The organism is Paenibacillus sp. BAC0078 (genome assembly GCF_054483875.1).
The window spans coordinates 400,677-516,019 of the sequence record NZ_JBTLRW010000003.1 but is presented as its reverse complement, the minus strand read 5'-3'; the positions used below and the strand labels follow the sequence as shown (position 1 = coordinate 516,019).

The following is a 115,343-nucleotide window of genomic DNA, read 5'->3' as shown; positions in this document are numbered from 1 at the left end:
CAACAATAGTTCCCGCCTATTCCCTGACGATCAATAACGGCCTGCTGCCGGAGAAATATCCGCTGTATTCGTCCAATCCGGCTTTTGCCATTATGGCTGAGGCGCTGAAGCCGGCAACGATTATCGCTGCCGAGTACAACGGCTGCTTCTATGACGATAAGCCGGTTGCCCGCAGCTTCGACGTCTATAACGATACTTATTCCGGGCAGGAGGTCCGGGTGGATGTGGTAATCCGCCAAGGGAACAAGCTGGTTCATGAACAGAGCTTCAGCTTCTTCCAGAAGCCTGCCGGTCATGAGGTCATTTCGTTTACCTGGATGCCGGTTTCCGCTGCTTCTGGAGAGCAGGCGGTGCTGACGGCGCTGCTGTTCCACGGCGGCCGGCAGGTGCACGATCTGCGTAAGGAATACCGGATTGTCTCCGCAAGCCTATTACAGCAGCCGGTGAACCTTCAGCGGCGGGTGGCCTATTGCGGAACGGATCGCGATAATGAGTACCTTCTCCCGCTTGTTCCAGGCTGCATAAGGGCAGACCTGGCCTTGCTGGCTGAACTGCCGGCTGACTATTTGCTTATTGTAGGCAGCCGGGCGAAGGATGAGGACGGCACGCTGGAAGCGCTGCTGAAGGCGTTCGTGGCACGCGGCGGCCGGCTGCTGCTGCTGGAGCAGGACCAGCTGTCGCTGGGCAAGCTGCCGCTCTCGCGGCGGCCGTTCTTCCGCGCCCATGCCGGCAGCTACCTCCACCCGGTGCTGGAGGGGCTGGGCGACGGGGATCTGATGTTCTGGCACGAGGAGCTGCGGGAAGACGGACCGCTGCCGATCATCCGCGCCGCCTTCGAGAAGCCGGCGGCCGGCGATTTCACCCTGCTGCTGGAATGCAGCGCAGGCGATTTCGGTGACGGCGGCGATCTGTGGTCGCCGCTGCTGGAGTACCGCAGCGGAGCGGGCCTGTTCCTCGCCAGCCAGCTGGAGCTGATGGCGAATCTGGAGCAGGTTCCGCAGGCTTGCCTGCTGCTGCGGAACCTGCTGGTTTACGCCGGCGGGGGCACCGCCGGCATTCCTGCAAGGCCGACCGCCGCACTGGTGCGGCCGGGAAGTGAAGCCGCAGCCCTGCTCGGCAGGCTGCGGCTGCGGTACACGGCGCTGGAATCGCCAGCGCCGGCAGGTATTGGCGCGCCGGGCGGAGCGGCGCGCCAAGGGCTGCAGGACTTCGGCCTGATCGTGGCCGAAGCCTGCATGCTGGAGACGCCGGGCGCTGCCGAAGCGCTGCGGCGTCATGCGGAAGCCGGCGGGCAGGTGCTGCTCCTGCCGGCGGAGGAACGCCAGCAGGCGGCGCTTGGGCGCCTGCTGGACCGCCCCGTGCGCGTGAAGCCGCACGAGGCGTATCACTTGGCGGCGGACTACGGCTACGCCGCCGTGCGCGGGTTCAGCCCTGTCGACCTGTTCGGCTTTGACAAAGTATTCTTGTCGCCACGCGAGGTCAGGAACGCCCTGCTTGCCGGGAACAGCCTGCAGATTCCGGACGCCGGGAGGCTCTGTACGAGCGTCGAAGGCACGGCCTGGAAGGATTATTTCGTTCACGGGTACACGGCAGAATACAGCCGTCTGGCGCTGGTCGAGCTGAACCGCAAGAGCGCCCGCCCGGCTGGAACTTTCCTCAGCGAAATGAAGATCGGAGCGGGCTCTGTAATCTGCTCTCAGCTGCTGACGGATCCGGATAGCGAAAAGGCGCTGCGCCTGTATACCCGTCTGCTCGCCAATCTAGGAGCGTCTTTCGATGACGGCCTGCTGGATAGTGTGAAGGGCGACGGGGAGTGGGCAGTGGAGACGATGATGGCGCTGCCCTGCCCGCCCTACATTGATTACGCGCAGATGAAGGCTTATTACACCGATCCTGCGTTTTCGCTGAATAATCTGGGGGAAGGCCTGTACGGCTGGATGCAAAAAAAGGAGCGGCGCTCTGGAGACGGCACATTGCGTATTCAAAATGCCGGTGGGGTTCCCTGGTTTCTGAGCTGTTTTGTGCATGTGCCGGAAGCAGCGGGAGCCGAGGAACGGCTTCACATGGGACGCCTGCGCGTCAACACCGTGCCCTACGAGATTTATTTGAACGGCGCACCTGTTGCCGAGCCGGAACGCGAACTTACCCTGCAATCCGGCCTCAACCGGCTGATTGCCATCGTGCAGGCAGGTGACGGCGACCTGACGTTCGGCCTGACTTTTTTGAACGAAGACGGCAGCTATATGAAGGGCCTGGAATACCGCCTGACCCTGGACGAGGTAGAGCCGAAATAATCTGAATTGGATGACAAAGGAGCTGGAGCCCGTGAACACGGAGAACATCAAATATGCTGATCCAAAAGAGTATTATACCTTTAGGGACGGAGAGAAGGAGGTGGTTTTCAACAGGCATGATATGCCGACGCCTTGGATGAACTATCTGTCGAACGGCACCTTTCATACGATGCTGTCGCATGCGGGCGGCGGGGTGGCTTTTTACAAGTCCCCGCAGATCTGGCGGATCACGCGCTACCGTTTCTTTCACCTGCCGATGGACCGTTCCGGTCCGTACATTTATATACAAAATGCCGACACAGGCCGCTACTGGTGCCCGACCAGCGAACCCGCCCTGGACAAACCGGAGGAGTGGAAGAGTGCCCACGGCATGGGATATACCCGTTTTGAGGCGAAGCGCGGGGATATCGCAGCGCGGACGGTGTATTTCGTCGGACCCTATGAAAACTCGCTGATCTGGAATTTGACTCTGACCAATCATGGCAGTACGCCGCAAGAGCTAAAAATCTACGCCTATGCCGAGTTCGGCATGATGGAGTTTATGCGTGAGCTGCAGTGGCAGTGCTACAACAAACATCAGGTCTCGGTGCAGTATCATGACGATGAGGCGCTGGTATACCGTTACGGGGTTGAGAACCAGCCGAAGCCGGATGAGACGCCGCTTGTCTACCTGGCTGCTGATACACCGCTTGCCGGTTATGATGGTGACCGCGAGGAATTCATCGGCTGTTACCGCAGTGAATCGAACCCGGCGGCGATCGAAAATGGCGGCTGCACCGGTTCAACGCTGATGGGCGGCGACCCATGCGGTGCGCTGCAGTTCAACCTGACACTTGCGCCGGGCGAGAGCCGGACGGTCAATGTCTTTTTGGGTACGGCAGCAGACGAGGAGGAGGTTACCCGGGCTATCGCCCATTCCCGGGAAGCCCGCTTCGTGGAAGCCTCTTACCGGGCGCTGCAGGAGAACTGGGCAGATTACCTGGGAGCATGGGAAAGCAGGCTGCCGGATCAGGATGCTGAGCGGATGATTAACATCTGGAATCCGTATCAGGCGCACCGCAACTTTTTGTTTTCGCGGAATATTTCTTTTTACGCCACCGGTACATTCCGCGGGGTAGGTTACCGGGATACTGCGCAGGATATTCTGGCGGTCGTGCCGTTTGACACGGAGGCGGCTTTTGACAAATTACAGCTATTGCTGGGCCAGCAGTACCGGGACGGGCATGTGAACCATTATTTCTTCCCGAACGAAGGCTGGGAGCCGGTAACGAGCATCCATTCCGACGATCATCTGTGGACGGCGCTGGCGGCGTGGGATTTGCTGGCGGAAACCGGGAATGCCGCTTTTCTGAAGGCAACAGTTCCTTATTATGACGGCGGCGAGGGCACAGTGTATGAGCATTTGAAGGCGGCGATTGATTTTACCGCATCCCAGCTGGGGGAGCGTGGCTTCCCGTTAATGCTGCGTTCGGACTGGAACGACCAGCTGTTCCGCGTCTGCCGCGAGGGGCGGGGCGAGAGCATCTGGACATCGATGCAACTAGGCACGGTACTGCTGCGGATGATCGATCTTGCGGCCGCTGCCGGCCAACCGGAGGATGCCATCCGATATGCCGAAATGTACGAGACCCAGCGTAAGCTGGTTAACAGCACCGGCTGGGATGGACGCTGGTTCCGGCGGGCCATTATGGACGACGGCCGGTTCCTCGGCAGCGACGAGCACGACGAAGCCAAAATCTGGCTCAACGCCCAGACCTGGGCCACCCTGTCCGGCATGGCCGATCATGATAAAGGCCTGATGGCTATGGACAGCGTCCGTGAGATGCTGGATACGGAGCTCGGCATCAAAAAAATCCACCCGTCGATCACCACCTTCCCCGACCCGGCCGATCCGCTTACTAACTACAATAAGGGTACCGGGGAGAACGGCGCAGTCTTCTGCCACGCGAATACATGGGCGATAATCGCCGAGTGCATGCTGGGCCGGGGCGATTTGGCCTACAAATATTACCGCCAGCTGCTGCCGAATGTGGCCATGGACAAGGCCGGCTTATGGCGCTACAAAGCAGAACCCTACGTCTACGCCTCCAACCTATTTGGTCCGGAGTCCGACAAGTTCGGCCTTGCCAATGTCTCCTGGTTAACCGGAACAGCTGCCTGGATGTATGTTGCTGCAACCCAATATATATTGGGTGTGAAGCCGGTGCTGGAGGGCTTGTCCATCGATCCCTGCATCCCGGCGGATTGGGAGGGCTTCGCGGTGAAACGCCGTTTCCGGGGCTGCGTCTACGACATCACGGTTACGAATGCCAGTAAAGTCAGCAAAGGTGTCCAAAAAATCACCGTCAACGGCGAGCCGATTGAAGGCAATGTCCTCCCGCCTTATCCCGGACGCCAGTCGGTCAAGGTTGAGGTGACTCTGTAGCAGCTGTGTAGTGTTCCGAGGGTTGTGCTCCAGAGGGTGTGCGGAGTTCTACCGGTAGCGTACTGTTCCACATGCGCTCTAAACGGACTGAGGAGACGTTATTTTGCAGTAAAAAGCTCATCCGCTGTCCTAATGGACCGTAGCTCCGTTATTTGATCGAAAAAGCGGGTGATAGCAAGCAAAATGGTGGAATAACGTCACTGAGGTCCGTCCCGCGAGATGAGGCGATTTCCAAATAAGGGCTCTGGAGTCCGAAGCGTGCTGGTGTAGTGCTCCAAATATAATGTACTGTTCCAAGGCGCTGTAGTGTTTGGCAGTGGCATACTGTTCTGCAGGCAGGGGGGCGGACGATGGTCAGCGATCAGCCGCACGCGGCAAGCCATAGGCAGACGGGGCAAGGAAACGCTGCCCACAACATCCGATGGTATCTAAGTTATCGATTCGGCGTTAATGCCGAACCCCACTGGTAATGATTAAGTAACCTCACTAAAGCAAGTACCACGCAGCACCACCTATCACCTTGTTTCCAGCACCCATAGCACAATTTACCCGCCCTTAGCCACAATGGTAGCTCATCGCTCCGTTGCATAAGGGCGTTTTTTGTGGTGACTCCGACAGCGTACTCATTACTTTAAAGGTTTAGTTGATGAGGAATACGAAGGGGAAGGCAGCCTGTTCCAGGAAACGATTGAGCGGGGCATACGGTCAGGCGAACTACAAAAAGAGAGACTAACGCCAAGGCTCTGGCCCAGAGCCTGGTCGTCTCGTTAATCGGGATAACGGTATTGCTGAAGGCGCGGCCTGACCGGTCGTTTATCGATAATGCGCTTGGAGTGTTGTTAGCGAATTTGTGATCTTTTGCCGCATTCAGCGGATGCTCTTCCTGTACTTCTCCGGCGATAGGCCTTTTTGTTTCTTGAACATCTGGCAAAAATACGGCGGGGAGAGGTGGCCCACTTCTGCTGCAATCTCCTGAACGGACTTGGTGGTGTTGGCAAGTAAAATGCAGGCTTCCCGGACCCGCCGCTGCATCAGATACTCGGACAGTGTGATCCCGGCGTACTCTTTGAACAGATGCGAAATATGGTACGGCGACAGGTGCATGGCGTCAGCCAATGCTTCCAGGCGAAAATGCTCCTTGTAATGCTCATCCAGCCATTCGGTGATCCGCCCGGCATGCGAGTCTCCGCGTGACTGGAGCGGGAAAGCTTGGGTTAAGGTGCCTGAGAGTTGGCTTTGCAGCAGCCGGATCAGCTGAAGCAGCAGCAATCCCGTATGTTCCTCCCTGTCCGCAGCTGTGCTATTGACGGTATGCTGTAATTCGTCCAGCACGTCAGGAATCCGCGTATTCTGCATGTCATAGAAGACCGGCTGCTGCAGATTGCCCTTCCATAAGCTGCGGAAGAACTTCTCCAGTAAAGGAAAAGCCGTCAGATAATGCTCCAGAATACCGGGGTCAAAGGTCAGATTGGTCCGCATATAGGAACGGCCGGAGGCCGGAGGGACCAGCACACGGTGCAGCTGATAAGGCTGGAACCAGACCAGCGTATGATCCTGGATCGGATAGATCTGATTTTCGGCCATAATCTCGCCATGTCCGCTGTAAATGTACAGCAGCTCAATCCCCCTGTGCGCATGATACCAGTTCGCTTCCACATCAACATATTTGTAGTTGTACATCAACAGACCGGGCTCCGGCCCCTGCGGCAGATCATCGTTCCTGTTCATGCAGCGCTCCTTATAAACCAATATTACCTCTTAGTATAAATACCCGGTGGTGAGATTTGTAGCCCGCCCGAAAATAGCTGCGTTCTGTACAACTAAAATCGGCGAAAGGCTGCAGCTGAAGCAAATAGTTGTATTCTGTACACCTAAATCTGCGTATATCGGCTTAAACAAGGCTCATGCCGTTTTTTTATTGTACAAAATACAACTAAGCGGGTTATTTGTGGCAAAGTAGGCGTTTTAGTTGTACGAAATGCAGTTACGGTCATTGGCTCACCGCCCATACCAGTAGCCCGGCACACCCTGCTGCAGCCGCAGCAGCGCCTCCAGAAAGAAATAGTCGCCCCAGATCATGAAATCGTCGGGGGACGAGCTCACTCTGACGGAATAGGAACCGTGCCGCAGAAAGCCTTCTTCCGTCAGGCTGCCGGCCGTAAAATAATTCTGGACCAGGGAGTCCATCGACTTGTTTACCGCTTCGCTTAGCAAGGCCCGCTGCGGCTCATGCTCCGGCAAATGCTCCAGCAGCTCAAGGACACCGCATACAAAGATAGCAGATGCCGAGCTGTCGCGCGGCGTCCCTTCTTCTTGCGGCGCGTCGAAATCCCAGTAGGCGACATGGTCAGCGGGAAGATGCTCCAGAAAATAGCGGGCCAGCCTGAGCGAGGTGTCCAGATAACGCTCATCCCGCGTGTAGCGGTAAGCTAGGGCAAAGCCGTAAACGCCCCAGGCCTGGCCGCGCGTCCAGGTGGAGCCGTTGCGGAGACCCTGCCCGGTCCCGCCTCGCACCGCATCCCCATTTTTCTGATCGAAATAAAACGTATGGTAGGAGGAGTCGTCTCCCCTGACCAGGAACCGGCGGCTTTGTTCGGCCTGGATGAGGGCACAGTCAGCATAGCGGCGGTCTCCGGTCTGTTCTGTGGCCCAGAACAGCAGCGGAAGATTCATCAGGCAGTCAATGATAATCCGGCCACCGTTGTCGGCATCGCCTTCCAGACCCCACGCCTGTAGCAGCTGCGGAACAGCGCGCCAGCGCTTCATCAGCACATCGGCTGCCTGCAGCGCCAGCAGACGGGCTGACTCGTCCTGATCGACAGTCCAGCGGGCCATGGCGGACAGTGAATATAAGAAACCGATGTCATGGTGATCGAGATCCTTCCCCGCCTCCAGGCGCTTCCGGAAAGAATCGACCGTTTGAATCGCTGCATAGTAAAATTCGGGATCCTGGCTATATTCATAGCTCAGCCACAGTATCCCGGACCAGAAGCCCTCCGTCCAGTTGTTCTGATCGGTCAGATGATATTTGCCGTCCCCCAGGCTGACAATCGGAAATTCGTCTCCAAAGCGCTTTATGTTCAGGCGGGTGGTTACAAGTGTCTGTTCAATCACTGTTTTCCAGTTCATAATAACCTCCATAATATTGCTAAATTGTTCTTGAGCTTATTATAAACCCTGAGTTATATCGGTTTGTTGTGCATATCTGTAGCTGTATTGCGGTATCGTCAGCGAATGGCCTGTACTTAACACACCGGTATACAATTAAATATAGTAGCGACAGTTGTCCTACCTTGTGGTAAAAATTACTTAGGTAGATAGATCATACATAATATAAATATTTAGAAGGGGGAACAGATGGAGAGGTACAATAAAGGGATATCTGCTGTTTTTGTAGTGATCATGCTGGCGGCGGGAGTGTACTGGGCATCCCATAACCACAGCTGGACAATAACGGGTACGGCAGCAGCCGTGGCCTGTTACGGATTATTTGTATTGACGGGCTTGCGTGCAGTTCCCGCAGTCACGGGATATATTGCAGGCGTACGGAACCCGGAACCTGTAAGGCTGGAGGATGCGAAGGACTTGCGCAAGCAGGCCTGGACGCGGATCATTGTCTGGGTGCTGCTTAGCCGGGGGCTTCTGCTGATCCTGGCTTATGCGTTTCATATTCTGAAAAACGGTTATTCCGGCAGCATCTTTGATGAGTTTCAGGCGGCCTGGCATCTGTCGGGAATCGATGTTCCCTCTTACCTGGGCATTGCCGAGCACTGGTATGTGACGGAGGGCGATACGCGGTTCAATATTGTTTTTCTGCCCTTTTTTCCAATAGTAGTCCGGGTAGTTCATTACTTCACTAATAATTACCTTGTCGCCGGACTCACCGTCTCCAATCTCTGTACAGTTGCGTTTGCGCTGGTAACCTATGAGCTTGCCGCCTTGGATATGGACAGGAAGGAAGCGCTCCGGACGGTAAAATATCTTTTTATCCTGCCTGCAGCCTTCTTCTTCCTCATTCCGATGACCGAGTCGCTGTTCTTGCTGTTATCATTGTTATCCATTTATCTGGTGCGCAAAAGGAAGTGGCTCCCGGGCTGCCTGTGCGCTGCCTTGGCCGGATTCACACGTTCTCCGGGTGTACTGCTGGCGGTGCCGATACTCATTGAGCTCGGGCGTGAGCTGGCAGAAAGCTATAAGCATCTGGATCGAAAAAGCTTCCTGCGCAGGCTGTCTGCTGCAGTCCTCTGTCTGGCGGTTGTTCCGCTTGGTTTGCTGGCTTATCTTTACGTCAATCATTCCGTCTTCGGGAATGCGCTGCAGTTCAGCATTTTTCAGAAGGAGCACTGGTTTCAGCGGCAGTATCTGTTTTTTGACACTGTGCGGTACCAGATGGAGTATGCGGTGGGCAAATTCAAGGAAGGCGACAGCCGCAGCTTTCTCGGGCTCTGGCTGCCGAATCTGGTCAGTATTTTCACCACCCTCTATGTAATGTACAAAAGCGCGAAGAAGCTGCATCCCTCGTATACGGCTTTTATGATGGTATACTTTGTCTTCGTGGTTGGGCCGACCTGGCTGCTGTCCGCACCCCGTTATTTAGCGGCAGCATTTCCGCTGGTTTTCGCCGTCGTGCTGCTCACGAAGGATAAGGCGAAGGATAGCGCGCTTACGGTGCTGGGCGTAGTCGGCAGCCTGCTGTATCTGGGACTGTTAGTGGCCGGATATCCGATATACTGAGATAACAGGACGGGCGTGTTGCTCGTCGTTTGGGGGAATTGGGGGTGGCCATAAGGAATTCTACGGTAAATTAAAGATGGATAGAATGGCTTAATTGAATAATAGGAGAGCGGGTTCTGCACGGGAGCAACATTGCAGACTCGCTTTTTTAGTTAAATGATAGGATTCTTGACCTCACTCTATTATAGCGGGCAAATTTCTTTCTCCGGGAGAAGGATTTTTGCTATAATGGGTTGAAGGAATACATATGTTCGCTTTACGGCGGGAAAATGGATGAAACAGAAGGAATATCCTTCCTGTTCAGAGGAGAGATTGGACTTGCGCATCTTGGGAATTGACCCCGGGCTGGCGATCGTCGGCTTTGGCTTCATAGAGAAGGAAGGAAATAGATTGACTCCGGTTCAATACGGATGCATCCAGACCGAGGCGCACACGCCTGAGGAGGAACGTCTGCTGCATGTCTATGAAGGCATGGTGCAGCTCATTGATAAATACAAGCCTGATGCGGTTGCGGTGGAGAAGCTGTTCTTCAGCCGTAATGTAACCACGGCGCTCCCGGTGGCACAGGCAAGGGGTGTGCTGATCCTGGCTGCCGTGCAGCGCGGACTCCCTGTCTCGGAATATACCCCGATGATGGTGAAGCAGGCTGTGGTTGGCTACGGCAAGGCTGAGAAGAAGCAGGTACAGGAAATGGTTAAGCTGCTGCTGAAGCTGTCCGCTGTCCCGAAGCCCGATGATGTCGCGGATGCGCTGGCTGTGGCGGTATGCCATGCCCATTCGGTTAGTCTAAATTCCAAGTTAAATGAGGTATTGCGAAGATGATAGATTATTTAAGAGGTCCGGTTGTACATTTGGAGCCGGAATATGTAGTGCTGGATGTTCAGGGTGTCGGCTACCGGGTATTTTGTCCGAATCCGTATGCTTTTGCCAAGGTGGAGGGTCCGGTGATGGTCTACATTCATTACCAGACACGCGAGGATGCCACGCTGCTATTCGGGTTCCCGACGAGAGAAGAGCAGAAGCTGTTCCGCAAGCTGATTGAGGTATCCGGCATCGGGCCGCGTGTGGCGCTCGGCATTCTGACCGGTGGTACGCCTGATCAACTGATTTCAGCAATTTACCAGGAGAACATTACGTTCCTGACGAAGCTGCCGGGGATCGGCAAGAAAACGGCGCAGCGGATGATTCTTGATCTGCGCGACAAGCTGGATGGCCTGAGCACAGTGCCGATACAGACCGGACTATTCGCGGTTGCTGCCGAAGCCCAGGCTGCGGAGGAGGCTCTCCCTTGGGAAGAAGCACGGGACGGCCTGAAGGCGCTTGGTTATACGGATGCTGAGCTGGACCGGGTATGGCTGACTATGAAGAAAGAGGGCTCTGACATCGGAACTGTCGATGTGCTGATGAAGAAGGCGCTGGGACTGCTGTATATAGCCAAGTAGGCTGCTTGAAGGAACGGAGTGATGGATACAATGGATGACCGGATTATTTCGGCCAATCTGATGATGGACGAGCAGGCTGTGGAGTTAAGCCTGCGCCCTCGTTACCTCGGGGAGTATATCGGACAGAATCAGGTGAAAGAGAATCTGAAGATATATATAGAAGCCGCCAAAATGCGCAGTGAAGCGCTGGATCATGTGCTGCTGTACGGGCCGCCCGGACTCGGCAAAACGACGCTGGCGAATATTATCGCTAATGAGCTGGGCGTCAATCTGCGTACGACCTCCGGGCCGGCCATTGAGCGGCCCGGAGATCTGGCGGCGCTGCTGACCAATCTGCAGCAGGGCGATGTGCTGTTCATTGACGAGATTCACCGGCTGCACCGGACGGTGGAGGAGGTGATGTATCCGGCGATGGAGGATTTTGCGCTGGATATCATGATTGGCAAGGGACCCAGCGCCCGCTCGGTGCGCCTGGACCTGCCGCCCTTTACGCTGATCGGCGCGACGACACGCGCCGGACTGCTGTCGGCTCCGCTGCGCGACCGCTTCGGTGTCGTCAGCCGGCTGGAGTATTATACGATGGATGAGCTAAGCTTCATCGTCTCCCGCAATGCCGAGCTGCTGGGCATTGAGATTGTCGGCGATGCCGCCGAGGAGATCGCCCTCCGTGCAAGGGGGACTCCGCGGATCGCGAACCGCCTGCTTAAGCGGGTACGCGATTTCGCCCAGGTGCGCGGCGACGGGATTATCACGCCGGAGATTGCCGGAGAATCGCTGAAGATGCTTCAGGTAGACCCGCGCGGTCTGGACAGCATCGACCATAAGATGCTGCAGTCGATGATCACCTCTTTCCGCGGCGGTCCAGTGGGACTGGATACAATCGCCGCAACGATTGGCGAAGAGAGCCAGACCATCGAGGATGTCTATGAGCCGTATCTGCTGCAGATCGGCTTCCTGCAGCGGACGCCGCGGGGGAGAGTAGTGACACCTGCAGCCTACAAGCATTTAGGACTGCCGCTCCCTCCGCAGCCGTAATAATCTTTTTTAGCACTTATACTTCCGAAGCTATAGTTCTAAATCTGTGGTTTAGGACGAAGCTTTTGTGGTTCGGGGAGAGTGGGATTTGTCGTATGAATCCTCCTACGGGCAGACTCTTCCGGCCAGGAGATGATTATTCGAAGCAAATCAGTGAAGCCAAAGCTCACATAACTTTTAGGAGGCATCATGATGAATCTTGCCAGGTGGAAAAAGACAGGAATGGGCTTGCTGGCTTCTGCGCTGGTTGCGGGCAGCCTGCTTCTTCCTGCCGGTAACAGCCATGCCGATTCCAATGCAACCATCCGTGTCGCACTATATGCCGATATCGGCAGCAAATATAAATCTACAGTTCCATTCGTGACGCTGCAGTCAACGGTGGGCTTCAGCCTGATGTCCGGTTCAGCCGGAAGCGCGCAGCTGCTACCTATTCCGGCCAACAACAAAATCCGCGTCAGCCTCGACGGCTACAAGGTCAAGGTTATGGACAGTCCTACATGGCAGGCGGCGGCAGATGCCGCCAAGAAGCTGCAGACTACCTCTGATAAGCCAATGTTATTTGTTGCTTCAAGGAACGGCTCGAATGTGTACCAGCTGTATACAGGTCCATATGTCAGTGAGAGTGCAGCCAAGGAAGGGCTGGCCCGGGTAGGGAAGGCGGGACTGTCCATCCCTGACGGACAAGCGCCGGCCCTGAAGGGCAGCAAGCATTTGTCTGCCGGACAGTTCGCTACCCAGCAGGAGGCTGATGCCGTGATGAGTACGATTACTGCGGCAGGCTTCGACGCTTGGAAGACGCTGGTGAGCGGAACGGACGGCAGCGCGCAGGTAGAAGTGTGGGTCGGCGAAGCGGCAAATGACAGTGATCTCGCCGCTTTGCGCACCGCCGTTACGGCCGCGCTGCCACAACTGGCTCTCTCAGCCGGGGCGACTTCAACTCCAGGCCTCATGATCCGTACGGATGCCGGGATGGATTGGAGCAGCGAAGGTCAGGCTTTTCATTACAGCGTGTCCGGAGCGGGTGCCAAGTTTTTGGCAGCGGGCAATACAGCGGGAATTCAACTGGTTGAGCGCTCAAAGCGCACCTACCGCGGCAATTTGGAGCTGAGCGGGCTGAATGGTTCGCTGGCTGTGATCAATGAAGTCCCGCTGGAGCAGTATTTGTATGCCGTCGTCGGTGGAGAGGTCTCCTCGGGCTGGCCCGATGAGGCGCTTAAGGCCCAGGCGGTGGCGGCGCGCAGCTACGCGCTGGCTCAAGGCAACCGTTTTGATGTCGCAAATGTGGTCGATACAACTCTCAGCCAGGTCTATAACGGCATTGGCGCTGAAGCTCCGGTGATCACCAAAGCGGTGGATGCTACCGCCGGTGAGGTGCTGAAGAGCGGCGGCAAGGTGATTGAAGCGGTCTTTTCCTCCAACAGCGGAGGTGTAACGGCAGATCCCTCGGAGGTATGGGGCAATGGCGGCACTAATTTTGTCAGCGTAGCCAGTGCTGAGGACGCTGCGGCAGTGGGGGCGTCGAAGAAATGGTATTATCTGCTGCTTGATAATGGTGTCTCCGGCTATGCCCGGGAGGACAACATCAAATTGACCGGCAGCAAAACAGCGGCAGGGCTGGCTATTGCCACAGCGGCCACTAAGGATGTGAACATCCGCCCGCTGCCTATTATTGAGAGCAGCGTTAGTCCTACCGGCAAGCTTAATCCCGGCGATAACGCCGTAGTGCTGAATCAGGTCTTTGAATCCGGCAGCTATAGCTGGCTCAAGGGACCTTACTCCTCTGCGGAGCTGCTCAAAAACCTGGCAGGCAAGACCTCAAATTCGCTGCCTTCTTCGATTACAAGTCTGCGGGTTACGCAGCGCGGGCCTTCAGGGAGAGTCACTCAGGTAAAAGCCAACGGGGAGATTCTGCAGGTGAAATACCCTGATTTGTTCCGTTCTGCGTTTGGCGGATTGCCTAGTACATTGTTTGATATTGTGCCTGCCGGCAGTTATACTGTATTAGGCGCTGGCGGCTCTACGGCAACCGTTAACAGCTCTCAGAGCGCCGGAGTGCTCTCTGCAACCGGGAAGGTGACGGCAAGCGGAAGCGGGACGGTGGTCATGGGCGGAGATGCCTCGTCCAGAGTAGTCACGAACAGCCCCGGATTCTATTTTATTGGCTGGGGGAATGGCCACGGGCTTGGCATGTCCCAATGGGGTGTGAAGGGCATGGCGGACAAAGGGTATGACTACAAGCAAATATTGCAACACTATTTTAGTAACGTTACTATAGTTAAGGAATGAAGACTGAACATGAACGTAGACGATTATGACTTTCATTTGCCGGAGGAGCTTATTGCCCAGACTCCCCTTTCGGACCGCAGTGCGTCACGGCTGCTGCTCGTGAACAAGGAGAACGGACAACTTGCGCATCGGCATTTTACAGATATACTGGAGCAATTCCAGCCAGGAGATACTCTGGTTCTGAACGATACGCGGGTGATTCCCGCCAGGCTGTTCGGCGTCAAGGAAGACACTGGTGCCAAGGCAGAGGTTCTGCTCCTCAAGAATCTGGGCGAAGACCGCTGGGAAGCGCTGGTGAAGCCCGGCAAAAAGCTGAAGACCGGTGCGGTAATTATTTTCGGCGAAGAGCTTCGTGCTGTTATTGAAGATGAGTCCGACATGGGTGGCCGGACGCTTCGCTTCATCTATACAGGGATATTTCAGGAGATTCTGGACAGGCTGGGAACAATGCCGCTTCCGCCTTACATCAAGGAAACGCTGGACGACCGCGAGCGTTATCAGACGGTGTATGCCAAGCATGAAGGCTCGGCGGCCGCACCAACCGCAGGACTGCATTTCACCGAAGAATTGCTGGAGCAAATCGCCGCCAAAGGCGTAAATATTGCTTATATTACGCTTCACGTCGGACTGGGAACGTTCCGGCCGATGTCGGTGGAGAAGGTTGAAGAGCATGTAATGCATGCCGAGTACTTCGAATTATCGCAAGAGACGGCGGATATCCTTAATGATGCAAGAGCAAGAGGCGGCCGGATCATCGCTGTAGGCACAACCTCTTGCCGGACACTGGAAACGGTCGGAAGACAATGCCAGGGCGGACCGCTTGCGGCATGCAGCGGCTGGACAGATATTTTTATCTATCCCAGTTATGAGTTCACGGTAGTGAATGCGCTGATTACAAATTTTCATCTGCCGAAGTCTACACTGGTGATGCTGGTGAGCGCTTTGGCTGGCCGGGAGCATATTCTTGCTGCTTATGAAGCGGCGATCCAACAGCATTACCGCTTTTTCAGCTTTGGCGACGCAATGTTTATTTATTAAGCAAGAGGAAGGATTACACATATGGCAGCAATAACTTATGAACACATTAAGACCTGTAAGCAATCCGGTGCACGGCTCGGCCGGGTGCATACTCCGCATGGCGTGATTGAGACGCCTGCATTTATGCCTGTCGGCACACTTGCCACCGTCAAGACGATGAGCCCCGAAGAGCTGAAGCAAATGGACGCGCATATTATTCTGAGCAACACGTACCATCTGTTTCTGCGCCCGGGCCATGATATTATCCGCGAAGCCGGCGGCCTGCACAAATTCATGAACTGGGACCGTCCGATCCTGACGGACAGCGGCGGCTTTCAAGTCTTCTCGCTGAGCGAAATGCGCAAAATCTCCGAAGAAGGCGTGCATTTCCGTTCCCACTTGAACGGGGACCCGAAATTCCTCTCGCCGGAAGTGGCGATGGAGGTGCAGAATGCACTCGGTTCCGATATTATGATGGCTTTTGATGAATGTCCGCCTTATCCGGCTGAGTATGATTACGTCAAAAAGTCACTCGAACGCACCACCCGCTGGGCCGAAAGATGTCTGAAAAGCCATGCCCGTCCTGAAGACCAAGGGCTCTTCGCTATTGTCCAGGGGGGCATGTATGAGGATTTGCGGCGTCAGAGCGCGGCAGATTTGACTTCCATGGATTTCCCGGGGTATGCTATTGGAGGACTCAGCGTCGGAGAGTCCAAGCAGCTTATGTATGAAGTGCTGGATTATACGGTTCCGCTGCTGCCGCAAGGGAAGCCGCGCTATTTGATGGGCGTCGGGTCCCCGGATGCGCTGCTGGAAGGTTCAATCCGCGGAGTAGACATGTTCGACTGTGTTCTGCCTACGCGTATAGCCCGCAATGGAACAACCATGACCAGTCAGGGAAGACTTGTTGTACGCAACGCGCAGTATGCCCGTGATTTCGGGCCGCTTGATCCTGAATGCGATTGCTACACCTGCCGGAATTATTCCCGTGCTTATTTGCGCCATTTGATCAAAGCCGACGAAACCTTCGGCTTGCGGTTAACGACATACCATAATTTGTACTTCCTGCTGGAATTGATGCGTAAGGTGCGTGAAGCCATCAAGGAAGATCGGCTGCTTGATTTTCGCGATGAGTTTTTTGCACAATACGGATTATATGATAATCTTAAAGGCTTCTAGTACACCTGGATTGTGTCTTAGTGTTTTTTGAAAGGGGGGAGAATTATGTTACAGTTTCAATACGCATCAGCCGCAGGGGGCGGCGGAAGTATATTGGGTCTTGTAGGTCCATTTGTGCTGATGTTTGTGGTATTCTACTTCCTGTTGATTCGTCCGCAGCAGAAGAAGACCAAAACGCGCAACTCCATGTTGAAAGCTTTGAAAAAAGGCGATAAAGTAGTGACCATTGGTGGCCTTCACGGGACGATCATGGAAATTACCGACGATATCGTGGTCCTGCGTGTAAACGATGTGACCAAGCTGACCTTTGACCGCGGCTCTATCAGCCACGCTGTTGTGGAAGTGGAAGATAAAGAGTAGCTTGTTCTTGTAAACGGTACATAAAAAGCGGCATCCTCTTCTTGAAGAGTGATGCCGCTTTTTTTGCAAATATAAGAAAGTATAAGTTTCACGCTATACTTTATCCTTATATTTCTCGCTGAAACGAATGCCGTCCTTTTAAGGACGGCGTAGCCGTTTCTACTTGGTTTATCTGGATTTATCAGCGGGTATTGGTGGCACGGCTTCTGACAGTCAATCTGTCCTCTCCGCTGCGCAGAGTCAGCTTGGCAAGCTGCACCGCAACTGTGGTTGATACGACAGCCAGCAGGGTGCCGCCCAGCATGTCGGTCAACCAGTGAATGCCAAGGTAGAAGATCCCAAATACGATGATTACCGCAGAGACTGTTGAAATGACCATCCAGCGGCGGTTGCCGGACCGGAAGGCAAGCAGAGCAGTTGTGACGGAAATTGAGGTATGCAGACTTGGGAAGCAATTGTTAATACCGGAGAGGGCTCTGTATTCCTGCTCAAATTTCGGGAAAACATCCAGCATCGTAAAGCGAACCCCTGCCGGAACATAGGACCAGACCTCGTTCACCGGAAAATAAATATAGAACGGAATGGCAATGGCATAGTTGATGATAATCGCATAGCAGGTGGCGTAGAGCATCACGCGGTTCTTATCCAGCAAATAGACGCCAAGCGAAGCAGCAAGCACCGATTGGAGCATAAAGATGTAGAAGAATACGATAGTGGGTGTCAGCCACGGAGCGAAGAAGATCTCCTGAACACCTCTGACAAAATGGCCCTCCAGACCAAAAATGAACGAGGTGTAATCCGAGGTGAGCTGCATTTTACGCTCAATCTGCAATTCATATTTATTCAGTAAGAGCACACCGAACATACCCGCAAACAGCAACAAAAATTTATAAGAGCGCAGGAGTTCTTTTCCAATCTCCACTAAAGCCTGCAATGGATTGCGCCGGGAACCAAGCCAGATTAGTAACACTACAATTATAACAGTGTACAACGAGATTAAATTCATTGATTGGTAAAGCAAAACAATCGAAGCCTCCTTGATCCCTCACATAGTCATATGAAACCAGTGTAACATATTTTTGGGGGCCGGGTTCGATTTTTGGAAAATATAAATTTTAAGATTTCTGCAGATTGACTCCAAACATTCCGCCAAGTGCAGCAATCCCTGCAGCAGCCAGAATCCACAGGCAATCCATAACGGAAGGAGCGCTGTCCAGTGCCAGAAATCCAATCAGCAGTACGGTAATCCCGTAGAGGGCGCCAGTGAGCGCTCCCTGATACCAGCCCTTGCTGGACGCTCTGCGGCCCGCGGTCAAGCCCCCGAATGCAGCGGCGATGCCGTGTATGATGTAGGTGTACATCGCAAGATCCTGCTCTTCAAGACCGCTGCCCCAGAGTAAAAAGGAGAGGACGAGCGCGCCCAGCAGCATCCAAAGGAATGAGCGGCATAACCCCGATAACACAGGACTCGATATTCTCCACGAGAACAGGCGCCGGAATAAGTACATGGTACAACCTCCTAAAAGTTTTGTTAGCTTACGCTTAAGCTTTTTATGCGGGTTTTTACTATTGTATGGGGGGGCTTGCCCCAATAGTACAAGAATGAGTGTGAAGCCTTTTTTACCATTAATTAATAAGCCGTTTTCCGAATGCTCCCTCGGCGCAGAGGCCAGAATAGGGGTACATTAATCAGCCCGCACAACAGCTGCGCGGGTATCACTGGAAGGGGAGCGAAGAGAATATGTTCCAGCATATTTCTGCCCATATCTTTCTGACCGTGCTGATGTATATCTTCATTTTCCTGAGCATGCGGATTATGGGGAAGCGGGAAATCGGCAAGCTGTCTGTATTTGATCTAACGATCTCGATTATGATTGCCGAGATTGCTGTTTTTTCCATTGAGGATATTGAACGGCCGATTTATGACGGATTTGTACCGATGGCGACACTCGTGCTAATTCAGGTTCTGGTTGCGCAGCTCAGTCTTAAGAGCAGAAAGCTGCGGCTTCTGATGGACGGCAAACCGAGCATTCTCATCTCGGATGGCAAGCTGCACCGCGGGGAGATGCGCAAACAGCGCTACAACATTGACGATCTGCTGCTGCAGCTGCGCGGACAAAATATCACCAGTCCGGCAGACGTTGAATTTGCTATTCTGGAACCGAGCGGACAGCTTACCGTCATTGAGAAAGACAAAAACGTGTCCTCCAGCAATCCAACCGGGAACAGCAGCTCCGGTGCCAACCGTGGCAAGCACGCTGAGCATTCCACAGGAGAGAGCACAGGCGATGCTGAATTGCCGAAACATAAAATCAGATATGAAGGCCTGCCGATTCCGCTGATCATGGATGGAAAGGTACAGGATGAGAATCTGGAGATGATTGGAAAGACTAGATTTTGGCTGAGAACACAGATCCGTCAGAAAGGGGTTTCGGATTTTCGGGATGTGTTCCTATGCTCAATCGATCACAATGGCAAAATCTATGTAGACCGTCTGGGCAGCAGGTGACAGCTCACCGCCACTTTTTTATAAAAGGAACCCGGTCCAGATCACGTATGGAGATTAAGCCGGACAACATGCATATCCCGAAGTACAAGGCCATTCCGCTTCCGGCGGCGAATAGGAATTGTGCCCACTGCGCCTCAGCGATTGGCACTTTGGTGTAGATGTAAGACATTCCGGCAGCCATGATGATCATTGCGGCGAAGGTTTTTATCGGATCGGCAAGCCTCAGCGAGAAGGATATCAGCTTGATTACGCTGAACCCGTGAAGCAGAGTCACCAGAATACTGTTGACGATAATGGCGATAATTGCTCCGTAGATCCCATATTCCGGTTGGGAGGCGAGCGTAAGAATGAGCAGAATTTTGATTACCGCACCAATCAGCGTGTTGATCAGCGCCCTGCCTGGACGGTCCATGGCCTGCAAGGCAGCCTGCAGCGGAGCTTGGACATATAAAAACAAGGCGAAAGGCGCCATCATCCGCAGCATGGGTGCGGTATCGGCATTGCCGTACATCAGCGTACACAGCGGGTCGGCAAAAATATACATAACCGCCGCGAAGGGGGCTCCGGTTACCATCGCCAGGCGCAGCGCCTGATGCATTCTTTTATGGATTGTGGGCAGATCTTTGCGCGCCGCCGCTTCCGACAAGGAAGGCACGAGCGATACGGCGAGTGAAGAGCTGAGCACCCCCGGCAGCAACAGCAGGGGAATCACCATTCCTTGCAAAGAGCCATACTGTGCGGTGGCAGCGGCAGTGGCGATTCCGGCCAGCGCCAGACTGCGGGCAGTGATTATGGACTCCAGCAGATAGGAGAAGGAGCCGACAAGCCGTCCGGCGGTAACGGGCACTGAAATGCCGATCAGCCGCTTAAGTATGGAGAAATCCCGGGTAGAGGCGGGTATATTCTCGGTATGGGACTGGTTGGTTTTCTTGTCCTTTTTTACGATAAAATAGTACTGCCCCAAAAGAGCCAGCATGCCGAAGATTTCACCGACAGTTACACCAAGCATCGCCCCGGCTGCCGCATAGGCAATCCCTTTTGGAAGCAGCAGCCATGATAACCACAGCATAAAAAAGATCCGAATAACCGATTCTATCACTGAGGATAGCGCCGAGGGAATCATATTCTGTCTGCCCTGAAAGTAACCTCTGTAAATCGCGGAGACGGCAATAATGGCGATCATCGGCGTCATGCTCAGAAAGGTGTAATAGACACGCCTGTCCGTTAATATCACATTGGAAACCCAAGAAGCGCTGAACAATGCAAGAATTGTAAAAAAGATACCGAGTCCAAGACTGAGCGTCAGTCCGCTATGCAGGATCCGGCGTGACTCTTCCGGGCGGCCTTCTCCCTCGGCTTCGGCGACCATTTTGGCGATGGCCAGCGGAATTCCACCGGTGATGATGGTCACCAGCACGATAAAAAACGGATAGCCAAGCTGATATAGGCCCACCCCCTCGGCCCCGATAATCCGGGGTAAAATAATTCGGGGAATAAAGCCGAGCATCCGGTTAATGATGCCTGCGGCCAGCAGAATCAAGGTTCCTTGAATAAAAGTCTGTTTCCTCAAAGGGCACTCCTTCTTCCCAAATATAGTCTTTCTAACATTGATATGGGCAAGCAGGCTTTTCCATGACAAGCTTTAGGTGTGACAACTTTTCACCGGAAGAAGGAAAGAGAGGAAGCTAGGTCGAATACATAACTTTGGGAACATGCATTAGGAAGTGATCTCTGGAGGTGTCAACACGTGGAATCGGAACAATGGAATTACGACGAGCTTAGTGATGAAATCGAAGCCATGTGCCGCAGTAAAGCGGAGGAGTTCCGCCTCCTCGGCTATGAATATGTAACGGGCAGGGATATTTGGGAATGTGTCAGCCGCAACTACAGCAAGGAAGGCAGGCCACCCCTGCATAAGCTGGTGAATGACATCTATTCACTGAAGTCAAGCAGTTATATGAACTATCTGACGATTGCCGCTTATCGGGGATTGAACTGATAAAAGGAACGATTTTCTTTTGCAAACACCTACAGGAAGCAGTAAAGTAAGAGAAGAATAATTCAGCTTTTCCTATCAAAACGGATGGCTTGCCCTTTGAGCGGAGCCGGCCGTTTCTTTGTGTGAACGCGTGCCGTCATTTCCGCCTGAATTGACGGTCATTTCGCACGTAGCTATAATAGGAATATTGAGTAATGAAAGGGGAACTAGCAAGAGCATGAAGAGACTGTTGAGCTTTATCATTACCGTGCTCGTTTTAACAGGCGTCATGGTATTCACAACTCCCGGGCTGCTGGACAAGGTCCGTCTGGGGCTTGACCTGAAAGGTGGCTTCGAGATTCTGTATCAAGCCACGCCGATGGAGGCAGGGGCACAGTTGTCCCGTGCTTCGCTGCTGAAGACGGCGGAGAGCCTGGAGAAACGGGCAAACGCACTCGGAACAAGCGAGCCTGAGGTCACTACAGAAGGAACGGACCGCATCCGTCTGAAGATTGCGGGCGTTACCGACGAGGCCGAAGTCCGCAAGAAGATGAAAGAACCTGCAGTTCTGACCTTCCGCAGTGCCGCCCCTGGCGATGCCGCAGGAACCTACAGCAAGATTGAGCTTGTGGGCAGTGATTTTGTGGAGGGTGCGGCAGAGGTTCAACGCGACAATCTGAACCGGCCGGAAATCAGCATCAAGATCAAGGATAAGGACAAATTCGCGGAAATTACCAAGCGTTTGCTTGGTAAAGAAATGGCTATCTATCTAGATGATCAGATGTTAGGCAATCCACCAGTCGTTCAAGCGGTATTGACTGATGGCAAAGCTTCAATCTCCGGTAATTATACTATAGATGGAGCACGTGAGTTGGCCGATACCATCAACCTTGGCGCCCTGCCGCTGAAGCTTACAGAGAAATATTCCCAAAGCGTAGGCGCAACACTCGGTAAACAGTCTCTTGATCAGACGATCAAAGCCGGTCTCGTGGGTTCGGTAATTATTCTGATTTTCATGATCGGCATGTACCGTCTGCCGGGTGTTCTGGCCAGCTTCGCGCTGATTCTGCATACATGGCTGCTTATTGCGGTGTTCGTCGTTGCCGATTTCACCTTGACTCTCCCCGGTATCGCCGCATTCATCCTGGGTATAGGGATGGCGGTCGATGCCAATATCATTACAAATGAACGGATAAGGGAAGAAATGCGCAACGGCAAGAGCATCCTATCCTCTGTCAAAGCAGGGAACAAAACGTCCTTCCGTACAGTCATGGACGCGAACGTAACCACTATTATTGTAGCGGCTGTAATGTTCGCCTTTGGTACAGGTGCGGTAAAAGGTTTTGCCCTGATCCTGATTGTGGAAATTGTGCTTAGTATCGTAACAAACCTTTATTTTGCCCATTGGCTGCTTACAGTGCTGGTCAAAGCCGGCACTCTGAAAAAGCCGAAGCAATTTGGGGTAAAGGAGAGTGACATCCGTGCGCTTTAAGAAAGAGCTTGATTTTGTACACTTAAGTAAATATTTCTATATCTTCTCCATCGTGATTACTTTACTTGGTGTGGCTTTCCTTAGCTTCATGGGGCTGAACTACAGTGTTGACTTCAAGGCCGGTTCCAACGTAGACGTGTCTTTGTCGAAGAACATCACCCTGGAGCAGCTAAAGCCCGCCCTTAATGGACTTGGCATCTCGCATGAGCCGGATATTACGGTGGGTGAGAATCGGGTCAACATCCGTTATGATAAAGAGCTGGATAGCAATCAGGACGCCGCACTGAAGGCTGCAATTACGAAGCTGGATGACAAAGCCTCCTTCGAGATCAACACTGTTGATACGGAAATGGCCAAAGAGCTGGCCCGTAACGCGATCTATTCCGTATTGCTGTCCTGCTTAGGGATCATCATCTATGTTAGTATCCGGTTTGAATGGCGTTTCGCCTTAGCGGCGATTGTGGCGCTTGTCCACGATGCTTTTATCGTGGTTGCCATTTTCTCCATTTTCCGGCTGGAGGTCGATTTGACCTTCATTGTTGCGGTGCTCACGATTATCGGTTACTCCATCAATGATACGATTGTTATCTTTGACCGGATCCGCGAGAATCTGCGCTTCGGCAAACAGAGAACCTATGAGGATCTGAAGGCGCTTGTTAACAAAAGTGTGGCCCAGACCCTTATGCGGTCCCTGTACACAGCTTTTACGGTATTTGTTGCCGCATTCTTCCTGCTGGTACTTGGTGGTGCGTCAATTAAAATGTTCTCACTCGCTATGGTTATCGGTCTGCTCTTTGGAGCTTACTCTTCCATCTTTATCGCAAGTCCGCTCTGGCTGCTGCTAAAGAAACGCCAGAAGACAGCCGTAAAGAGCAAACCGGCCAAAGCCTAAGCTTAGTTGTCCCGGGAAGCCGCGTCAATGACGACGCGGCTTTTCGGAATCTTTGGAGTGGAATGTCAGTCGGAACTCATCATCATGAGATGACTTGCTAGTGGTAAGGAGGGCCTCGTAATGAATGATAAACAATCACCGCAAAGTGAGACGGTTACCTGGACAGGAGTCGCCAGCGATATAGCGCTGGCGCTGGCCAAAGGAAGCGTTGGTTATCTTTCAGGCAGTAAGGCATTAGTGGGTGACGCATTATATTCCGGATCAGATGCGGCTGCCAAGCTGGCGGAAATTCTTCCGCTTCCGTGGCGCAGACAGGATCAGAAGCGCAGAGGGATACAGCGGACTTCGCAGAGCAATAAGGAACCGCTTATTCCCATCCTCTTTTCAGTACTGATTCTTATGGGCGGGCTGCAAATTGCTTTCTCGGCGATCCGCGATTTGACCAGAGGACATTTATCGGCACCGGGACAGGCAGCGCTTGTTACCGTCCTCGTGTCTATTGTTTTTAAAGAGGCGATTTTTCAGTATCAGTACCGTTATTTCAAAAAAAAGGGCGATGGCAGTCATGCCGCTTACGCGGATAGTCACCGTTTCAGTCTTTATACTTCAATCACTGTATTTATCGGAACCTCCCTGGCGATAGCCGGCGGAACGTTCAATTGGCATCCGCTACTGTATATGGACCCGATTGCCGCATTGTTAACCGGATGCTTTATGATTCGCAAAGGATATTCGCTAGTCACAGCCTCTGTATACGGTAAAAAGCTTCAGGAGCTCCCCTCCGAGGAGGCGGCCAGCTTCATAGAAACCGTACAGCGGGTGCATGGCGTTATCCGTGTAGAGTATTTGCAGGCCTTGGAGCAGGGGCGTTATGTGAACCTTCAAGTTAAAATCAGTGTAAATCCGCGTATTACCGTTATGGAAGCCCAGGATATCTCGGAATGTGCCAGAAAGCTGCTGCAGCACCGTTTTGTGCATGTAGGCGAGGTGCATATGGATGTTGTGCCTTATGATCCGGGTTATCCTTACAAAAGCAACCAGGAGCTCGTGGACAACGATATTCCCACGCTGCTGCAGTAGTCCGCAAGGTGAGAGAAAGGTGAAATCTATTGCTTCATTCAAAAACAAGATGGCAATCTCCGGCAGCCGATCCCGATGTTGTTCGGGAATTGGCCCGGAGCCTTTCTGTTTCTCCGCTCCTTTCGTCACTCTTGGTGACACGGGGCATGGACACGGCTGACAAGGCGCTTATGTTCATGGATGGCGGAGACGAAGAGGAACATGATCCCTTTCTGCTGAAAGGGATGGCAGAAGCGGTTCCCCGAATCAGAAAGGCGCTGCAAGATGAAGAACATATTCTTGTTTATGGCGACTATGATGCGGACGGAGTGTCCAGTACTGCGCTGATGATCTATCTGCTGCGGCACTTGGGGGCTTCTTTTGACATTTATATTCCGCACCGTTCGAATGAAGGCTACGGGCTGCACAATCATGCCCTGGATTGGGCGCAGCAGCAGGGAGTGTCGCTGGTTATTACCGTAGATACCGGAATCAGCGCTTATCATCAGATCGCCTATGCGAGTCAGCTCGGCATTGATGTGATCGTTACGGATCATCATGAGCCGCCTGAGCTGCTGCCGCAGGCTTATGCGCTGATTAATCCCAAACTGCCGGATTGTCCTTATCCGTTCAAAGGCTTGGCAGGAGTCGGTGTGGCCTATAAGCTGGCCCAGGCGCTGCTGGACGGTGAGGTCCCAGAGGCTTGGAGCGAAATTGCGGCAATCGGTACGGTTGCGGATTTGATGCCGCTGCTAGGCGAGAACCGCAGCATTGTGCGCAAAGGGCTGTCCAGCATGCAGCGCTCGTCTTTTCCGGGCATCCGGGCTTTGCTTGGAGTCAGCGGAATTACGATGAATACGGTAAGCGCTGTAAATATTGCTTTTGGCCTGGCCCCGCGTATCAATGCCAGCGGACGTCTGGACCATGCCGGACGTGCAGTGACGCTGCTGACTACAGAGCAGCCGGCTGAAGCGGAAGAGCTTGCCGGAGAATTGGACCTGCTGAACAAAGAGCGCCAACTGGTTGTCGAAAGAATCGTCGCTGAAGCCACAGTTAAGCTGGAACAGCAAATGGGGCGCGGCAAGCTGCCGGATATCATTGTTCTTGCAGAGCAGGGCTGGAATGTGGGTGTGGTAGGAATTGTAGCCTCCAAGCTGCTGGAACGCTATTACCGTCCGGTTATAATTCTGGATATTCACCCCGAGACAGGAATGTGCAAAGGCTCCGCCCGGTCTATACCCGGACTGGATATTTATGAGGCACTAACCTCCTGTGCAGACTTGATGGACCATTATGGGGGCCATCCGGCGGCTGCCGGGATGAGTCTGCATCGGGACCAGCTTGCGGCTTTTGCTGCGGCCCTTAATGAATATGCGGCTGCTGTGCTGACGCCGGAGCATTACATGCCGGTAACGGCTGCAGACGGTGAGGTGGCGATTGCCGACCTGTCACTGCAGGCTGCGCTTGAACTGGACAGGCTGGCTCCTTTCGGAATGGCCAACCCGCTGCCGAAGTTTATTGTTCGGGGTGCTGCCGTAAAAGAAACCCGCAAAATGGGCCAGGACGGCAAGCATTTGAAGCTTGTTCTCCAGCAGGGCAAAAATACAATTGAAGCTGTGGCCTTCGGTAAAGGGCCACTGGCTGATCTGCTGCCGGCTGGCACCTTGATTGACCTTCTGGCAGAGCTGTCGGTTAACGAATGGAACGGCTCGCGTAAGCCGCAACTGATGCTGCAGGATCTGGCAGTGCCGAATCCGCAGGTGTTTGACCTGCGCGGCGCTGCCGACGCGGTGAAGCAAGCCGCATCTCTTCAAGAGCTGCTGCAGCCCTACAGTGGCGGTAGCCCATTCAGGACAGCGGCGGTATTTCAGAACAGCCGCATGTCACCTCTAAGTGCGCTCCAAGGCATGTCCCTCTGGGTATATGATGAAGAGACTGGAATTTCCGCAGTCCGTCATGAACCGGAGAATGCAGAAAGCACCCAGGTTTCATTGCTCTGTCTGCTCGATATGCCGGAAACACCGGAGCAGCTTGATGCGTTGCTGGCTGTTTTCCCGAACGCAGATAATATCGCACTGCTGCATTCGATCCGCGATGGCCGTGACCGGCTGCAAACGCCGACGCGGGAGCATTTCAAGTCATTGTATAAATTGCTGGCAGCGCTTGCCGCAGCTCCAACACCAGAGAATGAACTGCTGCTGCGGCTCAGCCGTCAGTCTGCAATGAGCACGCGGATGCTGGGCAAAATGCTGGATGTGTTCGAGGAGCTTGATTTTATCGAACGCAGCCGTGGCAAAATCAGCTTTGTCACACAGCCTGCCGCCAAAAGTCTTACGGCTTCAGAGCATTTTGTCAGATTGGGACAAACGGCCGAAATCGAGCAATATTTCATGGAAGCCAGCCGCAGCGAGCTGCAGGACTGGATGCTATCCCGCCGCACGGGTGCCTCTCAAGCTGGATGATTTGGCGGCAGATGCTTCCGAAGCGAGTTTGTTCGAAGATAAATCAGTGAGGTAACGCTCACAAACTTAAGCGTATGCTTTCGAAGCGAGTTTTGTACGGAGAGTTTTCAGATGAAGATTATGCTAACAAAACTAAGCGTATGCTTCCGAAGCGAGTTTGTTCGAAGATAATTCAGTGAGGTAACGCTCACAAACTTTCAGGAGATGATGTTATGGATTTTAAAGACAGTATTCGTGTGATTCCGGATTTCCCACAGCCGGGAATCAGCTTCAAAGATATTACTACCCTGCTTAAAGATGGCGAAGCTTACCGCCGGGCGATTGATGAGCTGAAAGCAATGGTGGCGCACCTGAAAATTGATGTGATCGCCGGACCTGAAGCCCGCGGTTTTGTAGTAGGCGCACCGCTTGCTTATGCACTGGGTGTCGGCTTCGTGCCGATTCGCAAAAGCGGCAAGCTGCCGTATGACACCATCGAGGTGGGATATGATCTGGAATACGGCAAGGATACACTCGCTGTTCACACGGATGCGGTCAAACCTGGACAGAATGTACTTATTGCCGACGATTTGCTGGCAACGGGAGGCACAATCGCTACTTCGGTCAGCCTCATCGAACAGCTTGGCGGCAAAGTGGTCGGAGCAGCCTTCTTGATCGAATTGACCCAGCTTGCCGGACGTAACAAGCTTACAGGCATTGAGATTCATTCGCTCCTTTCTTACGAGGACTAAAGGGGAGTCGAAAGACTTTTCCCGGGAAATAAAAAAAGCGGACTGCTGTCGAATAAGGACAGCAGTCCGCTTTTATATATATAAGCTAATCAACCGGGATTTAGTGCGCAGATTTCTCGCTGTCTTGCTCGTTGGACAAGCCAAGCACCTCAATTAATTTGAAGAGCAAGGACAGAACCATACCAACAATCGTCGCCAGTGCCATACCTTTAAGCTGCACACCATAGATATTAAGCGAAATGCCGCTGATGCCGACCACAAGAACCAAGGTAGCCAGGATCATGTTGGTGGCCTTGGAGAAATCGACCTTCTGCTCAACGAAGATGCGCAGACCGGATGCGGCGATTACACCAAACAACAGCAGCGAGACACCGCCCATAACCGGCTGGGGAATATTGGAGATAATTGAGGAGAACGTCCCGGAGAACGAGAGCAGAATTGCAATGACTGCAGCGCCGCCGATCACATAGACCGAATATACTTTGGTGAGCGCCATAACGCCGATATTTTCACCATAGGTTGTATTCGGTGTAGAACCGAAAAATCCGGACAGAATCGTGGAAATCCCGTTGCCCATCAGCGAGCGGTCAAGTCCCGGATCTTTGGTCAGGTCTTTGCCGACAATGTTGCTGGTCACGAGCAAGTGTCCGATGTGCTCCACAATAACCACAAGCGATACCGGAATAATTGTGAATATAACATCCCAGTCGAAGGAAGGAGTTACAATAGTTGGATGGGAGAAGAAAGAGCTATTTGAGATTGCATCTGTGTTCACCACATGCATGATATAAGCCAGAACGTAGCCGGTCACGATCCCGATGAGGATATGAATGATTTTGGGAAAACCGCGGAAGAGGACTGCACCAATAACAGTTACGCCAAGTGTAACCATAGATAATGTAATAGCTTTTCCGTCCGGGGTCCAGTCGGTGGCTCCTTCAGGAGCAATCAGCCCGGCCATGCGCGCAGCAACCGGCACCAGCTCCAGCCCGATAGTAGCGACAATGGCGCCCATAACCGCCGGAGGGAATACGACATCAATCCAGCCGGTTCCGGCATAACGGACGATCAATGCGACCAGAATAAAAATAACGCCGGTCACGATAAAAGCTCCCAGTGCAAGCGAATATCCATGCTGATGATCACCCTGATACTTAGCCAGAACGCTGAGCACCGGCGAGATGAAGGCGAAGCTTGAACCGAGGTATGCCGGAATTTTGCCGCGGCAGATCAGTATATACAGCAGTGTGCCGATCCCGTTCATCAGCAGAATCATGCCAGGGTCTACCCCGAACAGGTTAGGAACAAGCACCGTGCTGCCGAACATGGCGAACAAATGCTGAAGACTCAGCAAAAAGCCAGGGCCCCAAGGGAGCCTTTCGTTAACTTGAATTTCGCGTTGCAATGGTGTTCACTTCTCTTTCATGTCTATTTTATGTGAGGTTCTAAAAAACCGCCTTTACTAGATTAAATAGAACGGAGTCTTTTTACAACAACATTTTTACAAGTGCCACGAAATTGTTCCATTCTTGGCACTTTACCTTACAGCAATGCCACGGTGTGGCAAGTGTTGACGTAATCCATCGCAAGCGTCATAATTATAGACAACTTTAAACGGATTGTAGTGTAGCTTGGAACATATGGAACCTGCAAATCCTGCAACCCTTGCGGGTTCATTTTATTATAGAAAGGAAACGGATACGACGAGAATGCGCATAGAGCAATTAACCGAAAAGGCCGGCGCCTATATAAAAGAAAAAGATCTTCTCCGCATCCGGGAAGCTTATGAATTTGCCGATCAGGCTCATCACGGGCAGGTTCGGAAATCGGGGGAGCCATACATTCTGCATCCGCTGGCGGTCGCAGATATTGTCATCAATATGCAAATGGATGTCATCTCCATTATTGCGGCGCTGCTGCATGATGTTGTGGAAGATACGACCGTGTCCCTGGAGCAGATCCGCGAGAAATTTGGCGATACCTGCGCCATGCTGGTGGATGGTCTGACCAAGCTGGAACGGATTCGCTTCCGCTCGAAGCAAGAGCAGCAGAACGAGAATTACCGCAAAATGTTTATCGCCATGGCTCAGGACATCCGGGTCATTGTCATCAAGCTCGCGGACCGTCTGCACAATATGCGTACACTCAAATATCAGTCCGAAGAGAGCCAGCGCCGTATTTCTTATGAAACGCTGGAGATTTTTTGTCCCATCGCCGACCGTTTGGGGATTTCCGCGATCAAATGGGAGATGGAGGATATTGCCCTCCGCTATTTGAACCCGCAGCAGTATTACCGCATTGCCAATCTGGTGCACAAGAAACGGGCGGAACGCGAGCAGTTCATCGAGAGCGTTATCGGACGCATCCGTGCCAAACTGGATGAAATGGGCATCGAGGGTGATCTCTCGGGACGGCCAAAGCATATTTACAGTGTATACAACAAAATGAGCACCAAAAACAAGCAGTTCAACGAGATTTATGATCTACTCGCTATCCGCATTATCGTAGACAATATTAAGGATTGTTATGCCACATTAGGCATTATTCATACTCTTTGGAAGCCGATGCCCGGCCGTTTCAAGGATTATATTGCTATGCCCAAAGCGAATATGTATCAGTCGCTGCACACCACAGTGGTAGGCCCGGGCGGGGAGCCGACGGAGGTTCAGATCCGTACATGGGAGATGCACCGTACTGCCGAGTTCGGGATTGCCGCCCACTGGGCTTACAAGGAAGGCAGCGGCAGCATCAACCCGGAGAACCGGATGCCGTTTTTCCGGGAAATTCTGGAGCTGCAGCATGAGGCCAAGGATGCCGAGGAATTCGTCGAGTCGCTCAAAATGGACTTTTTCTCGGATCTCGTGTTTGTCTTCACGCCTAAAGGAGAGGTTGTGGAGCTTCCGGCCGGATCGGTGCCGCTTGACTTTGCTTTCCGTATCCATACGGAGGTAGGGAACCGGACGATTGGCTCCAAGGTGAATGGACGGATTGTCCCGCTGGATCACAAGCTGAAGACCGGGGATATCGTGGAGATTCTGACCTCGAAGAACTCTTACGGTCCGAGCCGCGACTGGCTGAAGATTGCCCAATCCTCACATGCGCGCAGCAAGATCAAGCAGTGGTTCAAGAAGGAGAAACGCGAGGAAAATGTTGAGAAGGGCCGCGAAGCGGTAGAGCGCGAGCTGAAACGGCTGAATATGGAGGTTTCTGATTTTCTCACTGAGGATAAGCTCAGCGATGTAGCCAAAAAGTTCGCCTTCGGCGATGTGGAGGATATGCTCTCCGCAGTTGGCTTCGGGGGTATCACCGCTTCGCAGATTGCGAACAAGCTTACGGAGAAGCTACGCAAGGAACTGGAAGAGGCTGCAGGGCATCTTGAGCTTACGACCGAAATGAAGGAGATCAAGTCCAGCGGGGAGAAGCGCAATCAGCCGACCAACGGGGTTCGTGTAAAAGGCATTGATAATCTGCTTGTCCGCTTCGCACGATGTTGCAATCCGGTGCCCGGCGACGATATTATCGGCTATGTGACCCGCGGGCGCGGCGTTTCCGTCCATCGCGAGGACTGTCCGAATATTCCAACAGATGGCGATGGCGAGGAATCGGCGCGCGTGATCGAAGTGGAATGGGAAGGCAGCATGGAGGCCAACTATAGCGTGGATATTGAGATTACGGGCCATGACCGCAACGGCTTGCTCAATGAGGTGCTGCAGGCGGTGTCGGAGAGCAAGACGAATATCTCGGCAGTCACCGGACGCTCGGACAAGAACAAAATGGCGATGATTCATATGACCATTCTGATTCGCAATACTGATCATCTGCAGTCTGTAGTGGATCGGGTGAAGCGGGTCAAGGATGTATATACGGTTAACCGCATCATGCAATAGACATACATGCCGCTCTTTCGCGGCACTTCAGACGATGAGATTTCATAGATGACCCTCAATTTGGCTTCGCCAAATTCGAGGCTTCCATAACAATGTCCTCCGTTAGGACATCGTTATTTCAGGGTAGGGAGCTAAGACATAATGAGAGTAGTGGTGCAGCGCTGCAAGGAAGCCAGTGTAACCGTAGAAGGTGAAGTGACCGGAGCGATTGGAGAAGGCTTGATGCTGCTGGTTGGTGTTACCCATGAGGATACAGAGAAGGACGCCAAGTATTTGGCGGACAAGGTCGCCGGACTGCGCATTTTCGAGGATGAAGCCGGCAAAATGAATTTCAGCGTTACAGATACAGGCGGAGCGATATTATCGGTATCACAGTTCACACTGTATGGAGACTGCCGTAAGGGCCGGCGGCCGAATTTCATGGCTGCGGCTGCGCCTGCCGAGGCAGAGCGACTGTATGATTACTTCAACCAGGAGCTGAGAGCCGGAGGGCTTCAGGTGGAAACTGGCAGGTTTGGCGCTATGATGGATGTATCGCTGACCAACTGGGGTCCGGTGACGTTATTGCTGGACAGCCAGGGCTAAGCAAATACGTTTGTTATAAAAGGGTTTCGTATGGGGTTCCGGGAGGAATCGGCGTATGGGACCCTTTTTTTATTGCTGCACTTGCTGCAGCCGGGTTTTTGTGCGGATAGAGCCACCTTGTATTGGATAAACTAGGGGTGATTAATCATTCGCGTCATGTGGGGGCCTGACATGAGACATTCACAAAAAGCCTGGGCATGGATGAGCATTCCGGCGTACAGTGTTGGCTGTTGTCACGAAGCCTCGGCGGCGGCCAAAGGGGCCGAAGACAAGCGGGAGCTTCATGTATTGAAGGGAAAAAGCCGCAGTCTCCTGCCGCGAAGCTAAACCAAGTGCGGTGCGGCTGCTTTATTATTGACTAACAGGAGGGAACGGACATGACTCAGAGAATTCAGGCGTATTTCGAGAACGAAGATGAAGCGGAAGGCGCGAAGACGGCGCTGATACCTTTTGGTGTGACGGACATTGAAGTATCCGCATTGACTGATCCTTTGGATAAGGGCGATCATCGCGGGCGCAATATTTTGCTGCCGCTTGTCCCTTACAACACTTCAGCGATGGCCGGGCAGTCGTTTGGGGTTGCGGGAGCAGCAGGTCTGCTTCCAGGAGCGGTAATTGTGCCGGGAATCAACGTGGACGATGATTTCGGCAATAGCAGCGTAATGGATGCGGCTGACCGGGGGCCGGACGATCTGCATTATGTGATGGCACTTAAAGTGCCGGAAGAGAAGCAGAATGAGGTTGTTGAAATTTTGCGCGGCAAGCGTGCTATTGTGGAGATTTTTGAAGAATAGGAAGGAATGCATAAGCTTCTGCTGACCTGCACAGGTCGCCAGGAGCTTGATTTTTACCCTTGAGCTGAAAAATGTTGAATGAAATCTCTGGACAGAGAATAATGTTGTAGTGTAAAGTAATTTGTGGATCTAGGACTGGGGAATGTCCCAAAAAATAAAACGCTTTCTTTTCTGTAATACAACCGTAATATTACATTCATGATTCCTTAATATAGCCTGAATATAATAGAAGCATGACCCCCTTTTTTATAATATATGATGATGGACCTGCAGCAATCGGCTGCAGGTCATTTTTTTTGAACGATAATTATTTACAAGTTTCGCGCCACCAATTTCATTTCAATTCTTGACTTTAGCGCAGTGGTTCAGTAGAATCTAACAGTATACGGTATGTTATATTGTTTTGATGACGGGACCAAGTACTCCGTAACCCACAACCCCAGAGAGGAATCCCCGCTGAACCGGTTTTCGTCCATTGGAAGGACGCGTACCGTTTCCGCCCTGGCTGTAAGGATTCTGTTGATGAACGGACGAATGACTTCCCCGAGAACGCACGGCGAAAGCAGGCAATTCAGAATTGCCGCAGGTTAGTAGCCGATGCGCGTAGGCGGGCGTTAACCGCTTTGAGCGGATTTAAGGCAGTTTGCTTGAATCCGGAATGTGGGTGGCACCACGGGTGAATTATTGGTTATGATAATCCCTCGTCCCTGTTTGTAATGAACAGGAACGAGGGATTTTTTGTTATTTTCAGGAGGGATAGGCTGTGGCTAAAGAAAGATTCGAGAAACCTATGGGCACACAGGATGTGCTTCCAGGTGCAGTGGAGAAATGGCAATACGTTGAGAGCAAGGCGAGAGAGCTGTGCCGCCGCTTCAATTACCGGGAGATTCGCACACCATTGTTCGAGCATACCGGGCTGTTTGAACGCGGTGTAGGAGAAACAACGGACATTGTGGAAGGCGAGATGTATACCTTCAAGGATAAGGGAGACCGCGATCTGGCGCTGCGTCCGGAAGGAACAGCCGGCGTTGTGCGTGCCTACGTTCAGAACAAGCTGTATGGCGAACCGGATGTCAGCAAGCTGTATTATATCGGACCGATGTTCCGCTATGAACGCCCGCAGGCAGGAAGATACCGTCAGTTCCATCAGTTCGGGATTGAAGCTTTTGGAGCGGTGGACCCGGCAATTGATGCCGAAGTGGTCTCGATGGGGTATCAGTTCTACAAGGATTTGGGTCTGAAGGATGTCAAGGTGGAGCTGAATTCTGTCGGCAATGCGCCAAGCCGTGCGGCTTACCGCGAGAAGCTGCTGAACTTCCTGCGGCCGATGAGAGATACCCTCTGCAGCGACTGCCAGCGCCGGATGGAACGCAATCCGCTGCGGGTGCTCGACTGCAAGGTGGATCAGGATAAATTTGGCGGTGCGCCGTCCATTCTCGACAGTCTGGATGAGGAATGCACCGCACATTTTGAAAAGGTCAAAGCGCATCTGGACGTGATGGGTGTGGAATACAGCATTAACCCCCGTCTGGTACGCGGTCTTGATTATTACACGCATACAGCGTTTGAATATAAGGCGGCAGGCATTGGCTCTATTGATACAGTTGGCGGCGGCGGCCGGTACAACGGTCTGGTGGAAGAAATCGGCGGGCCGGATCAGCCGGGCATTGGGTTCGGGATCGGACTGGAGCGGCTTCTGCTGATTCTGGAGAATCAGGGTGTGGAGCTGCCGACGGAGAAGCCGCTTGATGTGTATTTTGTCGCTCTTGGTGAAGCGGCGGATTTGGAGATTACGAAGCAACTGTTCATTCTGCGCAGCCTGGGATACTCTGTGGAACGTGATTACCTTGGACGCAAAATGAAGGCGCAGATGAAATCGGCAGACCGGCTGAATGCGCGGTATACCGCAATTCTTGGTGAAGACGAACTGAATAGCGGCGTCATTGCCCTGAAATCTATGGCCACAGGCGAACAACGGACGGTCAAGCTCGAAGAGCTGGCATCCGCGCTGGATTAAGATTCGTTACTGATGTGATAAGCAGGGTTAGCGATAACACAAGTATTTTAACCATGAAGGGGTAGATAAATAATGACTAGAAGCCATCACTGTGGACAACTGACGACTGGGCATATCGGCGAGACTGTAACTCTTAACGGCTGGGTGCAGACCCGCCGCGACCTTGGGGGCGTACTGTTTATTGACCTGCGTGACCGCAGCGGAATAGTGCAAATCGTGTTCAACCCGGACTATTCCGGCGAAGCGCTGCAGATTGCCGACAAGGTGCGCAGTGAATATGTGCTTGCCGTTACGGGTAAAGTTGTAAAAAGAGATGATGAAACGATCAACCCCAATCTGCCGACTGGTGAAATCGAAGTGCAGATTACAAATATCGAAGTGCTGAATGCCGCTAAAACGCCGCCGTTCTTCATCGAAGATGGCGTGGAAGTGGATGAGTCCCTGCGCATGAAATACCGTTACCTGGATCTGCGCCGTCCGGAAATGTACAAGACGATGCTGCTCCGTTCCAAAGCGGCGAAGATTTTCCGCGACTTCCTGGACAGCGAAGGCTTCATTGATATTGAAACTCCGATTCTGACCAAAAGCTCGCCGGAAGGCGCACGCGATTATCTGGTGCCAAGCCGGGTGCATGAAGGTGAATTTTTCGGGCTTCCGCAGTCGCCGCAAATTTACAAGCAGCTCCTGATGGTGGGCGGTATCGAGCGCTACTACCAGATGGCCCGCTGCTTCCGCGATGAGGATCTGCGCGCTGACCGCCAGCCGGAATTCACCCAGTTCGATATCGAGACCTCGTTCATGCCTCAGGATGAGCTGCTGTCGATGATGGAGACTCTTATGCAGCGGCTGCTGAAGGAAACGATTGGCGTCGAGGTTGCTGTTCCGTTCCAGCGCCTGACCTACGCCGAAGCCATGGGCAAATACGGCTCGGATAAGCCGGACCTGCGCTTTGGCCTGGAGCTGGTGGAAATGAATGATATCGTAGCCTCAAGCGGTGTGAAGGTCTTCGCCTCTGTCATCGAAAAAGGCGGAGAGGTCAAATGCCTCAACGCCAAAGGCTGCGGCACCTGGACCCGTAAGGAGATTGACGATCTGGGACCTTATGCTGCGCGTTACGGCGCGAAGGGTCTGGCCTGGATTCAAGTGAAGGACGGCGAATTCAAGGGGCCAATCGTTAAATTCTTCACTGAAGAAGAGATTGCAGCCGTGAAGGAGCGCACAGGCGCCGAAGAAGGCGACCTCTTGCTCTTCTCCGCTGATAATAAGAAGGTAGTCGCTGATGTTCTTGGGGCGCTGCGCCTGAAGATTGGCCGCCAGCTTGGACTGATCGACGACAGTGTATTCAAATTCGCCTGGGTAACCGAATTCCCGCTGCTCAGCTATGATGAAGACCAGAAGCGTTTTGTGGCGGAACATCATCCGTTCACCCGCCCAATGGACGAAGACCTGCACCTGTTCGAGACCAATCCTGGAGCCATTCGTGCGCAAGCCTACGATATCGTGCTTAACGGCTATGAGGTAGGCGGCGGTTCCCAGCGTATCTACAAACGCGACGTACAGGAGAAAATGTTCGATGCGCTTGGCTTCACAACTGAGGTAGCTTACGAGAAATTCGGCTATCTGCTGGATGCCTTCGAATACGGCACTCCTCCGCATGGCGGGATTGCCTTCGGCTTCGACCGCCTGGTGATGCTGCTTGCCGGCCGCACGAACCTGCGGGAAACCATTGCTTTCCCGAAAACAGCGAGTGCAACCGACCTGTTGATGGACGCTCCGGCACCGGTTGATGCCGCGCAGTTGGAGCAGCTTCACATCAAGTTGGCTCCAAAACCGGAAAAAGTAAAGCAATAAATTATATTTGGCTTACGGAGCGGGTTGCCTGCTCCGTAAGCTTTTAGATGCTTACAAGACTAAAGGCGTATGCTTCCGAAGTGAGGTTTGTACGAAGCTAAATTCAGGAAGCATACGCTACAAAACTTTTAGGAGGCTGTACATCATGCTGCATCAGTTCTCGCGAACAGAGCTGGCGATTGGACCGGAAGGTCTGGAGATTATGAAGAACAGCACAGTAGCCGTGCTCGGGATCGGCGGTGTGGGCGCGATGGCGGTTGAGGCCCTTGCCCGCACCGGGATTGGCCGCATTATCCTCATCGACAAGGATTCGGTAGACATCACCAACATCAACCGCCAGCTTCATGCGCTCACAACCACCATAGGCCAGAACAAAACGGATCTGATGGTCGAACGCATCAAGCTGATCAATCCGGAATGCGAAGCAATTGCGCTGAATATGTTCTATACGGAAGAAACGTATGAGGAGCTTTTCAAGTACAAGCTGGATTTCGTAATTGATGCTTCGGATACGATTATCTACAAAATTCATCTGATGAAGGAATGTCTGTCCCGGGGAATCCCGATGATTTCAAGCATGGGCGCAGCTAACAAAATGGACCCGACCCGCTTCCAGGTGGCCGACATTTCCAAGACCAGCATGGACCCGATTGCCCGGGTGATCCGCCAGAAGCTGCGCAAGGAAGGCATCAAGAAGGGGATAAAGGTTGTCTTCTCAACCGAACAGCCGGTGAAGCCGCGTGAGGATGTTACGGAACAGATCGTCCCTGCCAATGCGCCGGACCGGCGCAAAGCGAAGCAGCCGCCAGCCAGCAACTCGTTCGTGCCGCCGGTAGTCGGCCTCATCATGGTCAGCGTCACCGTGCGTGATCTGTTGGAGGCTGGCGGAATCAGGGTATGAATGACGCGCTGATCAAGAAGCTTCGCTTACCGCAGGGCGGGAGTGTACTCGTGCTGCAGCCGCCAGAAGGGTATTTGCAGGAGTTGGGCCTTGAAGCCAGGGCTGCAGAGTATAATTCCGGCCTCAAGGGGACGTATGATTACGTGCAATTGTTCGCAGCAACTGTGAAAGAACTGGAGCAATATGGACCTGTTGCCCTTAGCGCCATCCGTCCGGACGGCCTGTTGTGGTTATGTTATCCGAAGGGAAGCTGCGGGCTCAAGACCGATCTCAGCCGGGACAAGGGCTGGGATAGCGTAAAAGCTGCGGGCTTTGAAGGAGTATCGCTGGTATCGGTTGACGAGACCTGGTCGGCGATGCGGTTCCGTCCGCTTGGAGCTACGACACGCCGCAGCGGCTCGGGAGCCCCCTCGGCTGCTAAGAAGCCTGCGGCAGCGGTGCTTCCTGTTCTAGAGGATCTGCTGGAGGCGCTGAAGAAGAATGAGGCGGCGGAGAGCTTTTTTGCCGCACTCGCCCCTTCACACCGTAAAGCTTATATCACCTGGATTATGGAAGCCAAGCGGGAAGAAACGCGTGCCTCGCGTATTGTTCAGACTGTAGAGAAGCTCCTGCTGGGCCGGAAGAATCCTTCAGATAAATAGCATCGGCTAAGAACACAGGACACAAGGGCGTACAGCTTTATCCGGCTGCTACGCCCTTTTATTGCGGCTGCGGAAAGACAAAGGTCTTATCGAAAAGATACCGCCGGAGGAACTCAAAATCAGTGGAGGTTGCAAAATGAAATCGAAGATTTGGCGAAATAGCGTAGGCCTGGAGCCGGGTGATAACTGGAAACAGGAATGGGCCGCAGGCATCCTGTCCTATTTTGCTTCAGTATATATTGTAATGGTTAACGCAGCGATTCTGCATGATGCGGGGATGCCGCTGCGGGCAGGGATGGTGGCTACGCTGCTGACGGCAGTCACCGGCTGCCTGCTCATGGCTTTTGGCGGCAAAACGCCGATTATCGTCGTGCCGGGCATGGGCATTAACGCTTTTTTCACCTATACGCTTGTGCATTCCATGAAGCTGGATTGGCGCGAAGCGCTTGCGGTGGTAATAGTGACGGGAGTGCTGTTCGCCATTGTCGCGTTTACTTCCCTGTACCGGATCTTAAGCGAGGCGATTCCCCATAATATGCAGCATGCGATTACTGTCGGAATCGGGCTGTTTTTGACGTTTATCGGTCTGCAAAAAAGCGGGATTGTAATCGCCCATCGGACGACCTTTGTCGCGATTGGGCATTTCAGTGATCCGGCGGTTATTACCTCCTGTGTGACCCTGATTCTGGCGCTTGTGCTATTCATCCGTGGGACACGCGGCGGGCTGCTGATCAGCATGCTGGTAGGTACAGGACTCGCCTATTTGCTGGGAGCAGCCAAGGTGCCGGAAAATACGGATTCTGGACACGTGTTCACAGGCTATGGCGATGTGTTCGCCGGGATGGACTGGAGCAGAATCGTCAGCCTGGTCTTCTGGATTGCTGTATTTCTGCTGCTGCTGATTGTCGTGTTTGAAAATATCGGCCTGATCTCATCCCAGACGCTGATGTCAGGCCGTCCCGAACGCTTCAAAAGCAGCCTGCGGGCGCTCTCCATTGCCAATATCGCCGCCGGTCTGTTCGGCAGCAGCCCTGTGGTTGCGGCTGCCGAGTCTACGGCTGGGATTGCCGCAGGGGGGCGCTCCGGCCTGACCTCGCTGGTCACCGGCCTCCTGTTCGGGGCCACGTTCCTGTTCATTCCTCTGCTGGCCTATGTGCCGGACAGCGCGATTGCGCCGATTCTGATTGTGATCGGCGGCCTGATGGTGCAGAATGTGCGCGAGATGGATCTGAGCGACATGACCGAGCTGTTCCCCGCCTTTCTGATCATGGTAATGATTCCGTTCACCTACAGTATTGTGGACGGTATGGCGTTTGGCTTCATCACCTATCCGATTGTTAAGCTGGCTATGGGCAAAGGCAAGGATGTTCCGCCCGCGCTGTACGGAATTGCCGGTCTGTTCGTAGCTAACTTTGCGCTGCATGCTTTTATGGGATGATAATTTATGTCGAAATATGTAGCTTGAAAGATATGGCATTTCGTGCTCTGCTGTGATATAATAAATATCCTTTTTGTGTGAGTGAAGCCAGTCTTACACGAGGCAAATCAGTGGCATACACCTGCTGGATGCTATCCGTTGAACTAAAGAAAACATAAAAAGGGCAGAAGTGACGGAGGAGAAGTTTGGAACTGTAGGAGCGTCAGCGACCGCCTTTGTCTCCGGATGTTATCCGCTATAAGCGGTACAATCCAAAACATCTGGAGACAACAGCGGCCGGAAGTCCAAACATTCTCTGCAGTTACGACCAGACCCTAATATGAAAATCTATAGTTCAACTGATATAGACCAGGCGTATGCATACAAAACTTTTAGGAGGTAACTGAAATTGGAGGACAACTTTCAAAGTGCCTATCAAGAGGAAGAAGACAGGCTAAACAGCACGCTTACAGAGATTGACACGGTGCTTGAGAGACTGCGCAGCATTCCGGTGTACACAGGGCACGATTATACGGAGCAGGCGCTGGAGGCCTCAAGGGAGCAGCGGCGCAAAGACCTTGCCAAGCTGCGGCAGGAGCCATATTTTGGACGGCTTGATTTTCAGGGTACAGATGAGGATGACCGCAAAGCGCTCTACATCGGTAAAATCGGTGTGGACCGGGAACAGGTAAGCGACCGTCCGCTGGTGATTGACTGGCGCGCTCCGGTAGCGAGCCTGTTCTATTCGTTTACCGGCGGTACGGAGCCAGCCTCCTATGAAGCCCCAGAGGGGCTGATCGAAGGGCTGGTGTACCTGAAGCGCAACGTGGTGATCCGCAAGCAGATTCTGGAGAGGGTAGCAGATACGTATAACCGGGACAGCGACGGACCGGCCGTATCGGATGAATTCCTCGTCTACCGGCTGGGCGAGAACAAGGATAACCGGCTCCGCGACATCGTCTCGACGATTCAGGAGGAGCAGGACAAGATTATCCGGGCGGCGAAGAACACTGCGCTGATTATCCAGGGCGTGGCGGGCAGCGGGAAAACCACGGTCGCGCTACACCGGCTGGCGTTCCTGCTGTACCAATACAAGGATCAGGTATCTGCGGAGAAAATGATTATTTTCGCGCCGAACCGGATGTTCCTGGATTATATTTCGGATGTGCTGCCCGAGCTTGGGGTCGGCAACATTGCCCAGAGCACCTTCCCTGACTGGGCGGCGGGTGTGCTGGGACTTGAGCTGCCAGAGCAGAATGCTGCTGAAACAATGAACCACTGGTTCGAAAGAGAAGGCGGTATGCCGGAGATTACAGAAGAGACACCTGGCCGGTTTAAGGGATCGACTGCCCTTATGGAGATCATCGAGTCCGCTATCCGGTTGCTGGAGAACGGGGCGGTGCCCGAAGGCGATTTCAGCCCCTGGGAGGGGGCGGTACTGCGCCGGTCCATGATTCTGCGCTGGCATAACGAGGAATACGCCCCGTATCCTCCAGCGAAGCGCAAGGAACGGGTCATGGCGCGGATTCACCGCTGGATTGAGATGGAGCTGAAGAAGAGTCCCTCGGCGGCGGCGCTGAAGGACCGTAAGAAGAAAAGCGCGGCACGCGAGAAAGCCTACAGCGCCAAGTGGCCGAAATACGAGCCGCTGAACATTTACAAGCAGCTTTTCCGCGCGGTGAAGGTTCCTGAGGATTGGCCGGCTGAGGCGCCGGAGCTTATTCCGCAGGGAGTGCTGAAGATGACCGTCAAGGACCTCAAAAAAGGCATTCTGCATGAAGAGGATCTGCCGCCGCTGCTGTATATTCATTATTTGCTGAACGGCAATGAGGGCGGCAGCCGCTTTGACCATATCGTAATTGATGAAGCGCAGGACTTCTCGCCATTTCAGATTGCGGTGCTGGATTTGTATGTCAAAGGACACTCCTTTACCATTCTGGGCGATCTGTCGCAGGGTATCCATGCTTATAAAGGCGTCCATGCCTGGGAAGAGATGCAGAGACTGTTCGCTCCTGAAAATACGGCTTACCACGCGTTGACCCGCAGCTACCGTTCGACCATGGAGATTATCGAATTTGCCAACGGTATTCTTGCGGCCGGTGTCGGCAGCAGCCTGCTCGCTGTACCGGTCTTCCGCAGCGGAAATCCCGTGCGGCTGATTTCTTATGGCGAAGGGCTGCCCAAAGCTGCGGCAGCAGGCGGGGAGGTCCGCGTCCATGCTGTAAGGACGGCCCTGAAGGCACTCTCCGGCCGGGAATACCGCACGATAGCCGTCTTGACCCGCAGCATGCGGGAAGCCTCCGAGCTGTACGGCGAGCTTGCCGGCCAGTTTGAGGATATTCACCTGATCGACGGCAGCATGACCGAATACAGGGGCGGTCTGTCCGTCCTGCCGGTATATCTGTCCAAGGGGCTGGAGTTCGACGCAGTCATTTTGGCTGATGCCGATTCAGACCATTACGGAGCCGCGGCCTGGGACGCGAAGCTGATGTATGTAGGCTGTACCCGCGCACTGCATGAGCTGTGGCTGCTGTACGGAAGCGCCCTCCCGTCCTATGTGCAGGACGGAGATGGAACCGCCTCCGGCTGGCCGGATCAAGCCCCATCCGAATAAAAATAGTATCCTCCCTGCTGGTCAAGAATAATTATAACTATTCTTGAACTTGTAACCTGCCCGCAGCTATGGCTTAATAATAAGTGTCCGGCCGGGCAAGATTACTTCTGGAAGGAGGCTGATTGAAATGATTTCAGTATACGAGGTGGTTTCCGCTTAGTGCGGAAACCTATTTACGGGGAGGCCGAAAGGCCTCCTTATCATTTATAATTGATGCGGGAGAGGGCCGTTACCAGGACGGTACACCCGCCGGAATGACATTGAATGTAGACGCTAACCACAGGGTTTTATATAATGAACTTACGGTTTTACCAAATTTGAGGAGAAGAAAGGAGGCAGGTGGCATGAAGGTATTTAACAATGCAGTGGACGGACTAAACGGAACACACCTGTTGAAGGAGGAAACACAGCGTGAGCTATGTCAATGGAAAGGATGTGCTCCCCCCGGGCCTGCTCGAAGAGCTTCAGGGATACATCCAGGGTGAATTGCTTTATATCCCCAAGAAAACGGAGCAAAGGGTAAAATGGGGCGAGAACAGCGGCTCCCGGCAAGAAATTGCCAACCGCAATGAGGAGATTTTCTGCAGTCACCGCAGCGGCTGCTCGGTGAACGAGCTGCAGGAGAGATACCACTTATCTGAGGAAAGCATCCGCAAAATCATTTCAAAAATGCGGCTGGCGCTGACCCGCTAGCCTTAACTTTGAACAAAGAGCATGGCACCCGCCACGAGGGCGAGGTCATGCTCTTTTTATTCAAATTGCAGAGGACAACGGCGGCGCGTTTCTTCTTGATTGCTGATGCAGTGTGGTATGATAGAGAACAGGAATGTTTCTCTTATCCCCAAGATTACAGCAAGGAAGTGGAATAATGGATTTATTTTCACTCAGTGAGGAACCCGCAAGCGGACGGCTGCTGGCAGACCGGATGCGGCCGGAGAATCTCGATGAATATATTGGACAAGAGCATATTGTGGGTCCGGGCAAGCTGCTGCGCCGCGCGATTGAAGCCGATCAGGTCTCATCCATCCTGCTCTATGGCCCTCCCGGCTGCGGCAAAACCACCCTGGCCCATATCATCTCCCATCATACCCAAGGTGAATTTGTCCGGCTAAATGCGGTGGAGGCTTCGGTTAAGGATGTGCGCGAGGTGATTGAGCGCGCCCAGAACAATAAATCACTGTATGGCACGAAGACGATACTGTTTCTGGACGAGGTGCACCGCTTCAACAGCTCCCGCCAGGATGCGCTGCTGCCGGCCGTGGAGAAGGGGACGATTATTTTTATCGGAGCCACGACCGAGAATCCGTTCCATTATGTGAACGGGGCGCTTATGAGCCGCTCCACGCTGTTCCAGCTAGAATCCTTAAGCAGTGCACACAGTATGATAGCGATGAGGAGAGCACTGGCTGATGAGAAGCGGGGGCTCGGATTTATGGAGCTGCAAGTGGATGAAGAAGCACTGGAGCATATCGCAGGCATGGCGAATGGCGACATCCGGCGGGCGCTGAACGCCCTGGAGCTGGCAGCGATGACGACAGCGCCGGAGGCGGATGGCAGTGTGCACATTACGCTTGCAGTGGCGGAGGAGTCGATCCGCCGTCCGATTGTCAAAGCCGATGAATCGACGCAATATGACGTCTTGTCGGCTTTTCACAAAAGCATCCGCGGCTCCAGCGACGCCGCCCTGTTCTGGTTCCTCTATGCCGTGGAGAAGCTTGGTATGGACCCGATGACGTTCATCCGCCGCCTGATTGCGGCCAGCAGCGAGGATATCGGCCTGGCCAATCCGCAGGCGATGGTACAGGCGGTCAGCGCCCTGGAAGCCTACCGCAACAACGGCTGGCCGGAGGCCAGGCTGAACATCACCCAGGCCATCCTGTTCGCGGTCGAGAGTCCGAAGTCGAATGGCGTCGTTATGGCGATTGCAAACGTGATGGACTGCATCGAGGAGCTGAAATCGGCCGAGGTGCCGCTGCATCTGCGGGATACGCACTATAAAGGCGCGGCAGCGCTCGGACACGAGGGTTATCAGTATCCGCATAATTTTCCCGGCCATTATGTGAAGCAGGATTATTTGCCTAAGGTGATAGCCCGTAAGGTCTTCTATGAAGCTACTGAACAGGGCAATGAAGCAAAAATCCGCCACAATCAGGGCTTGCGGCGCGGGCAGTAACCCTACCAGATAAGGATTAGACGATGAAGAACCGCTCATTCGCTGCATGAGGCGCTGTTGCCTCTGGCGGAGGAGGGGTTCTTTTTTTAACAGCAATTTAGCGAAAAAGAAAATTTTATTTACAAATAAGCCCAGATTTCATCTTTTTTTCTATGTAAATATATAGCAATAAACGCCCGTTTATGGTATATCTGTATATAGGATGAATAATCCTAACATCGATATGGGAGGTGAAAGTTAAGTCTAGCAGAGTAAAATGTCTAATCTAGGCACTGGGGAGGTATTGGCGCGTGAGCAAGTCCATTCAATCCAAACGAAATGTGAGGAAGAGAAAGGAGCAGGGTTAAGATGAACAAGAGGAAAGGCAAGCAAGGACTTATTCTATCCTTGAGTTTAATGTTAACTTGCACAATGGTTTCGGGCGTTACATTTCACCCGTCTGTGAGCAAGGCTGCGGAAAGTAGCTACAATTATGCAGAGGCACTGCAGAAATCTATCTACTTCTATGAGGCCCAGCGGTCCGGCGCTCTGCCGGATAACAACCGTGTGAAATGGAGAGGCGACTCGGGTCTGCAGGATGGTGCGGATGTCGGCCATGATCTGACCGGAGGCTGGTATGATGCGGGAGATCATGTCAAATTCGGCTTCCCTATGGCATACACTGCCACGATGCTGGCATGGTCGGTCTATGAGTATAAGGATGGCTATGTCCAGTCCGGGCAGCTGGATGAGATTCTGGACAACATCCGCTGGGCAACAGACTATTTTGTGAAAGCGCATACCGCACCGAACGAGCTGTGGGGACAGGTCGGGAACGGTACTGCGGATCACAATTGGTGGGGCGCTGCGGAGGTCATGCCGATGGCACGGCCTGCGTACAAGATTGACGCTGCCCATCCCGGCTCCGATCTGGCTGCAGAGACCGCAGCGGCGCTTGCTTCGGCATCCATTATCTTCAGGGATTCGGACCCCGCTTATGCGGACAAGCTGCTGCTCCATGCGAAGCAGTTGTACAATTTTGCCGATAAGTACCGGGGGGCTTACTCAGACACCATTACCGATGCCCAGCAATATTACAAATCGTGGAGCGGCTATGCGGATGAATTAAGCTGGGGCGGAATTTGGCTGTATCTGGCGACCGAGGACCAGACTTATTTGGACAAGGCCATAGCAGCAAGCGATTCATGGTCTACCAATCAAGCTGGCAATTGGGGCTATCAGTGGACCCAGTCCTGGGATGACAAGCATTATGGCGCTCAGCTGCTGCTGTCGCGCATCACCGGTGACAGCAAGTTCATCCAATCCACTGAACGGAATATGCAATATTGGACGACTGGCGTGAACGGCACATCCGACCGTGTCACCTATACTCCTGGCGGACTTGCGCATCTGGATGAGTGGGGAGCGCTGCGGTATGCGGCCAACCAGGCTTTTCTGGCGTTTGTCTATTCGGATTGGGTAAGCGATCCTGCGAAGAAGGCTACAGCCCGCACGTTCGCCGAGCGGCAAATCAAGTATATGCTGGGCGATAATCCGCGAAATAGCAGCTATGTTATCGGGTTTGGCAGCAATTCGCCGCAGCATCCGCATCACCGGACCTCTCACGGTTCGTGGAGCGACAGTCAGACCACGCCTGCAAACCACCGGCATATTCTTTACGGAGCGCTGGTTGGAGGTCCTTCCAAGACCGACAGCTATACTGACACCATCAGTGATTATGTTTCGAATGAAGTTGCAACCGATTACAATTCAGCATTTACAGGCGCTTTGGCTAAAATGATGATCCTGCACGGACAGGGACAAAAGCCGCTGGCCAACTTCCCTGATGCAGAAACACCTGAGGATGAAATGTTTGTTGAGAGCTCTGTCAATGCCAGCGGCAGCAACTTTGTAGAAATTCGTGCGGTGCTGAATAACCGATCGGGCTGGCCGGCACGCTCCAGCAGCCAGATGTCTTTTAATTACTATGTAGATCTAAGTGAAGCTGTAGCTGCGGGCTATGGGCCTGAGGATATCACGGTCAAAGCGGGAGGCTACAACCAGGGCGGTACCGTCTCGCAATTGCAGCCTTACGATGCAGCGAATCATATTTATTATACGAAAATCGACTTCACCGGCACACCGATCTATCCCGGCGGGCAGTCTGCCTTCCGCAAGGAGATTCAGTTCCGGATATCGGCTCCGCTGAATACGGCCTTCTGGGACAACTCGAACGACTTTTCCTTCAAGGGCGTAGCTCTTACGGCATCCTCACCTGTGAAGAACCCCTATATTCCGGTGTTCGATGCTGGCGTTAAAGTGTATGGAGAGCTGCCATCGGGCGGTAATCCCGGTGAACCGCAGGTTCCGGCACATCCATCCGGGGTGCAGGCTGTAGCCGGCAATGCCAGTGTGGCCTTGAGCTGGAACGCTGTCAGCGGCGCGGCGCAGTATACCGTCAAACGCTCCCTGGTGAACGGCGGGCCTTATAGTGCAATCGGGACCGTAACAGGGACGGCCTATAGCGACACCGGGCTGGTTAACGGAGTGGACTATTATTACGTAGTGACCGCTTCGAATAGTGTAGGCGAGAGTACAGCGTCCGCACAGGTCAGCGCCCGACCGAAGGAGTCCACTCCGCCGGCAACAGGCACTTTACGTGTGCAGTACCGCACCAATGATACAAGTCCCGGTGACTCACAAATCCGCAGCCAGTTCCGAATCGTGAACACAGGAACAGCGGCTGTCGATCTCAGCGGGCTTAAGCTCCGGTATTATTACACCGTAGACGGGGACAAGCCGCAGGAATTTCATTGCGACTACGCTGCGATCGGCAGCGGTAATCTGAGCGGCAGCTTTGGCAAGCTGAATCCGGGGACCGCGCTTGCGGATGCCTATGTCGAGATTTCTTTTGCCTCAGGTGCCGGCAGCCTTGCTCCAGGAGCAGATACCGGTGAAATTCAGATACGCTTCAACAAGACGGATTGGGCAGCTTATAACGAGAATAACGATTATTCCTACAGCGGCACTCAGACAGCCTTCGCTGATTGGAATAAAGTCACACTGTACCGCGAAGGAAAGTTGATTTGGGGCTTGGAACCATAATCATTCCAGAGAGGAAGCGTGAGAAGATGAAACTGAAATCCATTAAAAAGCCTGTATCCGCAGTGTTATCCGCCATTCTAGTAGTCTCTCTTTCAACCAGTTTATTTAATTTCAAACCCGCAACAGCCAAGGCTGCTTCGGTGGAGGAAACGCGTTTTCTGCAAATGTATGCCCAGCTAAAAAACCCGGCGAACGGTTATTTCTCGGCTGAAGGCATTCCTTATCATTCGGTGGAGACCTTGCTTAGCGAAGCGCCCAATTACGGGCATATGACTACCTCGGAGGCATACAGCTACTGGATGTGGCTTGAAGTGCTATATGGCTATCATACCGGGGACTGGACCAAGCTGGAGTCTGCCTGGGACAACATGGAGAAGTACATCATCCCGATCAATGAAGGCGATGGTGTGCAGGAGCAGCCGACCATGAGTAAATACAACCCGAACAGTCCGGCAACCTATGCCGCAGAATTCGCGCAGCCGGATCAGTATCCAAGTCCGCTGAACGGCAAATATACTCCGGGTAAAGACCCGATTGATGCCGAGTTGAAGTCCACCTATGGTGACAACCAGACCTATTTGATGCATTGGCTGGTCGATGTGGACAACTGGTACGGCTTTGGCAACCTGCTGAATCCTAATCATACTGCCTCATATGTGAACACGTTCCAGCGGGGCGAGCAGGAGTCAGTCTGGGAGGCGGTGGGGCATCCTTCGCAGGACAACAAAACGTTCGGCAAAAGTAATGAAGGCTTCATGAGCCTCTTCACCAAAGAAAATAATACGCCTGCCGCACAGTGGCGGTACACCAATGCTACAGACGCTGATGCGCGTGCTGTACAGGCTATGTATTGGGCCAAGGAGCTGGGCTATACCAATACCGTATACTTGAACAAAGCTAAGAAAATGGGCGATTATCTGCGGTACGGCATGTACGATAAGTATTTCCAAAAGGTTGGAAGCGCGTCCAACGGCACGCCGGTAGCAGGAACCGGTAAGGATTCTAACCAATATCTGCTGGCCTGGTATACTGCATGGGGCGGTGGACTTGGCTCAAGTGGAGACTGGGCTTGGAGAATTGGCGCGAGCCACACTCATCAAGGCTACCAGAACGTGGTCGCTGCTTATGCTCTCTCCAATCCGGATGGCGGTCTGATTCCGGCTTCGGCAACTGCGGGGCAGGATTGGGACAAATCATTAACACGCATGCTTGAATTCTACAACTGGCTGCAATCGTCAGAAGGAGCCATTGCGGGCGGAGCCACCAACAGCTACAACGGCTCATACAGCGCTTATCCAGCCGGTACAAGCACCTTCTATGGCATGGCCTATGATGAAGCTCCGGTCTATCATGATCCTCCGTCCAACAACTGGTTCGGCATGCAGACATGGAGTATGGAGCGGGTAGCTGAGTTGTATTACATTCTGGCTTCCAGCGGAGATACCACCTCGACCAATTTCAAAATGGCAAAACGGGCTATCGAGAACTGGATTGACTGGTCCAGCGATTATACCTTTGCCGGCAGCCGTCCGGTAACAGATTCCGATGGCTATTATCTGAACGAGCAAGGTCAACGGATTCTGGGCGGAGCCAACCCTCAGGTTGCTACAGTATCTGCACCCGGCGAGTTCTGGGTTCCAAGCAATGTCGAATGGCATGGCCAGCCAAATACCTGGAGTGGCTTCAGTTCCTTCACCGGCAACAGCAATCTGAAGGCTGTCACCAAAGATCCGAGCCAGGATACCGGCGTTCTGGGCAGCTACATTAAGGCCCTTACTTTCTTTGCTGCAGGGAATAAGGCAGAGAATGGTAACTATACCGCCCTTGGCGGAACAGCTACACAGCTCGCTAAATCGCTGCTGGATACGGCATGGGGCTACAATGATGGCGTAGGTATTGCCACAAAAGAGAAACGTGCGGATTATTTCCGTTACTTCACCAAAGAAGTGTATTTCCCTGCTGGCTGGACCGGAAAATCCGGTCAAGGAAACACTATACCTGGTAATTCTGTAGTCCCTTCCGACCCGGCAAAAGGCGGAAACGGAGTATACGCAAGTTATACCGATATTTTGCCTAATATCAAAAACGATCCGAAATGGAATTATTTAGAAGGTCTGTATAACAGCTCATATAACAAGGTCACCAAGACATGGGATAATGGAACTCCTGAATTCACCTACCACCGGTTCTGGTCACAGGTGGATATGGCCACTGCTTATGCCGAATATGACCGGCTGATCAACAAGGGCTCCGGTCCTATACCAACGGCAACACCGACAGCTTCGCCAAGTGCTACACCAACGCCTACAGCAACACCAACGGCAACGCCATCGGCCACACCGACACCAACACCAACAGCTACGCCAACAGTCACACCGACACCAACGGCAACACCAACAGCTACGCCAACAGTCACACCAACACCAACGGCTACACCTACGCCGCCAGTGGCGAATTTGGTAGTTCAATACCGTACAACGGATACCAACGCCACAGACTCACAGTTCCGCCCACAGCTTCGGATTGTGAATAACGGAACCACGGCGGTAGATTTGAGCAAAGTAAAACTCCGCTATTATTACACGATTGATGGGGACAAGCCGCAGCAATTCAATGTGGATTACGCGACTCTTGGCGGCGGCAATGTGCTAGGAAGCTTTGTGAAGCTGACTCCTGCGGTAACAGGGGCTGACTATTACGTTGAGGTCTCCTTCGCGGCAGGGGCAGGCAGTCTGGCTCCAGGTGCCAACACCGGAGAGATTCAACTGCGCATCAACAAAACCGACTGGAGCAATTACAATGAGGTTGGAGACTATTCCTATGATCCGTCCAAAACCTCCTACACCGACTGGACCAAAGTGCCGTTGTACATTAACGGTGTGCTGGCCTGGGGAGTAGAGCCTTAAGGGGCGCAGCAAAAATAAGAGATCAATAAGGAATCGCCTTTGATCCGGCATTGCAGGTAAAGAGTGCACCCCTCAGAAAAGTCACTGGATTAAACCTTTGGTTTATCCGATGACTCTGAGGGGTGCTTTTTTCAATGTCTATACAATAAATCTATAAACGGTCCACAAATTCATTGATTCGATGGTTGTATTCGCTCCACAGGTAATCACTGTTCTCAATGATCAATTTAGGAACTTCCCATTGGTCAATGACCGCACGGACAAAGGACTGGCTTATCCCCCACACTTCAGCAGCTTGCTTAAAATCTTCATCCGTATGCATGGACACCGGTCCCCACTCATTGCCGCGAACACTGCAAATAAACCGCCATTGCTTCTCAACATCCATCTGATAATAATAGATAAGAGCTGTATTCAATGGCTCAAGGATAGCCAGAAGAACGGAACAAAGCTCAAGAAGCTTATCTCGATTTATCCCATTAAGGTGAGCTACACTGATTGCGTCCTGGAACAAAACGCTTTCAATAATGATGATCTCTTCAGGTCCATTCAAACAGGTCTGAACAAATTCGCTGAACCTGGAAGCCAATGCTTGAATGAACAGGTCTGTAGCTACCTCATTGTCAAAAGAACCATAGTCCAGTCCCGGTGCTAAAAGCGGGTGGTTCTCTTCCTGCTCCAAGAAACATCTGGTGTTGATGTGGGCCGCGGACAATCGTTCGAAAATCCTGCTTGCAGTTGTTGTTTTTCCTGACCCTGGAATGCCGTCTATAATAATCAATTTCTTTTGTTTACTCACTGTCGTTCCTCCCTGGAATTTTATTTAGTCAGGAAGGAAGTTCTTGGTTTTAGGCATGAAAAATTATAATTTTGATTCATTCTCATGTGCGGGCCTCCGTAACGCTAGATTTATTGTTTCATCCAAATATTACTTTATATCCTTGGAGCATGCAATTGGTCACAACGCAAATGTTGTACGCAGTCGTGAGTAAAAAATATATATAAAGATATAATACATTGTTACTATGCTTCGAGTTTGTTAACGTGAATTATAATATGGTTAAAGGAGGCGTTTGTTGTGAGTAAACAAATGATTATAAAGGGCAGCCTATTAAGGGGAAATCTGCATAACTAGCCCTATAAACTGCGGGATCCTCCAATATTGAGAGGGGGAATGGCTAGATGTTTTTAAAACATGATTATTTGGTAATCCGTAATGCGACCGCTTACGATGCTCAGTTGTTATACAACTGGTGGAACAATGGAAAGATTATGGCCCATGCTGGGTATCCAAACGGCCTTGGTATTACAGAATATGAGATTCTGAAAAAGCTTGAAACTGATAATGATTTAAATCGCCGCTTGATTTTAGAAATATCCGCTGTCCCTGTTGGCGAGATGAACTATAGAACCGTAGAAAATAACGTTGCTGAAATTGGTATCAAGATTTGTGATTTTAGTCAACAGGATAAAGGCTACGGAACAATCTTCTTAATGATGTTAATCAATGCGTTGTTTAGCGAGATGGGATATTACAAAATCATTCTAGACACTAATTTTAATAATACACGGGCTCAGCACGTGTATGAGAAAATTGGTTTCTATAAAATGGCTGTCCGCCATAATTCATGGGGAAACCAATTAGGTGAATTACAATCGTCAATTGATTATGAATTAACCCGAAACCAGTTCAACAACACATCGGTAGTCTATAACTTTTCTTTGGACAGCAAAAAGCATCCTCAGCCGTATGAAAAGGCTAGGGATGCTTTTGTTCTGTTCATCTTCCGCTCCACGGATTATTAAGACAAGGGAAGTGGAACAACCTTCTCAGCGGTTTCAATCGTTCCGCCGCCGAGACACTGTTCACCCAGATAGAATACGACAGCCTGGCCCGGTGTAATGGCCTTTTGCGGCACATCGAAGGCTACATGCACAGTACCGTCTTCACGCGCAGTCAGGGTTACGCCTTGATCGGGCTGGCGGTAGCGGAACTTAGCGGTGCACTTCAGCGGGGTTGCCCCGAGTAGGCCTTCTTCGATCCAGTTCACGCCTGAAGCGATCAGGCCGGTAGAATACAGGCTTGGATGCTTGTCTCCCTGCACGACGTACAGGATATTGCGGCTGAGATCCTTCTCGGCCACAAACCACGGTTCACCCGTGCCGGAGCCTCCAATCCCAAGGCCCTGGCGCTGGCCCAGCGTATAGTACATGAGGCCTTCATGACGGCCCTTGACTTCGCCGGTGGCGATGTCCACCATATCCCCGGACTGTGCCGGCAGGTACTGGCTGAGGAATTCGCGGAAGTTGCGCTCGCCGATGAAGCAGACGCCGGTGCTGTCTTTTTTCTTCGCGGTGTACAGTCCGGCTTCCTCAGCAATTCTGCGCACTTCAGGCTTCGGCAGATGGCCGATCGGGAACATGGCTTTGGAGAGTTGATATTGGTTCAGCGCATTTAAGAAATAGGTCTGATCCTTGTTGCTGTCCACGCCACGCAGAAGCTTATAGATACCGTCTTCTTCAATTACCCTGGCGTAGTGACCCGTGGCAACATAATCCGCCCCAAGCTGCAGCGCCTTGTTCAGAAATTCCCCGAACTTGATCTCACGGTTGCACATCACATCCGGATTTGGCGTCCGTCCAGCCTTATATTCATCGAGGAAATAGGAAAAGACTTTATCATAGTATTCCTTCTCGAAATTAACGGTATAGTAAGGAATGTCAATTTGCTCGCATACGCGGCGGACATCCTCGGCGTCGGTCTCGGCAGTGCATACGCCGAACTCATCAGTATCGTCCCAGTTCTTCATGAAGATGCCGATGACGTCATAGCCTTGCTGCTTGAGCAGAAGCGCCGTAACGGAGGAATCGACTCCTCCCGACATGCCGACGACGACACGTGTATCCTGGATTGCCTTTGTCATCGAAATCACCATTTTCTATGCAAAAAATACCGGTATCCTACAGAACACCCGGCTCATTCAGTATTATAACATACATGTCTACCCCAAACTGCCTGTGACGGCTGCAAATTACGCTGGATTTGGCGGAAGTTTTGACAATTTGTCCACCACTGGTGAACATTTTTACGAAAAATTACAGTTTGCGCTCCAAATGTGTCCAAGGATATGATAACATAAGCTGAGAGCAAACATCGGAATACGTTGATATGACATATCTCATGTCCGGTCAACGATTTGGATTACCAGCAACTAAACCGAAAGAGGTGCCCCTTTGAAAATATCGACAAAAGGACGTTATGGATTAACAATTATGATGGAGCTTGCCCTGAAATTTGGCGAGGGTCCAACATCGCTTAAAAGCATTGCCGAAAAAAATGGCCTGTCCGAGCATTACCTGGAGCAGCTAATCGCTCCGCTGCGCAACGCGGGCCTGGTGAAGAGCATCCGCGGAGCCTACGGCGGTTACATTCTGTCGCGTGAGGCCGGCACAATTACCGCCGGTGACATCATCCGTGTACTGGAAGGCCCCATTTCACCTGTAGATTTCACCGAAGAAGACGACCCGGCCAAGCGCGACCTCTGGCTGCGTATCCGCGACAGCATCGCCGACGTGCTGGATTCCACCACCTTGTCCGATTTGATTAACTTCAAAGAAGCGAGTCATGTGGATAACTATATGTTTTATATTTAACAGGTTTTAAATTTTAAATTTAAAATACAGGGACGAGCCGGGGCGAAAGCAACCGGTTCGTTTTCATATTTAGGGGAGGAATATTCAATGAAAATGATAAGAGCAATTATCCAGCGGACAACGAAATGCCTTTTGAACATGCGGGAACAGATTCGGTTTGATCTTCCGTTTCAGCGCAATTTCGAATGGAAAAAGGAAAGTAACGGTAGATATGTGGAATGCAGTACATGCCACGGCCAGCATGTCTTTTTTGATAAGTTGGCTTTTACGGAATTGGATCGGGTGCGTTATGTGGACGAACAAGCCATTTGGCAATCTCTCGATGTTGTCATGGAGCAGGATACTGACATTAATGGCGCTTCGTTTGGCCACTTTATGTTCTAGCCTGAATGAGATTCCAAAGAAGGCTAAGCAGGTCGACATTGATGCAATCAATACTGCTGCAATTATTCCATTTGCACAACAAGAAATGGTCCATTCTTTTTTAACTGGAATTGATCCAAAGCTAAAGAATGAGGTCTCTAATTTTATCCACACCATAGTGCATTCTTATCCTGAGATCATCGAAAGCCTTGGAGACGGCGAGGGAAAATTGGATCCCGATACTAAACGTGGTTTGTTGGAAATTGGAAGTCAAATTTCAGTTGATTTTATTGAACAGCTTGAGGAAATAATACAGAATAATTACACTTCCCCAGTGATAAACACAGTTTCTTCGTTACCGAAAGAAGAACTAGCAGCAATGGCAGAAGGTTTGGTGAATTTAACGTCTATAAAAAGAAAAATGTCTAATGAAACCGAAACGGTAGGCGGACCTATTGATGTTGCAGATTTCTCCAGATTTAAATCACAATTATATCCAAAATTATTTAAAGAGTGATCATGATGATCCAGGCTGTACTGATACGCTACCGTAGAGAGTTCATGGAGAAACTTCAACAAATCAATGAAGATGACAATAGTTGGAGGCAAAAACTAACATCTTTTTTTGGATTATACCGTGAAACATTGGAAAACAACACTAAGCTTTGTTTGTGTTCTATGATGGCTGCTGAGTTGAATTCCTTCCCAGTCGAAATTCGTGACGAGTTAAATTTATTTTTTGATGCCAATACGACTTGGATTGAGAATGTACTCAGTCAAGGAAAATCAGAGGGTGAATTTAAATTTTTCAATGAGCCTTTGGAGCAAGCTAAGACACTTATTGCTTTTGTGCAAGGTGCCCAACTAATGTCTAGGACTTCAGGTTAAATAGGTTATTATGATTCCCTCGTCTCAAACTACATGGCGACTTTGACTCAAGATTAATATTATGATTAAAAAAGAATGAGAAAAAATAACAGAGCAGCGATACTCCCGTTACTGGAGAGTCGCTGCTCTGTGTTTTTGGTCACTGGTTGCTTGCTTGAGCAGATTATGAACAAGGGAAAGCCAGCCGACCTCAAGGGTTACATTTTCCACTCAGCAGAAAACGCCGGGATCCCAGGTTGCTTTTCAATTACGCTTGCATGCCTGCTGGCTCCCTCCCATTTAGTCATTATTTCCATTGACAGCGTCTTCAGGTTTCGCTATACCTGCATATATACAAGGAATGCGACAGGAATGGAGGAAATTCTACAATGAATTCATTAATTTCGGTCATGCTTGTCGATGATGAACCGCTTGCACTCGATAATGTATACCAGTTGGTTCCGTGGGAGGAGAATGGGTTTCAGGTAGTCGCAAAGGCGACCAGCGGGCGCATGGCGCTACGGATGTTCGAAGAATTACAGCCGCAGATTGTCATCACCGATATTTCTATGTCGCCTATGGATGGCCTGGAGCTGGGACGGCTTGTGGTTCAGCTTGCTCCCAAAACCCGGTTAATCTTTCTGACTGCTTACCGCGATTTCGATTATGCCCGCCAGGCGCTGGAAATGCGTGCGGCCCATTATCTGCTAAAGCACGAAATCAGCCGCAACCGCCTGTTGGAACAGCTGAAGCTGCTCAAGGAAGGCTTAATAGCGGATGCAGCCGAGGAAGAAGGGCGCGGACACGCGCTGCATATTCTCCTTAAAGATATGCTTGCGGGCAAATATCAGGCACCCCCTGGGAACCAGGAATCCAGGCTGCACCGTCTTGTCAACGAACAGCAGCAGGGAAAGCCAGCGCTGCTGTATTTCGAGCTGGCTGCTGCGCTTCTGCTGGACGGCAGCCGCCGGAGCAGACGCTGGCCGGTACCCGCTGTATGGAAGAGCATCGAAGAGGAAATCCGCCTCCAGACTGCGGACATGGAGGATATTGATATTTTGGAGATGGATGAAGGCGGATATGCCGTACTGTTGAAGCTATCCTCTTCAAGCAGTCTTCTGCTGCAGCATTATAATTTGCGGCAGATCGCAGCCCAATTGCTAGAAAGACTGGGAGCTAGCTGGATGGGCGTACTCCCCCGAATCATCATCTCTGCAGGCAGCAGTGCGGAATTGCCGGAGCGGAGATATGCGGCGATGAGGCAAGCATATGACTATTCGCTATTTCTTCCGCCCGGGGCTATTTTCCTGCTGGATCAGGTTCCTTCAGCCGGGGCTGCATCCGTTATTGCCGAAGAGGTCAGGCAGTACCTGCTGTCTCCCGGGATAAGTGTACTGGACAGGCTGAAGGAAAATTTGGAGAAGGTGGCTACCCAGGCCCGTCTAGCGGATCTTCGCGCAATCATTGGCCAGATCAGCGACGAATGCCGCAAGGATGGGAACATCAGACCAGATCTCTCGCTGGGCACCGACGCGCGGCAGGTCGTAGGCAGCCTGTGCAGGATTCTGGAGGACCGCTTGCAGCGGCTACAGCTTAAGAAGAATTATTCCCGCTGGGTGAACAAAGCGATTGAATATGTCGCCAGTAATTATGCTGACCCCGACCTGTCTCTGGAGACGGTCGCGGGCCATCTGCAGATCAGCAGTATTCATCTGCGCACCACCTTTAAGCGGGAGACCGGCCAGTCCCTGCTGGACTACACGACGGAATACCGGATCGCCCTGGCCAAGCAGCTCCTACAGACCGGCGAATTCAAGATATACGAGGTATCCGAGAAGGTTGGTTACAAAACCAGCCAATATTTCAGTCAGGTGTTTAAAAAAACCACCGGCATACAGCCAAAGGACTTCCTCCAGCAGAAGGGCAGCGAATAGCCATGCGCAAAATAAAGAATAAAATTCTCAGCAGTGTCATTCTTATAGTCACTCTGTCAGTAACGGCCATCAGCGCGCTGGCGTATGAGCAGTTTTCTTCTATTCTCGAAACCCAGGCGCTGCGAGAGGACACCATACATCTGGAGCAGACAACGAATCAGATGAATCACTTGATTGATGATGTGCAGAAATACGCAGCTAACATGGTCAACGACGAGTTACTTCAACAATTTGCAGCGCGGCTACAATATCCTTCGACGTATGATGAGCTTAGTGCGTACCGGGATGTAGTCACCCAGCTAACCAAATTCAATGTGCTGCGCGATTACCTCGAAAGCTCGGCCATCGTCCGCTCTGATAGCAAGGTTTTCTGGTCCTCACTCTATATTGATCCTTATTTTGAACGGCTGCTTCAGGAAGATTGGTACCAAAAGGCACTAAAAAGTAACGCCAAAAGCGGATTTTCAGCTCCCCACACCATTCTGGACCCCGATAGCAAAAAGGTCGTAACCTTCTTTATCCGTTTCGACGCCCAATACGGCGGTGTGCTGCTTCTGAATATTGATTATGCGGCTTTCGAGAGTCTATTCCAGTATTTAGGACAGTCCTTTGACCAGGTGGCCTGGATAGGGCCAGACCGTTCAATCCTGTATCAACAGGGCATCGGAGCTGACCCTTCCGAAGCAGAAACTTTGACGGCTGACGGCCCCGACATCAAAGTGATCAAGCATGACAAAGGTTATTATCTGACCAGCACCTTTGAGAAATCGCAGTGGTCCGTATTTACTTTCACTTCCAAGGACCGGTTCTACGAGTGGGTTGGATACATTGTACGGTACTGGGCCATTTTCCTCGCGCTGTGCCTCGTGCTCTGCTTCCTGTTATTTCTCCCAATTATATCCAATATTATCCGCCCGATTCTGCAAATGACCAAAGCGATGAAGCAGGTATCCATGGGCAACTACAATGTTCAGCTATCATTCCGCAGCAATGACGAGCTCTCTGTACTGAAGAACGGCTTTGAGATGATGCTTGGCGATATTGAGCGGCAAATGAGCGAAAAGGTGGAGCAGGAGCGCTGGAAACGCAAAATGTCTACAGAGCTGCTGTTCGCACAGATTAATCCCCATTTTATCTACAATACGCTGAACACCGTCGTTTATCTTGCCCGCAAAAAGAATTACACTGCAATCGAGGAAATGATTGAGTCCTTCATTGGCATTTTGCATGATGCTGTCAATATCGGCGATGCCGGCCTGTATGTCACTGTAGAGCAGGAGATGAACATTATCAATCACTTCGTGCGCATCCAGAAATATAGATATGCGGACCGGTTCGAGCTAGTCTGGAATGTAGAAGAACAAGCGATGGGCGACTATATTCCGAAAAGCCTGATCCAGCCGCTGGTTGAAAACTCCATATTCCACGGCTTCTCAGAAAAGGAGTCTATTGGCCATATAGAGATCGTTATCCGCAAACGCAGCGGGCGGCTGCTAATCTCGGTCAGAGATGACGGCTGCGGCATGAGTCAGGAAAAGGCTCTGGCGATTATGAACGGAAACATGCCACCGGCGCGCCTTCCTTCGGGTGCTATGAAGCAGATTGGCCTGTGGAACATCCGGGAGCGGATCGAATATTTGTACGGGAAGGATGGCCGTCTGGTGATCCGTTCACGTGAGCAAGAAGGCACGAAAGTGTCGGTTCTTCTGCCGTCACAGCATCATTCCGCCGAGTAAGGAACTATCATTATTTATACAAAACCATCGGATCGTCTCGTTGTTGGGTGATGCCATCAAGCTTATAGTACTACTATACAGACGGACGGCAAGGCATCAGCGGAACCGCCGGCTGTTACAACAGATGCAAGGGGGACATTGATTTTGCGACATCTATTCAGTAAAAAAGCATCGGTCATCGGGCTTGTTCTGACATTATGCTTCACGTTGGTGCTCGCCGGCTGCGGCAACGGAAACAACAGCAACACCAACACTGCTTCCGAAGGCTCAAACAGCACCAACAATGTAAACAGCTCAAGCGATCCTGCAAACGCTTCCGGTAAATTAACGGTATGGGGCTGGGACAAAGCCTGGTTCGAGGGCACTGCAGCGAAATTCAACGAGAAGTTCCCGAATATCAAGCTTGAGTTCGTCGAGGTATCGGCGGCGGATTACTTGAAGAAAATCCAGACATCCATCGCCTCCGGCTCCGAACTGCCGGATATCATTTGGGCGGAAGCAGCCTTCCGCGGCGCACTTTATGAGCTGAACGTGCTGCAGAGCTTGTCCGGGGAGCCTTACAATTTCGATACGTCCAAGCTGCTTGACTTTGAGCTTCCGCTTCTTACGAACAGCAAAGGTGAACTCGTTGGCCTGGAGCAATCCGGCTCTCCGGGTGCCCTGGCCTATAAACGTGATCTGGCAAAACAATATTTTGGCACGGATGATCCCGATCAATTATCAGCAATGTTCACCGACTGGAATACCTTTATTGCCAAGGGTAAAGAGGTCTATGAGAAAAGCGGCGGCAAAACCTTCATGCTGGGCAGTCTGATGGATGCCTACACCATCTTCTCCAACCAGGGGACAGCCGCCATCGTCGACGGAACAAAAGTGAATACCGGCGAGATGCTGCGAATGTTCACTCAACTGCAGTCCATCCGCGACAATAACGGTGAAGGCAAACTGGCGATGTGGTCACCGACCTGGAATGCCTCATATTCGCAGGACAATGTTATTTTCTATCCGGCTGCGAACTGGTCACCTGAATTTGTAATTAAACCCAATGACAAGGCCAGCAAAGGCCGCTGGGGTCTGATGGTGCCTCCTGAAGGCGGATACCCATACGGCGGCACGACGATTGGCATCTGGAAAGACGGAAAAAACAAGGATGCCGCTTGGACTTATCTCAACTGGCTGCTAGGTTCTAACGAAGGCGCTGAAGCCAACTTTGCAACCTCTGACTACATTTTGCCACTCAAATCCTTCTTCAATGACACCTCCAAGCTTTCCTCCGGGGCCGATGAATACTTTGGCGGACAGGATCTAGGAAAGTTCTGGGTAGAGAAGGTATTTCCAAGTATGAAGTCCAAAGCCGTTACCAAATACGACCAGGATATTTACAGTGCTTCAGAACTGGTGCTCCAGACCATGGCGCAGGACAATAGCTTTGATGCCAAACAGGCGCTTGATAAGTGGGAAGAACAGTTGAAGAAAAACCATCCTGAGCTGACCTTTGAATAAATATCATACTAGAAAAAGCGGCGGCCCGCTCGAAAGAACAGGCTGCCGTTTTAACGGATAGGAAGTGAATGATCTTGCAAAAAGCGAAGGGAATCAGCAGTAAAAACAAATGGCCGTATCTGTTCATCACGCCTTATTTCTTATCCTACGCAGTACTGAGCCTGTTCCCGATCCTTTTTACCCTCTACATCAGCCTCACCGACTGGGATTTGTACGGCAACCGGAATTTCATCGGACTCGGCAACTATATCCAGCTCTTTTCCCATGACGCCTTCTTCTGGAAGTCTCTTCTCAATGTCATCATCTTTATGGCAGTTTACCTCCCGGCCCTCGTTCTTATGGGCATGCTGATGGCCAGTCTGATTGAGAGCAAGCTGATTCGCAAAAAAACCTTTTTCCGCCTCAGTGTATTCAGTGCCTATATGACAACACCGGTTGCGGTCGGGATTATCTTCTCGCTGCTGTTCGACTGGCAAGGCGGGTTCTTCAATAATCTGCTGATGGAGTTGGGTCTTATTCAGGAAAAAATCAATTGGCTGGGCTCAGCCAGTTCTTCCCGCTGGGTGGTCATCCTGATGGTGTTCTGGAAGAACTTGGGATACTTCGTGATGTTTTATACTGCGGGGATGGCCAGCATTGACACCTCCATCTACGAGGCGGCAGTAATCGACGGCGCTTCATCCAGAAATGTGTTCCTGCGCATTACCATTCCTCTGCTGAAGCCGATCAACCTGTTCCTGATTATTACCTCCATTATCAGCGGCCTGCAACTGGTGGAAGAACCGATGCTGCTGTTTAGCGGATGGGCCTCAGGCTCCAGTATGGTGGGCGGACCTGACGGGTCAACCTTCACGCCTATCTGGTATATGTTCGATGCTTCCTTCAACGGCAGTGCGTTCAAGTACGGTAAAGGCGCAGCGATCGCTTATGGCACCTTCCTGTTCATCGCCATATTCTCAGTTGTTGGCATGAAATGGATCAATAGGGACGGTGACGACAAATGAGAACACAAAAATTCTTTATCATACTACTGCTTAGTCTGATTGCTATTGCCTTCCTGTTCCCTTTCTATATGATGATTGTGATGGGAACCTATTATTCGGAAGATCTGTTCAAACAGCTTCCGATTCTGCCCAGCGACTATTTACTGGAGAACCTGAAGACGATCATGTCGGCCAACTTCTTCCGCAATTATTGGAACAGTTTGTATGTTGCAGTACTGTTCACTCTGGTAACGGTTGGTATCGCCTCGGTTACCGGCTTCGCTTTTGCCAAATATGAATTTAAGGGAAAAAATGCGCTGTATGGCTTTATTTTGCTGACGATGATGATTCCCGGACATTTGGGCCTGATCGCTTATGTTATGGAAATGAAGTGGTTCCATCTTAACAATACCCATGCGCCTCTGATTCTGGCCGGACTAAACAATGCTTTCGGGGTATTCTTTATGACCCAGTTCATCCGCTCCTCCGTTCCGACAGAGGTCATTGAAAGCGCACGGATCGACGGCTGCTCGGAGCCGGCAATTCTTATACGGATCGTTATTCCGTTTCTGATGCCGGCCATCAGCACCCTGGGCCTGATCTCCTTCCTCGGCTCTTGGAACGGCTATTTGCTGCCGCTCGTAACGATCAACAAGCCGGAACTGTACACGCTCCCCCTGGGAATCGCTAATCTGTCTACCGTTTTCCGTACCGACTATTCAGCAAGTATCCTTGGCCTTACGCTTGGCACTCTACCACTAATTGTTCTCTTCCTGTTCGGCTCCAAGACACTGGTGAGAGGACTTACAGGCGGTGCGGTCAAAGGCTAATCTTCAGGAACGCTACTGCTCAGACTACTTCTTTCCATACGCAAAAAGCGCAGAACCCTGAATCAGGTTCTGCGCTTTTTGCTGCTTAGCCAAGGTGCACTATATGTATACAATTACGCCGTATTCCCGCTGAACTATTGGCCCAACTCGCTGACAGGCATCGGTCTGCCGTAATAAAAGCCCTGCATCACCCGGCAGCCCAAAGATTGCAGCAGTTCAATCTGTTCCGTCGTTTCCTTATCCTATTTTCTACACAGGGTTATGCACAAACTTCCATTCGAGATATAGCATTGAAAGTAAAAATTAAAGTACCTTCTATATATGCTCATTTCTCCAGTAAGGAAGAATTGTTCGAAAGTGTAGCGGATTATGTGATGAGTGATTATATAAATTTTGTACGCCAAAAAGCGACTGACATAATAGGTCACTCTAAAGTGGATAAATTATACACATTTACGGAGCAGATCATTGAATATCTTTATGAAAACTATAATTGTTGCCATTTATCATCACTCCATTTCAAGTTATTCATTACTATATTGTGAATCCGCAATTATAGATTGGACTTACTTCCTGATGATTATATACATTTAAGTTCGCTTGATCATATAAACCTAGATACTAGCGAGGGAGTGTAGCATTTGATCCACAATATAGAGTAGAAGAGTAGATAATCATCGTTAACGTATTCATCGCCAGCTACAATATTTGAAATAAGCTATGTACTCGTCCTTCTCAAGATATTTGGGAAGGACTTTTCTTTTTTCTCCGGGATAAACCTGGAAACTGCTGAAGTGTGCGAATCTTTCTTTCCATGGTCTTCGTTTTGGTGATATATTCAACAGAAAACAACAACAAATATAATAAAAAACAACAATATTAATCAACAATTAACATATGGATGACGATAAGTTAACAATGCGGAGTTATATTTTTAATGTCGACAAAATATGATAAGGGGAGAAACAAGGATGAAAAAGGTAATGAAGCTTTCTGTTTTGGTAACTCTGCTGGTATCGCTTCTTGTTGCATGCAGCAATGGTAAAACAACAACATCAGGCAATAACGCGTCGTCAAGTCAGGATGTTAACAACAAAGAGCTGACCATTTACACGGCGCTTGAAGATGACCAAATCCAAGCCTATCTGGAAACGTTCAAGCAAGCGCATTCGGATGTCAAAATAAATATCGTTCGTGATTCAACCGGCATCATTACGGCTAAATTGCTGGCCGAAAAAGACAATCCGCAGGCTGATATTGTGTGGGGTCTGGCAGCGACCAGCTTGCTTGTGCTGAATCAAAATAATATGCTGGAGCCTTATGCGCCAAAAGGTGTGGAACGTGTCATTCCAGAGTTTAAAGACACGGCAAATCCTCCAACCTGGGTCGGGATTGATGCCTGGGAGACAGCTTTCGTAGTGAACACCAAAGAATTGGAGAAACGGAATCTGGCGATTCCCAGATCTTACGAGGATCTGATCAAGCCTGAATATAAAGGCTTAATTACGATGCCGAATCCGGCTGCCTCAGGTACAGGGTTCCTTACCGTCAGTGCGTTAGTCCAATTAATGGGCAAAGATAATGCGTGGACGTATATGGACAAGCTGCACGAAAACATCGGCATGTATACGCAATCCGGCTCGAAGCCATCCAAGCTGGCCGGAACCGGCGAATACCCGATCGGGGTCTCCTTCGGCTATCGGGGAATCGTTGAGAAAAAAGGCGGGGCTCCGGTAGAAGTTGTTTTCCCGAAAGAGGGCTCCGGTTGGGACGTTGAAGCGAATTCGCTGTTGAAGAAAGAAACGATCAAGCCTATCGCCAAAGAATTCCTCGATTGGGCCATAAGCGATGAAGTAATGAAGGAATATAACAAAAACTATGCGATTGTCAGCGTGAAGAGCGAAGGCAGCAAAATTCCGGAAGGCTATGAGAAAGATCCGGTGAAGCAGTTGATTAAAAACGACTTGAACACGATGTCTAATGAACGCGAAGGCATTCTCGAAGAGTGGCAGAAACGTTACGATTCCAAGAGTGAAGCTAAATAATGACAGACTATTTGGAGATCAATAACATAAGCAAGACGTTTGGCGGATTCCAGGCGTTAAAACAAATTCAAATCGGTATACGGCAAGGTGAGTTCGTATGCTTGCTGGGGCCGAGCGGATGCGGGAAGACTACGTTGCTCAGAATACTTGCAGGGCTTGAAATATCTGACTCAGGTTCGGTTGTTTTGAACAGAAAGGATATTACATACCTGCCTCCGGCGAGCCGTAATTTCGGTGTTGTATTTCAATCGTACGCTTTATTTCCGAATCTGACGGCATATGAGAATATTGCTTATGGCTTAAAGGGAAAAGGAATGAACAAGCAGCAAATTCGCTCCAAGGTGGAGGAAATGCTGGAGATGGTTGGACTGGTGCAGGCGCGGGATCGTTATCCCGCGCAGCTGTCCGGCGGACAGCAGCAGCGTGTGGCTTTGGCGAGAGCGATTGCGTTATCGCCGGAATTTCTGTTGCTGGATGAACCGTTATCGGCCCTCGACGCACAGGTAAGGCATAGGCTGCGGCAGGAAATATGCGATCTGCAGAAAAGGCTGGGAATTACGACGGTTATGGTGACTCACGACCAGGAAGAAGCCCTGACGATGGCTGACCGCATCATTGTAATGAATCATGCGGAAGTAATTCAAATCGGTACGCCTGAAGACATCTATGACCGGCCAAGAACCCCTTTCGTCGCTGATTTTATTGGCGCAATGAATTTTATTAGGCAGCAGGGAGACCGAAGAAACGACCATAAGGATGAACAGCTGTTAGCCGTTCGGCCTGAGCATATCCGGATCGTATCGGAACCAGCGGCAGGCGAAGTTCACGTTGTGCTGAATTTTTATGAATTTCGCGGCTCCTTTTACCGGACTACCGTTCAAACGATACAGGACGATGGAAGAATCCGCGCCGGACAAATATTGCAAGTCGATGTGCCTGTTGAAGAATTCCGCCGGTTGATGCTAAATAATGGCGATAAATTTACCGTTGTTATTCCCGAAGAGAAAATGCTGTTTTTTGCTGACCGGAATGACCTGGATCAAGCTCAGCTTGAAGTGGCGGTAAGTGAATGAGGAGTACAGAGCGCATGATAATTAAACCGAAGACGCGACAAAAGGCAGGAGGTGAAGGGTGGATTCTTCGCTTTTTGCTGATCTTTATGTTAATCATTCTGACGATATCCATCCTGTTGCCTCTCATCGACTTATTTGTTAATGCCTTTCAAAATCAGCAAAAGGAATGGGTAGGCTTTGCCCATTTTGCCAAATATCTGACTACTCCCGCATTATCCAGATCTGTGTGGCATTCGGTCTATGTGTCCCTAATGACTACAACAATTTCCGTGACTTGCGCCTATCTTTATGCTTACGCCTTGACTCGCACTGGGATGTCCGGGAAGATCGGGTTTCGTTATATTGCGCTGCTCCCTTTATTTGCTCCGACGATGATGCACGGGATTGCATTGACCTATTTATTCGGCAACCAGGGGCTGGTTACGACAGGGCTGTTCGGGCTGCTGCCGGGCCTGGATATTCAGATGTATGGAAGTACGGGAATAATAATTGCCGAGGTTATTTACACGTTTCCTCAGGCGTTTTTGATTCTTATGGTCTCCTTTTCGACAGTGGATTATCGCTTGTATGAAGTATCTGAAACACTTGGGGCCGGAAAATGGAAGCAGTTCTTCACCATTACGCTCCCTCAATCGAAATACGGGCTGATCAGCTCGTTATTCGTATGCTTCACACTCAGCTTTACCGATTTTGGAGCGCCTAAGGTAGTGGGAGGTCAATACAACGTATTGCCGACTGACATCTATAAACAGGTTATCGGGCAGCAAAATATGTCTATGGGTGCGGTGATCGGGATAATTTTGACGATTCCGGCCGTAGCAGCCTTTTTAATCGACCGCTTTGTGGAACGCAGGCAAAAGACGATGGTATCCGTTAAGGCGACGCCATACCAAATTAAGCCGGGCCGGTTGCGCGATGCCGTATATACGGCATATTGTACGCTTATTGCTGCCGGCATCATCATATTGATCCTAACGGTGCTGTTCGCATCGCTAATCAAAATATGGCCTTATAATTTGGAGCTGACGCTGAAACACTATGATTTCTCAAACGTATCCGGCGGCGGGCTTGAGCCGTTCTGGAACAGTCTTTATGTCGCGTTGCTGACAGCCGTTTTCGGTACGGCTATTGTATTCGTCCATTCTTATCTTATTGAGAAGCTGCGGATCTGGCGTGCTGTCCGGCAGATTGGCTATTTTATTTCTTTGCTTCCTTTAGCGTTGCCGGGTCTTGTTATCGGTCTGGGGTATATTTTATTTTTCAACCGGCCGGATAACCCTCTGCATACTCTGTATGGAACGGTCTGGATTGTTGTGCTGGCGAATATCGTGCATTTTTATTCAGTGACCTTCGTTACCGCCACGACCTCGCTGAAGCGGCTCGATAAAGAATACGAATTGGTCTCGGAATCAATGCGTGTACCTCTGTATCGCCTGTTTTTCCGTGTTTCGGCCCGAGTGTCCCTGCCGGCGATATTGGAAATATTCGTGTATTATTTTGTCAACTCTATGGTGACTGTTTCTGCGGTTGTATTTCTATATTCGCCCGCCTTCAAGCTGGCTTCGGTTTCTATAGTCAATATGGACGATGCGGGTGACGTGGCTGCGGCGGCGGCGATGTCCAGCCTTATCATTCTGGCGAACATCGTTGTCAGACTAATTTATGAGATCTTGTCTCATAGATTAATGAAGCGGACGGAAGCCTGAATATACACGCCAGGTTTGAATTGAAAGGCAAATCCAGTATACTGAAACTAAATATTTATATCAATTGACGGTGGTGAATGGGTTGACACTCTTGGCTCAGGAAAGAAAAGAAATCATCTTACAGACGCTGCTTCGCGAAGGCAAAGTGAAAGTGATTCCGATGGCCGAAAAGCTGGGGGTTTCCACGGAAACGATACGCCGTGACCTGGATGCGCTTGAGGCAGAGAGTAAACTTCAAAGGGTATATGGAGGAGCGGTCCGCTCCGGATATGAGTCTGGGGAACCCCCTCTTCAGAAGCGCACTCATCTGAATATCGATGCCAAGAAGAAAATCGGAGCACGGGCGGCGGAACTGATCAAGGATGGTGACACCATTGCACTTGATATAGGTACTACTATGATGGAGCTGGCCAAAGCGATTCAAGGAAAACGAAATATTACCGTGGTTACCAACTCGCTGCCGATCGCCGCGTACCTTTCGGAGGCATTGAACAACAACCGGTTTACGGGCAAGGTATTTGTACTCGGAGGTCAGTTAAACCCGGAGCAGCAGTCCCTAATGGGACCGCTTTGCGAGCAAATGATGGGTCATTTTTTTCTGAACAAAGCGTTTTTGTCCGCCGGAGGTCTCTCCTTGACAGGAGGCGTGACAGATTATGATTTGAACGAAACATACATTTCCAAGCTGTTTGCCGAGGCTGCAAGGGAAGTTATTGTTTTGGCAGACCAATCCAAAATAGGGGTACAATCTTTTGCCAAGATCATAACTCTGGACGATGTGAATATCATAGTATCGGATCAGGAGTATCCAAAGGATTGGAAAGATCAGCTTGAGAATAACGGGATATTCTGGATTTCTTGTGAATAAAAAAAGAGTCGAGCAGATCTTTGGACCTGCCCGGCTCTTTTTTATAATTGGAGTGTTGGCTGTAAAATGCTCAGCAGCTCCGACAGCTGTTGAATTTCATAGGTAGGCCGGTTATCGGCAGGTACGGTTCTTCCTTCATGATTGATCCAAACGCTTCGCAAGCCTATACTGTTAGCTCCCTTAATATCCGTGTTCAAATTGTCTCCTACCATAATCCCCTCATCAGAAGAAATTCCAAGCAGATTCATCGCCTGATGGAAAATTGAAGGATGCGGCTTTCCCGCGCCGAAGTCGCCTGAAATGATAATCTGATCGAAGTAATCTGCCAGTCCGGGTATGCCATCTACTTTTTCTTGCTGCAGGCTAGGCGCCCCGTTAGTTAGAAGAAGAAGCGAGTAATGATTATGCAGAACATCCAGAACACGGAAGGTATCTTCGTATATCAAATGACGATTACAACGTTCTTTAATAAATCTTTCGGCAAGCTGTTGTCCCATTTCCGGATCGTCGATGCCGAGCTCCTGCAGCCCGCGGGTCCAGGACTCTTTCTGATAAACAGGAGCCAATTGCTTGAGCTTATGAAAAGCAGGATAATGATCGGAGTCGAACCGCCCCCAAAGCGCTTCCAGGTAAGTGACTTCAATCATATTGGCCCACTCATAGATTTCCATAGAAGTAAACAGCTTTAGTGCTGCTTTACGAACGTGGTTTTCCAAAACGTTTGGGTCGAGCGGCAGTATTTCCGCAGCAACCCGGCAAGTGGCCTGAAATGCCTCGTTATTACTTCTATCGTCCCATAATAATGTATTGTCCAAATCAAAAATGATGGCTTTGATATTTAGCATTGTACTTCATCCTCTCCTGACATCTAATACTAAACTGCAACAGAAAAACATAAATGTCAACATAATTATTGGAGGAAAAAAACAAATTCACAGAATGAAAGTTAATATTACGTTGATTTTGCTTTAACAATTGGCTGATATATTGAATAGTGTGCAAGAAACAACAAAAAGAAATGAATAAATCCACAAAATAACAGAATGGGAGTGGGAGCTCAAGTGTTCCAGAAAAAAACGTTTGGAGCAAAAGTAAGTCGGCTTTTGGTGATATGCAGCCTGTTAGCGGGAACGGTTGTAAACGGAAGCGCAATGGCCGGTCCGAGTGAAATTGCTAACGATTCAGCAGCTGCGGAAGCAGGTTCATTTCAACAGCCGAACTATTCGCCTTTCGTAGCTATGGCGCAGGACAATCAAACGCCTCGCGTTGTAAATGCGGTATATGGGTCCGTTGCCGAAGCCGTATATGCAGACCGGGTATTTGATCTCAATTTTCTCGACGGGAAAGCGACTGACAGTTCGCCAGCAAAGCTGAGCGGGGAAGTTGTTGGTGGTGTGAAATTTGAATACGACAGTGCGGTTAAAAAACAAGTAGCTGTATTTAATGGAGAGAGTAATAATTTTATCAAAATTCCGTTCTCTCAAGAGCAAAGGGATAAGGTGGCAAAGAAGTTTACGCTGGAAACGGTATTCAAGATGAACAAGACTGCCGATATGGGCGTTCTGATGAATACCGAAGGCGGAGGCATAGGCTTCGAATCGAACGATTCCGGATTAATGGAAATCTGGGCGCATATCGGCGGCAGCTACAAGCGGGTAGGCGTACAGCTTGAGAAGGACAAGTACTACCATCTGGCAGCGACTTACGACGGCAGCGCCGTGAGCTTGTATTTGAACGGTGAGCTGGCAGGATCGGTTGCCGCTTCCGGAGATGTCTATCAGCCGGATATGAATTTTGCCGTTGGGGGTGACCCGGGATCGGGGGATTCGGCCAGCGTTGTGCTGGATGGCAAAGTTTCGATTGCCCGCCTGTACAGTGATGCTTTATCAGCAGAAGATATCAAGAAGCTGTATGAAGAGCAGGCGGATCGCGGCAAATTGAGTGAGATTGATCAGTTGATTGCCAAGAATACGGAGCTCCAGACTCTGCTCAGCTCCAAGCCGACAGACGAACTGAAGCAGCTCGTTTCCGATATTGCTGCGGCGAATGGCAAAATGAATATTACAGGGGCTGAAATTGCCGCTCTGCTGGTACGGGCAAACCTGCTTCTTGCCGATGAACAAAAAAACAAACTGACTTTTTCCGTATGGAGCGATGTGCACATCAACGACGAAGCTTCCATACAGGATGACAAGTTCGCGAAGGCTCTGACGACGGTCAACAACATGGCGCCGAATCTGAAGGCATACATTATGGTCGGGGATTTGGCCAACACCGGGTCTCAGGCACAATATACCCGCTTTCTGGGTACGTTGAACAAGTATGGCAAGGCCGGAGTTAAAAAGCTGTACACAATGGGCAATCATGATTACTGGACCGATTATTACGCCGGTCTGTCGCCTGAGGTTTCGCAGAAGAGATTTACCGATAACCTTGGGGCGGAGATCAATTCTCATGAAGTTATCGACGGCTATCATTTCATTCAGGTAAGTACGGAAAGCAATGAGGTCAACGGAGTTTTCACCAAGGCCAAGCCGTGGCTGAAGGAAGAACTGAAGAAGGCGGCAGCCGATGCGCCGGACAAGCCTATCTTTGTCTCCATTCACCAGCCGCCTAAGGACACGGTGTATGGCAGCGACGATTGGGGAAATTCGGAGCTGTATGATGTACTGAAGAGTTATCCTCAGATCATTACCTTCTCCGGTCACTCGCATTATGCGCTCAATGACGAAAGATCAATTTATCAAAAGGATTTCACCTCCATCAACGACGGCGCGCTGACTTATATTGAATTGGAAAACGGCAAGCTCGGAGGCAGCATTCCCCCAAGTCCCTACGATTTCAATCAGGGGCTGCTGGTTGAAGTGGACAAGACAACCAACGACGTTCGGGTGAAGCGTCTTGATTTCGATAATGATCGGGTTATCAAGGATGACTGGCTCATTAAAAGTCCCGGCGATAAGAGCAAATTCTCGTACACCGACGCACGTAAAGAGCAGAGCGCCAATCCTTATTTCGATAATAGTGCGTTGCTTACTGTTTCGGATGTGAAGGAAAATTCGGTAAAGCTTACATTTGACCAGGGACAAGACGAGGATTTGGTGCATTCCTACAAGATTCAAGCGATCAACAAGGCAACGGGTGAGGTTGAAAAAGAATTTCTGATGTTCTCGGATTTCTATCTCGATCCCAGAGCCAAGCAGATGTCTACGCCGGTATCCGGCTTGAAGGGCGGAACGGAATATATTTTTACCGTAACAGCTATTGATTCGTGGGGTAAGGAGAGTGGTCAGCCGCTGAAGGGCACTGCAACGACAAAGACTAGCACAGATGCCGATGAAGGAACGGATATTCCGGGCGTGCTTACATGGGCTGCGGAAACGAAGAGCGCACCGGTCATTGACGGCGATCTGAGCGATAGTAGCTGGAAGACCAAGACGCCGATCGAGCATTTACTGAAGGATTCCGCAGTACGCGAAAATAAGGCCAACTATGGTCTGATGTGGGATAAGGACTATTTGTATGTAGGGGTCGATATTGAGGACAGCAAGCTGGTCGAGCGGAAGCTGTGGCTTGGCGATGAAATCAGCGTCTTTATTGACGCGAACAATGACAAGAAGAGCAGCTATGAGGTTCCTTACGATGTACAGATCGGTTATGGGTATACGGAGGACGGCAGCTCCAAGGTATTCGGCTTCGGCGGTGGTTCGGCAGGAAGAAATGCTGACGATATCAAAAAAGCCCAGAAGAAAACTGCTAAAGGCTGGGCCGTTGAAATGGCAATCCCGTGGAAATTCCTCGGCATTGATCCTCAAGTGAACAAAAGCCTTGGCTTCGATATCGGCGTAGACGATAATGACGGTACGGATGCATTCGATTCGACCCTGTTCTGGAGCAAGAACGAAACGTCTCAGTCCTGGAGAACGACGGAAGGCTTTGGAACCGCGATGCTGTACAACACAGAGACTCCCAAGGCGGATGTGTTTGATTTCAACTTCCTGGACGGGAAGGCAACCGATAGCTCGGCTTCGAAGCTTAATGGTGAGGTTGTAGGCGATGTAAAGTTTAAGTACGACGATGCAGTAAAGAAACAGGTTGCCGTGTTTGACGGCCAGAGCAATAACTTCATCAAGATTCCTTTCTCGCAAGAGCAAAGAGACAAGGTAACGAAGCAGTTCACGCTGGAAACGGTATTCAAAATGAATAAGATTGCCGATATGGGTGTGCTTATGAACACGCAGGGCGGAGGCATTGGTTTCGAATCGACCGATTCCGGATTAATGGAAATCTGGGCGCATATCGGCGGCAGTTACAAGCGGGTAGGCGTTCAGCTTGAGAAGGACAAGTACTATCATCTGGCGGCGACTTACGACGGCAGTATTATCAAATTGTATCTGGACGGCAAACTGGTCAACTCTACTGACGCTTCCGGAGACGTCCATCATCCCGACCTCCATTTTGCTTTGCCAGGCGATCCGAATCCGGACGGAGGAGCAGGAGCTGTGCTGGACGGCAATATTTCCGTCGGACGCTTGTATAGCACAGCGCTGACGAGTGGACAAATCAAGCAGGTCTATACGGAGTACGCAACGCGAAGCAAGATGGTTCAGATTGATCAGCTGCTGGAAATGCAGAAGAAGCTTGCAGGGCAGAATTCGGAAGAATTGAAAAAATTGTATGAGGAATCCGGCAAGCTGTATGCGAAGATGAATGTGACGGCTGCCGAGATCGAAGCGTTCCTGGCTAAGTGCGAAGAGGCGCTGAAGGGTGAAACGCCGGTCAATCATGCGCCCAAGTTCATAAAGATCGCCAATCAGGAAGTAAATGAAGACCACAAGCTGACCTTCCAGGTGAGCGCTGACGATGCAGACAGCAAGGTGCTGACTTATCGGGCAGAGAATCTGCCAAAAGGAGCAACATTCGCTGCAGATACGAGAACGTTCAGTTGGATTCCCGGAAAGGATCAGGCCGGCAGCTATAAAGTGAAATTTGTTGTTAGCGACGGTTCGCTGACGGATGAAATGGAAATTGTCATCACTGTCAAAAAAGTAACAACCGGCGGAAGTGGTGACAATAATCAGGGCGGAGGTAACAGCAATCCTGTATCTCCAACGCCAACGCCAACACCAACGTCAACACCAGTAAAACCGGAAACGAAGCCATCAGAAGGGGCAAAACCAGAACCATCACAAGAAGCGCCGAAGAATACGTTCAAGGATTTGGCTAATTACGGATGGGCCGAAAAGTCAATCGCCACTCTGGCAGCAAAAGGCATTGTCATGGGCACGTCGGAAACAACCTTCGAGCCAGGGAAAAAGATTACGCGTGCCGACTTTATAGTTCTGCTCGTGAGAGCACTTGACTTGAAGGCGGGCTTGGACTCCAACTTTGCCGATGTAAAGCAAGGCGATTATTACTATCAAGCGCTGGGAATCGCTAAAAAGCTTGGGATAGCAAATGGTATGGGGGGCAACCTGTACAATCCGAGAGGCGAAATCACCAGACAGGATATGATGGTGCTTGCTGCAAAAGCTTTGACCGTTGCCGGAAAGCTGTCAGAAGGCGATCAGGCAAGTGAATTGAAGCAGTTTGCCGATGCGAATCAGGTTGCAAACTATGCGGCAGGAAGTATTTCATCTTTGATCAAACACGGTATTATCAAAGGCAATGCGGGAAATACGATCAATCCGCTAGGACATGCGAACAGAGCGGAAGCAGCAGTCATGGTTGAACGGATGCTGCAGAAATAACCGGCTAATAAAAAGCAACCAGATGCTGCGGGATTCGCAGCATCTGGTTTTTTTGTATGTAATAGCGCCTTACTGATTTCGCTTGGCAGGGCTTTTTTCTTCTATCTGCCCATGGTAAACTTTAGAAAAAATGTCCAGGGGGATAATGATGCGTCGGAGTGTTATTGCTTTGTTGTTTTTGGTATTGTTAACTGCTTGCGGTTCATCGAAAAAAGGACTTACTGCTGATGATCTTGCTATTGTTAAGGTAGACAATGAGAAGGAAATTGTAAGTTATGGTATGAGTCGCGCGAATGTCGAGAAGGTTCTTGGAGAAAGTGAAGAAAGCAAATTAAAGAGAATGATGTTTTATAAAAACGGTGTGGCTGTTATGTATAGAGATAACTCCGTTGTTGCTATCTTATTAAGCGAGGAATCGAGAGGTATCTTCAAGACTTTACAAGGTGCCGAGATTAACATGAACAAAGACGACCTGAAAAAAATTTACGGAAACGACAATGCAATAGAGAAAAAGGAAAATTTAGATTACATATATGACTCGGAAAGTAAAAAATATTTGTCCGAAATGACAGTTAAATCAGAAGACAGAACAAAGATTTACCATGTTTCAATTAGGTTTAATGATGCTGGTGAAGCTGAAAGAATATCTGTTTTGGATAATCGCGCGGCTACTCTTGCAGAATGAATTTACGGCCATCTCAAAAATCCCCATGCGGCTTTGAACAAAAAAAACTGCTATGCAGGTGGTGTAATCTAGGTTTATAGCAAGCTTAAACAAAGTGAAGCCAGCGCCTTTAGACGCTAGCCTCAGAGTAGATACCCTATCTTTCAGTACCAGATATCTTCTAGCGTAACAATCTTGAGAGCAGAATAATCTCTGCCAACCGGATGATGAGTCTTCTTCTGCGTCCTCTGATGATGGAGCTTAGGATAAGAAAATCCGTACCAACCGACTGAAGAGTTCCGATATAAGTACTGCCAGTTGTTGTAACCTGTACGGTTTTTCCCTGAAGCAATTTTGCTTTTCTACGAAAGTTCATGGTTGAATCCCACCTTCTTCTAGTGATGAGGAACATATAATAGAGTATTCCTGATCAGAAGAGCTTGAAAGGTATAGAAGTGGAAACTTCATTAACCAATTCCTTATAGTCATTGCGCACATTGCCGACCGCTGCAGACACGGGATATGCCCGCATCAGCTCGGCATTGTAGGGAACCAGCAGCTTCATCAGCTCCGGCTCCTCCTGATTATTGCGGTCAAGCCACTGTGATTCCGCTTCGCGGCTGAGAATGACCGGCATGCGGTCATGGATATCCGCCATCAGGCTGTTGGCCTCTGTGGTGATGATCGTGCAGGTGCTGAGCTTGTTTCCGCTGGCATCCACCCAAATATCGTACAGCCCGGCCATGGAAAAAAGCTCCCCGCTCTTCAGTGTAATCCGCATCGGCTGCTTGCCGCCGTCCTGCTGCTTCCAGTCGTAGAAGCCATCCGCAGGAATGACGCAGCGGCGTGAGCGGATAAGGCCCTTGAAGGCTGCTTTGTCCTGAAGGGACTCACTACGTGCGTTGATCATCCTGCTGCCGTTCTTGTCTTCCTTCGACCAAGAAGGAACCAGCCCCCACCGGAGCTCTCCAAGCCGATTCTGTCTGCCGTCATGAATAACCGCCGGTATATGCTGCATCGGGGCCACATTGTATTTAGGAGCATAATGGACAAGAGAGGTATCCTGGATAAAATAATGCAGCATCAATTCTTCCATACTTACCATAATGGTATATCTCCCGCACATCCTGACGCGCCTCCCGTATCTATGAATGCTATAATATCAATTATAAATGAAGAAACGGGTTATAGCGAAGGAGGGATTCCCGGTGATTATTGTAAGCTCCTGCCTGGCAGGCATGAAAGTAAGATATAACGGCACGGCTTGTCTGGATGAGACCATTCAAAAGCTGCTGGACAGCAATCAGGCGGTTGCGGTATGCCCCGAGCTGCTGGGCGGTTTCTCCACCCCAAGAGAACCGGCAGAAATTATTGGCGGGGACGGTGCGGCTGTGCTTGAAGGGACCGCGAAAGTGGTGGACCGTCTGGGGACGGATGTAACTGAAATGTATATAAAGGGAGCTTATGAAACGCTGGAAAAAGCACGCCAATATGCGGCAACGACTGTAGTCCTCAAGGAAAACAGCCCTTCCTGCGGCAGCTCCATGATCTATAACGGGGAATTTTCCGGACAGAAAATTCCCGGCGAGGGCGTAACGGCTGCGCTGCTTCGTCTAAATGGAATCGAGGTCATTTCTGAAGAGCAGCTTTCCGCGCGATTAGCCCTTTAATTTATGCAAAATCAGGTGAGCTGTTCATGTTGTTCAGCCCCCAGGCAAAAGGTGGAGGGAATCCCCCCCATAGCCTGCTGTCCCTATCCGAAAGCCCACGTTACTATATCGGGGAGGAAGCTGAGCGCAAGCTGAATATATCTGCTACTTGCGCCTTGGAAATGTTACAATATTGTGTTTATTGACAGGTGGTAAAAGAACACATTCAGCAGTATAATCGAGTAGTCCTGTATGGAAATTCTGAATATGGAGAAGCGGAGAACATCGTCATGAAACCGATCTACTTGGACCATGCCGCCTCAACCCCGGTTCATCCGGAGGTGGCTAAGGTTATGTACAATATGCTGCTAGAGCAATATGGCAACGCGTCCAGTGTGCACACATACGGACGTTCCGCCAAAAGAATAATCAATGGCGCGCGCGACACCATCGCGGGCTTTTTAGGCTGTGCGCCTGAGGAGTGGGTGTTCACAAGCGGTGGTACGGAGAGCGATAATCTGGCGCTGTTCGGCGCGGCCGCCGCATCCGCCCACAAAGGCAAACATATCATTACCACGGCTGTTGAGCACCATGCGGTGCTGCATACCTGTGAAGAGCTGGAGAAGATGGGCTTCACGGTAACCTATCTTCCGGTGGATTCTACGGGGCGAGTGAATGCCGCCGATGTGGAAGCTGCCTTGCAGGAGGATACGGTGCTGATCAGCGTGATGTTCGCGAATAACGAAGTAGGAACTGTGGAACCTATAGAAGAGATTGGCAGATTGGCTACTGAGCGGGGCATTTTGTTCCATGTCGATGCAGTACAGGTTCTGGGCATGCTGCCGATCACACTCCGTGAGCTCCCGGTGGACTATATGAGCTTTACCGCCCACAAGATCAATGGGCCGCAGGGGATCGGCGGTCTGTACGTCCGGCGCGGCGCGCCGCTGTCTCCAAGGCAGCACGGCGGAGTGCAGGAGCGCGGCAGAAGGGCAGGCACCGAGAGTCTTGCCGGCGCTGCTGGTTTTGCCAAGGCGGTGGAGCTTGCGGTGAAAGAACTGCAGCAGCGCCGGGATAAGGTGCTAAAGCTGCGGGAAACACTGCTGCAGGAGCTGGACCGCCGGATCGGGCGGGAGGGCTATGTTATCAACGGGGATGAGCAGCATTTTTTGCCGGGGATTCTGAATCTCAGCTTTCCTGGAGCCTCAACCGATGTGCTGCTGATGAATCTTGATATGGAAGGAATCGCCGCCGCCAGCGGTTCAGCCTGCACCTCAGGTTCTCTGGAGGTTTCGCATGTGCTGGAGGCGATGAAGCTGCCGGGCGAACTTTTGAACTCGGCGATTCGCTTTAGCACGGGATTGGGTAATACTAATGAAGAAATGGAGTATGTGGCCCAAAAAGTTGAAACCATTCTGAAACGGCTGCGTAAAAAAGACTAGGCGTTACTACTACCTTGTATCCGTTTCAACGAGAGAGAGTTCTTTTGGCTCCGAGGGAACTCGTAAGCACACTCAAGGTGAAGGGAAATAGCAGCCATGAAACTTCAAGATATGATTGGCCTCGCTGTATATGAGGTTGAAGAAGGTAATGAAATTGGCAAAATCGCCGATATTGTACTGGATTCAAACTGGCATGTTACGGGTATTGAACTGGAAAGTAAAGCATTTTTTTCTAGTCACGTGAAAGTTGTGGCATGGGATGACATTGCCGCTTATGGCGAGGATGCTGTCATGATCCACAGTAAAGAGTCGATTATGAAGACCGACACTGACCATATACCCTATACTTTTCTTCTGGGAAAGAACAAACTGAAGGATCTGCAGGTGCTGACTACATCCGGAACAATTCTGGGACGAGTATCCGATGTTTATTTTGACCAGAAGTTGGGAAACACAATAGTAGCGCTGGAAATCAGTGACGGGCTTGTAACTGATTTGATCGAGGGCCGCAAATGGCTGCCTTGTTCTGAAGGAATGTCCATTGGGGAGAATTCGGTACTGGTTCCCGCGATGAGCGAAGAACGGCTTCAAAAAGCCATTAATATTGTTAACGGATAGGTGGAATGTATTATATGAAGTGTCCAAACTGTGGCTCCAAGGATATCGGCAAGATCGGTTCCCACCAGTTCTATTGCTGGGGCTGTTTTATCGAACTGACAGTCAACGGTGAGAAAATGTCGGTCTATCAGGTTGAAGAAGACGGCACACTCAGCTCGCTTGACGATTTGTTCTCCGGGGAAGAGATTGCCCAGGATTTCCCTCAGATTCATGCATCCTCTTGATCCTTTGATCGGTTCATGCTCCACAAGAGTTAGATAGATTCCCCGCGCCCAATCCTCGGGCGGCTGTTGCAGCCGCCCCGAGGATTGGGCTTTTTGCTTTTGGGCGAAAGTTGCATCTTTGTTATACACGCTAAGGAATTGGTATGTTACCTGCAGCGGACGGACTCTATACTGAAATCGACCGGAGACAACGCCGGGATTCGACATGATTCTACATAGGGGGGAATGTTTAGATGTACCGCAGAGGAATATCCAAGCTTCTGGTTGCAGCTCTGCTGCTGTCAGGGCTTCAGCTTCCGGGAAACACGGGACTGGCAAGAGCAGCGGGGCCGGAGGGACTTCCCGGATCAGCCGCAAGCGCAAGCAGCGCTGGCACAGCCGGAACGGTAAAGTTTGCCGATATGAATCAGCATTGGGCCGGGGCGTCAGCGGACAGGCTGGCAGCGGCAGGAATTTTGCAAGGAGACGGGCAGGGTGGATTCGGACCGGGACGAGCGGTCTCCCGTGCGGAGATGGCGGTCATACTGGGCCGGGTATTCCGTTATACCAACCCAGGTACTGCTTCTTTCAGTGATGTAAGCGCTTCTTCCTGGTACGGAAAAGATGTTGAGGGGGTCCGAGCAGCGGGCATTATCGAAGGCTACGCAGATGGCCGATTTCAGCCGGGAGCTTCAGTTCAGCGGCAGGAAGCGATAACGATGCTAGCCCGGGCTTTCGGGCTTGGCACTGCCTCCCAGACCGCACTGAACGGGCAAACAGACGCCACGGTGGTCAGCGGCTATGCCCGGGAAGCAGTGAGCGCGATGCTTGACGCTGGCTATATCCGCGGCGATTCTGCAGGAAAACTGAATCCGCAGGCTACGATGACCCGGGCCGAGCTAGCGGCACTGCTCGGCCGGATGATCGGGTGGATCAGTCCGGCGGAAGGAACTTATACGATTGGGGATGTGTCCGGGAACGTTATTGTCAACCGGGCGAATGTGCGAATCGAAGGCGGATCGCTCAACGGAAATCTTTATGTGACTCCCGGAACGGGAGGGGGAGAAATATCGTTCACCGGAATCCAGGTGAAGGGTAAGACCCGTATCTCCGGGGGGAGCGGGAATTCCGTGATTTTCCACAAAGCCTCCTTGGGGCAGGCCATCGTAGACGCCTCCAAGGCGCCTGTACGGTTCGTCCTGGGGGATGGAAGCGCAGCGGCCCGGATTGAATTGACCCAACCGGCCAAAGTAGAGATTGGGGCTGGCTCAAAAGTGGATGCACTGATTGTCGGCGCCGCTGCTGCCGGATCACAGATCGTGAACCAGGGGCAAATTGGCTTGCTTGAGACAAAGGCAGACAATGTGCTGCTCAACGGTACAGTGCTCAAAACCGGAGAGACGCTTAAGGACTTGTCCGGCAGTGCTTCCTCACCGCAGGCCAGTGCTACGGCTAGCACTGCGGCGAGCGGCGGAACTGGGGGTGGAGCGACACCGACATCGGCGCCAGTGACACCAACGCCGACTCCGGTAGCGACGGCCAGCGCAACGCCAACCCCGAGTGCCACAGCGACACCAACTCCGCCATCAGAGGACAACCAATGGGAAATGGTCTGGAATGATGAATTCGACGGCCAATCCATTGACAAGACCAAATGGAATATTCAAGATACAGGGACTGTATACAACAACGAACTGGAATATTACCATCCGGACAACGCCTCACTGGAGAAGGAGAGCGGGAAGAGCGTCCTGGCACTGGAAGCGAAGAAGGAAGCTTACGGCGGCAAAGAGTATACCTCTGCCAAGCTGACCTCCAAGATGAAGGGCGACTGGACTTATGGGAAATTCACGGTCCGCGCCAAGCTGCCGATTCAACAGGGAATGTGGCCGGCCATCTGGATGATGCCAACCGATGATGAGAAGCAGTACGGACCTTGGCCGGGAAGCGGCGAGATGGACATCATGGAATTGACGGGACCAGTGGCAGGTGATCCGGAGAAGGCTGATCTGTATCCGAGAACCGTTCATGGTTCGATTCATTACGACATTCCGCATGCGTCCCAGTCCAAGACCTACGTTCTGCCGAAGGGCCAGACGTTCGCTGACGATTATCATGACTTCACGCTTGAATGGCTGCCGGGACTGATCCGGTATTACGTGGACGATAAAATGTATTTCGAAACGAGCGATTGGGGAACCAAGGCTGCCGGCCAGCCGGATTACTATACGTACCCTGCGCCATTTGACCGTCCGTTCTATATGATTCTCAATCTGGCGGTTGGCGGCGATTGGCCGGGAGATCCGGCGGCAGACTTCCATTCGGATAAAATGTATGTCGATTATGTCCGGGTCTACAAGTACAAGAAGCTGGATCAGTGGCCGGACGTAACGGGACATCGTCCAACGAAGCCTGAGCTCTCTGATCCGCAGCGTCCTGCGCTTCCGGACGGGAACCAGATTTATAACGGTGACTTCTCCGGTGCTGCAGCAGCTAATGGAATTCCTAAATATTGGGAACTGATCGAGAATGCGGGCGGTACGGCTACAGCTTCCGTCATTGATGATAAGGATAAGGGCAAGGCGGTGAAGGTTGCTGTCAAAGATGCGGGAACCAAAAATTATTCCATTCAGCTAACCCAGATGCCGCTTATGCTGGAGAAAGGTAAAGCCTATAAGGTAACATTCGATGCCAAAGCGGATGCGGCCCGTCCGCTGATGAGTAAGCTTACCGAATTCGGCGGCGGATGGACGGCGTATTCCAAGGAACGGAATTTCCAGCTAACCCCGGACTGGCAATCGTTCGAATACACCTTTAACATGGATCAGGCTACCGACAACAATGTCCGGTTCGAGTTCAATCTGGGTCTGAACGACATTGCAGCATATTTCGCAAACGTCCGGGTTGTGGAGACGGAGCCTCTGCCGGTGGTTCGCACCCCGCTTGCCGACGGAAACCTGATTTACAATGGAGGGTTCGATCAGGGAGAAGGGCGGCTGGGCTATTGGACATTTGCGGTTAAGCCGAACTCGGGGGCAGTGGCCGAAGCCAAGGTAACCAACATACTGGAGCTGCCGCTTATGAAGCGGGAGTTCGCGTCCGAAGTCCAGACTACCGGCGTGTCGCCGGAGGATGTGACGCTCACCCAGACAGGCATACCTATGTCTGCAGGAGGGACCTATCAGCTGGCATTCGATGCCAGATCGGATGAGGCGCAGCCAATCGGTATCAATCTTAACACCGGAGGGGGAGACACTCTCTATCCTGACGGAACAACATTTACTCTGACACCGCAGTGGAAGAGCTATACAGCGGAAATAGCACTGACCGGCGCGTCCGGCTCTGAAGGTGATCTGTCGTTTCTACTTGGCCAGTCTGCCGGAAAGACCGAGATCGACAACGTGCGTCTGGTCCGTAAGGCCGATCCGCCAGCATTAAGCGGCGGTTACCTGCATCTCCGTGGCGATCAGTATTGGAGCGCATCGGGAATCAGCCTGACCCCGAGCGGCGAGGGCGGTAAGGATGTCACTGATATCGACAAGGGCGATTACGCGGAGTATAAAGTGGTTCTTCCTCAGGCGGCAAGCATTGTTCCGGTGGCCCGGGTGTCCAGTGTACGGGCGGATTCCGAACTGGAACTGTCCGTCCTTGATGCAGGCAAGCGCAGTGTGGTGACGGCAGCCGTCTACAGCACTGCAATTGGGGATACAGGAGGACTTCAATCCTATCGCGCAGTCATCGGGGCACCGCTTGAATTGCCCGCTGGAACCTATTATTTCCGTCTCGGCGGCAGCGGCTATAATCTGGCCTGGCTGGATCTTTCCCGCGAGCTGGTGCTGAACGGAAGCATCAAGAATGATTCAACCGAAGGCTGGACGCTATTCAAGAAGGACTGGGTAGACAGTGATCCGGTGAAGAATACTGCAATGACTGCTAAGAATGGAGCGTTGCAGGTTGCCCTTGGCGGCAGCGGCGACGAGGACTGGAATGTACAGGTTAAGCAAGGCGCAATTCCGGTGGAGAAAGGCAAGAAGTACCTGCTTCGCTTTGATGCGGAAGCTTCTATAGCCCGGTTGATTCGGGTACTGGTTCAGCATGACGGTTCTTCGGACAACAACTGGACCGCATATACGAACCAGACAGCGAGCCTGAGCGAAGCCGGCGGACACTTCGAATACTATTTCACCGCTTCGGAGAGCGATGCCGCCGCCCTGCTTCAGTTCAGTCTCGGCAAGGTATCGGAGGCCCTTGGAGCACATACTGTCACGCTGAGCAACATTTCCCTCCTTCAGGTAAATCCGGTGATCGCCGGAGAAGCGTATGGAGAGAATCTGATCCCGAACGGAGATTTCTCAGCTCCGCTCCAGGGCTGGAGCTCCTATTCATCCGACAGCGGTGAATTGTCTATTGACAATGTGAATGGGGCGCTGCGGATGCAGGTCGGTTCCACAGGAACGAACAGCTGGGACCGGCAGGTGTATTACGAGGGAGTAGCCTACAACGAGGGCAATCATTATACGCTCACTTTTAAAGCCAAGGCAGGAGCACCACGCAAAATGAACATTAGCATCGGCTGGCTGGATGTCGGGAACAATTACACCTGGCACGGATATGCGAACAAAATCGTTGATCTTGGTACAGATTATGCCGAGTATACCCTGGAATTCGACGTTACCGGAGGAAGCACATCCATCGGCCGTATTTCTTTCGAACTGGGGAATATTGCGGATGGAGGCACAGGTCATCTTGCGGTAGATGTCGATGATATTATGTTGACGAATAACGGAACGGTATCTGCACCTTGAGACAAGCTTTATAATTTGTTATCTAGGCTTGGGATTTGGTATTTAGACCGGCACCAATCGCTTTTATAATCAAGACATGGAGGACGGGCAACCGTTCTCCGAGATCTTCATAAGATAATGGGGGAGATTTATTGTGAAAAAGACAGCAGTTTCAATTAGTGCGCTGCTCATGGCATTTTCATTAGTCGTCAGCGGTTGTGGAGGCAATAACAATTCATCAAATTCTGCTAACAACGGAGGAAAGAAGGAAGGATCCAGCGCGACTACGGCTCCTGCAGCTTCTGAAGCTCCAAGCACGGAACCGGTTACACTGAATGCCTGGGTAATGCCGAACAGCCCGAAACCTGATGCGGATTTCCTGAAGACCCTTGATCCCTACCTGAAGGAGCATCCAAATGTCAAAGTCAAGGTAACGGTGCTTGACTGGGGTTCTGCCTGGACTAAGATCACAACGGCAGCTACAAGCGGCGAAGGCCCGGATTTGCTTCAGTTGGGAAGCACCTGGGTACCGGCAATTGCCAGCATGGGCGGTATTGACAAGGTGACTGACAAAGTTGCCGATGTGGGCGGCGCGGAAGCCTTCCTGCCAGCTATCTGGAAAACAACCTCCATCGCGGGCGAGAGCGAAGTATATGGAGTACCGTGGTTCGTGGATGCGCGTGCGATTTACTACCGGACCGATGTATTTAAGCAAGCCGGGGTAAATCCTGAAACAGCATTCAAGGATTGGGATTCCTTCAAAAACGCGCTGAAAGCGGTCAACGGACAAACAGTTGACGGCAAGAAGATCGCAGCACTGGGACTTCCGGGCAAGAACGACTGGAACGTAGTGCATAATATTTTCCCATGGATCTGGGCTGCAGGCGGCGACGTTCTCGCCCAAGATAACAAAGATGTAATTTTCAACAATGAAAAAGGTCTTGAAGGCGTTATGTACTACACAGGACTCGCGCATGAAGGTCTTGTTGATAAAGCCTCGCTCGAAAAGAACTCGTCGCAGATCGAGGGTGACTTCGGCGATGGCAAGTCGGCAGTGATTATCACTGGACCGTGGCTCGCCAAAAACTTTGCTACACCAAAAGCAAACGGCGGTATGGATGACAAGAAGGCAGCGAAAAACTTCGCTGTGGCTCCACTTCCAGCTGGTCCTGGCGGACAAGCCACCTTTGTTGGCGGCAGTGAGCTGACAGTGTTCAGCGGCTCCAAAAACAAAGAAGCCACATGGGATGTTATTAAATACCTGACCTCGGATGAAGCGGAGAAGGCTTATGCAGGTGTATCCGGCCAGCTCCCGGCCAGAGTGTCTCTTCTGAATTCGCCGGATCTTGATGCTAATATGAAAGCATTCTCGGAAGCAACAAAATACGGAAGAACTTACCCGTCCATTCCGCAATGGGGACCTACAGAAACAGCGCTGCAAAAGCACTTTGCCAACGTGTGGGACATCGTTGCTGGTGTGAAGGGTACGTATAGCAAAGATAGCATCAAGCAAGAGCTGGATTCCGCCGCGGCTGATGTTAAAGCAATTATTAATCAATAACTACTAGAATTTTGGGAGGCCGCCGCGCGATAGGGTACGGCGGTTTCTTCCATTAACAAAGTGAGGGATAGCAGATGGGACTCCATACTGAAAAAAATCTTTCCGCGAAAGCCTCTTCCAGCAAGCGTGGTCTGTGGCGCAAGCGGGTCAGAGAGAACAAGTTCGCTTACATGCTGATGGTGCCGACCATTATCTTCATGATGTTAGTACACTTGCTTCCGATGCTTCAGGGCATCTGGATGTCATTTTTGAAGCTCAACCAATTTACACTGGTCAAATATTTGAAGGCGCCTTTTGTTGGGCTGGATAATTATACTGGCCTGCTGTTCAACGCCGATAATCCGGTTCGTTCGGGTTTGAATTTCGCAATTCGCAACACCGCAATTTATGCAGTTATTGTAACTATTGGTGTAATGTTCATGGGGCTGATGATGGCCATGCTGCTGAACCGTGATTTTCCCGGCCGCGGCATTGCCCGTACAGCCATGCTCCTTCCGTGGGTCATCCCGTCTTATGTTGTCGGTGTGCTCTGGGGCTTCATGTGGCAGCAAAATGGTATTATCAACTATTTTCTGGTCGATGTCCTGCATCTCTTCCATGACAAGCCTTTCTGGCTGCTTGGACCCAATACCATCTGGGCGATCATTATCCCAACCATCTGGCGCGGCTGGCCGTTCCTAATGGTCATTTTCCTGGCTGGATTGCAGACCATTCCTGAAGATATCTATGAGGCGGCAACGATTGACGGGGCTAGTAAGTTCCGCCAGTTTTGGAATATGACATTGCCATTACTCAAACCGGTTATTGCGGTACAACTTTTATTCCAAATTATTAACAATGTATACTCCTACAATATCGTTTCCACGATGTTCGGTAATGGTGCCGGATACCCGGGAGAGTGGGGAGACCTGCTGATGACGGCCTTGACCCGCCAATCCTTTGGCTACTGGGCGTTTGGTTCCGGTTCTGCAGCTTCAATGATGCTGATGTTCGTAATGCTTATGGTTGTCGGTGTTTGGTACCGAGCCTTTAGATCGGAGTTGAATGCCCAATGAGTACACACCGAAAACGTTCTGTCACTTCATTTCTGCTGACTTCACTGACTTGGTTCATTGTTGTAGTGACGATATTCCCGATTCTGTGGATGATTTTTACCTCTCTGCACTCGAATGATCAAATTTTGAACGGCATTACTACCTTCAGTTTGCCGAAGCCGCAGTGGGTCAATTACATCAACATGTGGGATACAGTTAATTTTGCTATTTATTTCCGTAACAGCTTGCTGATTTGCGGTGCGACAACTGTGCTTGCCGGTACCTTTGCCGTGCTTGCCGGATATGCGCTGGCCCGGTTTGATTTTCCCGGATCGAAGCTGTTCAGTATGAGTATTATATCCACTCAGCTTATTCCAGGAATTATGTTCCTGTTCCCGATTTATCTGATGTTCCTGTGGATCAAGAATACATTCGGGTTGCCGATGATCAACACATACTGGGGAATGATTCTCGTCTACACGGCGTTCTATACCCCGATCAGTATCTGGATTATGCGCGGTTTCTTTGTCTCCATCCCGAGAGATCTGGAGGAGTCGGCTACGATCGACGGCTGTTCGAAATTCCAGGCTTTCTACAAAATCATTCTGCCGCTGTCTCTGCCCGGCATTATTGCGACTGGCATCTTCATCTTCCTTACGGCTTGGGATGAGCTTCTCTTCGCCTGGGTACTTACAACCAGTTCGGATGTACAGACGATTCCGGTTGGTATCCGCCTGTTTGTCGGCCAGTACAACACCCGTTATGACCTGCTGATGGCGGCGTCCACTGTTGTAACCGTGCCGGTTATGGTGATATTCTTCATGACGCAGAAATACTTTATTAGTGGTATGACCGCGGGAGCCGTTAAGGGCTGATCCGCGGTCTGCCTGGAAAGGTGGAAGCAACATTGATGTTGAAATTTGCTACTGCAAGAGGAACGACGGCATCGGCCGAAGATATCCTGCGACAAGCGTTTGCTGACCGGATTGGAACCGGTACACATATTAGCGCCCTTTTTACCGATTCGGAACGCCAAGGGGCTATCGGAATAGCAGGATTGCCGTTTAGGCTGCCTGCCATTCAGGAGCTGTTGAAGCAGCCAGCCTTGGCTGCGCTGCTGCCGGCTGAAGCCGGAGCCTCCGCTCTGTTCGTTGTAAGCGGAGAAGGCACTGAGCTGTCCTTGTATATCCGGCATGCCGGAAGCCAGGAGGTGGGCGCCCAAATCCCGGAGGCCACTGCAAGGGAGGCGCTGGCGCAGCTGCAAGCTGCAACGGGCTGGGCAGGTTCGCTTAATGCCGAGGGAGAGCATGTAATCGACCTGCGTTCACCTGTGCCGGGTCCGCATTTCGCAGTCAATCTGCTGCTGGGCAACCGTCTTGAGTTCCCTCATCCGCTTCAGACCACGCCGAAGAGCGTTGTTGACCGGTTCGGCGGCGGCAGCTTCCGCTCGCACGCGGCAACTCAGGTGCTGGCGACCCGCTGGGATATGCGTCAGGAAGAGAACGGCTTCCCGGCGAACCGGCAGTTTTATCTGTTTGAAGACGGACAGCAGATCTTCTATTCCGCAGACCCTGGAGATGAAGGAATTGAATCAGCCGTCTGCAGGCATTCGCAGAATACAACCGTTATAAGCTACCGCACCCGCTGCGGTCTGGAAATCACCCGCACGATCTTTATTCTGCCGCACTCCGAGGGAATGCCTCTGGCTACCGAAATGCAGCGGATAGAAATTGCGAACCACGGAGAAGGTGACCGCCATCTTCGGATAGTCTACACCGGAATGTTCGGTTCTGCCGCTCCGGGCGCACTGTTCGAGGATGTACTGTACAGCAATGTCATCATGCAGGGCGGTGTGCTTCAGGATTCTACGGGAGCCGTGGCGGCTATCAGTCCCGATTATTATCCGGAAGGCGGCAAGCACGATCTGCGCTTCCACACGATGATCGTTCATGGAGAGGGCGGAGCGGTGCTGCCGCGCGAATACTGTGTCAGCTACAATGAATTTGTTGGTACAGGCTCGCTGCACCGTCCGTCCGGGGCGCTCAAACTGAGCAGTATTCTGCACCGCAAGGGACCAGGTTTCTTCGCTGTAGCCGGTGAGGTTCAGATCCCCGCAGGAAGTGCGGCAACGGTTGATCAATTGACCGGACTGGTCTCCGACAAGAGCGGTGCAACCTGGAACGACACGGTGCTGGCGGAAGAGGTGGGGGCGCTGGTCGCCCGTTTCTCTGACCGCAGCGCGGCAGCTTCTGCGCTGGCTGAATCGTCCGGCTTCGTGTGCGAGTATGGCAAGTTCCTGCAGGTAGCCTCCGGTGACGGGAATTTCGATGTGTTTGTCAACCGCAACCTGCCGTTTCAGGTGCTCTACCAGACGTTTGTCTCCCGTTCCTTTTGCCAGACACAGAAGGGCTACAGAGAAATTGGTTTCCGCGAAATCCAGGATTTGTACGCCTCAATGTATTATTTCGTTGGTATGGGAAGAAGCGGTCTGGTGAAGAGCCTGCTGAAGGAATGGACCGGTATGGTGTTCGAGCTGGGTTATGCTTATCACAATTTCTTCTGGGTTGGCAAGGAGCCGGGTAAATGGTCCGATGATGCGTTATGGCTTGTTCAAGCCGTCTATCGTTATGTAATGCTCACTGGCGATATCGAATTCCTGGACGAATCCTGCCCGGTGGCGGGACAAGAAACCAGCCGTCCGGTCTTCGAGACATTGAAGGCGATTATTGTATACTCCGGGAAGATTTCAGTCGGCCGCCACGGTCTTCCATTGCTGGATTTCGCAGACTGGAACGACTGCCTGAAGCTGGATGATACGTATCTGAACGGCCCGGCTAAGGAAGAACGTTACCGGAAGCAGCTACAAGCAGGCGGAGTCTTCGGCGATCCGCTGGACAGCGATTATTCCGAGAGCGTCATGAATGCATTTCTGCTCAAGGTAGCGGTGGATGAGTTGTCCGTACTGGCTGCCCGGAAGGGAGAGCAGGAATATGCCGCGGAGTTGGACCGCTTCGGAGCTGAGCTGCGGGGACGGATTCAATATCATGCCTGGAAGGACAATTTCTTCGCACGCGTGCTGTTCAACCGCTATGAGAATGGCGAGTACACCTATTTGGGGGCCGCGGCGGATGGTCTGTCTTCAGATCCGGCCTCGGATGGTTCTTACTTCCTGAACTCCTTCAGTTGGAGCATCTTGTCCGGCTGTGCGGACGAAGATCAGATCGCTGTGATGCTGGACACTATGAAGTCGCATCTCATGACTCCTTTCGGGCTGAAGCTAGTCTCGCCTGTTGCATTGGGACGGGTGTCCACCCACACAGCTTCGGACGAATACTTTCCGGGTGACCGGGAGAACGGCGGTGTGTTCAAGCATGCCTGCATGATGGCCGCTGCAGCCATGTTCAAGGGAGCCAAGGAAGTGTCAGATGCGAAGCTTGCTGCTGAGCTTGGCCGCTTCGGCTACTGGCTGCTGGACCGGATCATGCCGTTTAAGACTATGGAAGATCCGTTCGCAATCTGCGGGAATCCACGATTCTGCACCCAATATAACAACAGCGAGACCGGTGAGAACATTGGTCCGATGCTCAGCGGCACCTCGACCTGGCTCACCCTCTCGCTGATGGAAGCGCTGGGCATTGAATATACAGCGCAAGGCATTGCGCTCAATCCGATCCTGCGGGAAGAGCAAACGGAGCTTTCCTACACCCTGAAGCTCGGCGGCTCATCGTATTGTATCCAGATCATTAAGCCGGAGGGCTTCTGCCGGATGCGGGGCGGTGTTGCCAGTCTGATTCTGGATGGCCGGGAGCTTGAGGATGGGCTTGTACCGGCTATTGATGACGGTCTCGTCCATGAGGTGGAACTGCGATTCTAGGTTAAGGCTGTTACAATGACCGATCGCGGAACTCCTGCGGGGTCATGCCGGCGTATTCCTTGAACAGCTTAATAAAATAATGGGCGTTGGAGTAGCCCAGCTCAGCGGACACTTCATAAATTTTCAGCGGCGTATGGATTAGCAGATACGCCGCTTTTTCCATCTTTACCTGGCTGATATAGTCGCTGATTCGCTTACCTGTCTCCAGCTTGTACATTTTAGATAAATAAACCGGGTGCATCTGGACATGATCGGCGATGGCCTGGAGGGAGACATAGTGCAGATTGCTGTTGATATATTCATGAACGCTCCGGATCAGGACGGTTCGGCTATCCCGGCGTTCCGATTCAAAATGCTCTCTTAGTAGAACGACTACCTCAAGCGCCCATTCCCGCAGCTTGTCCGGTGTCTCGAAGGGAGCCTGCTCCAAGAGCGAATTGCCGACAATCTCGCTCAGCATTGTGTTGTTCTTGTGAGCGAAATAATAGAATGCCGTCTCCAGATGCAGACGTGCTTCGTGGATATGCTCCAGCGAGTGGTCCGGATTTCGGACCAGCTCCGTAACGATGGCATTCAGCTTGTCTTCAATACCCTGCCAGTTGCTCGCTTCGAACATATGGAAGAGCAGCGGAGGCTCATAGAGCGGCTGGAGAATCTCCACAGGCTGGGAGCTGCTGTTATCTGTTACGTCCAGAAAGATGCCCGTTTCGCTGCCGATATGCTGGCGGATAGCCGAGATGGCGGATTGATAGAGAGGGTAGACCTGGTCGGGGAAGTCCCCCCAGCCTGTAGTTACAACGGAGAGTCCGCCTCCAATCAGCGTGCTGACATTATTCTGCAATTGATAGGCCGCCTGGGCGACATCATCTGCCGGATTGCCGCCAGATTCAATGTCATCCCTGGGCTGCAGCAGAAATACGAGATAATCATGCACATCCTTGCAGGACCATATGCGGAAGAGATCCTGGAACAGCTCCTGTGCGATATTGATGATCGCATATTCGAACAGCAGCATGCTGCGCATGTCCTGGCGCCGGAAGAACTCCTCCGGTCTGACAACAGCAAGGCATACCGGCTGGTCGGTCCGCAGCGGCAGATCGAACTGGGCCAGCCGTTCTTGCAGCTGCGGCCCGGACAACTTCCGCCCCTGGAGCAGCTCACCGAGCAAGCGGTCCCGCAGGAGGGGAAGATGCTCGCGGAAGGTCTGCATGGTCCGCTGATAGGAGGACCATGTCTCCCACTCTTTGCGCAGCTCTTCCTGGAGCTTAACGATGACGGCGATCAACTGGTCATTTGCAATCGGCTTTAGGAGGTAGGCGCTGGCTTGCTCTTCTATCGCCTTGCGGGCGTATTCAAACTCGGCATAACCGGTCAGCATAACAACCCGGATATGCTTCCAGCGGCTGCGGATGGACGCGATCAGCTCAATGCCCGAGATTTCCGGCATATTGATGTCAGTGACTACAATGTCTATAGGATAGCGCTGAAGCAGCTCCAGCGCCTCGTACCCGGAGTAGGCTTTATGAACCTGTTCGAACCCCATTTCCGCCCAAGGAATCGAGATGGATAGATCATCGACGACGTAAGGCTCGTCGTCAACCAGTAGAATTTGATGCATTGTTTTCCTCTTTCTTCTCCATACGGAGAGTGATTTTTAGACCGCCGTCAGGCGAAGGGGCGATCAAAAGGCCGGAAGAATCGTCATAATGAGACTTAAGACGCTGCTGGATATTCCATAGCCCGCAGCCTCCGTCCTCACGCGTCGATTCGGATATTCTGGCATGCAGTGAGGCAATCGCTTCAGGGGTCATGCCGGCTCCGTTATCCTCAACGGTGACGGTGACCGCCTCATTCGTCTGGCTGGCGGTGATCCGGATGAAGCCCTGGCCGATTTTTTTCTCAATGCCATGGATAATGCTGTTCTCAACTAAGGGTTGAATCAGCAGCCGGGGAATTTGCAGACCCAGCAAGTCATCGGCAATATCCATCTCGTAGCGGATACGCTGTTTCCTCAAATTCTGAATCTCCAGGTAATTCTCCAGCAGCTTCAGCTCATCCTGAAGCGTTGTGAGGGAATGGTCGACTTTGGTGATATAGCGGTAATACTCGCCAAGATTAAGTGCCATCGCTTCTACCGAAGCCGTGTCGCCGACAACGGCCTTACTCTTGATAAAGAACAGGCAATTGTAGAGAAAGTGCGGATTGATCTGTGATTGAAGCTGCTTCAAGTGAGCGTCCTTGGCCCGTAGCTGTTCCAGATAGACCTGCTCGATCAGCGATTGAATCTTTTCCGCCATCTCGTTGAACTCTTCGTTCAGCATCGTGAACTCAGGATTGGTCTTGGTATGAATACGGGTAGACCAGCGTCCTTCCTTCATTCTGTTGAGGGAACGCAGCAAGAGGCTTACCGGACGCTGCACTTGGCGGTAGAGCTGCAGCGAGAACAGCAGGCTCATGGCCAAAAGTATGGCCGAGCCGGTCAGGAAGGTATAACGGCTGCTTCGAATCGGCTGAAGTATCTGCTTCAGCGGCGAATAATGCACAACCTGCCAATTAATGGCCGAGGATGGGACGGAGCTGACGAGAAAGCTGCCTTCCTTGAGGCTGAAGATTTCTGAGCTCCCCTGATTTGTCGAAGGAGCCAGGGTTGCAACGATCTGCTTCGCCATTTCCCGGTCGGTATTTCGTGAAAGAATCACTCCGTTTGACGGATGGAACAGGAAGGTGTCTCCCTTGTTTTGCGACTGGTACGTATCGAACATCCGTTCAATATTCGATACCGGGAAATACATCGACATCAGCAGTCCCGCCGAGCGGGGATCATGCTTTCTCTCAAGAGGGTCCGACAGCAGCAGGCGGAAGCCCGCTTCAGCGCTGCCCTTTTCCTCCGAAATATACTCCCAGCCGGAAGGCAAAGGCTTGTCCAGTACGGAGGAATCAAAGGAAAGAGAGGAATCTGAGCCCAGGGTCTCGCCGCTGTGCGGCTTGTACAGGACGATCCGGTTCTCCCACGTGCTGGAGCTGGTCTGAAGGGAAAGCTTCTCCAGCACGGTCATGATGGTCTGGGCGGGATCAATGAGATGGCCGAGTTGCCGGATCTGCTCATAGTCGCGGATGGTGGGATCTCTCTGAAGGGCATACATGCTGCCTGCTAATTGGTTGATATTGTTGTCCATCTGCTGGGTCAGGAATTCAAGATGATTCAAATCGGTCGTTTTGATCTGACTCGTAATGACCCCGATATCCTTGCGGTAGGATAATCCATAGAATAAGAGCGTGACTGAAATAAGGGATAGAAGAATCGCAACCATTTTTATAAATAGGTTCGGGCGCCAGGTCATAAGATCATCCTTTTCAAAGACTTCGCTGTACTAAAAGAAGTGTATCACACGATGCTGAAGGAGATATGATACAATTTGTTCGACTCCCCAGAACATTACGAAAAGCAGGTGGTTCCATGAAAATTCGATTATCGCTGATCGTGCTGCTCTTGACGTTGTCGGGCTGCGCGTTTCACAGCTCAGGTGAAAGTCTCCCGGCAGCCTCCATGGAGAGCACTGCGCCACATTTCGATATCAAGGCAGGAAAGTATAATCCTCCTGTAGATCTGTATACGGTAGGCTCTGTGAACCCAAATCTGACCTTCAAAAAAGGCGAGAGCCTTGAAAATAATGTGCATACAGCCTGGGCCGAGAAACGGCTTGGCATCCGCATCCGTTATCTTTGGACCATCTCCGGTACCTCCGAGAACTATGCCAACAAGCTGAGGCTTGAACTGGCCAAAGGCAATATGCCCGATGTCGTAACAACACGGGATACCGTTATCATCCAGGAACTGATCGACTCCGGGCAATTCATGGAGGTCGGCGGGTTATTTGAAAAATATGCTTCCAAAGTGTGGAAGGAGGCTGTGGCCGAGGACCCTTCGGCATGGGACTCCTTTGTGCGGGATGGGCATAAGTATGCAATTCCGATCATGGATTACGATTATAACTCTGATCCGCTGCTCTGGATTCGCCAGGATTGGCTGGACAAGCTGCATCTGGCCGTGCCGCGGACTCTGGATGAACTGGAAAAGGTCATGGATGCCTTTGCCAACCGGGACCCGGACGGCAATGGTCTTAAGGACACATTCGGCCTTTCGGTTGGTTTCCGCAACGGACCCAATACCTGGATGGGAGACAGCAGTTGGATTTTTGGCGCGTTCGGTACGGTTCCTGAGCAATGGAACCGCCGAAGCGACGGAACACTTGAATACGGGTCTGTGCAGCCAGACGCCCGGAAGGCTGTCGCGCTCATGAAGCATTGGGTGCAGCAAGGATACTTGTCCACCGACAGTGCGTGGCTTGATGAAGAGGGTGCCGCCAATCTGTTCGTCTCCGGCAAGGCCGGCATCATTGCAGGTCCGTACTGGATGCGCGGCTGGCCCTTGTCAATCCTGACCGACGCAAACCCGCGGGCGCGCGTCAAGGCCGTTGCCATACCTTACGGCCCTGACGGCATCGCCATGAGAAGAGGGACCTTGCCTGTCAACGGCGCTATTCTGATCAACAAGAAAATGAAGCATCCTGAAATCTTTTTTACTTATCAGAACTATTTGTTTGATTATTACGCTACCTCGACCGGCGAATTCGCCAATGGCCTTGCAGAGGGGTATGATTGGACGATGGTCGGCAGCAAGCCGACCATTGAGCCTTCTGTTTTGCCGCTGGGCGGCATCCGGGTCGCTTCCTACACGCTAACCTTCGATGGAGCGAGAATTCCCTCCAAGGTCGTCAAGGAAATTCCGAAGGATATTACCCCCGTGCTGCTCGGCCAGAAGGAGGCTTCCCGCAAGGATCAGTTCACGGGACCGCCAACTGCGACGATGAAGAGCGACGGCGAGCTGCTGAAGAAGCTGGAACAAAAAAGCTTTCAAAAAATCATCTTCGCGGACAGCGGCATCGGGGAATTTGACAAATTCGTCGACAAATGGAAAGCCTACGGGGGGTTAACTGAAACCTCGGAGGTCAATGCCTGGGACCGCAGCCGCCGATGAGTGCCGCAGGGACAAGAAACCGCCTTGATCAAGGCGGTTTCTTGTCGAAAGTAGCGCCGGAGCTTCTTACTTGCCCGACGATTGATCCGGAGTATAGCGGAACTGGTCATAGTAAGCGTGAAGCGGGACTTTGCCGTCAAACGGCTCCAGCCAGGAATCCACGCCTATCCCGTTCCAGAGATTCATCATAATGCGGACTGGAGTGGAGGGAATGTTCTCGGTGGCCGTGTGAACGGGTCGGCCGTCGATGTACCAGGTAATAGAATCCTTCTTCCAGTCGAAGCCGTACCAGTGAAATTCCTGTGAGGCGTCAAAGTCGAGGTCAATCACCTGTTCGTGCTTTCCTACGCCGTCAGTGAAGTAATTAAACTGCACCTGCCGCGTATTCTTGCCCAAAAATTCAATGTCAATCTCATCCCAAGGCTCCCCTTCCGAGGGACCGGTGTAAGTGAAAAAGGAAGAGACCACACCGGGATTGGCCGCTGGCTTCATCTTAATTTCATATTTGCCATAGCCGTACTTCTCCAGCGAACGGTATTCTGCACCGTCGAACTCGCCGGGAGACGGACTAGTAAGTGACAGGGTCATGAGATCGTCACCTGCGAATGAAATGTTGTTCTCCCGCCAGGTGCAGTTGAACATGTCTCCGTTGGAATAGCCATCTGTTTTCTTCCATAATTTTGTGTTGAACTCTGAGAAATTGTCCTTTACGACTCCAGCCTCGGACTTGGATACTGAAGCGAAGGCCCATATGCCCCATACTGCGGCCGACAGAGCCGCTACCGCTGCGGACACTTTGATTAACCTGCTGCGATTCAATGCTGTTCCTCCTGTGATATTGTCTTGCTATTATCGTACTGAATGCCGGCTTAGGCCGCCATACCAATGTGTCAATCCGAATAACAAATTCTGAAGATACGGGATTGCTTATAGAAAAAAGGACCCCGGAAGGCACCATCTGTGCAGCCGCCGGGGTCTGACTTTAGCTTTTAGTTGCTTGTATATTTCAACCAATCATAATAAGCGTACAGCGGATTGGCTCCGTTATATGAACCGAGCCAGGAGTCTACACCGGTTCCGTTCCAGAGATTCATCATGATTTTCCCGGGCTGGGATGGTATATTGCTGGTTGCCGTATGCTTCAAGCCGCCATCCACATACCATTTAATGTAGCCTGACTGCCAGTCGAAGGCATACGTATGATATCCTTGGGAAGCGTCAAATCCAAGATCCACGATCTTCTCATGGCCGCCAACGCCGTTCGTGTAATAATTGAACTGGACCTTGGTGGTATCTTTACCCAGAAACTCGATATCTATTTCATCCCAGGGGGTCCCGTCGGAAGGTCCGGTATAGGTGAAAAAGGAGGAGACGATTCCGCTGTTCTTGGCCGGCATCATGCTGACCTCATATTTCCCATAGCCATATTTGTTTGTAGACCGATACTCTGCACCGTCAAACTTATTGTAGCTGGAGCTGGTCAGTGCAAGGCGAAGCTGCCCGCCGCCTGTAAACGAAATATTGTTTGCGCGCCAGGTGCAGTTAAACATACCTCCATTGGAATAGCCGTCGGCTTTTTGCCAGGTTGCGGAATTGAAGTAGGTTAGCGGCTCATAAAAAACGGTGGCTGCCGAAACAGACGGAGCTCCCGCCAGCAATCCGGCAAGCAGCAAAGTTAGACCTGCACCGCAAAATTTTTTCAACCTTTTCATATAAAAGCATCCCTCCTCGAAATGAAAGCGTTTTACATTATGATTTTATTCAACTCCGATTCCGTCCACCATACCAACTTCTGAACCGGGATAACAAAAAACCAATTTTTTGTTCGGAAAAAGGTTATTTCGCCTTTCTCCCACACATACTGATATTGCATGGCTTGTTCGGGGCTGCATTTAATCGGGAGGGATAACATGGAGCAATGGTCCCAAAGTAAATGGTTCCGCTGGATGATCGGAGTGCTGCTCGCCCTGATCATTTTATATTTCGTATGGCTGCTTCGCCCGATGCTGCAGGGGATCTTCGTGTTTCTGAAGGAGATTCTTGCGCCGTTTCTGGCAGCCATGATCATCTCATATGTTCTGAACCCTGTAGTCAGTATGCTGGCCGGCCGCAAAATGCCGCGCAGCGTTGCGGTGCTCCTGATCTATGCCGTATTCCTGACTTCGATTGCGGTGATTGCCATCAACCTCATTCCCATGTTCATCGAACAGCTTGAGGAACTGAATGAGCATTTGCCAGAAATGACACTGCATGCGCAGGGCCTTATGAGGAATATGAATTCAAGGCTGATCCCGCCCGGTGTGGAGCTTGGCATGAACAACTGGTTTTATCAGATGGAAAATCGTTTGGCCGAAGGCATTTCCCACTTTCTCGATAATATCGGATCGACGATAGGCGTATTGTTCAACGCATTCATCGTGCCTTTTCTTGTGTTCTATATTCTTAAGGATTTCGATGTGTTCGAACGGGCGATTGTCTCCTGTCTGCCCCGCTCACGGCGCAAGTCAATGGTTAAGCTGTTAAAAGATATTGATGATGCGCTCGGCAACTATATACGCGGACAGTTCCTCGTCTGTGTCATCATCGGTGTGCTGGCCTATATCGGCTATGCGATTATCGGCATGCCCTATGCTCTGCTGTTCGCCTGTGTGGTAGCCGTGTTCAACATCGTTCCTTATATGGGCCCGTTCCTGGGTGCGGCGCCGGCAATCGTGATGGCTTCAACGCTTTCGCTGCGTCTTGTGCTGCTGGTAGCAGTGGTGAACACCCTTTGCCAAATGCTGGAGAGCAATGTCATTTCGCCTCAGGTGGTGGGCCGTACGCTGCATCTGCATCCGCTGATGATTATTTTCGCGCTGCTGGTGGGCGGAGAATTGGCCGGGATGATCGGGCTGATCCTGGCTGTGCCTGTTTTTGCGGCCGGAAAAGTCGTGATCCAGCATTTCATCACCTATTATATCCGGCGTAAGCCGGTGTAACAGCAGGGCATCTCTTACGGATTTTTTTAAACCCTTGCCTTCAAAATTTCAGGAATAAATAACTGAGGTGGAATTTCTCCATTTCATTCCGCTGGGTAACCTCCCCCCGGATGGTTAGTGGGAAAACTCCACTTAATTCCTTATAAAATCACTGAATGGATGGAAATGGAGAGAATTAGGTCTACTTTTTCCATCTAATCACCAAAAAATCGGTAAAATTCGCAAATTAGGTTTCCTTTTTCCACTTCATTCAATCTCACAGTTCATTTCGTAAGCGTTGCCCGGGGTGTAACAGGCAAATCATTGACTGGATAGGGTTCTTTTGTATATAATGTGGTGAATATTACTGATTTACAATCAGGAAGCATAGCAGTGCGATGAAGAGGAGTATTAATTCGTGTGACCGTTATTGCAGAGAGCCGGCGCAAGGTGCGAGCCGGTTAACGGAGAAGAGTGAACTCACCTCGGAGTAACGGCGCAAGCCGCAGGTGGCCGCAAGCTTGAAGCTGCGAAGCCCGCGCGTGAACCGTCGTCGTCTCACCCCCGTTATAGGGTGTCAAAGTGAGTGGCAGATAAAGCATATCCGCCGCTAACTAGGGTGGTACCACGGGAATTTCAACCTCTCGTCCCTAGCGATTATACGCTAGGGATGGGAGGTTTTTTTGCAGTATTGGACCTGTCAGGAATCTGGTTCCGGCAGGATAACTGTCTGCTTGAGGCACACGAAGGCAGACATCCACCACAGCGGAACAGCGAGTCCTGAGCTGGTCCTTGGACTTTGCCGGCCCGTTAGGTAAAACGGGTTAGTATTTTAAATTTTTGAAGAGATAAAGGAACGGAAAGAAATTTTGGAGCTGGAGCAACGTTAGTGGCCGCCTTTATTCTCGGATTTCTACCGCGAAGAGCGGTTCAAATCAAGAAATCGGAGAATAACAGCGGGCGGAAGCCCAAACATTTCTGGTAGTGACCCTACTCTGCATATTTTTTACAAAGGCGTTTAACTAAGTAAGCAACACTCCAAGGAGGAGCATAAGATGAGCGACAACAAATTTAGCACTGAGCCTCAAGCAGGCTACCGTGCGCAAACCATCGAGCCGAAATGGCAAAAATTCTGGGATGATAACAAGACCTTCAAGACAGGCGAAGATGCGGGTAAGCCGAAATTCTACGCGCTGGATATGTTCCCGTATCCTTCAGGCGCAGGGCTGCACGTCGGCCACCCGGAAGGCTATACAGCTACGGATATCGTCTCCCGCTACAAACGGATGCGAGGCTATAACGTGCTGCACCCGATGGGCTGGGATGCCTTCGGACTTCCTGCTGAGCAGTATGCAATGGATACCGGACAGCATCCGCGCGACATTACAGTTAAGAACATTGATAACTTCCGCCGCCAGATCAAGTCGCTGGGCTTCTCCTATGACTGGGACCGCGAGATCAGCACAACCGATCCGGAGTACTACAAGTGGACGCAGTGGATTTTTATCCAGTTGTATAACCGTGGCTTGGCGTATGTGGCAGAGGTATCGGTCAACTGGTGTGAAGCGCTGGGAACGGTGCTGGCCAACGAAGAAGTCATCGACGGTAAAAGCGAGCGCGGCGGCCACCCCGTGGTCCGCAAACCGATGCGCCAGTGGATTCTCAAGATTACGGAATATGCTGAACGCCTGCTTGAAGATCTGGAAGAGCTGGACTGGGAAGAAAGCATCAAGGATATGCAGCGCAACTGGATCGGAAAATCCACCGGCGCTGAGGTGATCTTCGCGATTGAAGGTCATGATGCGAGCCTGGAGGTATTCACCACCCGCCCGGACACTTTGTTCGGCGCAAGCTATTGCGTGCTGGCACCGGAGCATAAATTGGTAGACCTCATTACGACAGAGGAGCAGAAGGCGGCAGTTGCGGAATACCGTGACAAGGCTTCGCGCAAAAGCGACCTTGAACGTACGGATCTGGCCAAGGAGAAAAGCGGCGTATTTACCGGCGCTTATGCCATCAATCCGGTGAATGGCGCACAGGTGCCGATCTGGATCGCCGATTATGTGCTTGCCGGGTACGGAACGGGAGCAATTATGGCGGTACCTGGGCATGACACCCGCGACTGGGAATTCGCCAAGCAGTTCGGGCTGAACATTGTGGAGGTTGTGCAGGGCGGCAATGTCGAAGAAGAAGCCTACGCCGGAGACGGACCGCATGTGAATTCCGATTTCCTGAATGGCCTGGAGAATAAAGAAGCGATTGCCACAATGATATCCTGGCTGGAAGAGAAAGGCAGCGGCAAAGGCAAAGTAACCTACCGCCTGCGCGACTGGCTGTTCAGCCGCCAGCGCTACTGGGGCGAGCCGATTCCAATTCTGCATCTGGAAGACGGCACGATGAAGACCGTTCCGGTGGACCAACTGCCGCTGCTGCTGCCTGAAGTGGATTCAATCCGTCCTTCGGGCACTGGTGAATCCCCGCTGGCAAATGTGACCGAGTGGGTCGAAACGGTTGATCCCGAGACCGGCATGAAAGCCCGCCGGGAGACGAACACCATGCCGCAATGGGCTGGAAGCTGCTGGTATTACCTGCGCTACATTGACCCGCGCAACGACAAGGAGTTGTGCTCACCGGAGAAGCAAAAGGAATGGCTACCGGTTGACCTGTACATCGGTGGAGCCGAGCATGCAGTGCTCCATTTGCTCTACGCCCGTTTCTGGCACAAGGTGCTGTATGATCTTGGCGTGGTCGATACAAAAGAGCCGTTCCACAAGCTGGTGAACCAGGGGATGATCCTGGGGAATAATAATGAGAAGATGAGTAAATCACGGGGCAACGTCATTAACCCGGATGAAATTGTGGAAGCCTATGGCGCGGATACACTTCGTGTCTATGAAATGTTCATGGGGCCGCTGGAAGCCACAAAGCCGTGGAATGAAAAAGGCGTAGAGGGCATTCACCGCTTCCTTTCCCGCGTATGGCGTCTGTTCGTGAATGAGGATGGCAGCATCAGCGCTAAAATCACCCCGGACGGCGGCACCGACGAGTTCAAGCGGACTTGGCACAAGACGCTGAAGAAGGTTACCGAGGACTTCGAGCATCTGCGCTTCAATACGGCGATCAGCCAACTGATGATTTTCATCAACGATGCTTACAAGCAGGAAACCTTGTCTACTGAAGCAGCAGAGCATTTCGTACAGATGCTGTCACCGCTTGCACCGCATATTGCCGAAGAGCTGTGGCAACTGCTCGGGCATGAAGGAAGCATCAGCTATGTGGCTTGGCCGGCTTATGATGAAGCCTGGACGGTGGATGCCGAGGTGGAGATCGTCGTGCAGGTAAATGGTAAAATCGTACAGCGCGCGCTGATCGCGCAGGATATGAGTCAGGAAGATATGCAAAACCATGCATTGTCGCTTCCGAATGTGAAGGCGGCAGTCGAGGGCAAAACCGTACGCAAGATCATTGCGGTTCCCGGCAAGCTGGTTAATATTGTAGTGGGTTAAGCGAAGAACGCAATTCTGCCCGCAGCAACGGAGTTATCCGTGCTGCGGGCTTTATTGGTTTAAGGCAGCTTTGAAGGCAAAGGGCCGGCGTTGTGGCGGGTTGTTAGCGGTCCAGCGGAGTTTGAATGATGCCGCCTGTGCCGAACAGAATGTCGAGCTTATCGACATCTTCATCGTATTTTTCATGTGTGGTGGTGATCAGGCGTTCGAAAACGCCGTCGAGACTGGTGCGCAGATGGTTCAGCGCTTCCGCTGTAATGCCGCCGCGCACGGCTACCCGCTCTTGCAGCTCCTGCGGAGTGAATCCGCCTTCTGTCAGCAGCTTGCCTGTACCGAGCAGCATTTCACCGGCCAGCCGGGTAAGCAAGGCTTCTTCTATGCCAGTGGCTTCTACCGCAGCCTCAATCCACCGCTCAATGAAATAGCTGATGAACGCAGGGCCGCAACTGGAAAAATCCGAGGCAATCCGGGTATGCGTCTCCTGTATTTCCAATGGAACGCCTATGAAAGACAACAGATGAAGCAGCAGTAGCCTGTCTTTTTTATTAATTCTGCTGCCAAATATGCAAAGTGAAGTCCCGCTTTTGACAGAGTGGGTGATACTGGGGATAACTTTGGCAATTTTGGATGGCAGAGCGGATTCCAAGTGATAGAGCATCACAGGGCTGGTGATGGAGACAACAATTTGCTCGCTGCGCAGGCATGTTGAGATTTCCTCTGTCAGCGTTTTGAATTCCAGCGGTTTTACACATATGAAAAGGATATCGCTTCCGGCCGCGATCTCTCTGTTGCTGCCAATGGATAGGCCTGGATGGCGTTCTTGAAGCTGCAGCAGTTTGTTCTGGCTGCGGTTGCCGGCAAGCACATCGCACGGCTCAAATGCTCCCGAAGAAAGAAAGGCGTCGATGAGCAGACTGCCCATGCTGCCTGTTCCGATAAATCCCACCTTCATCCTAGGGTACCTCCTTTCTGATGTCGCTATTGCTTGCAGCAGTACTCTTCGTTAAGTCTATGCACAGGAGTCTTGGACAAATGACAGGTTTTAAGCGGATTATTGAATAAAATTCCAGTTTATTGTAGGAGGAGGGCTTCATGAACAAAAGAATACTGGCTTTGGTCATTGCCGCCGGATTGCTGGGCGGCGGGCTTGTGTGGGCAGCGGACCGCGAGGAGGACAGTGGTATTGCTGGCTGGAAGACACTCAATGCCAGCATGGCGCAGGCTCTAGGCTCAGCGGACAAGGGGGCGACATCGGCTGCGGCTGGCGGGAGCAGCGTGGAGGAGAGCAGCAAGCCAGGCGAGGAGCGCGGGGAGAAGGGGGCAGGCACAGGGAAGGAAGGTAGCGCAGGGAAGGAAGATGCAGCATCCACAGTGGCGGCAGCTAATGCTGCGAGAAGTGTCGGCGCAGAAGCGGTAACACCGCCAGGAAATGGCGCAGGGACGCCTGTTTCTGGCAGTAATGTAGGAGCTGAGGCCGGTGCTGGGAACAGTGCAGGTGCTGCGGCGGGTGCTGGAAGTGGGGAAACTTCTACAAGCCAAACATTCGTGGACGGCAAAATTAACGTCAACACAGCGGATGCTGCTGCACTGATGAATCTGCCGGGAATCGGTGCGAAGAAGGCGCAGGCGATTATAGATTACCGCAGCAGCAAGGGGGCTTTCCGCAGCCTGTCTGATTTGGGTGAAGTGAAGGGAATTGGGCCGAAGTTGCTGGAAAAGCTGAAGCCGCTCGTGATATTCTGAGAGTGACCGGGTGTGCAACCATTGTCCTAGTGGAAGCTTGCTGCAATATGCTACAATAATGATCAACTATTGAAGGGAAAGTGGAGATTACTGATGACTGTAGCCTACCGTAAGAATTGGGATACTTATTTCATGGATATTGCCTGCATGGTCTCCACACGCTCGCGGTGTCCCCGCCGCCATGTTGGCGCCGTGCTGGTGCAAGGTAAGAAGCTGCTGGGCACTGCTTACAATGGAGCGCCGATGGGGGTGCCGGATTGCTCGGAAGCGGGCTGCATGGTCTCTGAGCAATATGAACGGGAAATGGTTAACGGGGTAGAGACGATGGTGATGAAGCAGCGCTGCATCCGCACCATCCACGCCGAGCAGAATCTGCTGCTGTTCACGGACCGGAGCGACCGGGAAGGCAGTACCGTCTATGTTACTGATGAACCGTGCTGGACCTGCGCCAATATGCTGGCTAACAGCGGAATTGTGGAGATCGTCTATCTGCGGCCCTACCGCAAGGATATGGAGAAGGTAGAGGCGATGCTGCGCTCCAAAGGGATTATCTTCCGCCAGTTGGAGAATTATGAGCCGCCGAAGGAAACGATGATCACCGTATCGGAATAGCCGGAAGGCTGCCGCAGTCGAATAGGCATAAGCTTCAGGGGAAGAACCTCTGTACTACGCGTTTTTTGCGTATGCAGGGGTTCTTTTGTTTGTGTACGGATGTGTATATAGGGAGGAACGTTCATGAAAAAAAGGCCGCTGTTAAGCTTCATAGTATGCTGGATTGCAGGCAGCTCGGCAGGCTGCTTGTTCTCCGGGCAGAAGCTGCTGATTTACTTGGCGGGCTGTCTGCTGCTGCTCATCATCTTTGCTGTCAGCGCAAGAATCGGATGGAGAAATTTAGCGGTGTTCGGACTGGCGCTTATTGCGGCAGCCCTGTACTGGGAATGGAACGAGGGGCGCAACGTCAGTCTGCTGCCGGAAGCGCTGGGACATTCGGCAGCGGAGCTGAATGAGTCCTATGTACAAGCCGAAGGCGTGATCACTTCACCTGTGGAACGGGACGGGGACCGGGTTGATTTTACTGTAAAGCTGTCGCAACTAGGAGCGAGCGGGGAAGGAGAGCATCCGCAGGAAGGAGCACAGAAGCGGGAAGGACAAGTGGCAGGCGAGTTAATCGCTGTGCAAATCAAGCTCCAGGCTGAAGCCGAAATCGCCACTGCTGCCAAGTGGAGGAGAGGCGATCAGGTAGTGCTTAAGGGACAGCTTGTGCAGCCTGCGGAAGCGCGTAATTTCGGCGGATTTGACTATCGGGAGTATTTGCTGACTAAGAGAATTCATTGGCTCATCAAGGGAGAAGGCGTGGAAAGTGTACAAGCCTCGCCCCCGGCATCCTGGCGGCTATCAAGCATTTTGCGCTGGAATGATGCGGCGCGCGCCGCTCTTGGTGCGGAGATGGACCGCTTATTTCAGGAGCCGCACGGGGGATACATGAAAGGATTGGTCCTGGGCATTCAGGACGCCCTGGACGAAGAGACGTTCAAGCAGTTCTCGCAGCTTGGACTGACGCACATCCTGGCGATTTCGGGTATGCATGTGGCGGTGTATGTCGGGGTTATTTTGTTTCTGCTGCGACGCTGCCGCCTGACCAGAGAAACGGCTCTAACCATTACCGTGATACTTGTGCCTGTGTACGTGCTGCTGTCCGGCGCGGGGCCGTCCATTGTGCGGGCGGGGATTATGAGCATGATCGCCTTGCTAGCCGCCCGGTTCGGGCTGCTGAAGGATGGAATGAATATTCTCGCTGCGGCGGCGCTGATTATGCTGGTCTGGAATCCGTATCTGCTGCTGAGTGTCAGCTTCCAGTTGTCCTTTCTCGTTACGGCCGGACTTATGGTCTATATGCCGCTTGCCGCGCCTTTGCTACGCAGGTTGCCCCGTTGGCTGGGCAGTGCGGTATCGGTGACACTGATCGCGCAGCTGGTGTCTTTTCCGCTGACGATTTATTACTTTAATCAGTTTTCACTGCTGTCCTTTGCCGCTAATCTGGTGTTTGTCCCCTTTATTACTTTTCTGGTGCTGCCGCTGGGGACGCTGGCGCTGTTGCTTGGCCGGCTCTGGAACGCTGCTGCCGGTGTGAGCGCGCAGATTACGGAGCTGCTGAATAATGCTACCTTTGGCGCGGTGGAATGGATGAACGGGTTTTCCGGCGGGGTCCTGATCTGGAGTTCTCCTTCCTTGCTGTGGATTTGCTTGTATTATTTACTGCTCTATGGCCTGCTCTACAGCTTGAAGCGGCGGTATGAGGTCCGGCTGGCGCCGCAGGCAATGGAGGATGAGACAAAGCCGCTGGCGGAGCTGGATCAGCCGCATGGTGCAGGCGGGAGAAGCCTGGGCGGTGGTATTTGGAGCGGAGCCAGGGGGAAAGCATTACCGATGCCCTTTCAAATGCCGGTTGCTCAGCGCTGGACTGGCCCGGCAGCCTTCTTGTGTACTGCCGGAATTGCTCTGTTGCTGTACAGGGGCTACTATGCAGAGAACCTGGGCGGTGCGGGAGCGATCAGCTATCTCGACGTTGGACAAGGTGACAGTATTCTGATCTCCACTCCCGGCGGAGCCCATATTCTGGTCGATGGCGGCGGCACAGTCAGCTTTGGTAAAAAGGAGGAATGGCGCATCCGCCGCAGCCCGTTCGAGGTCGGGGCTAAGACGCTGCTGCCACTTCTGAAGCAGCGGGGGATTCACCGGCTGGACGCCGTTATTTTGACCCACGGCGACCAGGATCACGCCGGAGGGCTGCAGGCGGTGCTGGAGGGAATGCCTGTGTCGACGCTGCTATTTAACGGGACGCTAGCCGACAGGGAGCCTTACCGGAAGCTGATGGGTACAGCGCTTGCGGCTGGTGTCCGGCTGTACCCTGTACAGCAGGGGATGGCGCTTGCTCCGGATGAGGATACGGAGCTGACCTTCCACTGGCCTGAACCGCAGACGGCGGGGGAGCCCATACTGCCGGAGGTGGATGACCAGAATCACGAATCAGTGGTTTTTCGGCTGCAGATGAACAGCCGCAGTTTTCTTTTTACAGGAGATATGGACAAGGCGGCGGAGGAAACGATCCTTGCAGACGGCAGGCAGGCGGGAATCGGCGCTGGACAGCCCATTGATGTGCTGAAGGCCGCGCACCACGGCAGCAAAACTGCAACAAGCGCAGCCTGGCTGGATTTCTGGAATCCCAGTGCCGCTGTGATCTCTGCCGGAGTCAACAATCTGTACGGGCATCCGAATGCCGAAGTATTGGACCGTTTGGCGGCGGGCAGAACCGCTGTATACCGGACCGATCTGCACGGGGAGATTCAGATGAAGGTCCGGCAGGAGGGGATAACGGTACGGTATAAGCTGGAAGCGGCAGAGGTGCAGCGGTAAATATTTTATTTTCCGCAGCCCGCCGAGAATTGATAGATAGTGAAAGAAAAGCATTCATTCCTCTCCTTCAAGCCTGTAGCATGCCGAACTATAATGAAAGAAAAGTTCCGATACAGATGGAAGATAGGAGTGAAATTCATGAACAATGCTGCTGCAAAGCAAGCGCCCGCGGGTTCCATGAAAACGGTTCCGTCCAGTAAAACGCGCATCAGACGCTGGGAATCGCCGCTTGCCGGTTATCTGTTCCTCTCCCCATGGCTAATAGGTTTCTTCCTGTTGACCCTGGGACCGATGGTTATGTCCCTGTATTATTCGTTTACGGATTACTCATTGCTGGCGGCGCCCAAGTGGACCGGACTGGCGAACTACACCAAAATCTTTACTGAGGATGATGTCTTTCCGTCATCGCTGCGCATTACCATTACCTTCGTGCTGCTGACCGTGCCCCTGCGGCTGATGTTTGCGCTCAGTGTGGCTATGCTGCTAAACCGGAAGATCAAAGGGATTTCCTTCTACCGGACGATGGTCTACTTTCCGTCACTGATCGGGACGAGCATCGCGGTATCCATCCTCTGGAAAAATATTTTCAGCCGCAACGGGTTCATCAATGATTTCCTTTCTATTTTCGGGATCAAAGGTCCGGCATGGATTGCTGATCCGAAATATGCACTGGGTACGCTGATTCTCTTGATGGTCTGGCAATTCGGTTCGTCGATGATTATTTTCCTGGCCGGTCTGAAACAGATTCCGGGTGATTTGTACGAAGCCTCCGCCGTGGATGGGGCAAGCAAGTTCCGCCAGTTTTTCTCGATTACGCTGCCGATGCTCTCGCCGATTATTTTGTTCAATGCCATTCAGACGATGATCAACACGTTCCAGATGTTTACGCAGGCTTTTGTTATTACGGGCGGCGGTCCGGTCAAATCCACTTTTGTATATGTCATGTATCTGTATGAAGAAGCCTTTACCAAGTTCCATATGGGCTACGCCTCGGCTCTGGCCTGGATTTTGCTGCTGCTGATCGGGCTGTTTACGGCCGTGCTGTTCGGAACTTCGAAATACTGGGTGTTCTATGAAACGCAAGGAGGCAAGAAATAATGGAAGCCACCAGTTCAAGCAAACGCTTTGTTACGCATATTTCTCTCCTGGTCGTCAGTTTGATCATGATGTATCCAATCTTTTGGTGGCTGGGCGCCTCTCTGAAAACCAATGAAGAGATGAGCTCTGCCAATCTGTTCCCGAAGATCCCGCACTGGGCCAACTTTTCCGACGGCTGGGTGTCGGTGCCGAACTTCACATTCTCCCATTTCTATCTCAATACCTTTGAGCTTGTCGCCGGAGTTTTGTTCACGAGCGTGATCTCCTGCAGTCTGGTAGCCTTTGCCTTCTCACGCCTGGATTTCCCGCTGCGCAATTTCTGGTTCGCGATTATGCTGGTTACCCTGATGCTGCCGACTCAGGTTACGATCGTGCCGCAGTATGTCATGTTCAGCAAATGGGGCTGGATCAACACCTATCTGCCGTTCTATATTCCCCATTTGTTCGCAGGCGGCATCGGCGGGCCGTTCTTTATCTATCTGCTCGTCCAGTTTATGCGCTCCGTCCCCAAAGAGCTGGATGAGGCGGCCAAAATCGACGGCTGCTCCTGGTTCAGCATCTACTGGAGAATTATGCTCCCTTTGGTAAAACCTGCACTGGTTACCGTTGCTATCTATTGTTTCCTGTGGAACTGGGATGATTTCTTTGGACAGATGCTTTATATTAATACCATTGATAAATATACGATCAATCTGGCACTCAAGCTGTTCATCGATTCGCAAGGATCGGTGCCATGGGGACAAATGCTGGCGATGTCGCTGGTATCCATAGTTCCATCGGTGTTGATTTTCTTCCTGGCACAGAAGCATTTTGTCGAAGGAATGTCGGCAGGGGCTTTGAAGGGCTAGGTCATATCCATAGCCGGAATTTGAAGCTGCGAGTTTTCGCGGCTTTCTTTTTCTTTATCTGATCTACGGAGGATTCCACATGCGGGTGAACCCCTTTAAAACGCTGCGCATCGATGTTGTTTTCTTTTTTGGCTTCGCTTTGATTGTTACGATCCTGGTCGGTCTGATCCTCGTTTTCAGTTATATCAACGGGTCCAGAGAGATTGCGGACAACACCTCGTATTACCAGCAGAAGCTGCTGATCGAGCTGCATAAGAAGCTGAACACCAACCTGGAGGATATTGAGCAAAGCTCCAACACAGCTGCGCAGAATTTTAACGAGCGGTATGAAGAGATGCTGGACGGCAATCAGTATGACCAGATACGGGGACAGACAAGCATACGCTCCCAATTGAACAATTATGTATTCAGCATGCCGATCCTGCAATCAATTCATGTCTATTCCGACCTGACACCGTCTTACAATGTGCAGGAATTTGTCCAGTTTCTGCCGATCGGACAGATGGAGCGTGAACCCTGGTACGATGATCTCCGCAACTCCGACTATGCTTGGCTGAGCGAACGGACTATTAAGACCAACAATGGGGACACTTCGGTTATCAGTTTTGCGCGCAAGGTCTATAACCGCTTCAACAGGGCTTTTGCTGTGATGGTATTCAATGTCCAGGTCCCAGCCTTCCAAGCTCTGATTGCTACCGAAGACAGCCGTTCCAATCTGGCGCTGCTGGATGCCACGGGCAAGCTGATTACGAATACCGGAGATGCCTCTTTCTTTCTGCAGCATGAGGATCAAATCCAGGCTCAACTGGAAGCGCAGACTACCGGAGCCAAGCGGACTGGTGATGAATTTCTCGTCTGGTCCTCCTCGCTGGATTCCCAGTGGTCCTTAGTGGAAATAACCTCTTGGAGGCAGATCACTGCCGGAAGTCTGAAGCAGACCAAAATCATCCTTGCTCTTGGAATCGCTACCATTGTGATGATTCTGCTGCTTGCCGTCTTTCTGTCCCGCCAGTTCGTCAAGCCCATAGGGCTGGTGCTGAAAGCCATGAGCAATTTCTCGCTCAGCAAAAGGACGCCGCTGCCGTATGATTACAAAAATGAGTTCGGCCGTCTGTTCCAGGGCTATGAGAAGCTGACTTATAGAATTGAAGAGCTCTATGACAGCCTGGAGCGGCAGCATGAGCAGCAACGGGCGGCAGAGATTAAGGCACTGCAGATGATGATCAATCCTCATTTTCTGTACAACTCTCTGGATCAGGTGAATTGGATGGCCATTGAGGCCTCGCAGCTGCAGATCAGCAGCATGCTGTCGCATTTGGGCCAATTCTTCCGGCTTGCACTGTCGAGCAGCGACAGTCTTGTTCCATTGTCAGAGGAGCTGGCTCATATTGAGAGCTATTTGCAGTTTCAAAAGATACGCTGGGAGGATCGGCTGGAGTACCGCTTGCTAATCACCGATGAGGCCAAAAGCATGTTTGTGCCGAAAATCATTCTGCAGCCTTTTGTGGAGAATGCCTTCATCCACGGCTTTCATGGCAAACAGCAGGCCTCGCTGACGATTGCCGTCAGCATCCTGGAAGGCCAACTGCTTCAGATTGTTATTATGGATAACGGCCGTCAGCTGCCGGAGAACTGGATGGAGAAGCGCAGCGCCAAAGGCGGGTACGGCCTGCGTAATGTCCGTGAGCGGATTGAAGCGATGTTCGGCGATGCCAATGGTTTTGGCTTTATGCTGGAAAATTCGCCGGAAGGCGGTACACAAGCCATCATCAGCCTGCCTGTACTTTATTCACCATCACTTAAGGGAGGAACACAGCATGTGGAAAGTAGTCATAATTGATGATGACTTCCAAGTGGTAAGAGGATTGCGCAAAGCGATCCCCTGGGAGGAACTGGACGCGGAATTCGCCGGGGAAGCGATTGACGGGGAGGCTGGCCTCAAGCTGATTGAAGAGGTCAACCCCGACATTGTCCTGACGGATATTTATATGCCGGTTATGAACGGGATACAAATGATTGAACAGTTAAAAGCCGGGAATTTCGCCGGCCGGTTTGTGATTTTGAGCGGGTACAATGATTTCGAGTATGCCCGGACGGCGCTTCGTCTCGGAGTGGACGATTATTTAACCAAGCCTGTCACTGTGGATCAAATCCGCAGCGTATTATCAGAAACGATAGAGAAGCTCGAAGAAACTTATCTGCACCGGCTGGAGCATAGCGGAGTGCAGTCGGGTGAAAGGGAGGAAGAGCTCCGGCTGGAGGAATGGCTTGTAACGGTGCTGAACGGCTGGAGCCAGAACACCGAGTCGGCAGCCCCCTGTAAGGAAATGAAGGAACGGAAATATACGGTTATGGTTATGGAGGTTCTCTGGACCGAACGCATCCGCAGCATCTCGCTGGCCGATTGGAATCTGTTCAAATTTGCCGTATCCAACATCGTCGCGGAGGTGTTTGGGCAGGAATGGCCGGAATCCTGCTTCGTCTGGTTGTTCGGCAATCATGCAGCGCTGCTGCTCCCATCGGCGGAGTGTGAGCCGGAGGAGAAAATTGTTCAGGCTGCGGACTGCCTCGGGGAGCTTATTGTCAGCAGCATGAAGACTTTTCTTGGCCTGGAAATTCGTTATGGCATCGGAAATGTCAAGCCCGGCTGGAGTGGGATTAAAGCCTCGGGTGACGAGGCCATGCAGAGATTGTTCGAGAAATTGCCGGTCAATCTAAAAGGCGGCAGAATTTTGATGAGCGGGGAAGCGGGTTCAGCGGATGAGGAGTTTTTGCTGACTGATTATTACCAAAGTATAACCAAAGCGCTGCAGGAGGAACGCGATGACGAGGTGATGCACCTCATCCGCCTGTACTTGAACCGCAAACAGCCCGAGCAGACCGGGGACCCCCTGGCTTACCGTGTACTTGCGGCAGAGCTGTGGACACTGCTGCACAACGCCATCCTGATGGCAGGGCTGCCAGGTAAAAGTGTAGATGAAGGCTTGGCTCTGCGCGAGCTGAGAGAAATGACCGAGCTTCCCAAGATAGAGGAGTGGCTGGAGACGCTGATCCGGGGGCTCCGCAAGGCGCAGGTTCCGGCAATCCAGGAGAAGCACCGCAAGGCTGTACAGTTCATGACCGAATATATACATACCCATTATGCCGAGGATATCACATTGGAGCTTCTGGCCTCACAGCTGTATATCTCCAAAAATTATTTAAATCAGCTGTTCAAAAAGGTGACCGGCGAAACCTTCACCAACTACGTGATCCGCGTGCGGATCGAGAAGGCCAAAGCACTGCTTCTGGACGGCAGCCATCTGATCTATGAGGTCTCGGAAATGGTCGGCTACCAGAATGTTCCTTATTTTAGCACACTCTTCAAAAAGTATTGCGGTGTCAGTCCCAGCGAGCTCATGAAACGATAGTTTGTAGTGGATATTGAAAGATTTGTGTTCATTACTCTTCTATACGCTGAATAAGCCGGGTGTTACTATCGAGCTATAAATGTCGGCTGAGCTGACAGAAGGGGGAAGTTACAATGCACAAAATGGCAAAGAAAAGTTTTCTTGCAATCGCTTTAATGATGATGGTTGCGACGTCTGCCGCTTGCGGAAATAACAACAATAACGGCGCGTCATCGAACAATACGGAGGGCGGCAATACCGCCGCCACGACTGCTCCGGCGGCATCGGCCGGAGATTCCGGCGATAAGGTGACGCTCACAGTAGCATGGTGGGGTTCCCAGGCCAGACATGACGCTACTTTGAAAGCGCTTGACCAATATAAAGCGCTGAATCCCAATGTTACGTTCCAGACGCAGTTTTCAGGCTGGGACGGCTATTTTGACAAGTTGGCTGTACAATACTCGGCGAAAAGTGCTCCGGATATCATCCAGATGGATGCGGCTTACCTGAATGACTATGCTGGCAGAGGCCTGCTGGCTGATCTGAAGGATGTCAACGTGGACAATATTGAGGCAGCTACAGTGGACGGCGGGAAAGTAAACGGCACCCAATTTGCCATGCCGCTGGGCGTTGCTGCACTTGGGATGGTGTATGACAAGACTGTCGTTGAGAAGCTGGGTCTGGAAGCGCCGGAATTTGGCTGGACCTGGGATGATTGTTACGCCTTCGGCGAAGCGGCCAAAGCGAAGCTTGGCGAGGATAAATATGTGTTCGCCGATCAAAGTGCCGATCTGGTTGACTATACCGCCTATCAATACAGCATGGGTAAAGGATATATTTTTGACAAGGACGGCAACCTTAGCATCGACAAGGATACATGGATCGGCTTCATGACCAAGATGGACGAGCTGCGCAAGAAAGGGATTTTGACACCGGCTGATATTACTACTACGGATAAAGAGCTTGATCCACAGCTGGACAGCGTCATTAACGGCAATGCTGTAATGCGCCATCTGTTCTCCAACCAAGTCGGCTCAATTGAAGCCCTGAAGCCTGATGCTTTCGGATATGCCTCCATGCCGAAGGGTACAGAAGCAGGCGGCTGGCTGAAACCGGGGATGTTCTGGAGTGTGAACGCCCAGTCGGCTCATCAGGCAGAAGCGATTAAATTCGTTGATTGGTTCGTGAATAATGAAGAGGCGGGTAAAACACTGGGTCTGACACGCGGCACACCGGTCAACTCGAAAGTGGTGGAAGCCCTCACACCTACCTTCAGCGCTGCTGATAAAACCTCATTGGATTTCCTGAATCAGGTAACACCGGATGCACAACAGTTTATTAATGACCCTCAAGGCTGGGGAAATTTCAAAAATGATTATAAAACGGTCGTAGAAAAGCTGCAGTTTGGGCAATCCACGCCGGAAGAGGCTTACGCCGAGCTCATGAAGACTGCGGAACAATACGCAGCGGAAGCTAAATAGAACGTCTTTGGGACCGGCCGGCGAAAGCGGTCGGTTCTTTTTAAAATAAAAGGCGGATAATTGGCCCGCAAAGCAGGTATTTTGTTCTAAAGTGAAAGATTCCTATTCTTTTCTCTCTCATGGAGGGGCGGCAGTATCCTTTATAATTGGCACAGTATTCATGATAACGCTTTCCTGGAGGAAGCAAAGAATAGAGGAGGTTAGGCATTATGAAGGCAAGAAGGCTTGGCAAAGGGAAAACATGGCTGTCCGTGCTGATGATCGCGGTAATGCTGTTCGGAATGTATCCGGGTGCGGATCAAACAGAAGCTAGTCCGGCTTCAGGTACCGCCTATTACATCGACAGTATAACCGGGAGTGACAGCAATACGGGAATAGTCGAGAGCAGCCCCTGGAAAACGCTCAACAAAGTAAATGGCACGGTCTTTCAGCCGGGCGACCGGATTCTGCTGAAATCAGGCGGGGTCTGGATAAACCAGACTCTTGCTCCGCAAGGCTCCGGTACAGCGGGAAGTCCGATTATTATCGACCGTTACGGCAGCGGAGATAAGCCAAAGATTAAGACGGGCGGGCAATATAACGATGCGGTCACCCTGAGCAATCAGCAGTACTGGGAGATCCGCAATCTGGATGTTTCCAATACGGCTCCGGTAACGGGCACCTTCGCAGAATCGCTCGGTGATTTCCGCGGAATTCATGTGACGGGTGCAGATGCTGGAACCCTGGAGTATTTCCGTATTAGCGGCGTAGACGTACATGATGTCTCCGGGGAAATTGCCTGGATCAGCGGAACTGTACCGGCTACACCGGAGCCGGGAATACGCTTCAAGACCGGCTGGGACGGCTCCAAGAAGACCGGGGGTATTGTATTTGATACCACGGTGGCCGATCCGCAGAACCCGCAGCGGGCAACCGTTTTTAACGACGTCATTATTGAAAATTCTACGGTCAAGAATACCTCATTCGGCGGAATTATATTTAAGCAGTATGCGGGTGACAACACCAGCGGTGCCGGAATTGTCAGCACCGGCTGGGGCACACGCGACAGCGAGACCGACACTAAATTTACTCCGCATACGAACATCATCATCCGGGGTAACTATATTACGCAGAAGGCTACGGATTTTGGCTGCAACGCGATGTACTTGACCGGTGTAAGAGGAGCGCTGGTTGAACACAACGTCGTTGAAGGCGCGGGCACCTCGGGGATTGAAACCTATTATGCCGATGATGTGGTCATCCAGTATAACGAGGTATTTGATACCTCGAAAAAAGCGGGCGGAGCCGATTCCAACGGCATCGACCCCGATAAGGGAACTACCAAAATTCTGATTCAGTACAATTATGTGCATGACAATGGGGACGGCATTCTAATCTGCCAATTCGTCTTCGGCAATACAGTGATCCGTTACAATGTGCTCGAGAGCAACACACGTTACCCTGTGTATTTGCATTCGGACAGGAACGCGGTTGCTGAGGTGTACAACAATACCATTTATAATGACGCCAGCGGATATATGATTTATGGTTACGGATCTTCGCTGAACGGCACCTACAATATCCGCAATAATATTCTGTATACAACACGGGCGGTTCAGGAATTAACGGTGAGCCCAACCATTACGTATGACAACAACAGCTACTATGCATCGAGCGGCACACTTACTGCCCCGGCAGGCGACACCCACGCACTGACCGGCAACCCGCAGCTGATGAACCCCGGGACAGGAATTTCCGGCTCTGAAGTAAGTGGACCTTCGCTGGACAGTCTGAGCGGTTATCAATTAAAGCCTGAGTCGATGCTTGTTAACCGGGGACTCAACCTTCTGCAACCTGCATCCGAAGCGGTAAAAGATTTCGCCGGACAGCCCCTCTATAACGGCAACGCCGATCTGGGAGCGTTCGAGTATTATGATGCTTCTCAGGCCACTGCAACATTGGCAGGCCGCGTAACGAACAGCGC

The 115,343-nt window shown here is 51.7% G+C and carries 85 protein-coding genes and 1 other annotated feature (2 of these 86 cut by a window edge); of the genes, 69 read left to right on the top strand and 16 right to left on the bottom strand.

Going from position 1 to position 115,343, the window contains the following annotated elements; translation table 11 throughout:
- Both ACX1DY_RS09045 and ACX1DY_RS09040 read left to right on the top strand, forming a co-directional pair.
- A protein-coding gene (locus ACX1DY_RS09045) for a glycoside hydrolase family 2 protein (protein ID WP_458963845.1) crosses the window boundary here: on the top strand, positions 1–2,294 show its 3' portion. Its footprint begins 1,819 nt before the window's first position; only the last 2,294 of its 4,113 coding nucleotides appear in the window; its start codon lies beyond the left edge, outside the window; it ends in the stop codon at positions 2,292–2,294.
- 31 nt (positions 2,295–2,325) lie between these two features.
- Positions 2,326–4,719, top strand: a complete 2,394-nt coding sequence (locus tag ACX1DY_RS09040; RefSeq protein WP_458963844.1) for a GH36-type glycosyl hydrolase domain-containing protein — start codon at positions 2,326–2,328, stop codon at positions 4,717–4,719.
- An 867-nt stretch (positions 4,720–5,586) separates the two neighbouring features.
- On the opposite strand, the gene ACX1DY_RS09035 is transcribed toward ACX1DY_RS09040, so the two are convergent.
- Both ACX1DY_RS09035 and ACX1DY_RS09030 read right to left on the bottom strand, forming a co-directional pair.
- Positions 5,587–6,447: a helix-turn-helix transcriptional regulator gene (locus ACX1DY_RS09035; protein WP_458963843.1), complete on the bottom strand. Its 861-nt coding sequence runs from the start codon at positions 6,445–6,447 to the stop codon at positions 5,587–5,589.
- Between the two features lie 270 nt (positions 6,448–6,717).
- Positions 6,718–7,848, bottom strand: coding sequence for a glycoside hydrolase family 88 protein (locus ACX1DY_RS09030; protein ID WP_458963842.1), 1,131 nt, complete (start codon positions 7,846–7,848; stop codon positions 6,718–6,720).
- 228 nt (positions 7,849–8,076) lie between these two features.
- Between ACX1DY_RS09030 and ACX1DY_RS09025 the strand changes: the two genes are divergently transcribed.
- The 8 genes from ACX1DY_RS09025 to yajC all read left to right on the top strand — a co-directional run bounded on the left by ACX1DY_RS09025 (position 8,077) and on the right by yajC (position 16,772).
- Positions 8,077–9,453, top strand: a complete 1,377-nt coding sequence (locus tag ACX1DY_RS09025) for a hypothetical protein (protein WP_458963841.1) — start codon at positions 8,077–8,079, stop codon at positions 9,451–9,453.
- Between the two features lie 318 nt (positions 9,454–9,771).
- Positions 9,772–10,275 carry a crossover junction endodeoxyribonuclease RuvC gene (gene ruvC, locus ACX1DY_RS09020; RefSeq protein ID WP_458963840.1) on the top strand — a complete coding sequence of 168 codons (504 nt, stop codon included), beginning with the start codon at positions 9,772–9,774 and terminating at the stop codon, positions 10,273–10,275.
- A complete protein-coding gene (gene ruvA / locus ACX1DY_RS09015; protein ID WP_458963839.1) occupies positions 10,272–10,895 on the top strand; it encodes a Holliday junction branch migration protein RuvA in 624 nt (207 codons plus the stop codon). The genes ruvC and ruvA overlap by 4 nt, the downstream gene beginning before the upstream one ends.
- Before the next feature lie 30 nt (positions 10,896–10,925).
- Positions 10,926–11,930, top strand: a complete 1,005-nt coding sequence (gene ruvB, locus ACX1DY_RS09010) for a Holliday junction branch migration DNA helicase RuvB (protein ID WP_458963930.1) — start codon at positions 10,926–10,928, stop codon at positions 11,928–11,930.
- A 192-nt stretch (positions 11,931–12,122) separates the two neighbouring features.
- Positions 12,123–14,216 (top strand): SpoIID/LytB domain-containing protein, encoded by a 2,094-nt coding sequence (locus ACX1DY_RS09005; RefSeq protein ID WP_458963838.1) that lies wholly within the window; start codon positions 12,123–12,125, stop codon positions 14,214–14,216.
- A 9-nt stretch (positions 14,217–14,225) separates the two neighbouring features.
- A complete protein-coding gene (queA, locus tag ACX1DY_RS09000; protein WP_458963837.1) occupies positions 14,226–15,254 on the top strand; it encodes a tRNA preQ1(34) S-adenosylmethionine ribosyltransferase-isomerase QueA in 1,029 nt (342 codons plus the stop codon).
- Between the two features lie 21 nt (positions 15,255–15,275).
- Entirely contained in the window at positions 15,276–16,412 is a 1,137-nt protein-coding gene (tgt, locus tag ACX1DY_RS08995) for a tRNA guanosine(34) transglycosylase Tgt (RefSeq protein WP_458963836.1), read from the top strand.
- Between the two features lie 45 nt (positions 16,413–16,457).
- Positions 16,458–16,772, top strand: a complete 315-nt coding sequence (gene yajC, locus ACX1DY_RS08990) for a preprotein translocase subunit YajC (RefSeq protein WP_458963835.1) — start codon at positions 16,458–16,460, stop codon at positions 16,770–16,772.
- A gap of 181 nt (positions 16,773–16,953) precedes the next feature.
- Here yajC and ACX1DY_RS08985 read toward each other — a convergent pair whose 3' ends face one another.
- Positions 16,954–17,793: a phosphatase PAP2 family protein gene (locus ACX1DY_RS08985; protein ID WP_458963834.1), complete on the bottom strand. Its 840-nt coding sequence runs from the start codon at positions 17,791–17,793 to the stop codon at positions 16,954–16,956.
- Between the two features lie 94 nt (positions 17,794–17,887).
- On the bottom strand, positions 17,888–18,280 hold the full coding sequence (locus ACX1DY_RS08980) for a TIGR04086 family membrane protein (RefSeq protein ID WP_458963833.1): 393 nt from the start codon (positions 18,278–18,280) through the stop codon (positions 17,888–17,890).
- 233 nt (positions 18,281–18,513) lie between these two features.
- On the opposite strand from ACX1DY_RS08980, the gene ACX1DY_RS08975 reads away from it, so the two are divergent.
- Positions 18,514–19,281 carry a YetF domain-containing protein gene (locus tag ACX1DY_RS08975; protein WP_458963832.1) on the top strand — a complete coding sequence of 256 codons (768 nt, stop codon included), beginning with the start codon at positions 18,514–18,516 and terminating at the stop codon, positions 19,279–19,281.
- Positions 19,282–19,285: 4 nt separating this feature from the next.
- On the opposite strand, the gene spoVB is transcribed toward ACX1DY_RS08975, so the two are convergent.
- The gene (gene spoVB / locus ACX1DY_RS08970; RefSeq protein WP_458963831.1) at positions 19,286–20,851 is read right to left on the bottom strand and encodes a stage V sporulation protein B; all 1,566 of its coding nucleotides are present in this window, start codon (positions 20,849–20,851) and stop codon (positions 19,286–19,288) included.
- Between the two features lie 177 nt (positions 20,852–21,028).
- On the opposite strand from spoVB, the gene ACX1DY_RS08965 reads away from it, so the two are divergent.
- The 6 genes from ACX1DY_RS08965 (at position 21,029) to ACX1DY_RS08940 (ending at position 27,895) form a co-directional block, all read left to right on the top strand.
- Entirely contained in the window at positions 21,029–21,280 is a 252-nt protein-coding gene (locus ACX1DY_RS08965) for a post-transcriptional regulator (protein WP_458963830.1), read from the top strand.
- Positions 21,281–21,497: 217 nt separating this feature from the next.
- Positions 21,498–22,751, top strand: a complete 1,254-nt coding sequence (secD, locus tag ACX1DY_RS08960) for a protein translocase subunit SecD (protein WP_458963829.1) — start codon at positions 21,498–21,500, stop codon at positions 22,749–22,751.
- Entirely contained in the window at positions 22,741–23,643 is a 903-nt protein-coding gene (gene secF, locus ACX1DY_RS08955) for a protein translocase subunit SecF (protein ID WP_458963828.1), read from the top strand. Before secD ends, secF begins: the two co-directional genes overlap by 11 nt.
- A 120-nt stretch (positions 23,644–23,763) precedes the next feature.
- Entirely contained in the window at positions 23,764–24,723 is a 960-nt protein-coding gene (locus tag ACX1DY_RS08950) for a cation diffusion facilitator family transporter (RefSeq protein ID WP_458963827.1), read from the top strand.
- A 29-nt stretch (positions 24,724–24,752) separates the two neighbouring features.
- Positions 24,753–27,164, top strand: a complete 2,412-nt coding sequence (gene recJ, locus ACX1DY_RS08945; RefSeq protein ID WP_458963826.1) for a single-stranded-DNA-specific exonuclease RecJ — start codon at positions 24,753–24,755, stop codon at positions 27,162–27,164.
- Positions 27,165–27,376: 212 nt separating this feature from the next.
- A complete protein-coding gene (locus tag ACX1DY_RS08940) occupies positions 27,377–27,895 on the top strand; it encodes an adenine phosphoribosyltransferase (protein WP_458963825.1) in 519 nt (172 codons plus the stop codon).
- Between the two features lie 100 nt (positions 27,896–27,995).
- Here the strand turns inward: ACX1DY_RS08940 and uraA are convergent, their stop codons facing one another.
- A complete protein-coding gene (gene uraA, locus ACX1DY_RS08935; RefSeq protein WP_458963824.1) occupies positions 27,996–29,300 on the bottom strand; it encodes a uracil permease in 1,305 nt (434 codons plus the stop codon).
- A gap of 304 nt (positions 29,301–29,604) precedes the next feature.
- Between uraA and ACX1DY_RS08930 the strand changes: the two genes are divergently transcribed.
- The 14 genes from ACX1DY_RS08930 to ACX1DY_RS08865 all read left to right on the top strand — a co-directional run bounded on the left by ACX1DY_RS08930 (position 29,605) and on the right by ACX1DY_RS08865 (position 50,765).
- Complete coding sequence (locus tag ACX1DY_RS08930) at positions 29,605–31,782, top strand: RelA/SpoT family protein (protein WP_458963823.1); 2,178 nt, start codon at positions 29,605–29,607, stop codon at positions 31,780–31,782.
- Positions 31,783–31,923: 141 nt separating this feature from the next.
- Positions 31,924–32,367 carry a D-aminoacyl-tRNA deacylase gene (dtd, locus tag ACX1DY_RS08925; protein ID WP_458963822.1) on the top strand — a complete coding sequence of 148 codons (444 nt, stop codon included), beginning with the start codon at positions 31,924–31,926 and terminating at the stop codon, positions 32,365–32,367.
- 171 nt (positions 32,368–32,538) lie between these two features.
- Positions 32,539–32,694 carry a hypothetical protein gene (locus ACX1DY_RS08920; protein ID WP_458963821.1) on the top strand — a complete coding sequence of 52 codons (156 nt, stop codon included), beginning with the start codon at positions 32,539–32,541 and terminating at the stop codon, positions 32,692–32,694.
- A gap of 50 nt (positions 32,695–32,744) precedes the next feature.
- Positions 32,745–33,161, top strand: coding sequence for a hypothetical protein (locus ACX1DY_RS08915; protein WP_458963820.1), 417 nt, complete (start codon positions 32,745–32,747; stop codon positions 33,159–33,161).
- Between the two features lie 790 nt (positions 33,162–33,951).
- Positions 33,952–35,178 (top strand): histidine--tRNA ligase, encoded by a 1,227-nt coding sequence (gene hisS / locus ACX1DY_RS08910; RefSeq protein ID WP_458963929.1) that lies wholly within the window; start codon positions 33,952–33,954, stop codon positions 35,176–35,178.
- Positions 35,179–35,250: 72 nt separating this feature from the next.
- Positions 35,251–37,029, top strand: coding sequence for an aspartate--tRNA ligase (aspS, locus tag ACX1DY_RS08905; protein ID WP_458963819.1), 1,779 nt, complete (start codon positions 35,251–35,253; stop codon positions 37,027–37,029).
- Positions 37,030–37,174: 145 nt separating this feature from the next.
- Complete coding sequence (locus tag ACX1DY_RS08900) at positions 37,175–37,930, top strand: tRNA threonylcarbamoyladenosine dehydratase (RefSeq protein ID WP_458963818.1); 756 nt, start codon at positions 37,175–37,177, stop codon at positions 37,928–37,930.
- A complete protein-coding gene (locus ACX1DY_RS08895; RefSeq protein WP_458963817.1) occupies positions 37,927–38,571 on the top strand; it encodes a YdeI/OmpD-associated family protein in 645 nt (214 codons plus the stop codon). The genes ACX1DY_RS08900 and ACX1DY_RS08895 overlap by 4 nt, the downstream gene beginning before the upstream one ends.
- Before the next feature lie 136 nt (positions 38,572–38,707).
- On the top strand, positions 38,708–40,009 hold the full coding sequence (locus ACX1DY_RS08890) for an NCS2 family permease (protein ID WP_458963816.1): 1,302 nt from the start codon (positions 38,708–38,710) through the stop codon (positions 40,007–40,009).
- A gap of 388 nt (positions 40,010–40,397) precedes the next feature.
- Positions 40,398–42,602 carry a HelD family protein gene (locus tag ACX1DY_RS08885; RefSeq protein ID WP_458963815.1) on the top strand — a complete coding sequence of 735 codons (2,205 nt, stop codon included), beginning with the start codon at positions 40,398–40,400 and terminating at the stop codon, positions 42,600–42,602.
- 411 nt (positions 42,603–43,013) lie between these two features.
- The gene (locus ACX1DY_RS08880; RefSeq protein ID WP_019909096.1) at positions 43,014–43,295 is read left to right on the top strand and encodes a CD3324 family protein; all 282 of its coding nucleotides are present in this window, start codon (positions 43,014–43,016) and stop codon (positions 43,293–43,295) included.
- Positions 43,296–43,470: 175 nt separating this feature from the next.
- Positions 43,471–44,775, top strand: coding sequence for a replication-associated recombination protein A (locus ACX1DY_RS08875; RefSeq protein WP_458963814.1), 1,305 nt, complete (start codon positions 43,471–43,473; stop codon positions 44,773–44,775).
- 348 nt (positions 44,776–45,123) lie between these two features.
- Complete coding sequence (locus tag ACX1DY_RS08870) at positions 45,124–47,859, top strand: glycoside hydrolase family 9 protein (protein ID WP_458963813.1); 2,736 nt, start codon at positions 45,124–45,126, stop codon at positions 47,857–47,859.
- Positions 47,860–47,885: 26 nt separating this feature from the next.
- Positions 47,886–50,765 carry a glycoside hydrolase family 48 protein gene (locus ACX1DY_RS08865; RefSeq protein WP_458963812.1) on the top strand — a complete coding sequence of 960 codons (2,880 nt, stop codon included), beginning with the start codon at positions 47,886–47,888 and terminating at the stop codon, positions 50,763–50,765.
- A 151-nt stretch (positions 50,766–50,916) separates the two neighbouring features.
- Here ACX1DY_RS08865 and ACX1DY_RS08860 read toward each other — a convergent pair whose 3' ends face one another.
- Positions 50,917–51,564 (bottom strand): P-loop NTPase family protein, encoded by a 648-nt coding sequence (locus ACX1DY_RS08860; protein ID WP_458963811.1) that lies wholly within the window; start codon positions 51,562–51,564, stop codon positions 50,917–50,919.
- Positions 51,565–51,947: 383 nt separating this feature from the next.
- Between ACX1DY_RS08860 and ACX1DY_RS08855 the strand changes: the two genes are divergently transcribed.
- A complete protein-coding gene (locus ACX1DY_RS08855; protein WP_458963810.1) occupies positions 51,948–52,571 on the top strand; it encodes a GNAT family N-acetyltransferase in 624 nt (207 codons plus the stop codon).
- Here ACX1DY_RS08855 and mnmA read toward each other — a convergent pair.
- Entirely contained in the window at positions 52,568–53,689 is a 1,122-nt protein-coding gene (gene mnmA / locus ACX1DY_RS08850) for a tRNA 2-thiouridine(34) synthase MnmA (RefSeq protein ID WP_458963809.1), read from the bottom strand. The genes ACX1DY_RS08855 and mnmA overlap by 4 nt on opposite strands.
- Before the next feature lie 310 nt (positions 53,690–53,999).
- Between mnmA and cymR the strand changes: the two genes are divergently transcribed.
- The 14 genes from cymR (at position 54,000) to ACX1DY_RS08780 (ending at position 68,327) form a co-directional block, all read left to right on the top strand.
- Positions 54,000–54,419, top strand: coding sequence for a cysteine metabolism transcriptional regulator CymR (gene cymR, locus ACX1DY_RS08845; RefSeq protein WP_458963808.1), 420 nt, complete (start codon positions 54,000–54,002; stop codon positions 54,417–54,419).
- 87 nt (positions 54,420–54,506) lie between these two features.
- On the top strand, positions 54,507–54,803 hold the full coding sequence (locus ACX1DY_RS08840) for a hypothetical protein (RefSeq protein ID WP_458963807.1): 297 nt from the start codon (positions 54,507–54,509) through the stop codon (positions 54,801–54,803).
- A complete protein-coding gene (locus ACX1DY_RS08835; protein WP_458963806.1) occupies positions 54,772–55,299 on the top strand; it encodes a hypothetical protein in 528 nt (175 codons plus the stop codon). Before ACX1DY_RS08840 ends, ACX1DY_RS08835 begins: the two co-directional genes overlap by 32 nt.
- A gap of 44 nt (positions 55,300–55,343) precedes the next feature.
- Complete coding sequence (locus tag ACX1DY_RS08830; RefSeq protein WP_458963805.1) at positions 55,344–55,670, top strand: hypothetical protein; 327 nt, start codon at positions 55,344–55,346, stop codon at positions 55,668–55,670.
- A 368-nt stretch (positions 55,671–56,038) separates the two neighbouring features.
- Positions 56,039–57,583 carry a response regulator transcription factor gene (locus tag ACX1DY_RS08825; protein WP_458963804.1) on the top strand — a complete coding sequence of 515 codons (1,545 nt, stop codon included), beginning with the start codon at positions 56,039–56,041 and terminating at the stop codon, positions 57,581–57,583.
- Between the two features lie 2 nt (positions 57,584–57,585).
- Positions 57,586–59,319, top strand: a complete 1,734-nt coding sequence (locus ACX1DY_RS08820; protein WP_458963803.1) for a sensor histidine kinase — start codon at positions 57,586–57,588, stop codon at positions 59,317–59,319.
- A gap of 144 nt (positions 59,320–59,463) precedes the next feature.
- On the top strand, positions 59,464–60,822 hold the full coding sequence (locus tag ACX1DY_RS08815) for an extracellular solute-binding protein (RefSeq protein WP_458963802.1): 1,359 nt from the start codon (positions 59,464–59,466) through the stop codon (positions 60,820–60,822).
- A gap of 74 nt (positions 60,823–60,896) precedes the next feature.
- A complete protein-coding gene (locus tag ACX1DY_RS08810; RefSeq protein ID WP_458963801.1) occupies positions 60,897–61,826 on the top strand; it encodes a carbohydrate ABC transporter permease in 930 nt (309 codons plus the stop codon).
- Positions 61,823–62,635, top strand: a complete 813-nt coding sequence (locus ACX1DY_RS08805) for a carbohydrate ABC transporter permease (RefSeq protein ID WP_458963800.1) — start codon at positions 61,823–61,825, stop codon at positions 62,633–62,635. The genes ACX1DY_RS08810 and ACX1DY_RS08805 overlap by 4 nt, the downstream gene beginning before the upstream one ends.
- Before the next feature lie 137 nt (positions 62,636–62,772).
- Positions 62,773–63,180, top strand: coding sequence for a TetR/AcrR family transcriptional regulator (locus ACX1DY_RS08800; protein ID WP_458963799.1), 408 nt, complete (start codon positions 62,773–62,775; stop codon positions 63,178–63,180).
- 426 nt (positions 63,181–63,606) lie between these two features.
- Positions 63,607–64,680 carry a putative 2-aminoethylphosphonate ABC transporter substrate-binding protein gene (locus ACX1DY_RS08795; protein WP_458963798.1) on the top strand — a complete coding sequence of 358 codons (1,074 nt, stop codon included), beginning with the start codon at positions 63,607–63,609 and terminating at the stop codon, positions 64,678–64,680.
- Complete coding sequence (locus ACX1DY_RS08790) at positions 64,680–65,753, top strand: putative 2-aminoethylphosphonate ABC transporter ATP-binding protein (RefSeq protein ID WP_458963797.1); 1,074 nt, start codon at positions 64,680–64,682, stop codon at positions 65,751–65,753. Before ACX1DY_RS08795 ends, ACX1DY_RS08790 begins: the two co-directional genes overlap by 1 nt.
- 14 nt (positions 65,754–65,767) lie before the next feature.
- Positions 65,768–67,459, top strand: coding sequence for a putative 2-aminoethylphosphonate ABC transporter permease subunit (locus ACX1DY_RS08785; protein WP_458963796.1), 1,692 nt, complete (start codon positions 65,768–65,770; stop codon positions 67,457–67,459).
- 73 nt (positions 67,460–67,532) lie between these two features.
- The gene (locus ACX1DY_RS08780) at positions 67,533–68,327 is read left to right on the top strand and encodes a DeoR/GlpR family DNA-binding transcription regulator (protein ID WP_458963795.1); all 795 of its coding nucleotides are present in this window, start codon (positions 67,533–67,535) and stop codon (positions 68,325–68,327) included.
- A 41-nt stretch (positions 68,328–68,368) separates the two neighbouring features.
- Here the strand turns inward: ACX1DY_RS08780 and ACX1DY_RS08775 are convergent, their stop codons facing one another.
- Positions 68,369–69,172 carry an HAD family hydrolase gene (locus tag ACX1DY_RS08775; RefSeq protein ID WP_458963794.1) on the bottom strand — a complete coding sequence of 268 codons (804 nt, stop codon included), beginning with the start codon at positions 69,170–69,172 and terminating at the stop codon, positions 68,369–68,371.
- A gap of 216 nt (positions 69,173–69,388) precedes the next feature.
- Between ACX1DY_RS08775 and ACX1DY_RS08770 the strand changes: the two genes are divergently transcribed.
- Both ACX1DY_RS08770 and ACX1DY_RS08765 read left to right on the top strand, forming a co-directional pair.
- Positions 69,389–74,077 carry a LamG-like jellyroll fold domain-containing protein gene (locus ACX1DY_RS08770; protein ID WP_458963793.1) on the top strand — a complete coding sequence of 1,563 codons (4,689 nt, stop codon included), beginning with the start codon at positions 69,389–69,391 and terminating at the stop codon, positions 74,075–74,077.
- A 148-nt stretch (positions 74,078–74,225) separates the two neighbouring features.
- The gene (locus ACX1DY_RS08765; RefSeq protein ID WP_458963792.1) at positions 74,226–74,762 is read left to right on the top strand and encodes a hypothetical protein; all 537 of its coding nucleotides are present in this window, start codon (positions 74,226–74,228) and stop codon (positions 74,760–74,762) included.
- A 160-nt stretch (positions 74,763–74,922) separates the two neighbouring features.
- On the opposite strand, the gene ACX1DY_RS08760 is transcribed toward ACX1DY_RS08765, so the two are convergent.
- Positions 74,923–75,117 carry a hypothetical protein gene (locus ACX1DY_RS08760; protein ID WP_458963791.1) on the bottom strand — a complete coding sequence of 65 codons (195 nt, stop codon included), beginning with the start codon at positions 75,115–75,117 and terminating at the stop codon, positions 74,923–74,925.
- A 54-nt stretch (positions 75,118–75,171) separates the two neighbouring features.
- Complete coding sequence (locus tag ACX1DY_RS08755) at positions 75,172–75,867, bottom strand: SOS response-associated peptidase (RefSeq protein ID WP_458963790.1); 696 nt, start codon at positions 75,865–75,867, stop codon at positions 75,172–75,174.
- A gap of 82 nt (positions 75,868–75,949) precedes the next feature.
- On the opposite strand from ACX1DY_RS08755, the gene ACX1DY_RS08750 reads away from it, so the two are divergent.
- The 9 genes from ACX1DY_RS08750 (at position 75,950) to ACX1DY_RS08710 (ending at position 89,906) form a co-directional block, all read left to right on the top strand.
- On the top strand, positions 75,950–76,411 hold the full coding sequence (locus tag ACX1DY_RS08750; protein ID WP_458963789.1) for a 2-thiouracil desulfurase family protein: 462 nt from the start codon (positions 75,950–75,952) through the stop codon (positions 76,409–76,411).
- 269 nt (positions 76,412–76,680) lie between these two features.
- A complete protein-coding gene (locus tag ACX1DY_RS08745) occupies positions 76,681–77,832 on the top strand; it encodes a cysteine desulfurase family protein (RefSeq protein ID WP_458963788.1) in 1,152 nt (383 codons plus the stop codon).
- Between the two features lie 96 nt (positions 77,833–77,928).
- The gene (locus tag ACX1DY_RS08740) at positions 77,929–78,450 is read left to right on the top strand and encodes a PRC-barrel domain-containing protein (protein WP_458963787.1); all 522 of its coding nucleotides are present in this window, start codon (positions 77,929–77,931) and stop codon (positions 78,448–78,450) included.
- Positions 78,451–78,464: 14 nt separating this feature from the next.
- Complete coding sequence (locus ACX1DY_RS08735) at positions 78,465–78,674, top strand: hypothetical protein (RefSeq protein WP_019909142.1); 210 nt, start codon at positions 78,465–78,467, stop codon at positions 78,672–78,674.
- 233 nt (positions 78,675–78,907) lie between these two features.
- On the top strand, positions 78,908–83,458 hold the full coding sequence (locus ACX1DY_RS08730; protein WP_458963786.1) for a carbohydrate binding domain-containing protein: 4,551 nt from the start codon (positions 78,908–78,910) through the stop codon (positions 83,456–83,458).
- Positions 83,459–83,591: 133 nt separating this feature from the next.
- On the top strand, positions 83,592–84,998 hold the full coding sequence (locus tag ACX1DY_RS08725; RefSeq protein WP_458963785.1) for a sugar ABC transporter substrate-binding protein: 1,407 nt from the start codon (positions 83,592–83,594) through the stop codon (positions 84,996–84,998).
- Positions 84,999–85,072: 74 nt separating this feature from the next.
- Positions 85,073–86,053 carry a carbohydrate ABC transporter permease gene (locus ACX1DY_RS08720; RefSeq protein WP_458963784.1) on the top strand — a complete coding sequence of 327 codons (981 nt, stop codon included), beginning with the start codon at positions 85,073–85,075 and terminating at the stop codon, positions 86,051–86,053.
- Complete coding sequence (locus ACX1DY_RS08715; protein WP_458963783.1) at positions 86,050–86,907, top strand: carbohydrate ABC transporter permease; 858 nt, start codon at positions 86,050–86,052, stop codon at positions 86,905–86,907. Before ACX1DY_RS08720 ends, ACX1DY_RS08715 begins: the two co-directional genes overlap by 4 nt.
- A 35-nt stretch (positions 86,908–86,942) precedes the next feature.
- Positions 86,943–89,906, top strand: a complete 2,964-nt coding sequence (locus tag ACX1DY_RS08710; RefSeq protein WP_458963928.1) for a GH36-type glycosyl hydrolase domain-containing protein — start codon at positions 86,943–86,945, stop codon at positions 89,904–89,906.
- Positions 89,907–89,916: 10 nt separating this feature from the next.
- Here ACX1DY_RS08710 and ACX1DY_RS08705 read toward each other — a convergent pair whose 3' ends face one another.
- Together ACX1DY_RS08705 and ACX1DY_RS08700 are read right to left on the bottom strand one after the other, a co-directional pair.
- Positions 89,917–91,524, bottom strand: coding sequence for a response regulator (locus tag ACX1DY_RS08705; RefSeq protein WP_458963782.1), 1,608 nt, complete (start codon positions 91,522–91,524; stop codon positions 89,917–89,919).
- Positions 91,502–93,247 carry a sensor histidine kinase gene (locus ACX1DY_RS08700; protein WP_458963781.1) on the bottom strand — a complete coding sequence of 582 codons (1,746 nt, stop codon included), beginning with the start codon at positions 93,245–93,247 and terminating at the stop codon, positions 91,502–91,504. Before ACX1DY_RS08700 ends, ACX1DY_RS08705 begins: the two co-directional genes overlap by 23 nt.
- A 116-nt stretch (positions 93,248–93,363) precedes the next feature.
- Between ACX1DY_RS08700 and ACX1DY_RS08695 the strand changes: the two genes are divergently transcribed.
- Complete coding sequence (locus ACX1DY_RS08695) at positions 93,364–94,944, top strand: extracellular solute-binding protein (protein WP_458963780.1); 1,581 nt, start codon at positions 93,364–93,366, stop codon at positions 94,942–94,944.
- 66 nt (positions 94,945–95,010) lie between these two features.
- Here the strand turns inward: ACX1DY_RS08695 and bglS (ACX1DY_RS08690) are convergent, their stop codons facing one another.
- Together bglS (ACX1DY_RS08690) and bglS (ACX1DY_RS08685) are read right to left on the bottom strand one after the other, a co-directional pair.
- The gene (gene bglS, locus ACX1DY_RS08690; protein ID WP_458963927.1) at positions 95,011–95,718 is read right to left on the bottom strand and encodes a beta-glucanase; all 708 of its coding nucleotides are present in this window, start codon (positions 95,716–95,718) and stop codon (positions 95,011–95,013) included.
- Between the two features lie 215 nt (positions 95,719–95,933).
- Positions 95,934–96,656, bottom strand: coding sequence for a beta-glucanase (bglS, locus tag ACX1DY_RS08685; RefSeq protein ID WP_458963779.1), 723 nt, complete (start codon positions 96,654–96,656; stop codon positions 95,934–95,936).
- Between the two features lie 198 nt (positions 96,657–96,854).
- Here bglS (ACX1DY_RS08685) and ACX1DY_RS08680 point away from each other — a divergent pair, with 198 nt between their 5' ends.
- Positions 96,855–97,922, top strand: coding sequence for an AI-2E family transporter (locus ACX1DY_RS08680; protein ID WP_458963778.1), 1,068 nt, complete (start codon positions 96,855–96,857; stop codon positions 97,920–97,922).
- Positions 97,923–98,290: 368 nt separating this feature from the next.
- Positions 98,291–98,556 (top strand) — a binding site (T-box leader).
- Positions 98,557–98,956: 400 nt separating this feature from the next.
- Positions 98,957–101,407 (top strand): leucine--tRNA ligase, encoded by a 2,451-nt coding sequence (gene leuS / locus ACX1DY_RS08675; RefSeq protein WP_458963777.1) that lies wholly within the window; start codon positions 98,957–98,959, stop codon positions 101,405–101,407.
- A 103-nt stretch (positions 101,408–101,510) separates the two neighbouring features.
- On the opposite strand, the gene comER is transcribed toward leuS, so the two are convergent.
- Positions 101,511–102,359 carry a late competence protein ComER gene (comER, locus tag ACX1DY_RS08670; protein WP_458963776.1) on the bottom strand — a complete coding sequence of 283 codons (849 nt, stop codon included), beginning with the start codon at positions 102,357–102,359 and terminating at the stop codon, positions 101,511–101,513.
- Positions 102,360–102,499: 140 nt separating this feature from the next.
- Between comER and ACX1DY_RS08665 the strand changes: the two genes are divergently transcribed.
- The 9 genes from ACX1DY_RS08665 to ACX1DY_RS08625 all read left to right on the top strand — a co-directional run.
- A complete protein-coding gene (locus ACX1DY_RS08665; protein ID WP_458963775.1) occupies positions 102,500–103,150 on the top strand; it encodes a ComEA family DNA-binding protein in 651 nt (216 codons plus the stop codon).
- 93 nt (positions 103,151–103,243) lie between these two features.
- The gene (locus ACX1DY_RS08660) at positions 103,244–103,762 is read left to right on the top strand and encodes a deoxycytidylate deaminase (protein WP_458963774.1); all 519 of its coding nucleotides are present in this window, start codon (positions 103,244–103,246) and stop codon (positions 103,760–103,762) included.
- A 123-nt stretch (positions 103,763–103,885) separates the two neighbouring features.
- Positions 103,886–106,564, top strand: a complete 2,679-nt coding sequence (locus ACX1DY_RS08655; protein WP_458963773.1) for a ComEC/Rec2 family competence protein — start codon at positions 103,886–103,888, stop codon at positions 106,562–106,564.
- A 138-nt stretch (positions 106,565–106,702) separates the two neighbouring features.
- A complete protein-coding gene (locus tag ACX1DY_RS08650) occupies positions 106,703–107,662 on the top strand; it encodes a carbohydrate ABC transporter permease (protein WP_019909150.1) in 960 nt (319 codons plus the stop codon).
- Positions 107,662–108,510, top strand: a complete 849-nt coding sequence (locus ACX1DY_RS08645) for a carbohydrate ABC transporter permease (protein WP_019909151.1) — start codon at positions 107,662–107,664, stop codon at positions 108,508–108,510. Before ACX1DY_RS08650 ends, ACX1DY_RS08645 begins: the two co-directional genes overlap by 1 nt.
- Positions 108,511–108,589: 79 nt before the next feature.
- Positions 108,590–110,350, top strand: a complete 1,761-nt coding sequence (locus tag ACX1DY_RS08640; protein WP_458963772.1) for a cache domain-containing sensor histidine kinase — start codon at positions 108,590–108,592, stop codon at positions 110,348–110,350.
- Positions 110,328–111,920, top strand: coding sequence for a response regulator (locus ACX1DY_RS08635; RefSeq protein ID WP_458963771.1), 1,593 nt, complete (start codon positions 110,328–110,330; stop codon positions 111,918–111,920). The genes ACX1DY_RS08640 and ACX1DY_RS08635 overlap by 23 nt, the downstream gene beginning before the upstream one ends.
- 113 nt (positions 111,921–112,033) lie before the next feature.
- Positions 112,034–113,380, top strand: a complete 1,347-nt coding sequence (locus ACX1DY_RS08630) for an ABC transporter substrate-binding protein (RefSeq protein ID WP_458963770.1) — start codon at positions 112,034–112,036, stop codon at positions 113,378–113,380.
- Between the two features lie 209 nt (positions 113,381–113,589).
- Positions 113,590–115,343, top strand: partial view of an S-layer homology domain-containing protein gene (locus ACX1DY_RS08625; protein WP_458963769.1) — the start only. Its footprint extends 3,376 nt past the window's final position; the window shows 1,754 of its 5,130 coding nt (coding positions 1–1,754); the start codon lies at positions 113,590–113,592; its stop codon lies off the right edge, out of view.

Coding starts and splice junctions, on each gene's coding strand:
- aspS (WP_458963819.1), top strand. CDS start 35,251: ATGACTAGAAGCCATCACTGTGGACAACTGACGACTGGGCATATCGGC.
- ACX1DY_RS08710 (WP_458963928.1), top strand. CDS start 86,943: ATGTTGAAATTTGCTACTGCAAGAGGAACGACGGCATCGGCCGAAGAT.
- ACX1DY_RS08840 (WP_458963807.1), top strand. CDS start 54,507: ATGAAAATGATAAGAGCAATTATCCAGCGGACAACGAAATGCCTTTTG.
- ACX1DY_RS09025 (WP_458963841.1), top strand. CDS start 8,077: ATGGAGAGGTACAATAAAGGGATATCTGCTGTTTTTGTAGTGATCATG.
- ACX1DY_RS09005 (WP_458963838.1), top strand. CDS start 12,123: ATGAATCTTGCCAGGTGGAAAAAGACAGGAATGGGCTTGCTGGCTTCT.
- leuS (WP_458963777.1), top strand. CDS start 98,957: ATGAGCGACAACAAATTTAGCACTGAGCCTCAAGCAGGCTACCGTGCG.
- yajC (WP_458963835.1), top strand. CDS start 16,458: ATGTTACAGTTTCAATACGCATCAGCCGCAGGGGGCGGCGGAAGTATA.
- ACX1DY_RS08870 (WP_458963813.1), top strand. CDS start 45,124: ATGAACAAGAGGAAAGGCAAGCAAGGACTTATTCTATCCTTGAGTTTA.
- ACX1DY_RS08805 (WP_458963800.1), top strand. CDS start 61,823: ATGAGAACACAAAAATTCTTTATCATACTACTGCTTAGTCTGATTGCT.
- ACX1DY_RS08645 (WP_019909151.1), top strand. CDS start 107,662: ATGGAAGCCACCAGTTCAAGCAAACGCTTTGTTACGCATATTTCTCTC.
- ACX1DY_RS08950 (WP_458963827.1), top strand. CDS start 23,764: ATGAATGATAAACAATCACCGCAAAGTGAGACGGTTACCTGGACAGGA.
- ACX1DY_RS08695 (WP_458963780.1), top strand. CDS start 93,364: ATGAAAATTCGATTATCGCTGATCGTGCTGCTCTTGACGTTGTCGGGC.
- ACX1DY_RS08765 (WP_458963792.1), top strand. CDS start 74,226: ATGCGTCGGAGTGTTATTGCTTTGTTGTTTTTGGTATTGTTAACTGCT.
- ACX1DY_RS08820 (WP_458963803.1), top strand. CDS start 57,586: ATGCGCAAAATAAAGAATAAAATTCTCAGCAGTGTCATTCTTATAGTC.
- ACX1DY_RS08795 (WP_458963798.1), top strand. CDS start 63,607: ATGAAAAAGGTAATGAAGCTTTCTGTTTTGGTAACTCTGCTGGTATCG.
- ACX1DY_RS08760 (WP_458963791.1), bottom strand. CDS start 75,117: ATGAACTTTCGTAGAAAAGCAAAATTGCTTCAGGGAAAAACCGTACAG.
- hisS (WP_458963929.1), top strand. CDS start 33,952: ATGGGCACACAGGATGTGCTTCCAGGTGCAGTGGAGAAATGGCAATAC.
- ACX1DY_RS09035 (WP_458963843.1), bottom strand. CDS start 6,447: ATGAACAGGAACGATGATCTGCCGCAGGGGCCGGAGCCCGGTCTGTTG.
- ruvA (WP_458963839.1), top strand. CDS start 10,272: ATGATAGATTATTTAAGAGGTCCGGTTGTACATTTGGAGCCGGAATAT.
- ACX1DY_RS08715 (WP_458963783.1), top strand. CDS start 86,050: ATGAGTACACACCGAAAACGTTCTGTCACTTCATTTCTGCTGACTTCA.
- ACX1DY_RS08930 (WP_458963823.1), top strand. CDS start 29,605: ATGCGCATAGAGCAATTAACCGAAAAGGCCGGCGCCTATATAAAAGAA.
- ACX1DY_RS08745 (WP_458963788.1), top strand. CDS start 76,681: ATGAAACCGATCTACTTGGACCATGCCGCCTCAACCCCGGTTCATCCG.
- ruvB (WP_458963930.1), top strand. CDS start 10,926: ATGGATGACCGGATTATTTCGGCCAATCTGATGATGGACGAGCAGGCT.
- ACX1DY_RS08735 (WP_019909142.1), top strand. CDS start 78,465: ATGAAGTGTCCAAACTGTGGCTCCAAGGATATCGGCAAGATCGGTTCC.
- bglS (WP_458963779.1), bottom strand. CDS start 96,656: ATGAAAAGGTTGAAAAAATTTTGCGGTGCAGGTCTAACTTTGCTGCTT.
- ACX1DY_RS08655 (WP_458963773.1), top strand. CDS start 103,886: ATGAAAAAAAGGCCGCTGTTAAGCTTCATAGTATGCTGGATTGCAGGC.
- ACX1DY_RS08635 (WP_458963771.1), top strand. CDS start 110,328: ATGTGGAAAGTAGTCATAATTGATGATGACTTCCAAGTGGTAAGAGGA.
- ACX1DY_RS09030 (WP_458963842.1), bottom strand. CDS start 7,848: ATGAACTGGAAAACAGTGATTGAACAGACACTTGTAACCACCCGCCTG.
- ACX1DY_RS08900 (WP_458963818.1), top strand. CDS start 37,175: ATGCTGCATCAGTTCTCGCGAACAGAGCTGGCGATTGGACCGGAAGGT.
- ACX1DY_RS08660 (WP_458963774.1), top strand. CDS start 103,244: ATGACTGTAGCCTACCGTAAGAATTGGGATACTTATTTCATGGATATT.
- ACX1DY_RS08650 (WP_019909150.1), top strand. CDS start 106,703: ATGAACAATGCTGCTGCAAAGCAAGCGCCCGCGGGTTCCATGAAAACG.
- ACX1DY_RS08920 (WP_458963821.1), top strand. CDS start 32,539: ATGAGACATTCACAAAAAGCCTGGGCATGGATGAGCATTCCGGCGTAC.
- ACX1DY_RS08975 (WP_458963832.1), top strand. CDS start 18,514: ATGTTCCAGCATATTTCTGCCCATATCTTTCTGACCGTGCTGATGTAT.
- ACX1DY_RS08705 (WP_458963782.1), bottom strand. CDS start 91,524: ATGCATCAAATTCTACTGGTTGACGACGAGCCTTACGTCGTCGATGAT.
- comER (WP_458963776.1), bottom strand. CDS start 102,359: ATGAAGGTGGGATTTATCGGAACAGGCAGCATGGGCAGTCTGCTCATC.
- ACX1DY_RS08855 (WP_458963810.1), top strand. CDS start 51,948: ATGTTTTTAAAACATGATTATTTGGTAATCCGTAATGCGACCGCTTAC.
- ACX1DY_RS08740 (WP_458963787.1), top strand. CDS start 77,929: ATGAAACTTCAAGATATGATTGGCCTCGCTGTATATGAGGTTGAAGAA.
- ACX1DY_RS08680 (WP_458963778.1), top strand. CDS start 96,855: ATGGAGCAATGGTCCCAAAGTAAATGGTTCCGCTGGATGATCGGAGTG.
- ACX1DY_RS08940 (WP_458963825.1), top strand. CDS start 27,377: ATGGATTTTAAAGACAGTATTCGTGTGATTCCGGATTTCCCACAGCCG.
- ACX1DY_RS08825 (WP_458963804.1), top strand. CDS start 56,039: ATGAATTCATTAATTTCGGTCATGCTTGTCGATGATGAACCGCTTGCA.
- ACX1DY_RS08915 (WP_458963820.1), top strand. CDS start 32,745: ATGACTCAGAGAATTCAGGCGTATTTCGAGAACGAAGATGAAGCGGAA.
- ACX1DY_RS08790 (WP_458963797.1), top strand. CDS start 64,680: ATGACAGACTATTTGGAGATCAATAACATAAGCAAGACGTTTGGCGGA.
- ACX1DY_RS08720 (WP_458963784.1), top strand. CDS start 85,073: ATGGGACTCCATACTGAAAAAAATCTTTCCGCGAAAGCCTCTTCCAGC.
- dtd (WP_458963822.1), top strand. CDS start 31,924: ATGAGAGTAGTGGTGCAGCGCTGCAAGGAAGCCAGTGTAACCGTAGAA.
- queA (WP_458963837.1), top strand. CDS start 14,226: ATGAACGTAGACGATTATGACTTTCATTTGCCGGAGGAGCTTATTGCC.
- ACX1DY_RS08755 (WP_458963790.1), bottom strand. CDS start 75,867: ATGTGCGGGAGATATACCATTATGGTAAGTATGGAAGAATTGATGCTG.
- ACX1DY_RS08700 (WP_458963781.1), bottom strand. CDS start 93,247: ATGACCTGGCGCCCGAACCTATTTATAAAAATGGTTGCGATTCTTCTA.
- ACX1DY_RS08875 (WP_458963814.1), top strand. CDS start 43,471: ATGGATTTATTTTCACTCAGTGAGGAACCCGCAAGCGGACGGCTGCTG.
- ACX1DY_RS08895 (WP_458963817.1), top strand. CDS start 37,927: ATGAATGACGCGCTGATCAAGAAGCTTCGCTTACCGCAGGGCGGGAGT.
- ACX1DY_RS08865 (WP_458963812.1), top strand. CDS start 47,886: ATGAAACTGAAATCCATTAAAAAGCCTGTATCCGCAGTGTTATCCGCC.
- ACX1DY_RS08835 (WP_458963806.1), top strand. CDS start 54,772: ATGGCGCTTCGTTTGGCCACTTTATGTTCTAGCCTGAATGAGATTCCA.
- secD (WP_458963829.1), top strand. CDS start 21,498: ATGAAGAGACTGTTGAGCTTTATCATTACCGTGCTCGTTTTAACAGGC.
- ACX1DY_RS08785 (WP_458963796.1), top strand. CDS start 65,768: ATGATAATTAAACCGAAGACGCGACAAAAGGCAGGAGGTGAAGGGTGG.
- mnmA (WP_458963809.1), bottom strand. CDS start 53,689: ATGACAAAGGCAATCCAGGATACACGTGTCGTCGTCGGCATGTCGGGA.
- ACX1DY_RS08630 (WP_458963770.1), top strand. CDS start 112,034: ATGCACAAAATGGCAAAGAAAAGTTTTCTTGCAATCGCTTTAATGATG.
- ACX1DY_RS08730 (WP_458963786.1), top strand. CDS start 78,908: ATGTACCGCAGAGGAATATCCAAGCTTCTGGTTGCAGCTCTGCTGCTG.
- ACX1DY_RS08665 (WP_458963775.1), top strand. CDS start 102,500: ATGAACAAAAGAATACTGGCTTTGGTCATTGCCGCCGGATTGCTGGGC.
- ACX1DY_RS08830 (WP_458963805.1), top strand. CDS start 55,344: ATGGAGAAACTTCAACAAATCAATGAAGATGACAATAGTTGGAGGCAA.
- ACX1DY_RS08640 (WP_458963772.1), top strand. CDS start 108,590: ATGCGGGTGAACCCCTTTAAAACGCTGCGCATCGATGTTGTTTTCTTT.
- ACX1DY_RS08980 (WP_458963833.1), bottom strand. CDS start 18,280: ATGTACTTATTCCGGCGCCTGTTCTCGTGGAGAATATCGAGTCCTGTG.
- ACX1DY_RS08775 (WP_458963794.1), bottom strand. CDS start 69,172: ATGCTAAATATCAAAGCCATCATTTTTGATTTGGACAATACATTATTA.
- tgt (WP_458963836.1), top strand. CDS start 15,276: ATGGCAGCAATAACTTATGAACACATTAAGACCTGTAAGCAATCCGGT.
- ACX1DY_RS08890 (WP_458963816.1), top strand. CDS start 38,708: ATGAAATCGAAGATTTGGCGAAATAGCGTAGGCCTGGAGCCGGGTGAT.